The sequence below is a fragment of the Streptomyces sp. NPDC020996 genome, assembly GCF_040641355.1.
Lineage (GTDB): Bacteria > Actinomycetota > Actinomycetes > Streptomycetales > Streptomycetaceae > Streptomyces.
Genome location: NZ_JBFADM010000022.1, coordinates 1 through 105,795, shown reverse-complemented (window position 1 = coordinate 105,795; position 105,795 = coordinate 1). Strand labels below are relative to the sequence as shown.

Genomic DNA, 105,795 nt, shown 5'->3' with positions numbered 1-105,795 from the left:
CACCCGCCCCCACCTCGCCGACGACATCGTCAAGCAGGCCCGGAACGGCGTGATCTCGACACCCGGGGTCACCCCTCCCGCCGTCACGCGGTGTGGGTCAGTCGCAGTCGCGCACCTTGATGCTGCGGATGCCGCGGCCGTGCGTGGCCGCGTACAGGGTGCTGCCGTCGGGGCTCAGCTTCAGCTGGAGCACGGCGACCGCGGGGAGGCTGCCGACGCGCTGCCACTTGGTGCGGCCCGGGGCACGGTAGACGACGCCCAGGTCGGTGGCGACGGCGAGGCCGCCGTTCGGCGTGACGACCGCCGAGTCGGTCGGCACGTCGGGCAGGTTCGCCGAGATGTCCTTCCAGGTGTTGCCGCCGTCGGTGGACTCGAAGACGTGGCCGACGCCCGCGCCGGGGCCCTCGGTCCAGTGCCGGGAGAAGCCGTTGACGGCGAGGAAGACGTGGTCGGCGTTCTTCGGATCGATGGCGAAGCCGCTGAGGTAGCGGTTGGGCACCGTCCCGTCCACGGGCAGGGCGATGTCGTGCCAGCCGGTGCCGTCCGCGTTGCCGACGGAGATGCCGCGGGCGAAGCCCTGGTTGTTGCAGGGGCCGCACCAGGCCGCGTAGACCTTGCCGCCGGAGGCCGCGACGGCGGTCGCGGTCCGGCCGGCGCCGAGGTCGTACACGCTCTTCCATTCGTCGCCGCTGCGGATGGCGTAGCCATGGGTCTGCACCCAGACGTGGCGGCCGCCGGCGATCCACGTCGAGCTGCTCTTCAGGTCGGCCGCGAGCGGGGCTATGAAGCGGGCCTCGCCGGTGGCGTTGTCGGCCGGAGCGACGCCGTACGAGGTGGCCTTCGCGGGGTCGGTGATCCAACTGCCGTCGTTGACGGCGCAGTTCTGGGTCACCTGGACGGAGAGGTAGACGTACTCCTCGGCGATGTTGCAGCCGTTGGCCGGGTCGGTGAGGGTGTCGCCGCCGTCGCCGCCGAAGTCGGAGCCCATGACCCTGTCGTTGCTGCGCAGGATGGACTGGCCGTTGTCCTGCAGGCCGCCGGTGACGGAGACGCCGCCGTGGTCGAGGTCCCTGCCGATGCCGACCGAGTAGTACTGGAGCGTGTCGATGGTGCCGTCGTTGAGGGAGGTCCAGTCGGTGGCGTGGCCGGAGGCGTCCTGGGAGCCGTGGACCGGGCGCTTGTAGACGCCGCCGTCGTTGCCGACGTACACGAAGCTCTTGCCGTGGTAGCGGCCGATCGCGACGCCGTGCTGGTCGGAGTGGGTGGTCTGGTTGCAGTCGCCGCTCTGCTTCGCCGGGTCGATGGACCAGCAGGAGAAGGTGAAGTTCCAGTACGGGCCCACGGTCGACCAGTTGCTGCCGCCGTCCTCGGTCTCGTAGACCTCCTCGAGCCCGGCGTACACGTGCCGCGGGTCGCTCGGGTCGACGGTGAGGAACTGGTTGTACCAGGCCTGTACGCCCGGCATGTAACCGGCGCTGGTCAGCGCGGAGCCGGAGGCCGCCAGCCCCTGGTAGTCGGCGATCTTCGTCCAGGGCCCGGTGGGAGAGCCGGACTTGGAGACGAAGATGCCCTCGAGACCGCTGTCGGGATTGGTGTTCAGCTGCTCCGGCGACTGGTCGATGGCGTAGTAGCGCGAGCCGTCGGCGGAACGGGCGAAGGTGACGTTGCCCACCTGGTCCGGGTCGGCGGGCAGGTCGCCCAGGCCGCCGGTGATCCGGGTCCAGGCGCCGTCGGCGCCCTTGGTGTAGAAGCCGTTGTAGTCGTCACCGCTGCGCCAGCCGACCGCCAGGACCACCTTGGACGGGTCCTTCGGGTCGATCGCGATGTCGTTCGTGATGTTCTTGTACGGGGCTTGCGGGTCGTCGCCCTTCGAACCGCCCGGCAGATAGTCGGGGTTGGGCGCGTACTCCAGCTTCCAGGCGCCCTTCAGCGTCTTCGTGGAGTGGCTCCACACGCCCTCGCTGGTCGCCGCCCACACCTTGCCGCCGCCGAAGCGCAACTGGTGGACCGTGGTGGACTCCAGCTCGTCGCCGCCGACCCGGCCGCGGGAGGAGAAGGTGCCGTGATGCGGGTGGGACAGGACGTAGACGCCGCTGCCGAGGTAGGCGTCGGCGTTGGTGGTCGCCTCACCGGTGCCCAGCCACAGCCGCCCGGCGCCGTCCAGCGCGAGCGCGCCCGTGGACTGCGAAGGCAGCCTGTCGCTGATGGGCTTCCAGTGTCCGCCGCCCCGCTTGGACCGCCATACGCCGCCGCCCGCGCTGCCCGCGTAGACGTAGCCGTCGTCGTCGGCGGCCATGGCGGCCATGCGGCCGGTGACGTTGCCCGAACCGCCGCTGGAGTTGGAGTCGATGTCCCGGTAGCGGGGATCGTCGGAGTCGTACGGCAGGTCGGTGACGTCGTGCCAACTGCCGCCCGTGCGGGGCAGCTTCATGAGGCCGGCCCAGGCCGCGCCGTAAGCGCCGGGGGCGACGACGCCGGGCGAGGTGCGGGCCTCGGCGTACTGCTGCGCGCCCTCGGCTATCTCGTCCGCCTCATTGCCGTCGTCCTCGGCCTTCAGACCGGGGCTCACGGCGCCCACGGACTGCTCGCGTTCGGCGGCCAGTTGCGCGAGGGTGCGCGCTCCGAAGGGCTTGTGGCCCTTTCCGGAGGCCGCGCCTGCGGGTGTCGCGACGAGTGCGGCGGATGCGGTGATGGCGCAGATCGTGAACCATCGTCTCTTGCGGGTTGGTGCTGACACCAGATCCTCCCAGAACGGGTGGTCGTACAGCTGTTGCAGAGAACCCGACCACCGGCGACGGGAGCCGTCCGGCACTTGGACAAGTCTTTGATCAGCAGAACCTGTCACCAACGCCAGCACGCCGAGCCGGCCGACAGGCGCCCGGATGCGTGAACACCCCGCCCGACAGCGACGTATACGACGAGGTGACCGCCGTGACCGCCGTGGTCGTCAGCACGACCCGCGGTTACGGGCAGCGGCCGGAGAGGGGATGATGGGCGACCGTGCCGGGTGATCACAGGGCAGGAGGCGACAGTCGCGACGCGGGCGCGCGTCCGGGCTGGGGCGGGGCCTGTGCCCGGGCAGGGCTGTTCGCCCTCGTCGGCAGCGTGCTGGCCGCGCTCGGCCATCACACGGTCGCCGAAGAAGCCGTTCCCTGGCGGCTGGTTGTTCCCTGGCGCCTGGTGGCCACGTTCGCGCTCGTCCAGTTCGTCCTCCTGTGGCCGTTCGCCCGCCGTCGGCCGTCCCTGCCCGTGGTGATCGCGTGCACGCTCGCCGCCCAGGCCGTACTGCACCGGGAGTTGACCCGGGCCGACGGCACGCGCCACCCGCACGGCCATCACGCGGCGAACACCATGGACGGCCATGTCGCGATGGTCCATGGGGACGGATCCCTCGCGATGGTCCACGGGGACGGTCACGCCTGGCATCACGCGTCGGCGGTCATGACGACCGCCCACGTGGCCGCCGCACTGGTGGTCGCCGTGCTGATGCAGCGCGCGGACACGGCCGTGGCGGCGGGACTGACCACGGCCCGCGCGATGCGCCGTGTCGCTGCTGCCGTCGTGGCCCGGATGGTGCCGGCCCCGCCCACCGCCACCGTCCCGGCCCCGCTCGCCGTACGGCCGGCCGGCTGCTTCGCGCCCCCGAGGGCGCCGGGGACACGAACCCTGGAACACGCGCTGGTGCGCAGGGGACCACCGGGACGCGACCGCGTCCCGAACCGTCCCTTCATCCGGGCCAGGGCTTCGGCCTGCCCGGCTTCACCAGCGAGGAATCCCCATGCCCATGCCCATGCACCGCCCTGCCCGTACGTCCCGCCGTCTCGCGCTCGTCGGCGCCGCCGCGCTCACGGCGACCCTCTCCCTGGCCGGACCGGCCTTCGCCCACGCGGAGGTCGAGGCCGACAAGGCGCAGGCCCTGGCCGAGAACGTCACCCTCACCTTCGTCTCCGAGGCCGAGTCCGACGACGCGGGCTTCCGCAACGTGCGCGTCGTGCTGCCCGACGGCATCGCACCCGCCGATGTCACGCTCGACGAGGCGCCGAAGGGCTGGAAGCTCACGGTGACCGACGACGGCTACAGCGTCGGCGGGACCGCCCTGAAGCCGGGCGTCGACGCCGAGTACAAGATCAAGGTGAAGCAGCTGCCGGAGGCCGAGCAGCTGGTGTTCAAGACCATCGAGACCTACAGCGACGGCGAGATCTCCCGCTGGATCGAGCTGCCCAGTGGCGGAGCGGAGCCCGAACAGCCCGCGCCGGTGCTGAAGTTGAAGGCCGCCGCCCCGGGAGCCACGCCCATCGGCCACAGCCCGACCGCGACCCCCAGCCCGACCGCGCCGGCCACCGAATCACCCGCGGCCGTCTCGCCCGATACGGCCGTCTCGCCCGCGACCGCCTACGCCACGGCCGCGTCCGACGCGGCCACGTCCGACGAGGACGGAGGCGGCTCGACAGGGGTGATCGTCGGCGGAGTGGTCGCGGCGGTCGTCGTCCTCGGCGGCGGCGCGTGGTGGCTGGCCAGGCGCCGCCGTGCCTCGGCCGGGAACTGACGGACGCCGCGGGAGTCCACGGGGCGCGCGAGTGCCGCCCCGTGGCTCACCGGAACGGGCGAACCGGCGAGCGCGAGCCGGAGGTGACGACGGCTGCGCGCCGCATGGGCGCGCAGGGCATACTCCGGCCGATGGGACCTTGCGACTGCTGCTGGGGCACGTCGCCTCTCCCTCTCCGGTGCGGTGCGCCCTGCCGCCGGCCGCGGCCGACGCACCCGTCACGAGCGGTACGGCGGTCACCGGCGGCCTGTTCGTCGTCTCGGCCGCCGTAGCCGTCCCCGGACAACTCCGGCTCACGGGCCGGGCGAAACTGCGCTGGACACCGGTACGGGCGCTGGTCCGCGGCCCGGCCGCGACGGGCATGGCCTTCCTGCCCCTCACACTGACTCCGCCCGGCGCCCGTGCGGCCGTCCCCGCCTCCCTCGTCGCGGCGGTCGTGCTGCTCGCGGCGGGCAGCGCGGTGGTCTACCCGTTCGAGATGGACATCGTGGTCGACCGCCCCACGGGCGAAGTGACCGCCGCCACTCGCGAGTTCACGAACCGGCCGCAGGACCGGCGGCTGGACCTGGCCCGGCGCACCCGGCAGGCGTACGAACTGCTCTGCTCGCATCCGCCGGGCAAGGACCGCGAGGAATTCGACTGGACCGGACCGTCCAGCACGCCCGGGTCATCGCGCAGAGCACCCGTTCCTACGCCTTCGACAGCAAGACCAAAGTGCCCGGCAGGATCTGTACCGCGACGAGCAGATGGCCGCCAACCTCACCTGGTGGTACGAGCACAGGGGCAGCAGGACCGTGCTCGCCGCGCACGACGGCGCTGTGGCTCTGGTCAGCAACAGCCCCGCCTGTCCCCGGCCGCAGGGCGCCTTCCTGCGCGACCGGCTCGGCGCCGGGTACCTCAGCGTGCGCACCGGCTTCGGCGAGGGATCCTTCGTCGCGTACGACCGCCTCAGCCCCCTTCAGCCCCGGCCTCCACGCATGTTCACCGTCGGGCTGCCCGCCCGGGGCACCCGTTCACCGTCGGGCTGCCCGCCCGGGGCACCAACGAGTACATCCTGGATCTCGTGCCCCACCCGGACCACCTGCTGGACCTGCGCACCGTCCGGCAACCCGCCCGGGAGTGGCTGACCGAGGCGCGCCCGACCAGGGAGATCGGCACCGAGTGGCCCGGAGCTCCGGCCGTCACCTGGCTGCTCAGGAGCTCGGACCTGCTGATCCACTTCCACTACATGACGCCGCGCGGCTCCTGCCCCAGTAGGGTGCGCGGGCGCTGATTCCCGCCCGACTCCCGCCTGCGGTGATGGCCACCCGCCGTGCGGGGTCGGGAAAGCGCATCATCACCTCGGCCCCGTGGTACCAGCGGTATCACGGGCACCAGCGGTATCACGGTCGTCCCGGGAGCCGGCTTTCCGGGACGACCGGCGTCGTCAGCGCGTCGAGGCGGCGGCGGACATGGTGGGCCGCGGTGTCGCGTCGTTGGGCGTCGTAGAGGTCGAGAGCCCGCTGCCAGGCCTCACGGGCGAGCGCGGGCCGGCTCATCGCCTGATGGGTCTCGGCCATGTTGGCGAGGGTGTCGGCCTCGCTCGCGGAGTCCGAGTGTTCACGGAAGAGGACCAGGGCCTGCTGGTAGTAGTCCAGGGCCTGAGCGTGCCGGCCGGTGTGGTGAGCGATGTAGCCGAGGCTGTCCAGGGTCGATGCCGCGTCGGCGGGGCGCCCGTGTCTGCGGTACAGGCGCAGCGCCTGCTCGCAGTAGGTGCGCGCCTGCGGATGGCGGCCGAGCTTGGCATGCATCCAGCCGACCGCGTTGAGCTGGTTGGCCTGCCAGATGAGGTTGTCCAGCCGCTGGTACAGGGACAGGGCGCGCAGGGCGTGTTCGAGGGCGCGCTCGTCGTCGCCGTACTGCTCCCAGACCCGGCCGAGGGTGCGGCAGATGTGTGCCTGGCCGGCGGTGTCGTCCGCGCGTTCGGCGAGCGTGAGGGCGAGACCGAGATGCTCCAGGGCCTCGCGGTGCTCGCCGGCGAGGGCGCGGGCATGGCCGAGACGCCAGTGTGCCAGAGCCCTGGGGACAGGGGCGTTGCCGTGCTGTTCTGCCGCTGTGAGGGCGGTGCGCCAGACAGTGCGGTATTCCGGCAGGTGGTAGCCGCCCTGGTGGTAGGAGATGAGCGTCCAGGCCAGTTGCCAGACCTGGGGGTGACGGCCGGTGGCCAGGGCGAGGGACTGGACGGCGAGCAGGCATTCGTGTTCGGCGTCGAACCACCGGAGCGCGTCCGCCGCGTCCGCCGGACGCACCGGAGCGCACCCGGGCGCCGGCGGTTCCAGCTGGGGCTCGAAGGGTGTGTGGGGGCCGTCGAGGAGCCGGTTGGCCGCGAACGCGGTGTGCAGATGGAAGTCGATGAGCCGCGACAGGGCCGTCTCGATGTCCCGGTCGGGCCGGCTGCGGGCGAGTTCGGCGGCGTAGAGGCGGACCAGGTCGTGCATGCGGTAGCGGCCCGGGGTGTCCTGCCGTACCAGGTGGGCGGCCACCAGTTCGGCCAGGAGTGCCCGGGCGCGGGCGGGTGCGAGGGCTGCGAGGCTTGCCGCCGCCGGCAGGCTGATGTCCGGGCCCGGGGCCAGGCCCAGAAGGACGAACAGATTCCCGGCCGACGGGGTGAGCGCACGGTGCGAGGCGGCGAAGACCGCGCGGAGGTTCGCGGTGAGGTCGCCGATGTCCAGCGCGTCGAGGCGCTCGGTGGCCCGGCTCAGTTCCTCGGCCAGCACGGCGAGTGTCGACTCGGGGTGGGCCGCGGCGCGGGCGGCCACGATCCCGAGGGCCAGCGGCAGCCCCGCGCAGTGTTCCACCAGCGCGTCCACGGCCTCGGGTTCGGCGGCGACCCGGGGTGCGCCGAGCTGGCCGGCCAGCAGGTGCCGCGCATCGTCGGGTCCGAAGACGTCGAGTGACAAGGGTCGGGCGCCGTGCGTGGCCACCAGCGCGGTCAGGCGGCTGCGACTGGTGACCAGCACGGTGCACGAGGGGCTGCCCGGGAGCAGCGGGCGGACCTGGTCGGCGTCGCGGGCGTTGTCCAGCACGATCAGCATGCGCCGGCCGGCGACCAGGCTCCGGTAGAGCGCGGTCTGCGCGTCCAGGTCTTCCGGTATGCGCTCCGGGGCGGCGCCCAGCGCGTCGAGGAACCCCCGTACGACGGTGGGCAGGGGCATCGGCTGCTCGGCCGCGTCGAAGCCGCGCAAGTTGGTGTAGAGCTGCCCGTCGGGGAATCGCTTCTGGTGCCGGTGGGCCCAGCGCAGGGCCAGCCAGGTCTTGCCGACGCCGCCCGCGCCGCCGATCGCGGAAATCACCACGGTGCCGCCCCGGTCTGCACTCGCGTCCAATGCCGCGTCCAGGTATTCGAGTTCGCGGGTACGGCCGATGAACGTCGGTGGAGGGGCGGGTAGTTGCCGCGGTTCCGTGGCGGGTGCCGGCCCGGATCCGACTGTGGTGCGGGGAGCGGGGGCTGGTGCCAGTGCCGGGTCGGCGGTGAGGATCTGCTGGTGGAGGTGTTGCAGGGCCGGGGCGGGGTCGGTGCCCAGTCCCTCAGCCAGGCGGCGTCGGGTGTCCTGGTAGCGGGTCAGGGCGTCGGCGGTGCGCCCGCAGCGGTAGAGGGCGAGCATGAGCTGGCCCGCCAGCCGTTCGTCCAGGGGGTGCTCATCGGCGAGCACCGTGAGTTCGGGCAGCAGTTCACTATGCCGGCCGGTGCGTAATCGGAGGTCGGCGTAGTCCACTTCCGCCGCGAGCCGCTCCCGCTCGAGGGCCTGGCGCACCTCATGGAACCACGGGACGTCCACGGCGGCGAAGGGTTCACCCCTCCACAGTCCCAGCGCCTGTCGCATCAGCGGTGCCGCCTGTGTGTCGTCGGCAGCCCGGGCGCGGGCGACCAGGTCCCGGAACAGGTGGAGATCCACCGACAGCGGCTTCGTCTCCAGCACATAGCCCCCGGGCCGCCGCGAGATGGCCACCTCCGGGCCCTTCGCCAGCGCCTGACGCAATCGGGACAGATACCCGTACAGCGTTCCCTTGACCCGCTGCGGCGGCCGGTCACCCCACACCCGGTGAACCAGCGCGTCCGCCGCGACCTCCCGGTTGACCTCGAGGAGCAGCACTGCCAGCACACACCGCTGCCGCAGGTGCCCCACGTCCACCGCATGGCCCTCCCGGCGTGCCTCGATCGTTCCGAGCAGACCGAACTCCAGCACCATCCACGCCTCCCCTCACCGGTTGACGTTAGTCACCCGGCAACCGCTCTCACCAGGCGATTGCAGGTCAGCCCAAGGTTCGTCCCAAGCCAGACACGCAAGGTGGGATCCACGACAGGGCAGCAAGGCCGATGTGTGGTTCGGCTTCGCCGGTGCCCGCGGCCACCCGCGGGGGACAGGGGAGCGTGATGCGACGTATCGGCCTGGCGGTGGGAGCTGCCGTGGTCCTCGTGTGCTGCGTCGGGGGTGCGGCACACACTCGGGGGAGGGGAGCGCGGAGCCGGGGACGGACAGCACACGACCGTCTCTGGCTCCGCTGCCCCGGACGGAACCGGGTACAGGCTTCTTCCGCTGGACGCCTACGCGCCCTCCCCTGAGGAGCAGGCCCGGTCCGATCGTGCTCAGGAGGCGGGGGAACGCGCCTGCCTGGCGGCCCGCTACGGACTGCGCTGGGAAGGACCGGGTGAGACCGCTCTGCAGACCGGCCGGCGGATGGTCCTGTGGCGGCAGGCCGCACGGTTCGGGGTGGTGGACGCGCGGCAGGCGGCGCGAGACCGCTACCACGCGCCTGCCCGGAGCACGTACAACCCTCGGGTGGGCAAGCTGCTGGACCAGCACGCCGCCCTCCCTCCCGACGTGGAGAAGGTGCTCTACGGCGAGGCCGCGGAGTTCGGGGACAAGCCCGTTCCCCGGGACGGATGCCGGGCGGAGGCGGCCGAGCGCTCGTGCGCGGCGCCCCCGACGCCGATCGCAGCCTTCCCCATCGCCTGGCGGAACAGGCCGCCGCCGCGACCGCGGAGGATCCCCGGCTCTCGGCTCTCCTCAGCGCATGGTGCACCCGCATGACCCGCTCCGGCCACGACTACGTCTCGCCCTACGCCGCCGGGCACGACTCCCGCTGGAAACGGGACCAGGCCCCCACCGAGCGGAGGCTCACGGTGGCCGTGGCCGACGTCCGTTGCCAGAAGCGGGTCAGGTACCTGCCGACGCTCGACCAATCGGTGTGGGGCGGCTACTGCACCACCACCTCCAGCGCCTACCAGGTCTCCGAACCGGTCAACGGATACTGCAACACCTGGTCCGTGGACGGTGTGCTGACCAACCTGAGGATGGTCGAGGACAACCCCTCCAGCAGCACCAACTACTGCGGCGCCTGGCACGGCTACCCGGTCGCGGGCAACTGACTGCAAGTGCCGCGCCCTTCGTGAGTGAACCCCGGCGGCAGGCCTCTCCAGGCCCGTCGCCGGGGCACACTTCGCGCCGCCTGCCTGCCGGCTCGCGGGTTCTGGAGCTCCGCCTGCCGGTGACCGGCACGTGTCCGGCGGACATGAGGGTCTTCCCGGTTCACGGCATCGGCCGCAGATAGCTCAGGGCGAGATGGGTGAGCTCGTCCAGGAACCGTTCCCTCGGGATGGGCGGCCTGTCCAGCAGATAGCGCACGGTGAGGTGCTCGACCATGCGCACCAGCATCCAGACCGCGGTCTCCATGGAGGCATCCGACCGCAGCCCCGGACGCTGTGTGGTCAGGTAGGCCAGGACCAGTTCGCCGATCCGCTCCTCGAAGAGCCGCAGGGCGCGGCCGTCGTCGAGCCGGGGACCGTGCTCGACGACCGCGCGCAAGAACGGTGGTGCCACGTCGAGCCCGTCGAGCAGCACGGTGAGCGTGCCGTGCACGATCACCGGCGCGGGCTGCTCGAACTGCTCCGTCATCCGTGCGGTGACACGTGAGACGAGTTCGTCGCCGTAGTGCTCCAGCACGGACAGGACGATCGCGTCCTTGTGCGGGAAGTACTGGTACAGCGAGCCGGGACTGATGTGAGCCGTCGCCGCGATCCGGCTCGTGGAGGCGCCTTCGTAGCCGTACTCGGAAAGAATCTCTTCGCCGGCGTCGAGGATCCGCCTCACCATCACCCGCGACCGCTCCTGCCGTGGTGTTCTGCGCGGGGAAACGCGAGTGCCCGGATCACGTGGCGCGTGCCGATGGGGCGACGACATGGGGATCAGGACGCGAATTGAACGCGAGCACGGTGGTCGGTCAGCATCGACTCATGGTCGCACACGAGTCATCGCGGGTCGACACCTCTGCCGGGGCGAGCGACACGGCACCCCCTTCGTCCCGGTCCCGGTTCCCCCGGCGCTTCCGGGAGACCGAAGCCCTCAACCGCCGCCAGGGACGGCCGCTGCGCCTGCTGCTGGTCAAGCAGGGCGGAGTGGACGAGGAACTCCTGGCCACCATAGGCAAGCGGCTCATGACGCGCGACGAGGTCGGAGCCGCCCTGGCGAACGCGCTGCGCAGCGACACCACGGATCCGGACAAGGTCACGATGAAGCAGTTCCGTCGTGCGCTCGCCGACGGCATCGGCGCGGTGCCCGATCCCCCGCAACCGCTCAAGGACTTCTTCGCCGCCGTCGAGCCGGTACCGGACTGGGTGGACTTCGACCTGGTCAACGAGGGCGGACGGGTGGCCAGGAGGTTCGGCCGCAGCGCCGCCGACGTCATGATGCAACTGGCGCTGATCGGTTCCTACCGCTTCGACGGGCCACCGCGTGTACTGGTCGAGACCGGAGGCCTGACCGGAGGGTCCGCCCTCCAGCGGATCGCCGAGACCCAGCAGTGGGCGACGGCGGTCAGCGGTCATGACGCCATGCGCCGCGACGGGGCGGGATTTCGGCTCACGGTGCACGTCCGCCTCATGCACGCCCTGGTCAACCACCAGATCGAGCACAGCGGCCGCTGGGACGCCGATCGCTGGGGACTCCCCGTCAACCAGGCCGACCTCGCCGCCACCCTCGGCCTCTTCAACGCGGTTCAGCTGCTCGGAGTCCGCATGCTCGGCGTGCGCGTCACCCGCGCCGAGTCACGGGCTTTCATGCACCTGTGGAAGTACGTCGGCCACTTGATGGGGGTGGACGAGGACTGGCTCCACGACCGAGAACTCCAGCAGCACCGGTTCAACTACCATCTGCTCCTCACCCAGAGCTACGGCGGTCCGGCCGGTCCGCCCCTGGCCAACGCGCTCGTCGAAGCGCAGGGCGAGCTGCGGTTCGCGCGATTCGCCCGGCTGAGGCGCGCCTACGCACGCGCACGACTGCTGAGCATGCTGCGCTACTTCCTCGGCCGCCGGGGCATGCGCGACCTGCGGTTGCCGCCGGCTCTGCCCTGGGCCGTGCCACCTATCATCGTGGCCAACCTCTTCCGCCACCAGATCCTCGGCCGCACCGAGGCCGGCCGCCGGTACCTCCTGCGCAGCGGTGACCGCTTCATCCGGCGGAACCTGCGCCGGTACTTCCGGGACCAGGTCCCCGATGTGGCACCGATCGACATCAGGCATTGAGCACCGTCGCCAGCCGACGTCCGCCCGGGAGGATGGGGCGATTCCCGCGCGTCACGCGTCGCCTCGCCGCGCCAGGTCGCTAGCGTTCTGACGACAAATCAGTCGAATCGGTTGGATCAGCCGAATCAGCGCCGACGCGGAGAGACGAGATGCTCAGAGGATTCAAGAACTTTTTGATGCGGGGCGACATCGTCGTCGTGGCGGTCGGACTGATCGTCGCGCTGGCGTTCAACACCCTCATCATGGCGTTCACGAGCAATGTGATCAACCCGGTCATCGCGCGGGCACAGGGAGGCCGGACCTTCGGGCTCGGGTGGCAGCTCGGGCAGCCCGGGAACAAGGCGACCTTCCTCGACATCGGGTCGTTCATCTCGGCGGTCATCTACTTCGTCATCTTCATGGCCGTCGTCTACTTCCTGATCGTCGTGCCGTACAAGAGGATCCAGGCCCGGCGCGGGGTGGCCGCCTTCAAGGAGGCCGGTGCGGTGAAGACGTGCCCCGCGTGCCTCTCCGAGGACCTTCCCGCCGCGGCCGGCAAGTGCCGGTACTGCGGGACGGATCAGCCCGCGGCGGGCACGTCGCAGCACCAGTGAGGCAGTCGGCGCCGGTCACCCGGATGAGCGGCCTGGCAGGCAGAGAGGTTGTCCCGGACCTACGTTCAGTCCGTCCCCAGACAACTTCTGCGCGCCTGGACCGGGTTCGGCGTCCCCTGCCCGCACAGGGCGAACGCAAGGGAGAGTGAGGTACCTGCCGATGCGCAGGAAGGCGATAACCGTGCTCGGTCTGCTGGCCCTGGCCACGGGCGCCGCAGGCCGCCCCGCGGTCCGACAGCAGCGAGGACACCTTCTACGACTATCCCGACCGATCCCTCATCGACAAGGCGGCGCCGGGTGAGATCCTGAGGTCGCGGAGGATCCCGACACCGAAGTCGTCCCTGCTGGGAACCGCCGCCTCCCGCGCGGAACGCATCATGTACCGCACCGCGGACGAGCGCGGCAGGCCCGTCGCGGCGACAGGGTTCCTGCTGCTGCCCAGGACGGCGCCCAAGGACAGGGACGGCTGGCCGGTGATCTCCTGGGCGCACGGTACGAGCGGAGCAGGGCCCGCGTGCGCACCGTCGCGGTCCGCGAGCCTCGGCGGTGCGACTCCGCTGATGGTGAAGTGGCTGCGGGAGGGCTTCGCCGTCGCCGCCGCCGATTACCCCGGCCTCGGGCCCAACGGCAAGGTCCACGACTACCTCCTCCTGCGTGCGGAGGGCCGGTCCGTCGCCCACGCCGCGCCGGCGGTGCGCACCGCCGACAGGAAGTCGGTGAGCGACAAGTGGTTCGCCGTGGGCATCTCCCAGGGCGGTCAGGCCGCGTTGGGCGCCGGCGAACCGGCGGCCGAGGCGAAGGGCATGCGCTTCCTCGGCGCCGCCGCCTTCGCTCCCGCCGCCCACCCCGCCGCGTGGCTGAGAGAAGCGGCGAAGAAGCAGTCGAGCGGCGCATCCCTGCAGGGACTGCGCGGACTGCTCGCCTGCACCGCCGTCGGCGCACACGTCTACGACCCGAAGAGGATCAAGTACGAGGACCTGCTGTCCCCCGAGCTCGCCAAGGAAATGGTCAGACCCGCGGTGCACAACCTCTGCCTGGACGAGATCGACGGGTACCTGACGCTCTTCGCGCCGGAGAAGAAGTACAAGACCCTCAGCCCGGACTGGGAAAAGACCAACCCCGAGATCAAGAAGTTCCTGGACTCAGTGAACCCGGCGCAAAGCACGTCGTCCGGCCCGGTACTCCTGCTGCGGGGCGAGAGCGACGTGGTCGTGACCCCGGCGAGCACCAGGAAACTGATCACCGGACTGTGCGCCGAGCAGGACGTCGTCGAATGGAAGTCGTATCCCGGCGTCGGCCACGTGGACGTGGCCATCGCCGGCCTGCGCGATCTCGGCACCTGGATGAAGGACCGGCTGAAGAACACCCCGCCCGCCAACCGCTGACCGCCGGGCGGATCCACCCAGCCCACGGGCAAGTGACGGAACCGGCAGGTCACAGGGGTTCGGCGAGGCGGAACCCCATCGCGTAGTAGGCCGCCCTGTTTTCGACTGGTCCCCAAGGGACGCACCGTTCACGGAAGCGACGCGAGCCCGTCCGCGACCGTCGATCCCTCGGCGAACGGGTCGGCAAAGTGGCTTGCAGGGGCGGGAGAGGCGACCGAAGGGACATGGTGCGACCGCGGGGCCGGGTGGACGACTTCTGACATGTCAAGCAAGTTGATCGTTGATTTTCCGGCTCATCTTCTTCCGGTCGGTGTTCCGGCTCCCGCTGTTCCGGCTCCCCGCCAGCCGGGATCCCTCGGGCGTGCGCCGGTAGAGCACCGACCGGCCGGACCGGGCGCGGGCGACGAGGCCGGCCCGGTGCAGTACACCCAGGTGGTACGAGACCGTGGCCGGGCTGAGGAAATGACGTGCCGCCAGCTGCGCGGTGGAGGCGGGTTGCGCCAGCGCGGTGAGCAGCCCGGCGCGGGTGGGCCCGAGCAGCCGGGCCACCTCGGCGGAGGGGACGGCCGGGGCGACGGCGCTGGTGATGGACTTGTCGCGCACGGGATAGACGAGCATCGGGGGCCGGTCTCCCGCGCGCGTCGGGTCCACGGCCACGCCCGGCCCGGACGCGACCAGTGACGGTACGACGACCACCAGGGGCACGGGCAGCGCGATCCGGAACCGGCTGTCGACGCGCAGGGTGCCGTCGGCCCACCGGATGCCCGGGTGCAGGGAGTTGAAGAGCCTGGCCGCGCCGTGCCGGGCCAGTACGCTGGCGCATCGGTCGACCTCCGCGTCGAGGACGGCCTTGGCCGCCTCCCAGTGCGGGGCGAAGGCCAGCTCCCAGTAGTGCCGCATCTCGTCCGCGGCCTGCCGGGCCACGTGCGCGCCGCCCCGCGCCATGGCGCGCCGCACCCCCGCCGGCAGTTCGGAACCGGCGAGGCCGTGGCGCGGCCGCCCCTCGCGCAACGCCTCCAGCTCGCCCAGCACACGCTGGGGCGGGGTGCACCGGACCCGCTCCAGCTCCTCCTCGACGGTGGGGGAGGGGCCGCACGGGTGCGGGCTGAGGAAGTCGGGCACGTATCCGCCCTGCTCCAGGGCCAGTTCGGACAGCAGGGGCAGCTTGGCCCGGCGCAGCACGCGCCGCGTGCGGGCGACCCACGGATCGGCGTCCGGGGCCGGTCGCAGCCCCCAGGGCAGCAGGGTCGCGACGACCTCGTGCAACGGCGAGACCGAGAAGCGGGAACGGGCGAGCCCGGCAGCGTCCACGGTCAGCTCGATCATGCCACTCCCCGGTGTCCGATCCCCCGCCGGCCGCGCGGCCGCCTCTTCGAACCTGCTCGAATCCTGACACGGAACGTCCCGGTGGCAGGCCTGATCGCCACGTCCCGCTGCGGGGACTTCGAGGCCGTGTCACGGGGGGATGGCGTCGATCGTGTCCTTCAAGCAGCGCAGCACGGCGCCGAGTTCGTCCCGGGGCGGTGTGGCCAGTGCCAGCCGGAGTGCGTGGGGACGGTGGGGGCCGGTGGCGAAGGCGTCCGCGGTGGACACGAGGATCCCTTCCTCCGCGAGCACGGCCGCGACGTGATCGGGGCGCTGGTGCGGCTCCAGGCCGACCCACACGACGTAGGAGGCCGGGTGTGCGGTGATGTCCAGGCCGGCGAGCGCGGCACGGGCGATGTCCTGCCGGGCGGCCGCGTCCTCGCGGCGGTCTTCCTCCAGCCGGGTGACCGTTCCGTCGGCGATCCAGCCGGTGGCGAGCGCGGTGACGACTCCCGGCGTCCCCCAGGCCGCGGTACGAAGAGCGCTCACGGCTGCCCGCAGATGACGGTCGGGCAGGACGGCGAAGCCGAAGCGCAGGCCGGGTGCCACGTTCTTGGACAGGCCGGCGACGTAGCAGGTGCGTTCGGGCGCCAGGGCCTGCAGCGGTGGCGGCGGGGAGGGTTCGAGGAAGGCGTAGGTGCCGTCCTCGACGATCAGGCAGTCGTGCGAGCGGGCGAGGGCGGCCAGCCTGTCGCGCTGCTCCCGGTCGAGCACCCAGCCGAGCGGGTTGTGCACGGTCGGGATCGTGTAGACCGCACGGACGGGCCGGGCGTGGCACAGCTCATCGAGCGCGTCGAGATCCGGTCCCACGGCCGTGACCGGGACGGGGGCCAGGTCGAGGCCGTGCGCCCCGGCGAGAAGCTTGATGCCCGGGTAGCTGAGCGCGTCGACGGCGAGGACGTCACCGGGCCGGGTGAGTGTGCGCAGCACGACGTCGAGCGCCTGCTGGGTCCCGCTCGTCAGCAGGACGTTGTCCGGCACCGTGTCGATCCCCCGCCCCAGCAGGTAGGTCGCCACGACCGCCCGGTCGTGCCGGTGCCCGCCCGGCGGGTGCTGCCGCAGCAGCGCCTCGACGTCTCCCGACACCGCCATCGTGCGCAGAGCACGCCGCAGCAGGTCGGCCTGCCCGGCGGCCAGGGGCTGGTTGAAGGACAGGTCCGCCGTCCGGGGCACCGGCAGAGCGCGTGACGGTTCGAGCCCGTCGTAGCCGGACCGCACCCGGACGAACGTTCCCCGGCCCGGCTCTCCCACGACCAGGCCGAGCGCGGCGAGTTCGGCGTAGACGCGGGTGGCGGTGGCCAGCGCGATCCGCCGCTCGCGCGCGAGCGCACGGTGCGTCGGCAGCCGGGTGCCGGCCGGGATCGCGCCGGAGCGGATGGCCACGGCGAACTCGTGGACGACTGCCTTGTAGGAGGACGGTCGCATGCGGCACCTGCCGTCCGTCGCGGAGGAGGGTCGTGGAAGGGCGCCAGTGTATCCAGGACAATCAGTGGATCGTCCTGGATCACGGATCGTAGCCTCAGCGGGTCCGAACCCAGGCGAAACGGAGTGGCGGCATGACCGTGCGTATCGAGCGGGACGACCAGGTCGTAGTGATCACCATCGACCGGGAGCACAAGCTCAACGCCCTGGACTACCCGACGATCGACGCGCTGCTCGCCCGGCTCGACCTCGTCGACTCCGACGACGGCGTCCGGGCGGTCGTCCTGACCGGCGCGGGGCGCAGGGCGTTCAGTGCCGGCGCGGACATCCCGTCCCTGGCGGGCAGCATCGCCGGCGGGCCCGAACGAGCGGTGCGCGAGATCGTCCGCCGGGGGCAGGCGCTGACCCGGCGGATCGAGGAGTTCCCCAAGCCGGTGATCGTCGCGGTCAACGGCTTGGCGTACGGTGGTGGTTGCGAGATCACCGAGGCCGCGCCGCTCGCGATCGCCGCGGAGCACGCGACCTTCGCCAAGCCCGAGATCTCCCTCGGCTTCCCGCCTCCCTTCGGCGGCTCCCAGCGCCTGCCACGACACGTCGGCCGCAAGCGCGGCCTGGAGATGATCCTGACCGGCGACCCGATCCCGGCCGCCCGAGCCGCCGAGCTGGGTCTCGTCAACACCGTCGTACCGGCCGGTGAACTCCTCGACGCCGCACGGGACCTGGCCGCCCGGATCATCCGGCACGCGCCGACGGCCGTTGCGGCCTGCCTGCGCGCGGTCACCCGCGGCGTCAACCTGCCGATCGACGAGGGCCTGGCGGTCGAGGCGGCGTCCTTCGCCGCCACCGTCCCCACCGACGGCGTACGGACCGGCCTGCGACGCTTCCTCGACCGGACCGCCGCAGCCGACCGAACCTGAGGCGCGCACCGGGCGGCGCCTCTCCGGCCGGCGCCACTCTGCGCAAGCCGCGGTCGATCGGATCCGAGGTGCCGCTCCCGTCCAGCACGTGACCCCCGCCTTCCTGCGCCACGTCACCGGGATCGACCCCACCGACCGGCGGACGGCCCGGTCCGTCCTCGCCGACGCCCACCGCTGGGACGGCGGGAGTGCGAGTCACCCACGGCGTCCGACCGTCCTGGTCAGAACGCGCGGAACTCCTCGAAGGACGGCTCGAACGAGGGGTCGGGCAGTCGATACGCCTTGCACCGGACCCGTTGTCCGCCCCGCGGTCCGGCGCCGCTCGCGTCACCGGGAAAGGCGTCGGGGATCACCTGCCATCCCGTGTTCCGCTCGTAGTACTGCGCGGCCGTGTGTACGGACGGCCACCAGTCGTCGTCGATGACGATCAGACCCCCGGGCCGGACGATCTTGCGCAGGAAGTAGAGATCGACGAAGACCTCGTGAAACCGGTGACTGCCGTCCACGAACGCCGCGTCGGCGACGAAGCCCTCGCTGAGGAGCTGCGGGAGCGCGGTCGACGACGGAGTGGGCATGAGCGTGGTGAACGAGTCCAGCCCCGCGGAGCGCAGCAGATCCCAGCCGGCGTTGGCGTACTCGCCCTCCTGGAACGGGTCGATGACGATGTGCCGGGGCAGCGGAGGATCGACGGTCGCCAGGGCCTCACCGATGGCGAGTGCGGAGCCGGCGTACACGAGACCGATCTCGACGACCGTCTCAGCCCCCTCGGAGATCAGCAGATCACGCAGTTGATCGCAGTGGAGTTCAGGCACCGTGACGCTCTCGAAGTCGCCCTCACGGTCCCGCATCCGCGGCGGCCCCTCCCGCGCGAGCCGGCGGCGTACCTCCCGAACCCGCGTCACACGTTCGTCCGCGTTCGTCACACCGGCCGCTCCGCGTTCGGCACGGCGTCGGAACGGGAGACGGGGCCCGGGGGCAGATCCAGGCCGCGGGAGGTGACCAGCCGGGCGTTGCCCTCGGCCAGGCGGTAGGACAGCCCCACCACCGCCGTGCGTCCGGCGGCGACCTGGTCGGCCAGTTCCCGGGAGCGCTCCACGAGGAAGTCGACGGTGTGCCGTACGTGCGTGTCGATGAACTCGTCGTCGTCGCTCGCGCCGGCGGCGTGCGCGGCCAGCACACTGGGAGTCACACGCGCCGTCACCTCCCGTAGGTACCCGCGGGCGGTCGTACCGGCGGCCACGACCTCCCGGGTCGCCGCCACGGCCCCGCAGCGGTCGTGGCCGAGGACCACGACCAGCGGGCACTCCAGCACGCTCACCCCGTACTCGATGCTGCCCAGGACTTCCGGCCCCGCCACATGTCCGGCGGTGCGGACGACGAACAGGTCTCCGAGCCCCTGGTCGAAGATGATCTCGGCGGCCAGCCGGGAGTCGGAGCATCCGAACAGTACGGCGAAGGGGCGCTGGGCGGAGGCCAGGCCGGCGCGGTGGGCGGCGTCCTGGTTGGGGTGCCGGGGGGTGCCTGCGGCGAAGCGGTGGTTGCCTGCCAGAAGCAGGTCGAAGGCCTCACGCGGGGTGGAAGGGATCGTGTCGGTCATGGCCGCAGGCTACGACGGACGCCGGCCCGCCGGGGCATAAGGGCACGTCTGTGTCTCTCGCCAAGCGGGGCGCGGGTTCTCGGCGCACAGCCGAGCCGGCCGAAGTCGGCCGACTCCGGTGAGCGTGAGGCGGCTCAGCGCCGGGGCTGATCGGGGGCCGGTGCGCTCCAGGGCGTCGGCCCCGTGCCGTCGCTCCAGGCCCGCAGGGCCTCCCCGTCCACGCAGACGATGCCGCACTGCTCGGCGTACTCGGCGGCCGGCGCGGTGAAGTCGCTCGTCGTGACGACGACGGCGACGTCGGCCTCGTGAACGGTGTAGCAGGTGCCGCCGAAGCGCTGCAGATCCTGGGAGCCGACGCGGTTTCCGGCGCGGTAGCGCTTGCACTGGATGACGACGCGGCGCCCGTCCGGCGCGACGGCCAGGACGTCGGCGCCGAGGTCTCCCGCACCCCCGACGACATCGACCCGGGAGCATCCGTCCCGTTCGCACAGCCCCGCGACCGCCTGCTCGAACTCGTCGGCGTCCAGGCCGTCGTAGTCGAGCCAGCCCCCGCACGCGACCGTCTCGGGGGCTTCGAGGCTGCCGGCCGCGTCGCTCGGGGCCTCGGCACCGGCCACAGGCACGGTGGCCGCCCCGCCGCCCTGGAAGGCGATCGTCGCCTCCGCGGCGTCGTCGCCCGGACGGGGCGCGGGGACACCCGGACAACCGGTCGCCGGTGCGGTGCCCGCGACCTGTGCGGCCGCGGCGGGAACCGCCGGCGTGTCGAGCATGTCGAGGGCGGTGTGCGTCGCCTCCTCCAGGGCCACGGCGGCCCGGTGCGCGGTCCGCTTCGCGGAGAATCTGCGCCGGCGCCCGTGCAGGGCCATGACGGTCGCCGTCATGACGAGGCAGAGCACGACCCACACCGGGCGGTGCCGCAGCGCGCCGGCCGCCGAGCGGACGGCGAAGCCGGTGACGGTCAGCAGGAGCGCGAGAAGGGCGAAGAACACGGTAGTGGCGCGGAGATCGAAGGGCCGCCGGCGGTCACCGGGGCGTATGCGGCGCGTACGTGTGGTCACGGTGGTGAGACCCTTTCCCGTTGTCGGCACGGAGATCACTGGGCCGTCTGCCCCGAGATCCCGATCTCGACCGCCGCGCCGCTCGTCCATGCCCGTCGTGACGAGGAATCACCGTGCGGGCATCGCTGCGCCCTGCTAGCGTCTCCCGCATGAAGCGCGCTGCCATGACGACGACGCCGGAGAGTGTCCCGGCGCGCTGACAGATGTCTTGATCCGAAGCCCCGGGGCGAGTGCCCCGGGGCTTCGCCTTGCGGTCACCCGCCCGATGTCCGCGAGGAGACCGCCATGCATGACCACCGCAAACTCGGCCGTGAACTGGGCCTGTTCGACACCGACCCGCTGATCGGCGCCGGCCTGCCGTACTGGCTGCCCGACGGCGCGACCGTACGGCACACCCTGGAGGAGTACATCCGCGCCGCCGAGCGGCGAGCGGGGTACCGCCACGTGTACTCACCGGTCCTCGGCAAGCGGGAGCTGTACGAGATCTCGGGACACTGGGCGCACTACAGCGACGACATGTTCCCCCCGATGCAACTCGGCGGGGAGCAGGTCGTCCTGCGGCCCAGCCTGTGCCCCCATCACGCGGTGATCTACCGCTCCCGCTCCCGCAGCTACCGCGAACTGCCCCTGCGCATGGCCGAACTGGGCGGCATGTACCGCTCCGAACTCTCCGGCGTGCTCGGCGGACTGACCCGAGTACGGGCCATCCAGCTCAACGACGCGCACATCTTCTGCACCCTGGACCAGGTCGCCGAGGAGGCGCAGGCGGCGCTGGAGATGATCCGCCGGGCCTACGCGGCGCTCGGCATCACCCCGGCCCGCTACCGGCTCTCCCTCCAGGGTCCCGGCGGCAAGTACGTCGACGCACCCGAGAAGTGGCAGCGTTCGACCGCCCTGCTGATCTACGTCCTCCACCACTCCGGCCTGCCCTACGAGGCAGCCGAGGGAGAGGCCGCGTTCTACGGCCCGAAGATCGACGTCCAGGTCACCGACGGCGCGGGCCGGGAGTTCACCCTGTCCACCGTCCAGGTCGACTTCCACCAGCCCGAGCGGTTCGACCTGCACTACATCGGCGCGGACGGCGCCAGACACCGCCCGGTCATGGTCCACCGCAGCATCATCGGCAGTGTGGAACGAGCCGTCGCCCACCTCATCGAACAGCACGGCGGCGCCTTCCCCGCCTGGCTCGCCCCCACTCAGCTGGTCATTCTCCCGATCTCCGACACCGAACTGCCGAACGCCGCGGCCCTCGCCCGGCACTGCGCCCGCCTCGGACTGCGAGCCGAGATCGCGGGGCCGGAACGCGGCAGCCTGGGTGCCCGTGTCCGAGAGGCCCGCCTGGTTCCCTACCAGGCCGTCATCGGCGCCAGGGAGGCCGCTGACGACCACGTCGCACTGCGCCTGCGTGACGGGCGCCGGCTCGACCCGCAGCCGGTCACTGAGGCGCTCGCCCGCATCAGCGCTCTCATCGGGGCCCACAGCACCGACCTGTGGGCCGACGCCACCTGACAGCAGGCGTCGCCGTACGGATCGTTGTTACGCACTTTCGGGTGACCGCGGTGGTGCCGGCGGGGTGGCGAGAGCCGGCCGAGCATTGCCGCAGGCCCGTACTTCCACGCCCGAAAGACCCTATATGGCGTCAATACACCACACACAGAACATTCATGTGCCTTACATCCGAGAGTCACAGGAATATGTGCAATCGGTAACTGCCGTTCGCGGGTGCCGCACCCGGCGGGACGAGGGCCGGAAGGTGTGCGTGTGCGGCCGACCGGTCGCACACCAGCACCACACACCCTGCCGGCCTGCGCCGTTGGCGGCGCCGTGGGGTGTGCGCACCCGTGAAGGGGGACTTCGTGTCCGTTTCTTCTTCCGTTCGCCGTCTGGCCGCCGCGTGCGGCGTGGCCGCCGCTGTCATGGGCGCGGTGACGCTGCCGGCCGTGGCTGCCGACCACGGCCATGGCCGCTCGTACCGTGAGCGTGTGGTCATCAGCGGTGTGCAGTACGACTCCCCGGGTTGGGAGGACCGTTCCAACCGCTCGCTGAACAGGGAGTGGGTGGACATCACCAACGACTCCCGCCGGGCCGTCGACCTGGACGGCTGGACCCTCTCCGACGAGGACGGTTACACCTACACCTTCCGCCGCGTCTGGCTGGAGGGCGGCTCGACCGTCCGCGTGCACACCGGCTTCGGCCGGGACACCTCCGAGGACCTGTACCAGGACCGCCGCGACTACGTGTGGGACAACGACTACGACACCGCGACCCTGCGCAACGACCGGGGCCGGTTCATCGACGAGTTCTCCTGGGGCGGCGACCGCCGCGACCGCCGCGACGGTGACCGCCGTGACGGCGACGACCGGTACCGGCACCACCGCGACGGCGGCCACCGCTGGGACGGCGACCAACGGCGTGACGGCGGTGACCGCCGCACGGACCGCCGCTACTGACGGTCCGTAGGAGACCGGCACACCATTCACGGCACCGCGCCACTCCTGGCGAGCAACTCCCGGCGAGTGGCGCGGTGAGAACGGTCGGCCCGGGGAGGGCTACCGGACCCGGATCTTCCGGTGTGTTCCAGGACCGGGCACCAGAGCGGTTGCCGCGGGGCTCAGTCAGCCGCGGTGCGGCTGCTGAGGTCCTCTTCCGTGATGGGGCGGACCACCCGGCAAGGGGTTCCGACCGCGACGGTCATCGGGGGGATGCTGCGGCTGACGACGCTGCCGGCGCCGATGACCGATCCGTATCCGATACGAACGCCGGGCAGGACCACCGCGTTGCTGCCGATCCACACCTTGTCCTCGATCACGATCGGCTCCGAGAAACGTCCGAAGTCAGCGCGTCGCGAGGGATGCACCGGGTGTCCCGTCGTGGTCAGGGTGACGCTGGGCGCGATCATGACGCCGTCGCCGATCCGGATGTCCACGTCGTCGACGAAGGTGAGGTTCACGTTTCCGAAGAAGTCATCACCGATGTGGACGTTGCTGCCGAAGGCGGCATGGAACGGCGGTAGCAGAGCCGTGCGTTCACCGACCGAGCCGAAGATCGCGACGAGCAGCGAACGACGCTTCTCCGTTTCGCCCGGTGGTGTGTGGTTGTACTCGAAGATCTGCTCGGTACGGCGCCGAGGCGCCTGGAAGGCCGCTTCCGACTCGGTGTAGACAAGCCCCTCTGCGATCCGGGACAGGACTTCTTCCTCGTGAGCATGCGTCACAGCGGAACGCTCCTTATGGGTCCAACCCTTCGGGCACAGGCCCGACGCGTCCCTGACCGACCGCGTCGACCACGCGCGTGCAGAGCCTACGTACATCGCGGAGACACCGTGATCCCTTTCGGACAACTGCTCCATCGCTGTGGAAGGCCTTGAGCAGGGTGCGTGCTCATGGCTGATTCATGAGTCGGTCTGGCCGAACGTACCGGTAGCGACCTGCACTTGGAGCTGAAAGCCGGCGGGCGCGGCAGTCGGCGGGCCGTGCTCGGCCGCGCGCTGCGGGAGACGATACGGGACGGGCGGCTGGCCCTCGGCACCCTGCTGCCTCCGTACCGGTCGTCGGCCGCCGATCTGGGGCTGGCCCGAAGCACCGTCGCGGAGACCTACGCCGAACTCGTCGCCGAGGGCTGGCTGGTCGCCCGCCAGGGGTCGGGGACGCGGGTGGCGCCAAGAGCGAAGCCGGCCGACTCGCCCCGTATCCCCAGGCGGCGCCGGCACGTTCGGACCCGCCCGCCCATGACCTGCGCCAGGGGCTGCCGGATCCCTCCTCCTTCCCCCGCGCGGGCTGGCTGGCTTCGGCGAAACGGACCCTGAACGCGGCGCCCAGTGAGGCATTCGGGCCGGGCGATCCGCGGGGGCGGGCCGAACTGCGGCGTGCCCTGGCGGAGTACCTGGGGCGAGTGCGGGGCGTGCGCACCGACCCCGGGACGATCGTGGTGTGTTCCGGCTCCGCGCACGCGTTGCGGCTGCTCTTCAGCGGAAAGGTACTGCGCGGCCCGCTGGCCGTGGAGTCCTACGGACTGCCGTTCCACTGGTCGATCCTGCAGGCGGCGCATGTACGTACGGTGCCGCCGGCGCTGGACGAACACGGGGCGCGCACCACCGACCTGGCGGAATCGAAGGGGGTACGGGCCGCGCTGCTGACCCCCGCGCACCAGTTCCCCACGGGCGGCCCGCTCGCGCCCGGGCGACGGGCCGCCGCAGTGGACTGGGCACGCCCGCTCGCGCCCGGGCGACGGGCCGCCGCAGTGGACTGGGCACGCGCGGGCGGGGGAGTGCTGCTGGAGGACGACTACGACGGCGAGTTCCGCTACGACCGGGAGCCGGTGGGCGCCGTACAGGGGCTCGATCCGCAGCGCGTCGTCTACCTGGGCTCGGTCAGCAAGAGCCTCTCACCCGCGCTGCGACTGGGCTGGATGGTGTTGCCGGAGCACCTGGTGGAGCCCGTCCTGCGCGCGAAGGGCGAACGTGAGGCGTGGGCCGCCGTGACGGACCAGCTCACCCTTGCCGACTTCATCGAGTCGGGCCGGTACGACCGGCACATCCGCCGCACCCGGCGGCGTTACCGCGACCGCCGCGACCGGCTGGTGGACATGCTCGCCCGCCGGGCGCCGCACATCGCGCCCATGGGAATCGCCGCCGGCCTGCACGCGGTGCTGCGTCTCCCGGCCTGCACCGGACGGTCCGTGACCAAGGCGGCGGCCTGGCAGCGCATCGCCCTCGACGGGCTGGCCCACTTCCGTCACCCCGCGGCCGGCATGCCGACCGAAGACGGCCTGGTCGTCGGCTACGCGGCACCTGCCGACCACGCCTACGGGGCGGCACTCGACGCCCTGTGCCGGATCCTGCCCCCGCCGGCCGGCACGGTCTGAGGACCGGCTCCCGCACCGGACCGGGCAGCGTGCGATGAGCGACCCCGAGCGTCTGGACGGCTGGTGATCGCGCGGTGGCCGTCGGCGGCGTGCCGGCGTTCGTCGCCGGGCGCCGCGCCGGTCGGTGTCCGGCACCTTCGCGGTGCTCAGGGCGATACGGTTCCAGGTGTTGATGGTGAAGATCAGAGCGAGCAGGCGAGCCAGCTGCTCCTCGGTGAAGTGGGCGGCGCCGCGGCGGCAGACCGCGTCCGGCACCCCGCGGTCGGAGACGAGGGTGACCGCGTCGGTGAGCTCGAGGGCGGCCTGCTCCTGCTCCGTGAAGAAGTTCCTCGCTTCCCGCCATACGGAGACCATGTGCAGCCTCGCTTCGCTGGGAGATCAGGGCCTTGAACGACTTCGGGGCGGCCTTGGCGAAGTCCAGGCGGGAGCTGTCGAGCGTGGTCTCGTTGTTCATCATGACCACGACGCTACGGCCGGGAAAGACCGGCCACGGAGGTCATTCGGGCGCCCGCCAGGGGCAATCTGCTGCGACGGCTGCGCCCCCCGGCCGCGTACCACGCGGTGGCGTTCTCAGGAGCTTGCCGCCGGGCGGATCGGCTCCAGCGGGCGGCAAAAACACAAAGGCAAGGAGAGTGCTCTCCTCGCCACTCTCAAGGTATAGCGCGCCGGGGGGCTTGCGGCAAGACCCGGGGCACGGCGCAGAATCGTCGGCCATGGCCACAACCTGCGGATTTGGGGGCACGAGGTGCCTGAGTCGTCGTCAACGACGGAGCGCGGCTGTCCCGGAGGCATCGCGATGACCGGACAGTACGTGTTGGATCTTCAAGAGGTGGACGAGACGCAGGTCGCGGTCGTCGGCGGCAAGGGCGCGCTCCTGGGCGGGCTGTCGCGGATCGAGGGTGTCCGCGTGCCGGGTGGCTTTTGCGTGACGACGGACGCCTTCCGGCGGGTCATGGCGGAGGCGCCGTCGATCGAGGACCGGCTCGAGCAGCTGTCGCGCGCGGACCCGGACGACCGGGAGACGATCCGCACGCTCAGCGCGCACATCCGCCGGACCATCGAGGGCGTCGCCGTTCCGGGCGATCTCGCGGCGGAGATCACCGGCGCGCTCGCCCGGTTCGGCCGGCAGACCGCCTACGCCGTCCGCTCCAGCGCGACGGCCGAGGACTTGCCGACGGCCTCCTTCGCCGGCCAGCAGGACACGTACCTGAACGTCGTGGGGCCGGCGGCGGTCCTCCGGCACGTCAGCCGGTGCTGGGCTTCACTGTTCACCGAGCGGGCCGTGACCTACCGTCGGCGGAACGACATCGACCACCGTACGGTTCACATGGCCGTGGTCGTGCAGCGGATGGTCCGTCCGGACGCGGCCGGCATCCTGTTCACGGCCGACCCCGTCACGGGCGACCGGAAGGTCGCCACCGTGGACGCCGGCTTCGGCCTCGGCGAGGCACTGGTCTCCGGCCTGGTCAACCCGGACGTCTTCACGGTGAGAGGCGGCGAAGTCGTCGCCAGGGCGATCGCCCTCAAACAGTGTGCCGTGTACGCTCTGCCGGCCGGCGGTGTCCAGGAAGCGCTGATCGATCCGCTGCGGCAGCGGCAGCCGGCGCTGACGGATGAGCAGGTGCTGCGGCTGGTGCGGCTCGGGCGGCGGATCGAAGCACACTTCGGCTGCCCGCAGGACATCGAGTGGTGCCTGGACGACGACGGCTTCCAGATCGTCCAGAGCCGGCCGATCACGACTCTGTTCCCCGTCCCCGTCCCCGTCCCCGAGACCGGTGACCGGGAGAATCACGTCTACGTCTCCGTCGGTCATCAGCAGATGATGACCGACCCCATGAGGCCCCTCGGGCTCTCCATGTGGAAGCTGACGGCCATGGTGCCGATGCACGAGGCCGGCGGGAGGCTGTTCGTCGACGTCACCCGGCGGCTGGCTTCGCCCGCAGGCCGCGCCGGCCTCCTGGACCTCGTGGGGAGATCCGATCCGCTGACCAGGGACGCGCTGGAGACCGTCCTCGACCGCGGCGACGACTTCGTCCCGCTGCTCCCGGACGAGGGTCCCGGCGGGCCGCCGGCCGACGGCGCGTCCGCTCCGATCGAGACCGATCCGGCCGTCGTCACGGAGCTGGTCAGGCGCAGCCAGGCGTCCATCGCCGCCCTGAGGCGTGACATTCGGACGAAGACCGGACCGGCGCTGTTCGACTTCCTGCTGGAGGCCTTCGAGGAGCACAAACGCGTCCTCAGTGATCCGCTGAGCATCCGGGTGATCATGGCGGGGATGGAGGCCACGTGGTGGCTCAACGACAAGCTGCAGGCGTGGCTGGGGGAGAAGAACGCGGCGGACACGCTCACACTGTCCGCCCCCGGCAACATCACCTCGGAGATGGGCCTGGCGTTGCTCGACGTCGCGGACGCGATCCGCCCGCATCCGGAGGTGATGGCGTTTCTCCAGGGCGTCGGGGACGAGGACTTCCTGGACGAGCTGGCGAAGCTCCCCGGCGGGACCGAAGCGCGCGACGCCTTCGAGGCCTACCTTGACCGGTACGGAATGCGCTGCGTCGGCGAGATCGACATCACCAGACCGCGTTGGCGTGAGCGGCCCGCCACTCTCGTGCCCGTGATCCTCGACAACGTCAGGAACTTCGAACCGGGCGCCGCCGGGCGGCGCTTCGAGCAAGGACGGCAGGAGGCGCGGAAGAAGGAGCAGGACGTGCTGGCACGCCTGCGGCGCCTGCCGGACGGCGGACGGAAGGCCGACGAGGCCAAACGGATGATCGACCGGGTCCGGACCTTCATCGGATACCGGGAGTACCCGAAGTACGACATCGTCAGCCGCTACTTCGTCTACAAGCAGGCCCTCCTGGGGGAGGCCGAGCGTCTCGTGCGGGAGGGCGTGCTTCCTGAACAGGAGGACGTCTTCTACCTCACGTTCCAGGAGTTCCACGACGTCGTGCGCTCGCACCGGGTGGATGAGCGGCTCATCCGGCAGCGCAAGGACGCCTTCCGGTCGTACCACGCGCTCACACCACCCCGGGTGCTCACCTCGGACGGCGAGGCCGTCACCGGGGCGTACCGCCGGGAGGACGTGCCGGCCGGCGCCCTGATCGGCCTGCCGGTCTCCGCCGGGACCGTCGAGGGCAGGGCCCGCGTCATCCATGACATGGCGCAGGCCGACCTCGAGGCGGGGGACATCCTGGTCACGGCCTATACGGACCCCAGTTGGTCGCCCCTGTTCGTCGGAATCACCGGACTGGTGACGGAGGTGGGCGGCCTGATGACCCATGGCGCGGTCATCGCGCGGGAGTACGGCTTGCCGGCCGTCGTGGGCGTGGAGCGGGCCACCCGGCTGATCCGGGACGGGCAGCGGATCCGCGTCCACGGAACCGACGGCTACGTCGAGATCCTGTCGGCCGACCACACCGGGAAGACCCGTCCAGCCGGCACCAGTTCCTAGGAGGGACAGGTGGGCAGCACGGTGGTGAGCTGGTTCAGCTGGTCGGGGCGGACACGGATGCCGGGGAGCCAGAGGTGTTCTCCGCCGCGTGTGACCTGGATCCAGATGCTGGTGTGCTTGTGGTTCTCGTCGGTGACGCTGACGCCGTTGGCGATGGTGCACCGGGCGTGGAGCAGGTCGTGGTGCCAGACACGGCCGGCCGAGTTGGAAGTCACGTAGGGGCGGTAGGGACTGTAGGCCAGGGACAGAGCGCATTCGTTCGTGCGAGGTTTCTGGCAGGCCTTCTCGACGTTGTGGACGAGGACACCGGCGTCGCTGCTTCTGCCCGCGCTGCCCGCGCTGCCCGCGCTGCCCGCGCTGCCCGCGCTGCCCGCGCTGCCCGCGCTGCCCGCGCTGCCCGCGCTGCCCGCGCTGCCCGTGACGCCCTGCGCGGGCGCGGCACGGGGCGCGTCCTGTGAGGGAAGCAGGAGGAGCAGCAGCGCCGTTGCGAGTCCGCCCGCAGCGGCCGCGGTCGCCGCGGTGACCCAGCGACTGGACACAGCCCCGCGCAGCCGGGGCCACCCGGCGAGGCCGGGACGGCGTGACGGACCGGCAGCGTCTGCGGTGCCGGTGCCGGTGCCGGTGCCGTTGCCGATGTCGGCCGGTTCGTCGGGTCGGGTGCGGTCGGCCGCTTCCCACAGGGCACGGTACTCGGCAGGGTCCGCCCCCAACGCCCGGCAAATGTCACTCACCACCGTCCAGGCCGGCACGGTCTCCCCGCGGAAGTAGCGGGAGAGCGACGAGTCGCTGATACGGACCTGGGTCTCCAGACTGCGCAGTGTGCGCCCCGACTGCTGCTGGAGGCTCCGCAGCGCGTCTCCCAGCTTCCGTGCTGCCGCACCATGGTCCGGTCGTCGGCCGGTCATCGCGAAGGGCCTTTCGTGCAGGGGAGAGACCGCGTCCCGCGGTTGTCCCGTGTCCCGGGACGGAGGCGTCCCGGCAGGTCAGGACTGTATTTATCCCGACATCGGTGAAGCAAGCGGGATCTGGTTTCCAAGGGGCGTCTTCCTGCGCAAACTCGGCATACCGGCCGAGCAGATCACCCCCGAGGGTGAGCGTGCCGGTGGTCGTGGCAGTGCCGGCGGATGCCGCACGGCCCGACCTCGAACCCCTACCGAAAGGATCTTCATCATGCGTGTACGCACCGCACTGTCCGCCTTCGCGGCGATGACCGTGGTCGGGCTCGGGGCGGTCTCGGCCGCGCCCGCCCTCGCGGCCCCGAGCGCGGCGTCCCACCAGGCGGCAGCCGTCCGGGCGGGCGACGGCCTCGACATCCACCGCGGCAAGTTCATGACCCTGGGCGGCTGCCAGACGGCCGGCCAGCAGGGCATCGAGCGTGGGCACTGGGACCGCTACCAGTGCGCCGAGGGCTCCATGTGGCCGTGGGTGTGGAACCTGTGGACCAACCGCTGAGCACCTAGCCTGTCGGTGGCCTCCACTCCTGCACGGGCGGAGGCCACCGACGGCGGACCGCGGCCCGACGCCGGGTCCGGACAAGGACACGATCCTCGCCGCCCGCTGCACGAGCCCCCTCCGCCGAGGTCTTCCGCGACGAGGACACCGCCTGCGCCACCCGCATATGGGCGGCCGGCGGACAGGCTGAACTCCACGTCTGGGCAGGCGACTTCCACGGATTCGACGCCCTGTACCCGCAGGCGCTGCATCTCGGCCACGGCCCGCCGGACCCGCCCCGACTGGCTCGCCCGCGTCCTGCCCCCGATCACCGTCGCATGACGCTCGGCGGCGACCGCCGCTCAACTGCCCGCCGCTCGCCCGCTACTGCTGCCCCTGACGGCCGACGGCGGGCTCGTCGCCGACACGAGCGGAAACTCCGCTACGGCAGCGGGCGGCCTGGAGCCCGGTCGCCCGCTGCGCGCCTCGACGAAGGGTGGACCGGACGTGTCAGGCCAGTTCCAGGACGAGCTTGCCGACGTTCTCTCCGCGGAAGAGCATCTGCAACGTCTCGGGGAAGTCGTCCACGCTTCCTCTGACCACGTGCTCCTTGACCTTGATGCGGCCGGCGCCGATCCAGGCCGAGATGTCCTGCGCGGCCTGCGGGTAGCGCTTGGCGTAGTCGAACACCACCATTCCCTCCATGCGGGCGCGGCGCACCAGCAACGAGAGGTAGTTGGAGGGACCCTTGACCGGTGTGGCGTTGTTGTACTGGCTGATCGCACCGCAGATCACGACGCGCGCGTGCATCGCCAGCCGGGTCAGGGCGGCGTCGAGGATGTCGCCTCCCACGTTGTCGAAGTAGACGTCGATGCCGTCGGGGGCATGCCGGCGCAACGCCTTCCGGACGTCCTCGGCGCGGTAGTCGATCGCCGCGTCGAAGCCCAGTTCGTCGGTGAGCAGCGCGCACTTCTGCGGCCCTCCGGCGATGCCCACGACCCGGCAGCCCTTGACCTTCGCGATCTGCCCCACGATGGTCCCCACCGCTCCGGCCGCCCCCGAGACCACGACGGTCTCGCCGTCCTTCAGCGCCCCGACGTCCAGCAGGCCGAAGTAGGCGGTCATGCCGGGCATGCCCAGCGCGCCGAGGTACGTCGAGGGCGGGGCGAGAGAGGTGTCGATCTTCATGGCGCCCCGGCCGTCGGAGACCACGTATTCCTGGACGCCGAAGGTGCCGACCACGTGATCGCCGGGTCGGTAGTCGGGATGGTCGGAGGCGGTGACCTCGATGACCGAACCGGCGCGCATCACCTCGCCGATGCCCACGGGCGGCAGGTAGGAGGGGCGGTCGTCCAGCCAGCCCCGCATCGCCGGGTCCAGGGAGATGACACGGGTGCGGCCCGCGAAACGGCCGGGACCGGGCTCCTCGACGGGCGCGGAACAGTGCTGCCAGTCCTCGGCCCTGACTTCGCCCACGGGACGTGCGGCCAGACGGATCTGGCGGTTGGTCACGGACATCGCGCCTCCTGTCGTTGACGGCTCGACGCAGCATACCGACCAGTAGGTACGAAGAGGGTGTGTCCATGGTCACAACTCCCGATCCGGCGGCCGCACCGTCGGATCGGCGGCCATGACAGGGCGGAGCGGCCCGGCCGCCGGGGGCCCGGCCGGTGTGGTCCCGTGTCGTCGGATCATCCCGGCCCGTTGCGCAAGGTGAAGCACGTCACCGTCGGTTCGCGTTGGCCGGTACCCGTCAGACGGGTTAGGTTCCAGCGATCACGGGGAGGACGTCGTCACTCCCCAGGCGCAGATCTCCCTTTCGCACCCTCCTTTGACGAGAGATACAGGACATGTCTGCTGAAGAAGCCTCGCACCATCCTCCTCGCCGCATCGGCGCGGTGGCCGAGTCCGTCTCCGGGGAGACGCGGGTCGCGGCCACTCCGGCGACGGTACGACTGCTGCTGGGCCTCGGCTACGAGGTCGTCGTCGAGTCCGGTGCCGGTGAGGCCTCCGGCTTCGGCGACCAGGCGTACATCGACGCCGGCGCCGAGATCGGCGACGCCTGGGACGCTGATGTCGTCCTGAAGGTGAACGCCCCCTCCGACGCGGAGATCGCCCGGCTGCGGCGCGGAGCGACCGTGGTCGCCCTGCTGGCGCCGGCCCAGAAGCCCGAACTGCTGCAGGCACTGGCCGATGCCGGGGTGACCGCTCTGGCGCTGGACGCGGTGCCGCGCATCTCGCGCGCGCAGTCGATGGACGTGCTGTCGTCGATGGCGAACATCGCCGGGTACCGCGCGGTGATCGAGGCCGCGCACGTCTTCGGCCGGTTCTTCACCGGCCAGGTCACCGCGGCGGGCAAGGTGCCGCCCGCGAAGGTGCTGGTCGCCGGCGCGGGTGTGGCAGGTCTCGCGGCGATCGGCGCCGCCTCCAGCCTCGGCGCGATCGTGCGGGCCACCGACCCGCGGCCGGAGGTCGCGGACCAGGTGAAGTCGCTGGGCGGCGAGTACCTGCCGGTGGAAGTCGCGCAGGAGGCGAGCACCGACGGCTATGCGAAGGCGACCTCGGCCGACTACGACCGCGCCGCCGCCGAGCTCTACCACCGGCAGGCCGCGGACGTGGACATCGTGATCACGACCGCGCTGATCCCGGGCCGGCCGGCGCCGCGTCTGCTCACGGCCGAGGACGTGGCCGTGATGAAGCCGGGCAGCGTCATCGTCGACATGGCCGCCGCGATGGGCGGCAACGTCGAGGGCACCGTGCCGGGGCGGGCGATCGTCACCGACAACGGCGTCACCGTCATCGGCTACACCGACCTGGCCTCCCGGCTGCCGGCCCAGGCCTCGCAGCTGTTCGGCACCAACCTGGTGAACCTGCTCAAGCTGCTCACCCCCGGCAAGGACGGGCAGCTGACGATCGACTTCGACGACGTCGTGCAGCGGGCGGTGACCGTGGTGCGCGACGGCGACGTCACCTGGCCGCCGCCACCCGTCGCGGTCTCGGCCGCGCCCGCCGCGCAGCCCGCGGCCGCACCCGAGGCGCCCGAACCGAAGCAGCCTAAGCTGACGCCCGCCCGGCGCTTCGGCCTGATCGGGCTCGGCATGCTCGCCATGTTCCTGCTGGTGGCCTACGCTCCCGCCCAACTGGCAGGCAACTTCACGGTGTTCGCGCTCGCGGTGGTGATCGGCTACTACGTCATCGGCAAGGTGCACCATGCGCTGCACACGCCGCTGATGTCGGTGACCAACGCGATCTCCGGGATCGTCGTGATCGGCGCTCTGCTGCAGATCGGGCACGAGAGCCGGCTCGTCACCGTGTTGTCCCTCGTGGCGATCCTGCTGACGAGCGTCAACATCTTCGGAGGTTTCGCCGTCACCCGCCGCATGCTGTCCATGTTCTCGAAAGGCTGAGCCGAGATGACCTCCCTGACGGCTTCACACGCGGCCGACCTGGTCGCCGCCCTGCTGTTCATCCTCAGCCTGGCCGGCCTGTCCCAGCACCGCACCTCCCGCGCCGGCGTCGTCTACGGCATCGCCGGCATGGCGCTCGCCCTCGTCGCGACCGTCGTCGTGGCGGCGCAGAGCATCACCGCCGGAGCGGTCACCCTGATCGTGCTGGCGATGGCGCTCGGCGCGGCGATCGGCCTGTGGCGGGCCCGCCGCGTCGAGATGACGCAGATGCCCGAACTGATCGCCGTCCTGCACAGCTTCGTCGGCCTCGCCGCGGTGCTGGTGGGCTGGAACAGCTACCTGGAGGTGGAGGCGCACGGCAGCGCGCAGGACCGGATCGGCGCCGACCTGCTGGGCATCCACCACGCCGAGGTGTTCATCGGCATCTTCATCGGCGCGGTCACCTTCACCGGCTCGATCGTCGCCTTCCTGAAGCTCTCGGCGCGCATCAAGTCCCGTCCCCTGACGCTGCCGGGCAAGAACGCGCTGAACGTCGGCGCGCTCGTGGCCTTCGTCGCGCTGACCGTCTGGTTCACGGTCAGCCCGAGCCTGCCGCTGATGATCGCGGTCACCGCGCTGGCGCTGGCCCTGGGCTGGCACCTGGTCGCCTCGATCGGCGGCGGCGACATGCCCGTCGTCGTCTCCATGCTGAACAGCTACTCGGGCTGGGCGGCGGCCGCGGCCGGCTTCCTGCTCGACAACAACCTGCTCATCGTCACCGGCGCGCTGGTCGGCTCCTCCGGCGCCTACCTGTCCTACATCATGTGCAAGGCGATGAACCGTTCCTTCATCTCCGTCATCGCGGGCGGTTTCGGCATCGAGGCGCCGTCCGGCCGCGAGGAGGACCACGGCGAGCACCGCGAGGTGCGGGCCGCGGAGGCGGCCGAGATGCTCGCGCAGGCCCGCTCGGTGATCATCACCCCGGGCTACGGCATGGCCGTCGCCCAGGCGCAGCACCCGGTCGCGGAACTGACGCGGCAACTGCGCGAGCGCGGCGTCGAGGTCCGCTTCGGTGTCCACCCCGTCGCCGGGCGCCTGCCCGGGCACATGAACGTACTGCTGGCCGAGGCGAAGGTGCCCTACGACATCGTCCTGGAGATGGACGAGATCAACGACGACTTCGCCGACACCTCCGTCGTGCTGGTCATCGGCGCCAACGACACCGTCAACCCCGCGGCGACCGATGACCCGGGCAGCCCGATCGCAGGCATGCCCGTGCTGCGGGTCTGGGAGGCCGAGCAGGTCATCGTCTTCAAACGCTCCATGGCCTCCGGCTACGCGGGCGTGCAGAACCCCCTCTTCTTCCGCGAGAACAGCAGCATGCTCTTCGGCGACGCCAAACAGAGCGTGGAGGAGATCCTGCACGCACTGGGCCCCGGCAGCCGACGCGACGCGGCCCCGGCCGCCCGCCAGGCGACAGGGGCCGGCCGCTGAGCACCGATCTCGCCGGATCAGGAACGACGCGAGTGCGACCGCCGCTTCCCCGGAGGCGGCGGTCTTCTCGTACCGGGCGGCGATGCCGCGCGCTGGGACCGTGTGACGGGCGCGGCCCCGTGGGCCCGTGGCCACGGGCCCACGGGGCGGTGACGGCCGGTGTGTCGGTCAGCCCGCCGCCTCCCCGGCCTCGTCGGCCTCTCCGGCTTCGTCGGCCTCTCCGGCTTCGTCGGCAGCAACGGTCGGTCGGGTACGGCACGCCGTCATCACACCGGCGGCCGCCGCGGTGGCGGCCAGCAACACCGCGGCAGCGCCGAGCGCGTGTCCGGCCGCGGTGCGGGGGCCGCCGGTCGTGCCGAGATGGATCCCGCCGATGACGGCGACGCCGAGCGTTCCGCCGAGTTGCTGGACGGCGTTGAGCAGTCCCGCCGCGGAGCCGGTCTCCTGCGGTCCGACGGCTGCCAGCGCGGTGGTGAAGAACGGTGGCGTGAACAGCCCGGAGCCCAGCCCCGCCAACGCGAGGGCGAAGGGGAGGGCCGTCGGGTAGGCGCTGGGAGCGGCGGCACGGTAGGCGAGAGCGGCGGCTGCCAGGCCGACGGCGAAGGCGGCGAGGCCGACGTGCATGACGCGGGCGCCGTAGCCGGGGGACGAGGCGGCTGCCGACGGCCCAGGAGGCGACGGCCAGTCCGGTGTACCAGGGCAGCAGGCTGAGTCCGGCGGTGAGCGGCCCGTCACCGAGGCCGAGTTCGAGGTGCAGGACGACGGCGATCATGACGCCGTTCATCACCGCGAAGAACGCCCTGCTGGAGTACCGGCCGCAGCGGACGCACGCGCTCCACGTCGTACACGGGGTAGTCGGGGCCGTCGGTGGGCCAGGGCTGACGGGTCACCATGTCCCGCACGGCGACGTGCCCGCGCTCGAGGAGGCCGAGAGCGGCGTCATGGACCTCGTAGGCCTGTGTCCGGCGGTGGATGGGCTGGCCTTCCAGGCAGATCACGCGCACTTCGCCGGGGACGAAGCCGCAGCGCTCCTGGACGGCTTGCAGCAGCTGGTCGTCGTGGAGGTGGCCCTCGCCGAAGTTCCATCCGAGTGCGAAGCCGGCGATCAGCTCGCCGTCCATCACGACGACATCGTCCTGGCCGTCCGTCACACGGTCGATGAGCCCGTTGTGGGCGCGGCCGTGCGAGTGCAACGACCTCCACGCCTGCACCTTGTGGGACATCAGCAGGGCCGTCCCCTCGTCGTAGAGGCTTTCCATCTGCCGGGTGGGAAGCCGGCATGCGGTGGTCAGGCCGGCCTCCAGGCGTGCCAGGGCGTCACCGGTGAACAGCCAGACGCTGGTGGCCCAGTTTCCCGCGTAGTAGCGCATGGCGGGCAGGAACGACACCAGGTCGGGGCGCATGTTGCCCAGCAGGGGCAGCAGGACCAGGCTCGGCAGGAGCAGCGCGAGCAGCCAGGGAGAGTGCAGGTGCCAGACGCTGACGTCGCCGTGGGCGCCGAAGAGGTAGAACAGCGAGAAGACGAAGAAGACGTTCCACTCCAGCGGCACGCCCATCGGCACGGTCGAGAGGATGTGGAGGTGGAACACGGCCATGTAGAGCAGGGCCGCCCAGGTCCAGAAGCCTCCGTCGCCGATGAACACCAGATAGAGCGGCACACCGTATTCCGTCACGGTGCCGATGTGGGCGAGGAAGAACGGCAGCCGTGAGGGGCGCAGGTCGCGCGGGTGGTCGCGGTACAGCATCCGCTTGAGCCGGCGGCTCGGGACCAGCGGGGCGTTGCTCATCATCGTCGCCACCACGAAGGGGAAGTGGCGGTTGAGCTTCGAGGTCGCCGCGCCCCACCACAGGGCCAGCATCACCAGCTTGAAGCCGATGAACATGTCCGGGTAGGGGAAGAAGAACAGCACCAGCGACAGCCAGTACTGCTCCCCGCGGGCGGCCAGGAAGACCGTCTTGTCCCGCAGGCCCAGCAGCGCGAGGCTGACGACGAGGGGGAGGGCCGTGCGCGCGTCGAGCAGGCCCACCGTGCCGGAACCGGCCGCGTGGCTGCCGTCACCCGGGCGGGTGAGCAGCCATACGGCCGAGGCGAGGACGGCGGCGTACAGGGCGGCGTCGATGACCGTGCGGCGGCTGCCCCGGGTCAGCGGCACCCGCGCCGGCCACGGCGGGAGCCGGATGGTGCCCGGCCGCAGCCAGTACAGCACCGATCCGATGACGGGCTGGAAACGGGACGCCAGCGGGCCGGACCCGCAGCCCAGTCCCAGCACCTCCCACAGGACGGTGAAGACGATCAGCTTCTGGTACACGATCGGCTCCGACCACCACGACGGGGCCTGCGCGATCCTCCCGAGGCCGGGCGTCAGCGAGATCACCAACGCTGCCCCGCCGACGTAGAGGAGGCACTTGACGACGTAGAACAGGTACACCGCGTTCGGTGTGCCGAAGCCGTGCTCGACCCAGTGCCGCGTGAGGATCCTCAGACGCTCGTCGCGGGACAGCGTACGGAAGGTCCCGGCGTCGACGGGCGGCAACTGGGGTCTGATGAAGCCCATGAGGTCACGTCCTTGTGGCTCGAAGGGGCGGCGGCGGGACTCAGCGGGAGGGCATCAGCGATCGCCGGCGCAGCGTCGGGCGTGCCGATCTCGCCGACCGGGTTCTCCGGGGCCTTCGTGCACCCGGGGCTCCACTGATCGTCAGGTCTCGAAGCGCCGCCGGGCGGACTCGATGTGCCGGAAGTACCGGTGGGTCCAGTCACACATCACGTCCACCGTCGCCCGCAGTCCGTGGCCCGCCTCGGTGAGGGTGTATTCGACGCGGGGCGGCACGGTGGGGTGGACGGTCCGCTCGACCAGGCCGTTGCGCTCCAGCATGCGCAGGTTCTGGGTGAGCATCTTGTGGCTGATGCCCTCGACCCGGCTGCGCAGCTCGCTGAAGCGCAGGGTGCCCTCTCCCAGGGCTTCGATGATCAGCAGTGCCCACTTGTTGGCGACGTCGGAGAAGATCTCCCGCGCCAGGGAGTCGGCGCGCCGCAGGTCGGTATCGTCGGCCGAGCCTTTGAGCTGCTTGGTCACCATCAGGTTCCCCAGTCACTGAAAAGTACGTTCTTCCATGTCAACGCACACTCTCCTACGGTTCCTGAGTAACCACAAGAGAGCGCCGTCGGCGTGACGAACACGGGCTGACAGCAGCCCGGGCAAGGAGCCGGACAGCATGGCCATCACTCTGAAGAACCCCGATGGACTGCCGAAGATCGATGTCTACCGGCAGGTGGCGATCGCCTCCGGTTCGAAGCTGGTCTTCGTCGCCGGGCAGGTCGCCTGGGACGCGGAAGGGGTCACGGTCGGAGAGGGCGACCTCGCCGCGCAGGTCGAGCAGTGCTACCACAACATCGCCACCGCGCTGGGCGAGGCCGGCGGTTCCTTCGCCGACGTGGCGAAACTGACCTTCTACGTCGTCGACTGGACTCCCGACAAGATGCCCGCACTCCTGGAGGGTATCTCCCGGGCGGCCGCGAAGCTCGGGGACCCGGCCCCGCCGGCCACGCTGATCGGCGTCATGGCACTGGACGTCCCCGAGCATCTGGTCGAGATCGAAGCCACAGCAGTCCTCGCCTGACCGCTGCCGCCGCCGGAGGAGCGAAAGCGGCTGCGCAGGGCCTGCGGCCTGATGGTCGACGAGGTCGCCGCAGCCCTGAAGGCGCGCCGCGCCACGGTCAGCGGCTGGGAGTCCGGCAAGGAGGAGCGCCTCGCCGGGCTGATGCTGGCGGGAGACCTCATCGAGATCGGAGACACGTTGGAGGCGCTCGATATCGAGGACCCCGAGGGTGCGCAGGGCTTGCCCAGTTGAGCGCCTGAGGTGTCTATGGCGGTCGGGGCTTTCTCTGGAACGGGGGTCTCCCTGTCGCTCGGGGTGGTGCGGGCGGCCAGGCTGCCAGGCGGCCTGTCCTCGCCGGGCCTCGGGGTGGTGCGGGCGAGGGCCGGGCAGGGCGTCAGGTCTGAGCTCGGTTCGGGGCGTGCCCTGAGGGGCGCGTCAGTGGGCGGGGTGAGTGGGACAGTGCTGTAGCGGACGGATGTTGCCGTCTCCGAAGTCGGCGCCCGCCGCGGTGGGGGCTGCGATGGTGGCGTGGAGGTGGAGCCGCGAAGGCCAGGTTGACGGCTTCCTCCGCATCGACGTCCGAGCCGCGATGGAGGCAGGCGTAGCGCATGTGGTCGGTGGTGGTCGGTGCGGCGCGGCTGGGGGAATTCCTCAGTACGCCATCTGCGCGGTCATGGCCCCGGTCGATCGACACGGCGCGCGGTACGGCCTGTCTCCTCCTGGCAGATGTCGCTCTGCTCACGCCCACGATGGCCGCCCGGATACGATCACATCTTTGACACTCATGCTCTCGCCACCGCCGCCGGTCAGGCGGGAGGCGCCGTGGTCGCCGATCTCGACCGCAGGTGGCCCCCCCCGCGCAACCAGGCCGTCTTTATGGTGTTCGAGGCCGACGGTGTCGTGGTCCGGCCCCGAAGGTGAGTTCCGTGCCCGCCGTCCCGCCGCTACGCCCGCCCGCGGAACCACGGGCGGGGCACCGTCGCCGGGCCGGTGACCGGGCGGGCGGTCAAGGGGCGATTCTCCGGCCGCCCGCCTGGCGCGGCACTCAGACCGCCGGGGCGGTCCGAGCGGTCACGGACTCTCTCCGTTCAGCAGGCAGGGGCACAGCACAGCTGAACTGCCGTCGTCGCGCCCCGGAGTGTTCAGGGCTTGGCGGAGTACACGACACCGGCCAGGTTCTGGGCCGCGGAGCCCCACACCTGGTCGTACAGGGAGGAGTCGACGCCGAGCGTGTAGAGCAGCCAGGCGGTCGTGACACCGTAGGTCAGTTTCAGCTGGGCGGCGCGGGTGATGGTTCCGCTGTCACAGCCGATGCCGGAGCTGTCCTCGAATCCGCAGTGGAACCCGCCCGTGATGACGCGCAGTTGAGTGGCGGACGGCTTGGCGTCGTACATCTTCTGCTGGTTGTCGGCGACGCCGGCGACGCTGTCGGCGCTGCCGCCGACGTACTGGACGGGCATGCTCAGCGTGCCGGAGGCGCTGACGGCCGAGGGGTTGGTCTCCGCCGCCGCGAGGGTGGAGACGGACTTGACGGCCGGGTTCCGGCTCGCGGCGAGCAATGCCGCGCCGCCGCCCATGGAGTGCCCCGAGACGGCGAGCCGGTCGGTGCTGACCGCGCCTGCGAACCGTGAGCCGGTGGTGCCGTTCTGGGTGGTGAGCCAGGTGAGTGCCGCGTTCAGATCGTCGGCGAACGCGGAGTGGCTGGGGAAGAGACCGCCCTGGGACTTGGGCGCGACGGTGATGATGCCCCAGGAGGCGTAGTGCTTGAGCAGGCTCTCGTACTGGGTGATGGCCTGGAAGAAGCCGTGTCCGAAGGCGAGGCCGGGGTGGGAGCCGGCGGCGACCGGTGCGTCCGCCCCGGCCGTCGTGCCGGGGTACCAGACACGTGCGCTGAACGAGCGGCCCGAGGCGGAGACGGTGAGATCGGTGTAGGCGACAGGGTACGACCCCGTGGTGGAAGGGTCCGCCGCCTGGACCGGGGCGGCCGCCCCCGACGCGTGGGCGGCCGGTGCGAGGGTGAAGGCGGCTGCCGCGCACAGCAGCAGCGCGGTCAAGGACCGCAGGAGTGTACGGAACACGAGATCACCTTTTCTGTGGGGATGAAGCAGTGATGTCTGGTGGTACGTCTCCGTGCTGTCCGGGTGTTTTCGGACTCCGGGGCCGGAGGCCACTCCGCCGCGGGCACACCCGTGGGCCCGAGCGGTGTTCAGGGGAAGGCTCGCCGAGCTGAGAATCGCGCCGGACCCGGACCGAAACCGGGACCGATGATGACGATGTCGCGGTCGGGTCTTGTCATCGGTCGTCCCGTGCTCTGAAATCGGCGAGCAGCGGGATGACGAGACGTTCGAGATTCCCGCGCCGTACCTGGGGGCTGACTCCGGTGAGCTGCACGGGGCTGTTCGGTGTCGGGACGTGCGCGACGAGAGCCAGGTGCGGCAGGAGCACCAGGAGGAGTGACAGCAGCGCGTCCAGGTCGGCGTCCTTGCGCAGGTCCCCGGCGTCGACGGCCCGTTCCAGGAGAAGGCGGAGACCGGCCAGGTACATGGCGTTCACGGGTCGCCTGACCGCGTCACGAACCGCCGGGTCCATCTCCATGTTGGTGGCGGCGGCCACCCCCCGCTCGAGCGGATGCCCGGCGAAGTACTCCAGCCAGGCCTCCAGCGCGTCGACGAGGTGCGTGGAGAAGTCGCCGGTGCCGTCGTAGCCGTCGAGCCAGGGCTGCATGTGCGCGTAGACACGCAGCGAGGTCTGCTCCGCCACGTAGGAGAATAGGTCCAGCTTGCCCGAGAAGTACTGGAACAGGGAGCCCTTGGCCACCCCCGCTTCACGGGCGATGACATTCAGGCTGCCCGTGGAGTAGCCGTGGGTGCCGAACTCGTCCATCGCCGCGACCAGGACCCGCTCGCGGCGGGTGGGCGACAGTCGGGTCCAGGTGGGAGTGGGCATGGACACCCCTTCATGTGACCGGACGTTCACGTGACGGATGCTGATGTGACCGCCCGGTCATGGTGGAGGTGCGGCTCGTCGCAAGTCAACGTGTAGGACAGGTATGGCTGTTACTGGCTCCGGCTCGACAGTGCGACATCGGACCGTCGAGGAACAGCCCGGTGCCGCCACGAAGCCGGCCGCATGAGCCGACAGTACGGCGGCGGCAGTACGGCGGCGCAAGTTTTGACGTACCGTCAATTAGTGACAATGCTGCGAGGGTTTGGTGGTTCCGTCCCGACGTGCCGTCGGATCGGTAGGGTCCGAAGCCGGCGTGGCAGGTGTTGCGAAGGGGGAAGCATGGCGTACGTGGTCGAGTTGCCCTTGTCCGGGGCGGACGGCGAGAACCCGGGATCCGCTCCGTCGGACGCGACCGGCACCGTCAAGGTCCAGATAGACGAGACCGCGGACGGGCTGGTGCAGGTCGCGCGTCCCGGGCAGGTCGTGGCTCGGGCGACCCGGTCGCTGAACGACATGCTGGCCGGGATCCGGCCGGTCGCGGAGGGCTTTGTCGACCAATTCCGCGACATGGCGCGGCAACCCGACGAGATCGGCGTCGAGTTCGGCCTGTCCCTGTCGGCCGAGGCGGACGTGGTGATCTCCCGGACGACCGGCCAGGCCAACTTCAAGGTCACCCTGACCTGGCGCAATCCGTCGTCCGGCGAACCGGAAGCGGACGCGGCGGGATGACAGTGCCCGCGTTACCGCCCGAGCGGACCGCGGGCCCGGGCCCGCAGTCTCTGGACGCGGCCGTACTGCGTGTCCGCGACGGCCGGGGCCAGCCCGTCGGCGTTGCCTTCCTGGTCTCCGACACGCTCGCCCTGACCTGCGCGCACGTGGTCCGTGCGGCCCTGGGCACGACGGGAGACGCGGCGCCTGCCGCTTCCGCCCGGATCCAGGTCGACCTTCCCCTCGTGCCCACTTCGCAGCGCGGCGGCGGCACGCCTGCGACGACGGCCGGTGTCGAGCACTGGGTGCCGCCGCGGGAGCCCGGCGGGGGGTCCTCGGTGTCCTCCACGCGCGCCGATGCCGCCGTGCCCGCCGATGTCGCCGTGCTTCGGCTGGATGCGCCGCTGCCGGGAGCGGGACCGGTGCGGCTGGTGGACGCGGAGGAGATGTGGGGGCACCCGGTGCGGGTGTTCGGGCTGCCCGCCGGCCGTCCCGGCGGGGTCTGGCACGCGGGGGTGCTGCGGGGGCGGCAGGCCGACGGCTGGGTGCAGGCCGATCTCGTCGGCAACGGCTACCCGGTGTCGCGCGGTTTCAGCGGCGGCCCCGTGTGGGACGGCCGGCTGCTGGGCGTGGTCGGCATGGTCACGGTCGCCGAGTCCGGGCAGCCGTCCGTCAGTTACCTGATACCCACCAGCGGGCTGCTGGCCGCCCGGCCCGAGCTGCGCGCGGTCACGCTGCCGCCGTCGCCGTTCCGCGGGCTGTCGGCGTTCGAGGAAACGGACGCGGCGGTCTTCCACGGCAGACGGGCCGAGAGCGACGAGGTGGCGCGGGCACTGGCCGTGGAACGCCGAGTCACCGTCGTAGGACCGTCGGGATCCGGCAAGTCGTCGCTGGCCCTGGCCGGCGTGGCGCCTCGGCTGCGCGCGGCAGGCGCTCAGGTGGTGGTCCTGCGGCCGACGCCTGGCAGCAGCCCGCTCGCCGCCTTCGCGGCGGCGCTGCTGCCGCTGCTGGAACCCGACTTGCCCGAGGCCGAGCACCCCGGCCGGGCCGCGGAACTCGCCGAACTGCTGCGCCGCCACGGCCCGGCGGACGTCGTGGCCCGGCTGCTCCAACTGCGGCGCGGCAGCCGACTGCTCCTCGTGGTCGACCAGTTCGAGGAGATCCTCGCCCTGGAACCGGCCGCCGTCGACGAGTTCGCCGACCTGCTCACCGGCGACACGCTCCCCGACACCGTCCGCGTACTGATGACGCTGCGCGCCGACTTCCTGGAGCCGGTGCTGGCCCATCCGCGGTTCGGCCCCGAGACCGGCGGACATCTGTACGCGCTCGCCTCGCCGACCCCGGAGCACCTGCGCCAGATCGTGACCGCACCCGTCGAGGCCGTACCCGGCGTGTCCTACGAACCGAACCTCGCCGAGCGCATCCTCGCCGACACCGGCCCGGGACCGGGCGAGCTGCCGCTCCTCGGTCTCACCCTCGACCTGCTGTGGCAGCGACAGGCGGGCGGCCTGCTGACGCACCGGGCGTACGAGGAACTCGGCGGCGTCACCGGCGCACTGGGCGAGCACGCCGACCGGGTCTGGGACGCGTGCGTGCCGCCGGAGGACGAGGAGACGGCCAGGCGGCTGCTCACCCGGCTCGTCCGGGTCCCGACCGGCACGCCCGCGCCCACCCGCCGGATGGCACTGCGCACCGAACTGGGCGCCGAGGAGTGGCGCGTCGCGCAACGGCTGGCCGGGACCCGGCTGCTGGTCATCGACGGCAACGCAGAGGGCACCGAGACCGTCGAACTCGCCCACGAGGCGCTGATCGGCGGGTGGCGCAGACTGGCCGACTGGACCGCAGGGGACCGCGCCTTCCTGGAGTGGCGGGCCGCGCTCCAACAGGACCTGGACCGCTGGGTGCAGGCCGAGCGCGCCCCGCAGTTGCTGCCGACCGACCTGCAACTCGCCCAGTCCGAGCAGTGGCTGAGCGAGCGTCCCGACGAACTGACCCGCGCGGAACGGCACTACCTCGACGCCGGCCGCGCCCACCGCCGTGCGAGGGCCCGCAGGCGACGGGCTGTGCTCTCGGCTGTCAGCCTCGTCCTGCTGCTGGTCCTGGTGGCCCTGTCGTTGTTCTACGCCACACGGAAGGAGAGCCGGGAACTCGCGGCCCAGGCCGCGTCCCGCGCCCTCGCCCTGGCCGCGGAGGACGAAACGCGCACCGAACCGGCTCTCGGCATCCTGAAGGCGCTGGCCGCTCACCGGACCGCGCCGACGCCGGAGCCCGCAACGAACTCCTCCGGCAGTACCTGCGCTACCAGAGTTACGACCGGGTGCTGTCCGGCGTGCTGGGCACGGTCAGGGAGGCGGCCACCAGCGGGGACGGCGACATCGTGCTGGCCGCCTCGCAACTGGGCCGGGCCGTCCTGTACGTCGGCGCCACCTCCGGGCGGGTGCGCAGTGCCCAGGTGCCCTCGACCGGGCAGGTCCAAGGGGTCGCGGTGTCCGTGGACGGCCGGCGCGTCGCCTACGTCCAGGCGGACGGGAAGGCCGTGTGGTTCGAAGTGGACCCCGACGCCGAAGACCTGCTCGGCCCGGTGCACCGGCTGCCCGAAGCGCCGGGCAGCGGCGTCAGCTGGGAACCTGCGGTGCGCGCCGCGATGTCGGCGGACGGCCGCATGTTCGCCGCGCAGGTCCGGGGCCGCCTGGTGTGGTGGAACCTCGACAGCGGCACGCTCGCCGGTGACGCCCCCGCGCCCCAGGACATGGCCGACGCAATCTGGTTCGGGCCGGACGGGCGGACGTTGCTGATGACGGTCTACACGGCGACGGGCGGGCAGGCACTGAAGAGCGTCGACATGGCGACCGGACGCGCCACGCAACTCCTGTCCGGCGCCCAGGAGATCCATCTGTCCGGAGACCGCCGCACCGCGGTCGTGTGCCGCGAGGAGAACGATCAGTCCGTCGTCAGCCGTCATCGGACCTCCGACGGTGCCGGCATCGGCCGCTCCTATCGCGAACGGGACGAGGCGTACACCACGGACCAGTGCACGGTGGCCGCCGTGGACGCGACCGGGCGGCGCGTTGCGCTCCGGTGGGGCGGGGAACTGCGCGTCATGGACCTGGACAGGAGTGAGACGATCTCCAGCGCTTCGCTGCCGGAACCCGCCTCCACGCAGTTCACACCCGCGCCTCTGCTGCCCGAGGCGCACGGCAAGCTCTACTGCGTGGGCTGGCAGGACTCGATGATCGCCCTTGTGGGCCTGAACCACGGGAGGCGGCTGCCGAAGGCCGCTCAGCAACGCCTCACCGCCGACGGGAAGCGGACGATCCTCGTCCTCGCGGACGGCTCCCGGATGGAACTGCGCCCGGCCGACCCGAGGCACAGCGGGCGCGTCCTCGCGCGGACGGCCCGCGCGAAGCCGTACTGGGTGCCCGAGGAGACCGACCTGCCCGTCTTCAACAGCACCGGCGCGCTCGTCGCCGACCGCGAGGCCCGGAACGTGGTGGTGGTCCGTGACACGTCGACGCTGCGGAAGGTGGCCACCGTGACCGCCGCCCGGCCTCCGAGAACCCGGCCCGGCACCCGGCTGGTCCGGGACCTGGACATGAGCGGCGCGCTCAGCCGGCGCCGGCAGAGCTACGAGTTCCGCTACTACTTCGACCACACCGGCCACCTGCTGACCGTCTCCGGCACCGTCGTCCAGCAGTGGGACCCGCGTACGGGCCGGCAGACCGCCCGCTTCGACGCCGGTGCGCTGCGCCCCGGCGACGACCCCGACGCGATCATGACGATCGCCCCGTATCCCGGCCGCAACAAGGTCTCCGTGATCGCGCAGGGACGGCCCGGGGTCCGCGTCGTCGACATCACGGACGGGCGGATCACCGACCGCGTGCGCACCGGGGGCGATGTCCTCTCCGTCCAATTCGGCCCCGAAGGCCGCTACTTCGCGGTCATGCGACGTGAGACGGGACTTGAGGTGTGGCGGCGCGGAGACTCCCCGCGCAGGGTGATCGGCCCGCTGAGCACCGTCGGCGAGAGCCGCATCACCCCGTACCGCGCCGTCTTCCTCGACGACGGCCGCTACCTGACCGCCGCCGGCGACGCCGTACGCACCTACCGGATCGGGGAACGCGGCTACGACGAGTCGTACGTGGTCGGCGATTCGACGACGGGGGAGCGCTCCTTCCTCGACGTGTCCGAGGACGGGAACACCGTGCTCCAGGGCGCCTTCGAGGAAACGGGCAGCGCCCTGGTCCTCGACCCCGAACTGTGGAGACGGGAGTTGTGCCGCATCGTCGGCGACCGGGCGTTCACGGCGGACGAGCGCGACGGCCTCCCGGCGGAGGCGAAGACACGACGGCTGTGCGCGTAGCGCCGCGAGTCGTCCGGCCGACGTCGACGACGAGAGACCGAGTGAAGGGGAGACGCATGGCATATCCGGTCGGATCACCCGTGTCCGCGGCCAGTGGCACCTCGGGCGCCGCACCGCCGGGCACACCGGACGCGACGGGTGCGCCGGGCGCGACGGGCACGCCCGGCACGTCGGATACACCGGGCGCACCGGATATGTCAGATGCATCGGGTACATCGGGTGCACCGGGTGCACCGGGTGCGTCGGAAAAGCCGGACGCGACCGGTGCACCGGGCACGCCGGACGCGCCGGGTACGGTCCAGGCGCGGATCCGGGAGGTGCCCGACTCGCTGGTCGAGGCCGCCGGGCCGGGGCGGGTCGCGGCGCGGGCGGCCCGGTCGCTGAACGACAGGCCCGCCGGGATCCGGCCCGTCGCGCAGAACTCCGTCAGCACCTTCCGCGACATGCCCGACGGCCCGGGCGAGACCGGCACCGAGGTCGGCCTGGCCCTGTCTGCCGACGCCGGCACGGTGATCAGCCGGACGGCCGGACAGGCCGGCCTCACGGGCATCCCGGCCCGTTGCCGGCCGGCGGACCGGGCGGTGGAATGACCTCCGCACAGGAACCGGAACGGCAGCCGGCGGCCAGCGGCCCCAAGGCCCTGGACCGGGCGCTGCTGCGCATCCTCGACGCGCGGCGGCAACCGGTCGGCGTCGGCTTCCTGGTGTCCGACACGGTCGCCCTGACCTGCGCGCACGTGGTGTCCGCCGCCCTCGGCACACCGGCCGGCACGCCACCGGAACCCGGCGCGAGTGTCCTGGCCGACCTGCCCCTCGTGCCCGCCGCCCCGCACTCGGACGCGGTCGTCGAACTCTGGGTGCCGCCTCGGGCGCCGGGCGGCGCGCCCTCCGGGGCAGCTTCCGGCGCACCCTCCGGCGCGGCCGATGTCGCCGTGCTGCGGCTCGCGGCTCCGCTGCCGGGGGCGGGACCGGTTCGGCTGGTCGACGCGGACGCGTCGGCGGTGGCGGCCGGGCCGGCCGATGAGCCGGCGGACGGGTTGTGGGGGCACCGGGTGAGGGCGTTCGGGCTGCCCGCCGGCCGTCCCGGTGGGGTCTGGCACGCGGGGGTGCTGCGGGGGCGGCAGGCCGACGGCTGGGTGCAGGCCGATCTCGCCGGTGCCGGTTATCCCGTGTCGCAGGGTTTCAGCGGTGGGCCGGTGTGGGACGACCGGCTGTCGGGCGTGGTCGGCATGGTCGCCGTCGCCGAGTCCGGTCAGCCGCCGGTCAGTTACCTGATCCCCACCAGCGGCCTGGTGGCCGCCTGGCCCGAACTGGGCCCACTCGTGCTGCCCCCCTCGCCGTTCCGCGGACTCGCCGCCTTCGAGGAGGCCGACGCGGCGGTATTCCACGGCAGGCGGAACGAGAGCGACAGGGTCGCCCAGGTGCTCGACGAGCAGCAGTGGGTCACTGTCGTAGGCGCCTCCGGTTCCGGTAAGTCGTCTCTCGCGCTCGCCGGTGTGGCGCCACGGCTGCGTGCGCGCGGATCCTGCGTCGTCGTCATGCGGCCCGCGTCCGGAAGCAGTCCCCTCGCCGCTCTAGCCTCCGCGCTGCTGCCGCTGCTGGAACCCGGCCTGCCCGAGACCCGCCGACTGGCGCGCATACCCGAACTGTCCGGCGAACTGCGCCTGCACGGCCTCGCCGAGCCGACCGACCGCCTGCTCGAACTGCAGGGCGGCAGCCGACTCCTCATCGTCATCGACCAGTTGGAGGAACTGCTTCAGCAGCCCCCGGACGCCGTGCGCCGACTGGCCGACGTGCTGTTCACCGCCGACGCCCTGCCACCCGCCGTCCGCGTACTCGCCACCCTGCGCGCCGACTTCCTCGAACCCGTCCTCGGCCACCCGCATCTCGGCCCCGCCACCGGCCGGCACCTGCACGCCATCGGACGGCTCGGCGTGGACGGCCTGCGCGACATTGTCACCACCCCCGTCGACGCCCTGCCGTCCGTCTCCTACGAGCCCCATCTCACCGAACGCATCCTCGCCGACACCGGCACCGAACCGGGCGCCCTGCCGCTCCTCGCCCTCACCCTCGACCTGCTGTGGCAGCGACAGGAGGACGGCGTGCTCACCCACCGCGCGTACGACGAACTCGGCGGTGTCACCGGCGCGCTCGGCAACCACGCCGACCGGGTCTGGGCCGAACACGTGACGCCCGACGACGAGGCGACGGCCCGCCGGCTGTTCACCCAGCTCGTCCGGCTGCCGCTCGGCGCAGCCGCGGCCACCCGACGCCTCGCCCGACGCGGCGACCTGACCGAGGACCAGTGGCGCCTCGCCCAACGCCTCGCCGCGCACACCAGGCTGCTCGTCACCGACCGCAGCGCCGAGGGCACCGAGACCGTGGAACTCACGCACGAGTCACTGATCGGGGAGTGGGACAGACTCGCCGGGTGGGTGGCCGAGGACAGGTCCTTCCTCGGCTGGCGGGAGACCGTACGACACGAAATGGGCCGCTGGCAGGAGGCGGACCGTGCCCCTGAACACCTCCCCACCACCGCGGCGATGGCCGGCGCGGAGCAGTGGCTCCCCGAGCGTGACGCGGCCTTGAGCGAGGCCGAGCGGGACTATCTGGCCGCCGGCCGGACCCACCGCCGCGCCCGCGCCCGCCGGCGCCGGGCCCTGTTCTCCGGACTGGCCACCGCCCTGGCGTTCGCCCTGGTGCTGGGCATGCTCTACGTCGTCGAACGCCGCAGCAGCCAGGAACGCGCCGCTCTCGGCGCCTCCCGCGCCCTCGCCCAGGCGGCACAGGAGTCCACGGTCACCGACCCGGGCCGCGCCGTGCTGCTCTCCCTCGCCGCCTACGACATGTCCCCCACACAGGAGGCCGAGAACGAACTGCTGCGCCAGTACCTCCAGTACACGGATTACGACCGGGTGCTCTCCGGCGACCTCGGCGACACCGTCTTCGACAAGAGCCGCGACGGCGACGTCGTCCTCGCGGCGGCCAAGCGCTCCGGAGCCACTCTGTTCGTGCACGCCTTGACCGGGCCGGTGCGCACCGTGCGGGTGCCGTCCACAGACAAGGTCCAGTACGTCATGGTGTCCGCCGACGGGAGGCGTGCCGCCTACGTCCAGTACGACGGCAAGGCCGTGTGGTTCGAGGTGCGCCCCGACGCGAACCGGCCCGCCGGACCGCTCCACCGCCTCCCCGACGCCCCCGGCACCGGCAGGGACTGGAGCGACACCGTCACCCCCGCGATGTCCCTCGACGGCACGATGATCGTCGCCCACGTGCGCAGACGCATCGTCTGGTGGAACCTGGACAGCGGCCCGCACGGCGCCCTCGCCGGGAACCTCCCGGCGCCCAAGGGCATCGAGTTCAGGATGTGGCCGGCCCCCGACGACCGGACGCTGCTGGTCCCCGTCTACAAACGGTTCCGCGACTTCGGGCAGGGCGAGAAGGGCAGCCTGCTCGCCCTCGACCTCAAGACCGGCAGGAGCCGACTCGTGGTACGCGCCGACGCCGACCAGATCCGCATCTCCGGCGACCGGACCCGGGCCGTCCTGTGCCGGGTGCGGGGCAAGACCGCCGAGGTCACCGTCCACCGGGTCCGCGACGGCTCGCGGGAGGGCCCCGCCTACCGTGAGAAGAACAAGGACTTCGCATCCGGCGTCTGCCTCGTGCAGTCCGTGGACGGCTCCGGCCTCCGCGTCGCACTCAACTCCGGCAACGGCCTCACCGTCGTCGACATGCGCGACGGCAAGGTCCTCTCCCGCAACGGCCTGCCCGCCTCGACCTCCTCGCTCGCCAAGAGCAGCCCATGGCTCGTGGAGTCCCGCGGCAGCCTCTACTACGTCCGACACGACGAGTCGCTGATCGGTTTCGTCCGGCTGCGCCCCGGCAACTGGTTCGTCGACGCCTCCCAGCAGCTCCTCACCAACGACGGCAGGTACACGATCACGGTCCTGGCGGACGGCTCCCGCATGCAGCGGCACTACGCGCGCAAGGTCAGCGCCCGGGTCCTCGCCGACGTACCGCGCCGCAAGCCCTACTGGGTGCCCGGACGCACGGAGCCCCTCGCCCTCGATCGCACCGGACGCCTCGTCGCCGACCGCGAGGGCGTGAACGTCGTCACCGTCCGCGACGCCACCACGCTGCGCCGCACCGCCACCGTGACCACCGTCGAGCCTCCCCGACCCGATGCCTCCGCGCCGTCGGTCGGGGACATCGGGCTCGGTGGTGACGGCAAGGGCAGCAGCGAACACCCGACTGACAACTTCAGGTACTTCTTCGACCACGGCGGGAAACTGATCACCGCGTCGGGAAGCATCGTCGAGCAATGGGATCCGCGCACCGGCCGGCGACTCGCGCGCTTCGACGCCAGGACGGTCCGCTCACGAGCGGGCGGCGCCAAGGACGCGGAGCTGATGATCGGCTCGTACCCGGCGCCGAACCGGATCAGCGTCATCGTCCTGGACCGGCCCGGCATCAGCATCGTCGACATCACCACCGGACGCATCACCCGGACCGTGCAGACCGGCGACGACATCCTCGCCTCCCAGTTCGACTCCAGCGGCAAGTACTTCGCGATCCTGCGCCGGGGCTCGGTCTTCGAACTCTGGCGGCGCGGCGACCCGCCCCACAAGGAGATCGGCCCCCTGCGCAGCGTCGCCGAGTCGGACGACACGCCGTACGTGGCAGGTTTCCTGGAAGGCAGGGGCCGCTACCTCATCGCCGCCAACAACGCCGTACGCGTCTACCGGATCGGCAAGCCCGGCTACGAGACCTTCTACTCCTTCACCGGCCCACGCGACAGCACACTCGACGGGCAGCACGGCTTCCTGGGCGCTTCCAGAGACGGCCGTACCCTGATCCACATCGGCCCCGACGGCACCGGCGGACCGCTCTACCTGGCACCGGACCGGTGGTACCGCGACCTCTGCGACATCATCGGCGACCGGGAACTCACCTCCGGTGAGGTGGACCTGCTTCCCGTCGATCCGAGGACCCGGAAACCCTGTGCCGAGGACGACTGAGACACGGTCCGGCCCGGACCGCCGAAAGGGCTCTGACCAGCGCGCGTCCCCCGCGCCGAGGCATGCGGACTATTCTTCGGACCGACAAGTCGTGTAAGGATCCCGGTGTCTCACTCCCTGTCGGTTGCCGCGGCCCCGGGCGCGCGAGGATCCCGCCGAAGACAACGAGCACCGCGCGGCGGTGGCGGCGGATCTGACATGCGCCGTGTGTATTTCGCACCGTTGCTGGCGGCGGCCCTGACCGGATGCGCGCTCCTCGGCCAGGACACGCCCTGCACCAAGGCCGACGCGGACTCGCAGGTGTCCGTGATGTGGCGGCCCGCCGACTTCGGAGGCCGGGACGCGGTGAAAGTCCGTCTGTGCGCGCAGTCCGGATGCCAGGAGCGGGTATCGGGCAGCCCCGACGATCCGTTTGCCTCGGTGTCGGTCCGACTCCGCGGCGACATCGGCTCGTCCACCGTCCCGGTGCGGCTCACGGTGACATCCGTGAAGAGCGGTGACATGGTCGTCGCGGACAGCATCCGGGCCAGGCTGACGGAGCAGCACCCCAACGGTGCGTCCTGCCCGCCCGCCACCTGGACGGCAACGTTTCGGGCCCACCCGGACAAGGGCCTGACATCACCCAAGGGCATGAAGCTCCAGGAATGAGCCCCGACACGGTCCGAGGGCTGCCGTCCTCACACCCGATGCGTCATCCGGGCGAGCTTCCCGGTAGACGGGAGACGTGATGTCTTGGGCCGGCCATGACATGCCCACGCTCTGCCCACCTCGCCGAGATTGTCGCTGGGGTTGCTTTTCTGCCAGGGCAACCCGTCAATGCCCGCTGCCGCCGTGAATTCCTTTGGCCGGCTTCTCGGTACGGTGATTTCCTTCACGAGTTCTGGACGCGGCGTGGTGAACGAGTCGGCGCATGGTAATGCCGCCACGCGAAGGCCGGCCGGGCAGCGAAATGCCTCCAGGCCGCCTCCGGTCGCATTACTCCCCGAACAGTTTCCAGGCCTGCGCGTCCGACCGGGGGGCCGGTTCGGGAACTCGGAGCCGGCGGCGTTGGGCAGGTGGGTGCCCGGCGTCAGGCGGCGGCCAGAGCCGTGGCCGTGGCCGCACCGAGGAAGAGGCTGCGCGACGGCAGGGCGGGGTGGGTCCTGGGACGCGCGTTCATCGTCTCTCCGTGTGTGTGGGGGCGGGTGAGCGAACGGCGATGGATGCGCCGGCCTGCGGAAGGAGGCCCGCTCGACGGCTGCCACCGTGATCCGTCGTCCGAAATATGGAACGCGATTCGGCTGGTCGGTCAGAAAGTAGTGCCCGGTCCGTGGTCCGTCAATGCTTTCAGCGCGACTTCCCGCGCGCGTATCGCCGAGAGTGATCTCGGCCATCTCCATGCCGTTCGAAGACGTCGGCGGCATTGACGCCGTATAACGCGCCCTCTATCGTTCCGGCGTCCCTTCAAACGTATTTCGATATGTCGAACAAATGGTTTGAGTCACCCGAGAGGTGTGGGCGCCCACCGTTCCAGGCTGATCTCTCTCCTGTTTCTGCGGAGCGCCGCGGTTCCGTATCCGGCTTCCGTTGCCGCTCATTCTGACCGAGAGGAGACGTTCTGCGCCGCTTCACCGAATCGTCCGCACGTCCCAGCCGCAGGATTCCGCTGCGTACGGTCATCGCCGGCACCGCCGCAGCAGTCGCAGGGCCCTTCACCGGGTCCGTCCGAGCCGTCGGGCCCGCCGGCTCGGCAGCACCCGCCACTCGCCCCCCGCACGGGAAAGGTGCACGATGTCCTCTTCCCTGAACAGACGCCGCCTCCTGCAGTACGCCGGAGCCGCGGCCGCAGCCTCCGCCACCGGCTCACTCCTCGCCGGCTCCCCGGCCCGGGCGGCGGTCCTTCCGCCGGTCCGCTCCGACATCGGGGCCCTGGCCTACCCCTTTGACCTCGGCCAGGTCCGGCTGACCGCCGGCCGCTGGCTGGACAATCAGAACCGCACCGCCGCCTACCTGCGGTTCGTCGACGTCGACCGGCTGTTGTACGTCTTCCGCGCCAACCACGGCCTGTCCACGGGCGGCGCCGCCGCCGACGGCGGCTGGGACGCGCCGAACTTCCCCTTCCGCAGCCACATCCAGGGCCACTTCCTCACCGCCTGGGCTCAGTTGTACGCCGTGACCGGTGACACCGTCTGCCGTGACAAGGCGACGTACATGGTCGCCGAACTGGCCAAGTGCCAGGCCAACAACAGCGCCGCCGGATTCACCGCCGGATACCTCTCCGGCTACCCCGAGTCCGACTTCACCGCCCTGGAACGGCGCACCCTGAACAACGGCAACGTGCCGTACTACACGATCCACAAGACCCTCGCCGGGCTGCTGGACGTGTGGCGGCACATCGGCTCCACCCAGGCCCGCGAGGTGTCACTGGCCCTTGCGGCGTGGGTCGAGACCCGCACCGGCCGCCTGACCGAGGCACAGATGCAGGCCATGCTGCAGACCGAGTTCGGCGGCATGAACGCCGTGCTGACCGACATCTACCAGCAGACCGGTGACGCGCGCTGGCTCACCGTCGCCCGCCGCTTCGACCACGCCGCGGTCTTCGACCCCTTGGCAGCCGGCCAGGACCAGTTGAGCGGGCTGCACGCCAACACACAGGTACCGAAGTGGATCGGCGCCATCCGTGAGTTCAAGGCCACCGGCACCACTCGCTACCGGGACATCGCCGCCAACGCCTGGAACATCTGCGTAGGCACCCACACCTACGCCATCGGCGGCAACAGCCAGGCAGAACACTTCCGAGCCCCCAACGCCATCGCCGCCTACCTGATGCAGGACACCTGCGAGAGCTGCAACACCGTCAACATGCTGACGCTGACACGAGAGTTGTTCGCCCTCGACCCCGACCGGGCGGCCCTTTTCGACTACTACGAGCAGGCGTGGCTCAACCAGATGATCGGCCAGCAGAACCCGGCCGACCCGCACGGCCACGTCACCTACTTCACCCCGCTCAGCCCGGGAGGCCGGCGCGGTGTGGGCCCGGCATGGGGCGGCGGCACCTGGAGCACCGACTACACCACCTTCTGGTGCTGCCAGGGCACCGGCCTGGAGATGCACACCCGGCTGATGGACTCCGTCTACTTCCACACCGGCACCACGCTGACGGTGAACCTGTTCGTCCCCTCCGTGCTCACCTGGGCCGAGCGCGGCATCACCGTCACCCAGACCACGACCTACCCGGCGAGCGACACCACCACTCTGCGCGTCACCGGCAACGTCACCGGAACCTGGTCGATGCGCATCCGCATCCCCGGCTGGACCACCGGCGCCACCATCAGCGTCAACGGCGTCGCCCAGAACATCACCGCCACCCCCGGCAGCTACGCGGCCCTCACCCGCTCCTGGACGGACGGAGACACGGTCACCGTCCGTCTGCCCATGCGGATCATCATGCGGCCGGCCAATGACAACCCCGAGGTCGCCGCGGTCACCTACGGCCCGGTCGTCCTGTCCGGCGACTACGGCGACACCGCGCTCAGCTCCCTGCCGTCCCTGAACACCTCCACGCTCAAGCGGACCAGCGCCGGCGCGCTCACCTTCACCGCCACCGCGGACGGCGCCACCGTGGACCTCGGCCCGTTCTACGACGCACACGGCCACAACTACACCGTCTACTGGAAATCAGGCACCGTCCCCACAGTCCACCTCGTCAACGCGGGCAGCGGCCTCGTCCTGGGCATCCAGGACATGTCCACGGGCGACGGCGGGCGGGCCCTGCAGTGGAACGACTCCGGCACCGCCGACCACGACTGGGAAATGATCAACGACGGCAGTGCCTACCGCTTCCGCAACGCCCACAGCGGCAAGGTCCTCGGCGTCCAGGACATGTCCACCGCCGACAACGCGACCGTCCTGCAGTGGACGGACAACGGCACCGCCGACCACCGCTGGACCCTGCTCGACCAGAACGACGGCACCTACAAGATCCGCAACGAGCACAGTGGCAAGCTCCTGGCCATCGCGGGCGACTCCACCGCCGTGGGGGCGTTCGCGGTCCAGGATTCGGACAACGGCACGGCCGACAACCGGTGGCGCCTTGTCCCCAACCCGTGACGGGTAGGAGGAGAGCGGCGCCAAGTATCCCAGGATCGCGCGGCTTCGGGAGAAAACCTGCGCAGACTCCGTGTCCTTCCTCCAGTTCGACACCGAGACCCGCATCGCCTTCGGCGGCCGACTCTCCGTCGGCCGCCGAAGGCTTACCGGCGTTCACACCATTCACACGTTCGGGCCGACGAGTACCCCTTTCGTGACATCGTGTGCACGATGGTGTCACTCGGGTGCTGCGGGCATGCCGTGGGCGGCCGCGGAACGAGCGTGCCCGTACCCTCGGTTCGGCCAGTCGGACGGTGAAACCGCGCTCGTGGCCGAGCAGTTGACCGTCCACCGCGACGGCCGCCTCCAGCGCCGCCGAGCCCACCTCACCGGTCCGGGGCCGATCACCTCGGCGCTGATCCCGGGGTGGGCGAGTTCGCGGGCGGCGGCCAGGGCGGGTGTGACGCGGCCGCTCGGGCCGCGAGATCCGGCTCGGCCGCGCGTCGCCGCCGGTCATGGAGGGTCTTCCCGATCCCGTGTGATCCAGAACCCGGCCCTCCCGTCCCCGATGCCCCCCGCTGCGATCTGCGCGTTCGGATTCCTTGACACACCCGGTGGCGGGTGGATTAATAGCCCGAACTTCAGACCTTTTAGCGAAGGGTGGCCCCATGGCGGGTGTGCTCTCCCAGCGGGACGCGGCACGGATCGACGACGCCATCGCCGAGCAGGCGGAGGAGGCGTTCGTCCTCCTCGAGCGACTGGTCGCCGCGCCGAGCACCCTGGGACGGGAGGCGACGGCGCAGTCCGTGATCGCGGAGGAACTCGCCGGTCTGGGCTTCGAGGTGCGGCAGGTGGATATCCCCGAGGCGATCGCCGACGACCCGCTGGCGGGCGTCCCCCAACTGTCCTATCAGGACCGGTACGACGTGTACGGCACACTGGGCGGCAGCACCGACACCCCCGGACTCCTGCTGAACGGGCACATCGACGTGGTGCCCGCCGAGGACGGCGAGCTGTGGTCCTCCCCGCCGTTCACCCCGACCCGGCGCGACGGCTGGCTCCACGGACGCGGCGCGGCCGACATGAAGTGCGGTTTCGCCATGGCCGCCCTGGCCCTGCGCGGACTGCGGGCGGCCGGCATCGGCCCCGCGCGCCCGCTGGGCTTCCTGAGCGTGGTGGAGGAGGAGTGCACCGGTCACGGCACCCTCGCCGCCGGCCGGGCCGGCATCCTCGGCGACAACGTCCTGCTGATGGAGCCCACCGACCTCGGCATCCTGCTCGGCGGCACCGGCGTGCTGTGGGTCGACATCGAGGTGACCGCGGGCGGCGGCCACGCCGAGCGAGCCGACCGCTCCAGCAATCCGGTGGTCCTCCTGGGCCGGGTCCTGGAGCAGCTGCGCGGCTTCGAGAGCATGGTCAACGAGCACCGCGACCCGGTGTTCGCCGGGATCGACCATCCCTACAACGTGAACATCGGCCGCATGTCCTCGGGTGACTGGACCTCCAGCGTGCCCGCCCGGGCGAGGGCCTCGGTCCGGATCGGCTTCCCCCGGTCGTGGTCACCGGCCCGCGCCGAACGCGAGGTCCGCGAAGCGATCGACCGGTCGGCCGCGGCCGACCCTCTGCTCGCGGCGCATCCCCCGGTGGTGCGTGCCTCGGGCTTCCGCGCGGAGGGTTACGCCCTGGATCCGGACCATCCACTGGTCGAGGCGGTGGCGGCGGCCCACCGGGACGCCCACGGCACCACCCCCGAGACATATGTGGTGGGCTCCACCACCGACGCGCGGTTCTACCTCAACCAGTTCGCCCGCCCCGCGCTGTGCTACGGGCCGCGGGTGCGCAACATGCACGGAGTCGACGAAGCTGTGGAGCTCGCGAGCATCGTGACGGGAGCGCGCACCCTCGCCCGGGTGATCCCCACGCTGCTGACCGAACCCGGTTCTTCCTGACCACGAGTACGAGGAGACTTCGTGACCGACCACCCCACCACCGATGAGGGCCCCTCTTCCGCGATGCCCGCCGGTGAGCCCGACCTGTTCGCCGAGATATTCGCCGAAGACGGACCGCCGGGTCTGAACACGCTGTTCCAGCCACTGCCGATGCTGTCCGCCGGGGAGCGGATCGCCGACCGGCTGGTCACCGCGATCGCGCTGGGCGGCTTCGTGCCCGGCCAGCGGCTGCCGAGCGAACGGGAGCTGGCCGCCATGCTGCAGGTCAGCCGCTCGTCGGTGGGGGAGGCGATCCAGCGACTCAGCGCCGAGGGCTATGTGACGGTCCGGCGGGGACGCAGCGGGGGCGTCTTCGTCACGAGGTCGTGGGGACCGGGCTCCACCGAGAAGATCCGCAGAACGCTCCTGCCGACCTGGAAGGCGATGGAGCAGGTACTCGAGTGCCGCGCCTTCACCGAGGAGATGATCGCCAGTGTGGCGGCCCGCCGCCGTACCGACGACGACGCCGCCGCCATAAGGGACGCCCTGGAGGACTACCGCGCCGCCGGCGACGACCGTGAGGCGTCCCGGGCCGCGGACGAGGCCTTCCACCTGGCCGTGGCGCACGCCACCCACAACGTGTACCTGGTCAAGCTGAGCCAGCGGCTGCGGCACGCGGTCAACCTCGGCTTCCGGAGCGAACCGTACAGCCGGGAGCTGCGCCGGACGGCGCTGCGCCAGCACGCCTCGCTGGCCGAGGCCATCATCGACGGGCGGGCCGGGGAGGCCGGGGCCATCGCCGCCGAACACTTCACCCTGACCACCGAAACCACCCTGCGCAATCTGGTCGCGCGGATCCGTGAGGACGGGCAGCACCCGGAAGGAGAGACCACCCAGCCCGACCACGACCACGCCTGACACCCCCACGACCACGCGCCTGACACCCCCACGACCACACGCCTGACACCCCCACGACCACGCGCCTGACACCCCCACGACCACACCTGACACCCCGAAGAACCCCACGGAGAGGAACCCCCGTGCCCATCGCGGCCGTCAACGACATCCAGATCAATTACCGACTCGAAGGCGAGGGCCCGGAGACGATCGTCCTCGTCAACGGGCTGGCCGACGACCTGACCACCTGGGACTACCAGGTACCGGCCTTCCTCGAGGCCGGATACCGCGTCCTGCGCTTCGACAACCGGGGTGTGGGGCAGACCAGTAAGCCGGAAGGCCCCTACACCAGCCGGATGCTCGCCGACGACGCCAAGGCGCTGGTGGACCATCTCGGCATCACCGACTTCCATCTGATGGGCACCTCCATGGGCGGCATGATCTCCCAGGAGTACGCCATCAACTACGGAAGCGACCTGCGCTCCCTGGTGCTGTCCTGCACCTACGCGGCCCCGGGGCCGTTCTGCTCCCGGCTGTTCACGGTCTGGGCCGAACTGGCGCCCACCCACGGGGTCCCCTTCATCATGCGTGAGGTGACCCTGTGGGCCTTCACCCAGGACTTCTTCGAAACCCGCCCCTCCGAACTCGCGGCCTTCGAGGACGAGATGGCGGCCATGCCGTGGCCGGCTGAGGCATACCTGTCCCAGCTCAACATCATCCGCGAGCACGACACCACCGACCGGCTGTCCCGGATCACCGTCCCCACCCTGGTACAGGCGGGTGAGGAGGACATCCTCATCCCGGTCAGGCTCTCCCGCAGGCTCCACAAGGGCATCCCGGACGCGGAGTGGGCGACCACCCGTGGCGGACACGCCTGCCTCTGGGAGCACCCCGACCACTTCAACACCACTCTTCTCGAGTTCTGGGCCAGACACCGCCGCGCCGCCTCACCGGCCGGATGAAAGCAAGGAGCACCACGTTGTCACAGCACAGCACCCCCGGTGAGAACGGGAACGACGGGACCGCCTCCGGGAAGCTCGGCCTTCTGGGCGTGATGATGCCCGGACTCGCCCAGGTCGGGCCGTTCTTCAACATCCTCTTCAGTACGGTCCTCGTCGCGGGCCTGGTCGGTGTCTCGACCCCCCTGGTCTATCTCATCGCCATGTTCGGGATCGGTGCGACCGCCAACAGCTTCGCGCAGTTCTCCCACAAGTACCCGAGTTCCGGATCATTCGTCACCTTCATCACGCGGGCCCTGGGTGCCCCGGTCGGTGTGGTGACGGGCGTGGTGGCGATGCTCGGATACGTCATAGCCTTCGGCGGCATCTACGTCTTCGTCGGCGACTACATACGCCAGAACCTGCTCGGCGACACCCACTTCACCGGGGCCACCGCGCTGATCACCGTCGTGTACGGCGTGCTGGTGCTCCTTCCGGCCGTCCTCGGTCTGTCGTTCGGTATGCGCACCACCATCGCCCTCTACATCGTGGAGATCGTGGTACTGGCCGTCTTCGTGATCGGCGTCCTGGTCCAGGGCGGCAAGGACGGCCTCAGCCTGCTTCCCCTGACCCTGCACGGAGTCGCCGATCCCAAGAGTCTCGCCCTGGCACTGTCACTCACCGTGCTCGCCTACGGCGGCTTCGAGGCCGCGGCGCCGTTCGCCGAGGAGACCGCCAACCCCCGTCGCAACGTGCCGATCGCCCTGCTCGCCAACGTCGCGATCAGCGGACTGGCCTACGTCCTCGGCTCGTACGCCCTGGTGATCGCGTTCGGCGTGGACCACGTGGACACGTTGGCCAAGGACCCCAACCCGTTCGTGACCGCCGGCCACGCCTTCGTCCCCTTCGTCGCGGTGGCCGTCAGCTGGGTGTTCATGTCCAGCATCACCAGCTCCTACGTCGCCGCCAACCTCGAGACCTCCCGGGTCATCGCGGCCGGCGCACGCGGCGGGCTGTGGTGGGGCGGTCTGTCCCGGCTGCATCCGAAGTTCGCCACGCCGTGGGTTGCCGTCGTCGGCTTCGTGGTGCCGAGCGTGGCGATCGGCGTAATCTCCACGCTGTTCACCGATCCGGGAACGGCCGCGGGCTTCCTCGGCACCTACGGCACCATCGGCTTCCTGCTGATGTACATGGTGACCAACGTCGCCCTGGTCGTCGAGTGGGTCAAGGACCGCCGTGCCGGGGAACGCGGCCATGTGTTCTCCCGGTTGATCTCCCCGGTCGTCGGGGTCCTGGTGCTGGTCATCCCCTTCTGGGGCGACTTCCAGCCAGGTCAGGCCGCACCCTACAGCTACCTGCCCGTGCTGACCGTCCTGCTGATCCTCGCCGGCGTCGCGTACATGCTGGTGCTGCGCAGCCGCAAACCCCACGTCATGGACCGGGCAGCGGCCCTCCTCAGCGGGGAGGAGTTCGACGAGGAAACCGCCCCTGCGGCCGGCTGACCCGCAGTACGGCACCCGAGGAGCGCGCCGTTGCTCCGGTGCCATGGCGTCATGACCGCCGTCAGCCCGCACCGGGTGAACTCCCCGGCGCGGCGGGGGAGATGCCGGCCGAAGCACCTGCTCACCTCGGCGGAGCCAGCGTGTCAGCTCGCATCGCACGGCGTTCACACCTTCACACGTGCGGACCGGTGGGTGCCCCGTCGGCGCTGCGGTGAGCACACGTACCTGCTACCGGGATGCCGTGGGCGGGAGGCGGATCCCGCCTCCCGCCCACGGCATGCGGCCTGCCACGACGGGGCCGGCGCCGGAGCGGTCGGCACCGCCGTGCGCCTCCGGACGACCGGCCTCAGCCCAGTGTCGAGGCGCGTGCGACCAGGGTGGGAGACAACAGCTCGGATTCGACGTCCTCGCCCGCCAGCCGCTTCATGAGCAGCTGGGCCGCGCGTACTCCCATGTCGTGCATGGGTGACCGGACGGTCGACAGTCCGATGGGCAGGGAACCCGCGAGTGGCACGTCGTTGAAGCCGATGACCCCGATGTCGGTGCCGACGGTCAGTCCCGCATTGCGGGATGCCTCCATGGCTCCGATCGCGGCGAAGTCGTTGACGGCGAACACCGCGGTGGGTCTGGTGCGCCCGGCCAGCAGCCGCTGCATGGCCTCTCGGCCCCCGCCGGTGTCGAAGCGGGAGTGCACGATCCTGGAGGCCGGCACCTTGATGCCCGCGGCCGCGTAGGTGTCCCGGAAGCCGGCGGTGCGGTCGATGCCCGTACTGGCGTACGGCTCACCGGCGATGACCCCGACCCGCCGGTGGCCCAGCTGCAGCAGGTGCTCGGCGGCCAGCTGGCCGCCCCGGTAGTCGTCGCAGGTCACCGACGGGTGTGAGTCGGCCCGCCGGGAGACCAGCACGAACGGCACACCACGCCCGGCCACCTCGTTCAGGAAGCGCCCGTCCACGTGGGCGTCGCCGAAGATCATCCCGTCCACACGACGGGCGAGCACCATTTCGGTGCGCTGGCGCTGCGCCACCGGGTCGTCACCGGTGTTGGCCACGAACGCGGAGAACCCCGACGCCGCGCACGCCTCCTCGATGCCCTCGTAGATGGTGGCCAGCACCATGTCGACGAGCTGCGGGACGAGCACCCCGACGAGATTGCTGCGCTGGGTGCGCAGGCTCGTCGCATGCGGGTTGGGTGTGTAGCCGACTTCCTCCGCGATGCGCCGGATCCGGTCGGCGGTCTCCCGCCCGGCCATCCGGACGCCGGTTCCCATCGTCCCGTTCAGGACCCGTGAAACCGTCGACACATGGACTCCGGCGAGCTCGGCGATCGTGCGCAGAGTGGCCCGGCCCGCAGCGTCTATGTGTGGAAGCTGCCCCCCCGTAGAACCTTCGACCATTCCTCGCCTTCCTCTCCGCTCGACAACATTTTCCCCCAGATGCCTTGACGCCTGCCCGCGGGTCGCATTTTATATGCGCAATCGTTCGGCGCAAACGTTCGGCGCGGACATATCGGTCGGGGAAGACTGGAAGATCTCAGGAGGTATCGGTGCGGACCGTCATGGTGCTCGCGACCGGCGGGACAATCGCCACTCGGAGCAACGCCACGGGTGAAGCCGTCGCGCGCGCCAGTGGCGCCGAGCTGGTGGAGCGGCTGGCCGCAGCCGGCGATGTCCGGGTCCAGGTCGACGACGTGTTCCGGATCGGCAGCTACCTGATGACCCTGGAGCGGATGCGGACGCTCGCGCTGCGGGCCCAGGAGCATCTGCGCGAGAAGGACGTCGCCGGCCTCGTGATCACACACGGCACGGACACGGCGGAGGAGACGGCGCTGTTCCTCGACCTCTTCCTGCACGACGAGCGTCCGGTGGTGCTCACCGGCGCTCAGCGGCCCGCGGACGCACCGGACAGCGACGGGCCGCGCAACCTCTCCGACGCCGTCACGGTGGCTGCGCAGCCGTCGAGCCGGGGGCTGGGCACACTGATCGTCTTCGACGGCTCGGTGTTCGCGGCGGGAGGGACGCGCAAGAGCCACACCACGGCATCGAGCACGTTCGCCTCCCCCGACGGCGGGCTGCTCGGCTGGGTCCGCGGCGGCACCGTCCACCTCACACAGGCATCGCGTCCACGGCTACGACTGGACCTGTCGGCCATGGACCCCTCCCGGGCGCGCGTCGACATCGTCGCGTGCTATCCCGGCGCGGACGCGACCGCCCTGCACGCCTTCGCCGCCGCGGGAGCGCGCGGCATCGTGCTGGAGGCCACCGGCGCCGGCAACGCCAACGCCGCGATCTGCGAGGCGGTTTCCGAGCTGACGGCGTCCGGGGTCGTGGTGGCCACGTCCACCCGGGTCGCCGCCGGGCCCGTCGCCGCGATCTACGGCAACGGCGGCGGCGCCGACCTCCTCGCCGCGGGCGCCGTCCCCACCGGGGTGCTCCGTCCGCCCCAGGCCCGGGTGCTCCTCGCGGCGCTCCTGGGAGTCCACGCCGACCCGTGCGCCGCGCGGGAGGCGCTGGCCGCCTACACCACCGGCTGATCCCAGCCGCTGGACACAAGACTCCCGGCCGCGGTGGCCGGGTGATGGAAGGAGTCGACCTTGCCCAAGGAAATCCTGTGCGCGTTCGGCGTCGATGTCGACGCCGTCGCCGGCTGGCTGGGGTCGTACGGGGGCGAGGACTCCCCGGACGACATCTCCCGCGGCATGTTCGCCGGCGAGGTCGGTGTGCCGCGTCTGCTGAACCTGTTCTCCAAGTACGACCTGCAGACCACCTGGTTCGTGCCGGGCCACTCGATCGAGACCTTCCCGGACCAGTTCCGCCAGGTCGTCGACGGTGGACACGAGGTGGGCGTGCACGGCTACAGCCATGAGAACCCGATCGCGATGACCCGCACCCAGGAGGCCGCGGTCCTCGACCGCTGCATCGACCTGATCGAGAAGGTCACCGACCGGCGTCCCACCGGCTATGTCGCACCTTGGTGGGAGTTCTCGCCGGTGACCAACGAGCTCCTGCTCGAACGGGGCATCAAGTACGACCACTCGCTGATGCACAACGACTTCACGCCCTATCGCGTGCGGGTCGGCGACAGCTGGACCAAGATCGACTACACGGCCCGGGCCGAGGACTGGATGAAGCCGCTGGTCCGCGGCGAGGAGACCGAGCTCATCGAGATCCCGGCGAACTGGTACCTGGACGACCTGCCGCCGATGATGTTCATCAAGGCCAGCCCGAACAGCCACGGCTTCGTCAACCCCCGGGACATCGAGCAGATGTGGCGGGACCAGTTCGACTGGGTCTACCGGGAGATGGACTACGCGGCCGTCACCTTCACCATCCATCCGGACGTCTCCGGGCGTCCGCAGGTGCTGCTCATGCTGGAGCGGCTCATCGAGCACATCAACGGCCACGAGGGCGTCCGCTGGGTCACGTTCGACCAGATCGCCGACGACTACGCCGCCCGTCACCCCTGGAAGGGACAGACCAGATGAACAGCGAGACGGTCTCGCCGACGGGTGACATGCCCGAGACGGCACCGGCGCAGGGCCGGCGGCAGTTCCCGGCGTTCACCCGGAAGCAGACCAACACGGCCGTGGTCCTGGCTCTCCTGGCCTGGACCGTCGCGGTCTTCGACTACGGCCTGTTCGGAACCCTGCTCCCGGTGATGCAGAAGGACTTCGGCTGGAGCAGCTCGACGGCCTATCTGGTCAACACGCTCATCGCCATCGGCACCGCGATCATCGCCTTCGGTGTCGGACCGGTCATCGACCGGCTCGGGCGCCGGCGCGGCATGATGGTCACCATCGGTGGCACCGCTGTCGCCTCCCTGCTGACCGCCCTCACCCCCGCGAAGATGGGGCTGGCGAGCATCGCCGGCATGGTCGGCGTACGGTCGCTCGGCGGCCTCGGTTTCTCCGAGCAGTCGGTGAACGCGACCTACCTCAACGAGGTGTTCTCGATCACCGAGGACGAGAAGAAGCGGGAGCGCCGGGGCTTTTGGTACGGCATCGTCCAGGGCGGCTGGCCGCTCGGCTTCCTGCTGTCCAGCGCTCTGGCACTCGTCCTGCTGGACTCGATGGGCTGGCGGCCGATGTACCTGGTCGCGAGCCTGCCCGCGGTCGCGCTGATCATCACGATCGGCAGGAAACTGCGGGAGACCCCGCAGTTCGAGCTGCACCAGAAGCTGACCAGGCTCAAGGCCGAGGGGAAGACCCGCGAGGCCGAGGAACTGGCCGCCGAATACGGTGTGGAGCACACCGACAGCGCCCCGATCGCCCGGATCTTCCAGCCGGAGCTGCGCAGGAACACGATCGTGCTCTCGCTGGCGTGGATCGTGAACTTCTTCGGCATCAACATCTTCAGCGTGCTGGGGAGTTCCATCCTGGCCAACGCCAAGGGCGTGCAGCTGAGCACCGCGTTCTGGATGCTCATCGTCATCAACCTGGGCGCCTACTTCGGTTACATCTTCCACGGCTGGCTCGGCGACCGCATCGGGCGGAAGCGGACCATCGTCATCGGGTGGATGATCTCCGGTGCGGCCTTCGCGGCGATGCTCTCCCCGCTGGTCACCAGCACGGCGCTCATCGTGGCCACCTACGCCGTAGGACTGTTCTTCCTGGTGGGCCCGTACGCGGCGATCATGTTCTACATGGGGGAGTGCTACCCGACGGACTGCCGTGGCACCGGCACGGTGATCATCGGCGCCATGAGCCAGCCCGGCACCATCCTCGGCGGGTTCCTCTTCACCGGTGCGGCGGCGGCCTGGGGTACCGGCACGGCGGCGCTCTGGGTCGGCGCGGTCGGCACGTTCCTCTCCGGGGCGCTGATGATGCTGGCCAAGCCCGTCGCCCGCCTGGAGCACTGAACGCTCACCACGGCGCGCGGCCGTTCACGGGACCGGTGGGCGGGGCCCTCTCCGCCCACCGGCGTCGTTCTCTCTCACCGACCTCGCAGACCTCATGGGTCCCGGAGGCCTCCCTTCCGCACAGGCCCCGGTGACCTCGCCGTCTCGCACATCTCACAGAACTCTCGGAAAGGTTCACTCATGGCAGCACAGACGCAGGGCGGTGGACCCGAGCCCGGGGTCGCCGTCATCACCGGAGCGGCCAGCGGGATCGGCCGGGCCCTCGCGGTCGGCTATGCCCGCCAGGGCGTACGCGTGGTGATCGGTACCTTCCCGGGCGATCCGCACGACCCCTACGAGACGCTGCGCCAGGCGGAGACCGCCGGCGGCGAGGGGCTGGTGGTCGAGGTCGACGTCCGCGACAGCGCTCAGGTCGACGAACTGGCACGCAGCGCACACGCGGCATTCGGGCGGATCGACTACGCGGTGGCCAACGCCGGCGTCCTGCGGCGTGCCCCGCTGGCCGACCTCACCGACGAGGCGTGGGACGACATGCTCTCCGTCGACCTGACCGGTGTGCTGCGCACCTTCCGGTCGTGCGCCCCCTACATGGGTGAGGGCTCCGCGATGGTCGCGGTCTCGTCCATCGCGGGAGGGGTCTACGGATGGGAGGACCACGCGCACTACGCCGCGGCCAAGGCCGGGGTGCTCGGACTGTGCCGCAGCCTGGCGGTGGAGCTGGCTCCCCGTGGCATCCGCGTCAACGCCGTCATACCCGGGCTCATCGAGACCCCCCAGTCCTCCGACCCGGTGAACTCCCTCGGCCCGCAGGGCCTCCTCCGCGCGGGCGGTGACATCCCCTTCGGCAGGGTGGGGCGACCCGATGAGGTCGCCGACGTCATCCGGTTCCTCACCTCACCGCAGGCCGGGTACGTCACCGGCCAGCAACTCGTCGTCGACGGCGGCCTGACCGTGAGGATGCGCGCATGAGCGGGATCGCAGCCCTGACCGGTCGAACGGCCCTGGTCACCGGTGGCGCCAGCGGCATCGGACGGGCGATCGCCGAGGCATTCGTCGCCGCCGGGTCGCAGGTGGTCGTGCTCGACCACGACCCCGAGGCGGCCGAGAGGACCGCGCGGTCCGTCGGTGCGGCCGGCGGCGTTGCCGCCGACGTCACCGACGAGCAGCAGGTCCGGTGTGCCGTCGCCGGGGCGGAGCGGCTGCTGGGCCGGATCGACGTCCTGGTCAACTCCGCCGGCATCCTGACCCAGAGCCCGCTGGTGGAGATGTCGCCGGCACAGTGGCAGCAGACCATCGACGTGGACCTGACCGGGGTGTTCCTCATGTGCCGGCACGTGGTTCCCGGGATGGTGTCCCGCGGGTTCGGCCGGGTCATCAACATCGCCTCCCAGCTGGCCATCAAGGGCGGGGAATCGCTGACGCACTACTGCGCGGCCAAGGCAGGCGTCCTGGGCCTGACGAAGGCACTGGCCCTGGAGGTGGCCCGGGACGGGGTGCTGGTCAACGCCATCGCCCCCGGCCCCATCGAAACGCCTCTGGTCGACGGGATATCCGAGGACTGGAAGCGGGCGAAGCGCGCCGAGCTGCCGCTCGGGCGGTTCGGGACACCCGAGGAGGTCGCGCCGACCGCGGTGCTGCTGGCCTCGTCCCCCGGCGGTGACCTGTTCGTCGGCCAGACGCTGGGGCCCAACTCCGGCGACGTCATGCCGTAGGAGCGAACCGTGTGTGGCGCTTGTGGCAGGGCCGTGGCGACCGACGCCTGGTCCGGCATCTTCTGTACCAGCCGTGCCCGTTGGGAGGCCGCCCGGATCGTCAACGGTGTGCTGGGCACGTGCGGTCATCCCGCGCGGGTGACCTGTTCGATCGGGGCGTGGGTGGTCCGTTCGGGGACGGGCCGGAGCGTCGTGGTGACCACCGTCAGCCAGTTGTGGCAGGTGCTCCTGTCCTTGCCGGGCCCCCGCCTCGATGTGGCCGGGGCACTGGCCGGCCGGCCGCCGACCCCGGTCCTCGACGCCGTCGCCGCCTCGGCGAGAGCGGCGGCCCCATCGCATCCCCCTCCTACCCCATGAGGTGTGACCATGCCCGTGAGCCTCAACTCCGACTTGGGTGAGTCGTTCGGCATTCACTCGTTCGGAAACGACGACGCCCTGCTACCGCTGGTGGACGCCGCCAATGTGGCCTGCGGGTTCCACGCCGGCGACCCGGTGGGCATCCACCAGACGGTGACGAAGGCCGCCGCCGCCGGGGTCGCCATCGGCGCCCACCCCGGTCTGCCCGACGCGGTGGGCTTCGGGCGCCGGGAGATGAAGCTGTTCTCCGACGAGGTGCGCGACCTGGTTCTTTACCAGGTCGCGGCGCTCAAGGGCTACCTGGACGCCGAAGGAGTGCCGCTGCGCCACATCAAGCCGCACGGATCGTTCTACGGCATGGCGGCCCGCGACGAGGAGCTGATGGACGCCGTCTGTGATGTGGCCGTGCAGTACGGTGTCCCGGTCTACGGCATGGCCGGAACCGCGCACGAACGCGTCACGGCGAGGCGCGGCGTCCCCTTCGTCGGGGAGTTCTACGTCGACCTCGGATACCGGGCCGACGGCAGTCTCGCCATCGTCCGCCGCCCCCATGCCACGGCGCCCCGTCTCGCCGCCGACCGCGCCCGGCTCGCGCTGACCGACGGTCTGGTCGAGACGGACTCCGGCCGGCGCGTCCCCGTTCGCTTCGACAGCATCTGTGTGCACTCCGACACCCCGAACGCCGTCGAAGTGGCCACCGCCGTACGCCAGGTCATCCAGTCTGCCTGAGCGTTCCGCGTCGTTCCCCGACAGACAACGAACCAGACCATGAAGGGACATCCATGGCCGAGCACACTGTGCGCTCCCCCATGCCGGGCGTCTTCTACCGGTGTCCGGCACCGGGACAGCCGCCGTTCGCCGAGGTCGGTGCAACCGTCACCGCCGACCAGACCATCGGAATCATCGAGATCATGAAGCAGTTCGCGGAGGTCAAGGCCGGAGCCGTCGGCACGGTGACCGCCTTCATCGCCGAGAACGACGGACTGCTCGGCCCCGGAGACCCGGTCGCGACCATCGAGGCGGGCTGACGACGACATGCGCAAGCTTCTGGTGGCCAACCGAGGTGAGATCGCCCTGCGCGTCATACGGGCGGGGCGCGAACTCGGCGTGCGGACCGTCGCCGTGTGCAGCGAGGCCGACACCGACGCCCCGCATGTGCGTCTGGCCGACGAACACGTGGTGATCGGCCCCGCTCCCGCGGCCCGCAGCTATCTCGACGCCGACGCGGTCCTGTCTGCCGCCGCCCGGTCCGGGGCGGACGCCGTACACCCCGGCTACGGATTCCTCTCCGAGCGTGCCGCGTTCGCCCAGCAGGTCGCCGACGCGGGAATGACGTTCGTCGGGCCTTCCCCCGACGCGATCCGGCTGATGGGCGACAAGGCGCTGGCCCGCTCCACCGCCACCCGCGCCGGCGTGCCGACGGTACCCGGCTCCGACGGCGCGGTGACCGACCTGAGCGATGCGCTGGAGGTCGCCGAGCGGGTCGGCTGTCCGATCGCGGTGAAGGCGGCGGCCGGCGGCGGGGGCCGCGGCATCCGGATCGTGGAGGGCCCGGACGAGTTGCGCGCGGCGCTCCCACTCGCCCGGGCCGAGGCCGTGGCGGCGTTCGGCAGCGACGAGGTCTACCTCGAGCGGTTCGTGCCCCACGCGCGCCACATCGAAGTACAGGTCTTCGGCGACGGCGAGCACTTCCTGCACCTGGGCGAGCGCGAATGCTCCCTGCAGCGCCGCCGGCAGAAGATCGTCGAGGAGGCGTGCGCGCCCGGCCTTCCCGCACAGGTCCGCCAGGCCATGACCGAGGCGGCGGTCCGCCTGGCGGCCGAGGTGGCCTACTCCGGCGCCGGGACGGTGGAGTTCCTCTACGACTCCGTGCGGAAGGAGTTCTTCTTCATCGAGATGAACACCCGCATCCAGGTCGAGCACCCGGTCACCGAGATGGTCACGGGCAGGGACCTGGTGCGTGAGCAGCTCACGGTCGCCGCGGGTGCCTCCCTGTCCTTCACCCAGGAGCAGGTGGAACTGCGCGGACACGCCATGGAGTTCCGGCTCAACGCCGAGAACCCCGACCTGGGGTTCATGCCCAGCCCCGGCACGATCACCGCGATGCGGATGCCCGGCGGGCCGTTCGTGCGCGTCGACTCCGGCTGCGAACAAGGCGGCCAGGTCAGCCCGTTCTACGACTCCCTCATCGCCAAGCTGGTCGTCTGGGGCGACACCCGCGAGGCCGCCCTGGCCCGCGCCCGCCGCGCGCTCGACGAGGTCGAGGTGGAGGGAGTGGCCACGACGGCACCGTTCCTGCGTGCGCTGGCCGACCTGCCGGAGTTCGTCGACGCGGACTACCACACGACATTCCTGGAGAGTTGGCTGGCCGGCCGTGCCTCCGATCACGACGGCACCGGGAGGACCGCGTGAGTGCGCCCATCAGCAGCCACTACTCGTGGGGCGGAGACGAACACCTCGTCGTCCGGCTCGACGAGGCCATGAGCCTCGAGGTCAACTTCGGGGCGATGGCCATGGCCAGACTGCTCCACAGCCGGAAGCTGCCGGGCGTGGTCGACATCTGCCCTGCCAACGCCTCCCTCCTGGTGCGGTTCGACCCGGACGGCATCGCCCCCGCGGCACTGGAGGCCACCGTGCGGCAGGTGGAGCGGGAGGTCGGCGAGGCGCCGTCCCTGACGCTCGAGACGCGCATCGTCGAGGTGCCCATCTGGTACGACGACCCGTTCACCAACGAGACCGGTGCCCGGTTCCGTGACCGCCACCAGCGGCCGGAGGGCAACGACCTGGAATTCGCGGCGATCGAGAACGGACTGCCCTCGGCGCAGGCGTTCATCGACCGCCACTCGGCGTCACCGTGGATCACGTCGATGGTCGGCTTCGTCGCCGGGCTCCCCTTCCTCTTCCAGATGGTCCCGCAGGAGCGGCAGCTCGAAGTCCCCAAGTACCTGCGCCCCCGCACCGACACACCGGCGCTGACCGTCGGGTACGGCGGTTGCTTCTCCTGTATCTACTCCGTGCGCGGCGCCGGCGGCTACCAGATGTTCGGCGTCACCCCGGTGCCGATCTTCGACCCGGCCCGGAGACTGCCCGACTTCGAGGACTTCATGGTCTTCTTCCGGCCCGGCGACATCGTGAAGTTCCGTCCGATCGAAGAGGGCGAGTACGAGCGCATCAAGGCGGACGTCGAGGCGGGCACCTTCCGCTACCGCCAAAGCCCGGTCGACTTCAGCCTGCGCGACTTCCTGGCAGGCCCGGACGCCTACAACGCCACACTGCTGGAGGCCCTGTATGGCCATTGAGATCGTCAACCCCGGGCTTGCCTCGAGCGTCCAGGACCGGGGCCGTCCCGGCTACTACTCGGTGGGCATCCCGCCGTCGGGCGCGGTCGACCTGTACTCCGCCCTGGCCGCGAACCTGCTGGTCGGCAACGAGGACGGGGCCGCCGTGATCGAGGCCGCCTACATGGGGCCGGAGCTGCGTTTCACCGAACCCGCGCTGGTGGCCGTCACCGGAGCCCGGATGCCGGTCCTGGTGGACGGCCGGCCCGCACCGCAGTGGGAGTCCTTCCGTGTCGCGGCCGGCGACGTGCTCTCCTTCGGCTACCTGGAACAGGGCGCCCGGATCTACATCGCCGTAGCCGGGTGTGTCGACGTGCCGTCGGTGCTGGGCAGCCGGTCGACGTACACCCTCGGGGGATTCGGCGGGTTCGAGGGCCGTGCGCTGCGGGCAGGGGACGTGCTGCCCGTCGGCACCGGGGGCGGGCGGCCGGGACTGGTCGTGCCCGAGCACCTGCGTCCCGCGCTGTCCCGCGAACTCGACCTGCGCGTCATGATCGGCCTGTACGACCACCGGCTCACCCCGGCCGGCCTCGCCTCGCTGCTGGACACCACGTGGACCCTGACGCCGGTGGCGGACCGGATCGGCTTCCGGTACACCGGCGGGACGCTGGAGTGGGAGGAGCGGGTGCAGCCGTTCGGCGCCGGATCCGACCCGTCGAACATCGTGGACGCCGGATACCCGCTCGGCTCCATCCAGGTGCCCGGGGGAGTGGAGCCCATCATCCTGCACCGCGACGCCGTCTCCGGCGGCGGTTACGCCATGGTCGCAACGGTGATCAGCGCCGACCTCGACATCGTCGGCCAGTCCGCGCCCGGCACCCGCACCCGCTTCCGCCCGGTGTCCATGGAGCAGGCGCTGGACGCCAGAGCAGCCGCCGCAACGCGCGTCCGGCACCTGCGCACGGCGCTGACCCCACCCCAGCCGTCCTGACCTGCCGCTGCCCCCTCCACCGCCTGAAAGGATCACCGCCACCATGAGTTCCCTCGCGCCGGTCGCCCCCCGAAGGGGCACCCTCGTCGATCTCTGGGCGCGCAGCCGCACCCGCGACACCGCGCTCGTCGTCGGCGCCGCCGCCCTCACCGCCCTCGCCGCCCAGGTCTCGGTGCCCGTGCCCGGCTCACCGGTGCCCGTCACGCTGCAGACGTTCGCCGTACTCGTGACCGCGGCGGCCCTCGGCGCCACCCGCGGCGCGCTGAGCCAACTGGTCTACCTCGCCGCCGGTGCCGTCGGGCTGCCGGTCTTCTCCGGGGCCACCGGCGGCATGCCCGCCGTCCTCGGCGCGACCGGCGGCTACCTCCTCGGGTTCGTCGTGGCCGGCTACCTCGTGGGGGCGCTTGCCCAGCGGGGCGCCGACCGGAGCCTGCCCGGCACCCTGCTGACGTACCTCGCCGGTTCGCTGGCCGTGTACGCGCTGGGGGTCCCGGTACTCGCCCTGGTCACCCACCAGTCGCTCGGCTGGGCCGTGGCCCACGGCCTCGTGCCGTTCCTCGTGGGCGACGTCCTCAAGGCCCTGGCCGCGAGCGCGCTGCTGCCAGCGGCGTGGCGTGTGACGGGCCGCACCCGCTGACCGCACGGGCCCGCCCGCCCGCCTGCCCGCGCTGCGCCGCGCCGCTTGCGGGCGCGTGAACCGCCGCATGCTGAGCCGGCCCCGGTCAGGCGGTCGTGACAGACGTGCCCTACAAGCCGGCCCAGCGGGGGGCGGGCGGACGACTGGTGCTGCGGCACCCGTCCTGGCCGCACCACCGTGTGACCTCCGGGAACGCACCCCGTCGCGGCGAGGTGCGCCAGGCGCCGGGTGGTCGACCCGGCCCGGTGCGAACTCGCGGACGACCAGCCTGCGCAGCCGCTCGTGGTCCGGCGGATCGGGGGTGAGCGTGTGCGGCCCCGCGGAATCCGCACCCTGTGCACGGGGCCGCGTTCCCGCAGCGCCGCACGGACCGGACAGGGACCGCGGACGAGGTCCTCGCCCAGCGCGACCGGACCGATCACCTCGGCTGCCGCCATCGCCCGCCCCCGTCTCGCGTCTCGCCCGACGCCGGGAGTGGGCGGTGCTTCGGCGAAGGCCGCATTCACCCGAACCGGGCCGGACGGAACCGGGTGGCCCGGTTCGGGTGGGCGAGGAGGGTGGGCCGTACACCATCACTCCGTGCGGATCAGTGGGGGCACCACCGGGTGCACCGGCGCGCGGAGACCGACGACATCGTGAATGCGCCGAGCGGTGTCACCGTCCCCTTGGAGCCTGTCCGGGGCACACCCCTTGCAGGGTCGCCGGGATTTGACCATGTGGCGCGCGACGGCTGCGGAGAGAAGCGGACCATGACGCGGGCACGGGCCGGGAGGCGGTCCGCGGGGCGCGCCGGTACGACCCGGCGCGGACGCTCACCGGCCGGCCGCGGCCCCCGGGGTGCCCTCAGTCCGTGAGATGCTCCAGGATCCGGTGCATCCCGCTGTTCCAGTTCTCCTTGAGCGCCGCCACCGCCGCGTCGATGTCGCCGCGCTGCAGACACTGCGCGATCCGCTCGTGCTCCACGGCGGAGCGCTCCAGGACGTCCTGGTCGCCGAGGGCCACCCGCTCGTAGCGGTGCATCGTCACCTTAAGTGAGGTGATCAGCTTCATCAGCCGGTCGTTGGTGCAGCCCGACAGGAGCAGGTCGTGCCATGCGTCGTCGTAGCGCTCTATGACGTCGTGCGGCGCCTGCGGCGCGGAGAAGGCCCGCGCCTCCTCGAGGAGACGGGGAGCCGTCGCCCGCAGGTGCTCCGGGTCGCTGGACTCCAGGGCCAGCGCCTCCAGCGCCGCCACGATCGCGGTCAGGTCACGGAACTCCTGCGCGCTCAGCGGCGTGAACCGGAAGCCCTTGCCGCGCTCGCTGGTGATGACGCCCTCGCGCTCGAGCGTGATCAGGGCCTCGCGCAGCGGAGTGCGGCTGACCCCGAGTTCGGTGGCGAGCTGCCCCTCGTTGATCGGTTCGTTGGTCGCGATCGTGCCGCGCCCGAGGCGCTTGATCAGTTCCTCCTTGACCTGTTCGCGCAGCGGGCGGTTCTCGATTGGCATGTGGGGCAGCCCTCCTCTTCTGTCCGGTCGATTATCTGTTACCGGCGAGTCACGCGGTACCCGCGCCGTCGACCGGGATGATCGCCCCGCTCACGAACGACGACGCGTCGGAAGCGAGGAACGCCACGGTCTGGGCGATGTCCCTCGGCTGCCCGATCCTGCCGAGGGGCCGGTCGGCGGCCTCGGCGTAGAACGCGTCGGAGCTCTCGCCGAGCTGCCGGGCTTCCTCGGCGAGCATGCCGGTGGCCGTGTCGCCGGGGCAGACGCAGTTGACGCGGATGTTGTCGGGGCCGTGGTCGATGGCCATGGCGCGGGTCATATTGACGACGGCGCCCTTGGACGCGCAGTACGAGACGGCGCGACCGCCGCCCGAAATGCCCCATCCTGATCCGGTGTTGATGATCGAGCCGCCGCCCTGCGCGGCCATGCCGGGAATCACCAGGCGGCTCATCAGCATGATGGAGCGGACGTTCACGGCCATCACCAGGTCCCAGTCGTCCTCGGTGATCTCGCAGACGGTGGAACGGCGGATGACGCCGGCGTTGTTGAACAGCACGTCGACGCCGCCGAAGCGGTCCCGCGCGGCGGCGGCCACGGCCTCGCAGTCCGCGCGCCGCGAGACGTCGCAGCGGACGAAGACACCGCCGGTGTCCCTGGCGGTCCGCTCGCCGCCGTCCGGGTCGACGTCGGCGATGACGACGCGGGCGCCGAGTTCGGCGAGGACCTGAGCGGTGGCCCGGCCGATGCCGGTGGCTCCGCCGGTGACGATGGCACGCTTGCCGTCGAGAGTGATCATGAGGGTTCCTTCACAGGGTGCTGGGGCGCGGTCTCGAGCGCTCGGACGGTCAGGTGGTCAGGCGGTACAGCGATGTGCGGCGCCGGCCGGTGATGACGGGCAGATGGCCTGTCAGCTCGGCGTCCAGCGCCTCGTCGCCCGTGTCGAGGAGAAGAGGACGTCCGCCCAGAGACGCCAGCTTCTGTTCGGTGCACAGTACGAGCAGCCGGTCCCGGCCGCCCGCCGCGCGCAGCACACGGGGCGAGATCTGCTGGTTGCCGCGGCCGAGGAGAAAACCCTGGCCGCCGATGGGGGAGAGGGCGATCCAGCGTGGTCCCGCCGCGAGGAGGGCGGCCTCTCCGGCGTCGCGCAGAACGACCTCGGCCGGCCGACCGGGCCGCAGCGCGAGCACGTCGACCCCGGTGAGGGAGGCATCGGCCCCCAGTGCGGCGGCCACGGCGCGGGTGGTGCTGCCCGGGCCGAGTGCCAGCAGTCCGTCGCCGACCCGCTCGGCGACCTCGGCGGCGATGCCGCCGACCGCCTGCGGCGTACCGGCCGTGCTGCCGGTCTTGCGCTGCTGGACGCGCACCGGTACGTCGGGGACGGAGAGCCAGCCGTAGAGGCGGGAGGCGACGCGTCCCGCGCGCAGTCCGTCCTGGTCCCGGTCCATGACTTCGGCGTCGCGCAGGGGGACGGAGCCGGAGCGGGCGAGCCACGCGGCGGCCACCTCGCCCGCCGCGCGCGGGCTGACGCCGAACACGGCCGAGTGCATCTTGACGCCGGTCGGCACCCCGAGCACCGGGCAGCGCACCCCGTCGAGCGCGGCGAGCACGTCCCGGGCGGTACCGTCGCCGCCGGCGAAGAGCAGCAGGTCGACTCCCTCGGCGACGACGGCCCGCACGGCGGCGACGGTGTCCTCGGCCGAGGTCTCGTGCTCGGCCCCCGGGGCGTACACGACCCGCGCCGGCAGCCCGGCCGCAGCGGCGGAGTCGGCCCCCATGGCGCCGGCGGCGGTGACGATTTCCGGTTGTGCGCCGGGGCGCCCGCCGCCCGGCCCCGCGCCCGCGCCACCCGGGGCACCGGCACCGGTGCCGGACCGTGCCCGCAGTTCGCGCAGTGCCGCGGCCGCCCGTTCCCCCGCCAGGGGTCTCGCCCCCAGGGCGAGGGCGCGGTGGCGGTTCTCGGGGCCGTCGGTGCCGCCCAGGCCGACCCGGCCGCCGAGGCCGGCGACCGGGTTGACCACCAGGCCGATCCTGGTCAACGGGCCGCCTCACCGAGGATCTTGCGGCGGTAGGCGCGCCAGGAGACGGCCCAGGTGGCCGGGTCGTCCAGGGTCTCCGGGCGGATCCGGTGGATGGTCGAACGGTGCGGGGCCGTGCGGACGGTGTCCGGGGACTCGTACGCCTCGCGGGCGATCTCGGCGAGGATCGCCGCGTACTCGTCGAGGTCGGCGCGCGTGTACGACTCGGTCGGTTCCAGTGTCATCGGCTCGGGGACGAGGTACGGGTGGTGGCTCGTCCAGTAGTGCGTGCCGAAGTCCGCGGCGCGCAGCCCGATGTCCTCGGAGTGCAGCCCGGTGTCCCAGTGCAGCTGCTGCCAGCTGTAGCGGACCTGCTCGACGCGTGGCCGCCCCTGGGCGTAAGGCACCGAGACTCCCGGGATCTGCCGGACCTTGTGGAGCAGGTAGTTGTTGTTGAGGACGGCCGTCTCCGCGGCGCAGCGCAGCCCCTGAGCGCCGAGCGACATGATCCACGCGTACGCGCGCACGAGGTTCGGCACCACCCCGTAGAACGGCCGCATCTTTCCGACGGACTCGGGCCGGTCGTCGTCCAGACGGTAGCGCTCGCCGTCGAACTCGACCGTGGGGCGCGGCAGATACGGCGCCAGCTCCTCTGTCACCGCGCACGCGCCGGCCGCCGGCCCGCCGCAGGCGTGCGGCGTCGAGAACGTCTTGTGCAGGTTGAAGTGGCACAGGTCGAACCCGGCCTCGCGGGCGCGCGTGATGCCGAGGATGCCGTTGGCGTTGGCCTGGTCGTACGAGCACAGGCCGCCCGCCTCGTGCACGATCCGTACGAACTCCTCGATGCGCGGGTTGTAGATGCCCGTGTCCTCGGGGTTGGTGATCAGCAGCGCGGCGGTGCGCGGTCCGACCGCGGCCTTGAGCGCCTCGATGTCCGGGTAGCCGTCCGCGTCCGGGTGGAGGGTGACGACCTTGAAGCCGGCCGTCTTGGCGCAGGCCGCGTTCGACGGGTGGGAGAAGATCGTCGTGATGACCTCGTCGCGCTGCTCCAGTTCGCCGCGCGCGGCGAAGTAGGCCCGGATCATGGCCACGTTCGTGTAGATCGCGGCCGAGCCGGCCCCCGGCTGAAGCGACACCCGGTCCATGCCGGAGATCTCCTTGAGGAGCAGTTCCAGGCTGTGCATGATGCCGAGGACGCCCTGGACGGTGTCCTCGTCCTGGAGCGGGTGCAGTGCGGCGATGCGCGGGTCGCGGGCGAACTGGTCGTTGACCTTGGGGCTGTACTTCATGGTGCAGGTGCCCTGCCCGACGTCGATGTTGAGGTCGGCGCCCAGGTTCTCCTGCGACAGACGCAGGTAGTGGCGCAGGACCTGCTGCTGCGACATCTCGGGCAGGGCGGGCGGCTCGGCGCGGCGCAGTGCCGGGGGAATCTCCACCGGGGCCACGGAGGGGTCCGGCGCCGGGACGAGGACGCCGCGTTCGCCCGGCGAACCGAGTTCGAAGATCAGCTTCTCGTCCCAGGACGCCTGCTGGAAGCGGCGCAGGGGCGGCTTGGGCGCGATCCGCGCATCGTCCGGGGACACCGGTACGGGGGCGTGGTGGGCGGTCACTTGACGATCTCCTCGAGGGCGGCGGCGAGCCGGTCGATGTCGGCCTTGGAATGGACTTCGGTGACGCAGAAGGCGGCCTCGTGCTCGCCGGTGGGCACGGAGCCGTAGATGCCGCGCTCCCTGAGGCCGGCGCGTATCTCGGCGGCGGTCGTGCCGCAGGTGTAGCGCACGGTGAAGTCGGCGAAGTGCAGTGCGTCGCCGTACGGGACCTCGATGCCGGGCACCTGGGCGAGGCGCTGCCGGGCGTACGCGGTGTGGGCGAGGATCGTCTCGCCGATCTCCCGCATGCCCTGCGGTCCCATCAGGGCGAGATACACACCGGCGCCGATGCCGTGCAGCGCGGCCGCCGTGCCCACCCACTCCTTGCCCTCCTCGCGCAGGGCGAACGAGGTCCGCTCGTACGCCACGTCGCCGAAGCCGTACTCGCCCTCGACCGAGGTGGGCGCGAGCCCGAACAGGCGCGAGGGGTACTCGGCGACCAGCCGCTCCTCGTCGCGGGTGGCGATGAAGCCGGCGTTGCCGCCGCCGAAGCTCTGGTGGATGCCGAGCGGCTGGATGTCGCCGCAGGCGATGTCCGCGCCGTACGCGGAGGGAGGCGCGACCACGCCGAGGGTGAGCGGATTGCAGCCGACGACGTACAGGGCGCCCGCGTCGTGCGCGAGTTCCGCGAGCCGCGGCAGTGACGCGTCGACGATGCCGAGGGCCGACGGGGCGTCCGCGTAGACGGCCGCGGTGTCACCGGCGGCCAGCTCCTCGTGCAGCGTGTCGAGGTCGGCGCAGCCCGTCTCCGGGACGACCGGAACCACGGTGACGTCATGGTCGGGACGGAGGTAGTCCCGTATGCGCGACAGCTTGTCCGCGTCGATCGCGGTGGCGACGAGCACGCGGCGGCGCCCGGTGACGCGGCCCGCCATGCGCAGGGCGGTCCCGGCGGCCTGGAAGCCGTCGTACACCGGGACGTTGACGACCTCGACGTCGAGGAGCTCGGCCATCATCGACTGGTACTCCCACAGTGCCTGGAAGCGGCCGTGGTCCTCGTAGGGCTCGCCCGCGTAGGCCGTGAGGAACTCGCTGCGGTTGACCACCTCGTCCACGACCGCGGGCACGTGGTGCTGGTAGCAGCCCGAGCCGAGGAAGCTGAGGACCTCCCGCGTCGAGGTGTTGCGGGCGAGCAGTCCCTCCATGTGCCGGACGAGTTCGGCCTCCGAACGCAGCGGAGCCGGCAGGTCGAGGGGCCGGTGCAGCCGGATCCCGTCCGGGATGTCGGCGTAGAAGTCCTCGGTGCCCGCCGCGCCGATCTCGTCGAGCATCGCCTGCCGCACGGCCGGTACTGAGTTCGGGATGTAGGGGTGGACAAAATTCTCGGTCGACGTCATGCCGCGCCTTTCGCGTAGGCAGGGTCAGCGTGGTCCGGCCGGTCCGACCGGTCTCGGAACTCTTTGCGTGCACACCTCTTGACGGCAAACCGCGTCATTCAGTGTTCTGAATACAGAATGATGCATGCAGGCTTCGGGAGGCAAGAGTGTCAATGAGACCCACGCGGCGGACCGTCCTGGCCACAGGCCTCGCAACCACGACATCGACCCTGCTCGGCGGCTGTGCGGTGGGGGGAGCGAGCGGCAGCGGGCACGCCCGCGACATCGACGGAAAAAAGGACGGAAAGGGAGGAAAGGTCAAGGGGAGGATTACCGTCTGGTCCTGGGACGTGGCAGCCAAGGCCATGAAGCGCCTCGCCGGTGACTTCGAACAGCGCCACCCCGGCACCACCGTCGACATAGTCGACGTCGGCTACGACAACGCCTACGACAAGATCACCGTAGGCCTGCGCGGAGGCACCGGCCTCCCGGACGTCCTCACGGTCGAGGGCAGCTACATGCCGCGCTACATCGGCAACTTCCCGGCCGGCTTCTACGACCTGACGAGCCTCGGCGCCCGCTACGGCGGCGACTTCGACCGCGCGGCATGGCGCACGGTCACCGGCCCCGGCGGCAGGCTGTACGCCCTGCCCTGGGACATCGGCCCGTGCGCTCTCTACTACCGCACCGACCACTTCCGCGCCGCGGGCGTCGACCCCCGCTCCCTGCGCACCTGGGACGACTACGTCGAGGCCGGCATCCGCATCAAGAAGGCCACCGGCCACAAAATGCTCATCCAGGACCATACGGACGCCGGGATCCTCCCGATGCTGCTTCAGCAGCAGGGCCAGTCCTACTTCGAGGGCGGGCGCGTCGCCGTCGACACCGCGGCGGCCGTCAGGGCCCTGACCCTCATGAAGACCCTCAGCGACGAGGGCCTCGTGGCCTACGAGAAGGGCTGGGACGGACTCGTCACCGGCACCAAGGAGGGCAAGGTCGCCACGACGCCCACCGCCGCCTGGTGGACGGGCACTCTCAGCTCCGACATGCCGGAGCTGAAAGGCAAGTTCGGGGTGGTGCCGCTGCCCGGCTTCACCGCCGACGGCATCCGCACCTCCAACATCGGCGGATCCACCCTCTGCGTGCCTGCGCAGAGCAAGAACCCGAGGCTGGCCTGGGCCTTCATCGAGTTCCTGCTCACCGGCAAGGCCAACCAGATCTCCATGCTCGAACACGAAGGTCTCTTCCCCGCCTACCTGCCCGCCCTCGACGACCCCTATCTGAGCGAGAGGCAGGACTACTTCGGCGGACAGCGCACCCTCACCGTCTTCGCCCGCCTCGCCCGCAACATCCCTCCGGTCGAGAACAACAAGGACGACGCCAAGGCCTCCGACATCATGACCTCTGCCGTCACCGGCGTGATGCTGCACGGCCGGGACCCACGCCGCACCCTCGCCTCGGCCGCCGGCCAACTCGCCAGAGCCACCGGCCGCAGAAGGGTGAAGTAGCACGATGGCCACCCCCACCACCCTCGACCGGCCCCTCCCGGCACGCGCACCCCACGCGGCACGTGGCGGACGACGGCGCCCCCGCCCGGCCGGCTGGATCTTCGCAGGCCCCGCAGCCGTCCTCTTCACGCTCTTCTTCGCCTATCCGCTGGGTGCGAGCCTGCTGCAGAGCTTCACCTCCGAGGACGCGGGCACCACCCGCTGGGCCGGGCTGGGCCAGTACCGGCGGATGATCGACGACCCGGCGTTCCTGGAGTCGCTGTCCAACACCGGCCTCATCCTCGCCGCACAGGTCCCGGTGATGATCGGCCTCGCACTGGCCATCGCCGTCCTGCTCAACCAGTCATGGCTCCGCTTCCGCGGCACCTGGCGCGCGGTCTACTTCCTGCCCGCCGTCACCACCCTCGTCGCGTACGCCGTCGTCTTCCAGGTCCTGCTCAAGACGGACGGCGGCCTCGTGAACCAGCTTCTCGGCGCGATCGGCCTCGGTCCGGTCGACTGGCTCAACAGCCCCGCCTGGGCCCGCGTTTCGCTCATCGCGTCCCTCACCTGGCGCTGGACCGGATACAACGCCGTCATCCTGCTCGCCGGACTGCAGACGATCGGCAAGGAACAGTACGAGGCGGCCTCGATCGACGGCGCCGGGACCCTGACCACCTACATCCGCGTGATCCTCCCGCAGCTGCGGCCCGTGGTCCTCTTCTGCGTCGTCACCTCCACCATCGGCACCCTCCAGCTCTTCGACGAGAACTACGTCCTCACCCGCGGCGGCCCCGACGACGCGACCCTCACCCCCGTCGTCTACCTCTACAAAGTCGGCTTCCAGCAGCTCGACTTCGGCTACGCCGCAGCGATCGCCTGGGCCGTCGTCGTGCTCACCGGCGCGGTCTCCCTCGTCCAGTACCTCATCTTCGGAAGGCAGCACCGGTGACCGCACTCCCCCCGGCACCGGCACAGGCCCACCCGGCCCGCCGCGCCGGCCGCAACCTCGTACGGCTGCTGCTCGCCCTCGGGGCCGTGGCCAGCCTGGTGCCGTTCCTGTGGATGGCCGTCGCCGCCACGCACTCCACGCCTGAACTGTTCCGCTCACCGCCGCCCTTCCTGCCCGGCGGACGGCTGCTCGACAATCTCGTGCGCCTCCACGACACCATCGGATTCGGCCGCGTGCTCCTCAACAGCGTCGGGATCGCCGTCGTGTACACGGCACTCAGCTCGCTGATCTCCGCGATGTGCGGCTACGGCCTCGCCAAGTACCGCTTCCGCGGCCGTCGTCTGCTGCTCGGCGCGGTGCTGGCGACGATGATGATCCCGTTCCAGGTCCTCCTGGTGCCGCTGTTCCAGATGATGGCGAGCCTCGGCTGGATCGACTCCTACCAGGCCGTGATCCTGCCGTTCCTCGCGAACTCCTTCGGCATTCTGCTGATGCGGCAGGCCTTCGTGGACTTCCCCGACGAACTCATCGAATCGGCCCGCGTCGACGGCTCCGGGGAACTGCGCACCTTCTACCGGGTCGTGCTTCCGTGCGTACGCCCCCAACTGGGAGCCCTGGTGATCTTCACCTTCATGGGCCAGTGGAACAGCTTCATCTGGCCTCTGCTCGTTCTCAACACCGAGGACAAATACACCGTGCCCGTCGCGCTCAACACCCTCACAGGCCTGTCCCATGTCGACTACTCGGGGCTGATGCTCGGCTCGCTGCTCGCGACACTGCCGCTGATGGCACTCTTCCTGCTCTTCCAGCGGCAGTTCGTGGCCGGACTGCTCGGCGGGGCGGTGAAGGGATGAGCCGCCCCGCCCGCAACCGTCTCACCCGGATCCCCGGCCTCCTGTACGGCGGGGACTACAACCCCGAGCAGTGGCCCGAAGAGGTGTGGGCCGAGGACGCCAGGCTGATGCGAGAGGCCGGGGTCACCCTGGTGACCGTGGGCGTGTTCTCCTGGGCCCGGCTCCAACCCGGCCCGGACACCTGGGACTTCGCCTGGTTCGACCGGCTCCTCGACCTGCTGCACGCCCACGGCGTCGCCGTCGACCTGGCCACCGCCACCGCCTCACCGCCCGCGTGGCTGGTGCGCGCGCACCCGGAGATCCTGCCCGTCACCGCGGACGGCGTACGCCTCGAATTCGGCTCGCGCCAGCACTACTGCCCCTCCTCCCCCCGGTACCAGGCCGCCGCGCTGCGCCTCACACGCGCCCTCGCCGAGCGGTACGCGAACCATCCCGCCCTCGCCCTGTGGCACATCCACAACGAGTACGGCGACCACGTCACGGAATGCTTCTGCCCCCGCTCGGCCGCCCACTTCAGAGCCTGGCTCAGCGAACGCCACGGCACGATCGACGCCCTCAACCACGCCTGGGGAACCGCCTTCTGGTCACAGCGCTACGCCACGTACGACGAGATCGAACCGCCGCGCACCGCGCCCGGACCGGTCAACCCGACCCAGCTCCTCGACTGGCGACGGTTCTGCTCCGACGCGCTCCTCGCCCTGCACCGCGCCGAACGCGACGTCCTGACCGAACTCAGCCCGGACACCCCCGCCACGACCAACTTCATGTCGATGTTCAAGGCGCTCGACTACTGGAAGTGGGCCCGGCACGAGGACTTCGTCTCCGACGACGCCTACCCCGACCCCGCCGACCCGCGCGCCCACATCACCGCCTCCCTCAACTACGACCTGATGCGCTCCCTCAAGGGCGGTACACCCTGGCTGCTCCTCGAACAGGCCCCCTCGGCGGTCAGCTGGCGCCCCGTGAACGTCCCCAAGAGACCGGGCCTGCAACGCCTGTGGTCGCTCCAGGCCCTGGCCCGAGGCGCCGACGGCATCATGTACTTCCAGTGGCGGGCCTCCCGCGCCGGAGCGGAGAAGTACCACAGCGCCCTGCTGCCGCACCGCGGCACCGCCTCGCGCGGCTGGCGCGAGACGGTGCGCTTCGGCACCGAACTCGCCCGCCTCGCAGAAGTCGCCGGCAGCCGCCTCACCGCCGACATCGCGATCACCCTGGACTGGGACTCCTGGTGGGCCCTGGAGTCCGACGACCACCCCTCGGCCCGGATGCGCTGGCCCGACCTGCTGCGCCCCTGGTACACGGCTCTGCACGCCCGCAACATCACGATCACCTTCGTCCCCCCGCACGCCGTCCTCGACGGCTACCGGGCCGTCCTCGCGCCCAACCTGCACCTCCTGCGCCCGGAACACGCCCGCCGGATCGCCGACTACGTGCACGCCGGAGGCCACCTCGTGTGCGGCCCGTTCAGCGGCGTCGTCGACGGGCACGACCACATCCACGACGGGGGAGCACCCGGCCCGCTGCGGGACGTACTGGGGCTGTCGGTGGACGAGTTCTGGCCGGTACCCGACGGGGAGACGACCGCCCTGGCCTCCGGAGCCGAGGCCACGCTGTGGACCGAGTGGATCGTGCCGCAGGGCGCCGAGACCGCCGACACGTACACCTCGGGCCCGCTCTCCGGCCGGCCCGCCGTCACCCGGCACCACCACGGCTCCGGAACCGCCTGGTACGTGAGCTGCCACCTCGCCGAAGACATCGGCGACGTACTCGACCGGGCCCTCACCGCGGCAGGCGTTCAGCCCGTCCTGGACGCCCCCGCAGGCGTCGAAGCGACGACCCGCGCCGGCGAGCAGGGCACCTACCTCTTCCTCCTCAACCACGGCGACCGGCCCGCACGGACCCCATTGTCCGGCGCGTACGCCGCGGGCGGCACCGATCTGCTCACCGGAGGAGCCGTTCACGGCCACGTGGACCTCGAACCGCTCGGCGCCGCGGTCATCCGCGTCGCCCCTGCCCCCGACTCCCCCGGAGGGACCGACCAGTGACCGGACACCGGATCCCGCACGCCCTGACGGCGCTGCTGCTCGCCGCCGGCGTGCTCGCCGCCCCGCAGGCCGCCTCCGCCGCGGCCCGTCCGCAGCCGCCGTCCCGATACGCGGACGTCCTCGATCTGCACGGCACCCCCACCGCCGCCCTGCCCGGCGACGACGAGGACGACAACCCCGTCACCGTCTTCGCCGACCGCGGCGCCTGGCACGCCTACGCGCTGCCCGAGAACGGCGACCGCGCCGCCTACGGAGGCTTCACCGGGCCGCTCTACATAGCCCAGGAATACCCGTGGTGGCTGAGCACCTCCTTCAGCCGCATGCGCCTCGGTGAGGACGGACACACCCTGGACCTGGCCGCGGGGGGCCCACCCCGGTTCACCTCGTTGCCCGGGCTGCTGCGCCAGTCCTACGACCTCGGACGCGGCCTGAGCCTCACGCTGGAGCTGCGGTTCGCCACCGCGCGCAGCGCACTCGTACGAGCCGAGTTGCGCAACACCGGTACCGCGACGCGCACCCTGCACGCCGGCTGGACCGGCAGCCTGCTGCGCCCCGCCGACCCGCCGATGCGCGACGCGCCCTCGCTCACCGCCACACCCACCGGCGTCGGCGTCGACTTCGCGAAGGTCCGCAAGGTGTGGGACTACCTCACGGACGGCACCGAACGCTTCGAGGTCACCCACAAGGAACCCGTCCGCACCACGGTCGACGGCGACACCTACCGGACACAGGCCACGGCACCGGTGACCCTCGCCCCCGGGCACTCGCACAGGTTCGACTGGACCGAGTCCTACACCTTCACCGCCGGCGAACGCACCCGCGAGGCGCGCAAGGTGCGGCACGTCCTCGCCGGCCCCTCGGCCGAGGCCGCCGCCGCTGACGAGCGCTGGCGCGGCTATGTCCGTGACGTGACCCGCGGGGTGCCGGCGGACCGGCGGCGCACGGCCGTGAAGTCGTTGCAGACACTCGTCACCAACTGGCGCAGCGCAGCCGGGCAGATCAAGCACGACGGCATCACGCCGTCGATCTCGTACAAGTGGTTCGCCGGCGGCATCTGGGCCTGGGACACCTGGAAGCAGGCAGTCGGCACCGCCCGCTTCGACCCCCGGCTCGCCCAGTCCCAGATCCGCTCCATGTTCGACTGGCAGATCCGGCCGGACTCCCGGACCCGGCCGCAGGACGCCGGAATGATCCCGGACGTCATCTTCTACAACGATCCCTCGCGCGGCGGCGGCAACTGGAACGAGCGCAACTCGAAGCCACCGCTGGCCGCCTGGGCCGTGTGGGAGGTCTACCGCAGGAGCGGCGACACGGCGTTCCTGCGCGAGATGTACCCGAAACTCGCCGCCTACCAGGACTGGTGGTACCGCAACCGGGACCACGACCACAACGGCCTCGCCGAGTACGGCGCCACCGTCGACCCCGCCAACGACTCGCCCGAACAGCGGCGCCTGGCCGCGGCCTGGGAGAGCGGCATGGACAACGCCCCCCGCTTCGACGCCGCGCCCGGCACGTCCGTCGTCGCCAACCGGGCGGCGGACGGCACTGTCCTCGGTTACTCCCTCAACCAGGAGTCCGTCGACCTGAACGCGTATCTCGCCGCCGACCAGGGGTATCTGGCGCGCATCGCGGACGTCGTGGGGCACGACCGCGACGCCCGGCGATGGAAGGAGAAGTCCGCCGCCACCCACGCTCTCGTACGGAAGACGATGTACGACCCGGCCGACGGCTGGTTCCACGACACCGCGCTCGGCACCGGGAAGCCGCTCACCGCGCGCGGGCGCGGCATCGAGGGCGCCGTCCCGCTGTGGACCGGCACGGCGTCCGCCGCGCAGGCCCGGACGGTGCGTGACCGGCTGACGGACGCCGAGGAGTTCGCGACCGGGGTGCCGTTCCCCACGGTCGCGAAGAGTTCCCCGTACTTCTCGCCGACCGACTACTGGCGCGGCCCCGTCTGGCTCGACCAGGCGTACTTCGCCCTCGGCGGCCTGATCCGCTACGGCTACGGCAAGGACGCCGACGCCCTCACCGACCGGCTCCTCGCGCATGCGTCCGGACTGATGGGCAACGGTCCGATCATGGAGAACTACGACCCGGTCACCGGGGCGCCGCTCAACTCGCCGAACTTCAGCTGGTCGGCGGCGTTGCTGCTGCCGATGCTGGCCGGAGACGAGAGGCCGACCGGGGACGTCGTACCGGCAGGGGATCGGTCCGGGAGCGCGGAAGGGCCGCGCCCACGTGCTCGTGGTGCGTCCGGGCGCGGGGGCGATCCCGGCATCCTGGCGGTCCGTCGCAGGCCGGGCGGGTGAGGAGAGCCGGCGGATCCCGCCCTTGTCCGCGCCGGCCTTCGGTGCCGCGGGTTCAGCCGCTCGTTCGAGCGGCGTACGGCCGACATATAGTTCGGTCATGAGCCGTTGGAACGCGTTGACCGGGGGGACATCCGGAGAAGAGTACGCCGCGAGGTTCGCGGCCCTGGCCCTCAGCGGGAAGGACGTGCACGGTGAGGCGCGGTTCTGCGCCGCTCTCGTACCTGCCGGAGCGCGAGTGCTGGACGCCGGGTGCGGTACCGGACGGGTCATGATCCGGCTTGCGGAGCTCGGGTACGAATGCGTCGGGGTGGATCTTGACGAGTCGATGCTGGCAGTGGCGCGGAAGCAGGCGCCGGACCTGCCCTGGTTCCATACGGATCTGACCGGGTTCGATCCGGCCCTGCTCGGCATCGCTGCAGACTTCGATCTCGTGGTCGCGGCAGGCAACGTCTTCCCGCTGCTCGCCGCCGGCACCGAGGCCACGGTGGTCAAGCGCCTGGCCGCGGCCCTGCGTCCGGGCGGTCTGCTGGTCTCCGGCTTCGGTCTGGACGAGGACCACCTGCCCGTGCCGCCCGGCATCACGCTGGCAGAGTACGACGACTGCTGCACCGAGGCCGGCCTCACCCTCGTCGACCGCTTCGCCGGCTGGGACGCCGATCCTTACGACGGCGGCGGCTATGCCGTCAGTGTCCACTGCCGTTGAGGATGTGCGGGACAGGCGTTGTGCTCGGCCCGGGCCGCGCTGGTGGTCGCGGCGCAGACGGGGCCGGGCGGGCGGCAGCCGCCGGGCGCGCTGAGCACGTCCGCCGTCGTCGGCGCGTTTGACGGTCTCCGGGCTGCCGGTGTTCACCGTCAGGGTGGTGAGCGGGGTTCTTGGGGGAGAGGGGAGGCCCGGTACCGGTCGGGTATCCCCGGTACCGCCCCCCAAGTCGCTCGTCCGACGTCACCACCAGTTGCCGCAGCAGGAGACGCCGCCGCCGGGGCGGTGCAGGCACAGCCGCATCAGGAGCTTCCGGATGTAGCGGTACTTGTTGCTGAAGGACTTGTTGCCGTAGGTCGCCCCGAGGAGGAACTTCCTGCCGTCGAGGCTCGCCTGCGCGACGACCTGGCGGTTGGCGGGGGCGTGGTAGTGGTGGACGGTGCCCCACAGCGTGCCGTGGTAAAGCCCGGGGAAGCCGCTCTGGTGGTACCAGGTCTTGCAGACGTCGGCGTATCCATAACCCCGCTGCGTCCACAGCCTCGTGCACGCTCGGGTACGGAGCGCGACCACGGGGTGGCGGCCGGTTCTCCGGCCGTGACCAGCCCACCGCCGACTGCGGGCCTCCGGAGGCCGACGGGTGATCGAAGAATGCCTCCCAGGCGGGCAGCACATCCTCCGGATCGAGTTCGTCGAAGTCCAGCTCAATGGCGCCTGCTCCGGGGTCGGTTGCAAGCATGACCGCGGCTGTCTGCTCGTCCGGCGCGGCGAAGAGTGTCAGTGTGTTGCTGTGCATACCGGGAGACGGTGACCTGCCGGTGTTCGTCCTTGCCCGGCGGGGCCGGCCCCGGGGGTCGGCCCGAGTCGTGGAAGCCGCTGACTGACAGTCATGTCGAAGCTCCATTGCCGGAGTTGTTACTCGGCGGTGGCCGTGACCGCGGTCCGGGTCGGAGTACGTCGGGGGAGAAATCAGCCAGTGCGAGTAGCAATTACTGGTGACCTGCATATCGTGGCTGATGAAAGGTGTGAAAGATCACTGACCTTGATCACGTACGCACACCGACGCCGGCCGCCGATCCGCCGGGAGGCCTGTGGCCCGACCGCTGAGGCCAGTCGCAGTGTGCAGGGGGAGGGCGGGAATGGCATCAGGTACGGACGTCGTCTGCCGTTTCGTGCGTCGGGCGCGAAGCGCGCCCGACGCGACCGCGGTCGAGTGGTCCGACGGTGCGCTCACCTACGCGGACCTGCTCGACGGGGCGGACCGTCTCGCCGATGAGCTGCGCGACGCAGGGATCGGCACCGAAGACGTGGTGGCGCTCGTGCTCGACCGCTCACCCCTTTTGGTGGTGGCCCAGTTGGCGGTCTGGCGCGCTGGAGCGTGCTTCGTGGTCATCGATGCCGCCACACCCACGTATCGGCTCAACAGCCTGCTCCGGCAATCGGGGGCCGGGGCCGTGGTGGTCGTCTCCGGAAGCCGCCCGGACATCGACCATCCGACGGTCCTGCAGGTCCGGCAGCACGTCCGGCCGCCTTCGGCGGCGTCCGGCCGCGCGGCATCCGCCGAGCCCAGGCAACGCCGTTGTCCGCATCCCGATCAGGGCGCCTACGTGGTGTACACCTCGGGCTCGACCGGTGCGCCCAAAGGGGTCCACATCCCGCACCGCGGACTGGCCGGGCTGGTGGACTGGCACGAGTCGGCCTTCGGTCTTTCCGCGCGGGACCGCACGGCGCTGATCGCCTCCCCGGCCTTCGACGCGAGCGTCTGGGAGATCTGGCCGACCCTGTGCGCGGGCGCCGTTCTCACCGTTCCCGACTCCGACGTGCGCGACTCGCTCACCCGGCTGCGCGACTGGCTGGTCCAGCACTCGGTGACCGTCTGCTTCGCCCCCACGCCCATGGCCGAGGGCCTCATCGAACTGGAGTGGCCCTCGGACACCGCCATGCGCCTGCTGCTCACAGGAGGCGACCGGCTGACCCGGTTCCCTCCGGCCGCCCTGCCCTTCCGGCTGGTCAACAACTACGGTCCGTCCGAATGCACCGTCGTGGCGACCTCCGGCACGGTGACCGTCCGGTCCGCCGGGGAGGACCTGCCCGACATCGGGTCGGCCGTCGGCCGGACCGTCCTGCACGTCCTCGACGAACGGCTGAACCCGGTCCGGGACACCGAGGCCGGGGAGCTGTTCATCGGCGGCCCCGGCGTGGCCAGAGGCTATCTGGGCCGGCCCGATCTCACCGCGGAGCGTTTCCTCCCGGACCCGACCGGCACCGAGCCGGGTGCCCGCCTCTACCGGACGGGTGATCTGGTGCGCAGGAGGGAGGACGGCAGGCTGGAGTTCCTCGGCCGCACGGACCACCAGGTCAAGGTACGTGGCTTTCGTATCGAACTCGGTGAGATCGAGGCCTGTCTGCTGGGCCATTCGCTGGTCCAGTCCGCTGTGGTGCAGGTGGCCGAGAGCGGTCCGTGGGCCGGCGAGCTGATCGCCCATGTCGTGACTGGGTCGGAAGCGGACGTTCAGGCGAGCCGGCTGGAGGAGGTGCTCGGCGAACACCTGCGGACACGGCTGCCCGCGTACATGGTGCCCCGCACTCTCGTCCGGATGACGGCGTTCCCGCTCACCTCCCAGGGCAAGATCGACCGCCGTGCCCTTCCGCTGCCGGAATCCGGCCCCCGGCAGGACCGTGAACTCACCCCGCCGCGCACCGAGCGCGAGCGGATCGTGTCTGACGTCTGGCAGCGCCACCTGGGCGGCAGGACGATCGGCGTACACGACGACTTCCTCGCCCTGGGCGGCCAGTCGCTCGTGGCGATGCGCATTGCCGTGGAGCTGGAGTCCCTGCTCGGGGTGCCGGTGGCACCGCGGACCGTTTTCGAGAACCCCACCGTCGCCGCTCTGGCCAAGGCGCTCGACGCGGCGGGCCCGGCCCCGTCGGCAAGCGTTCCCGTCCCCACGGCGACCCCCGACCCACTGCCACTGTCCGATGCCCAGATGCGCATCTGGTTCATGGAGAAGATGGCACCCGGAAGCGCCCAGTACGTGGTGCCGCTCGCCTTCGAGGTCACGGGAACCCCGCAACCCGAGATCCTGGAACGGGCACTCAACACCCTCGTGCTCCGTCACGAGCCGCTGCATAGCCGTGTCACGGACGACGGATCCGGGCCGAAGTCCTGGCGCGAGCCCCACCTCCGGGTGCCGTTGCACCAGGTGGACCTGAGCGGCTGCCCCGAGCACGTCCGCCGCACCCGGCTCGAGGCCCTGCGCCGGGAGGCCGCACTGCCCTTCGAGCCGGGCAGTGCTCCGATGCTGCGCTGCACGCTGGTCCGGCTCGGCGAAAGGCACCACGAACTGCTGATCGCGGTCCACCACATCGCCTTCGACGGCTGGTCCGTGCGTGTGCTGATGAGCGAACTCGCCGCGGCGTACACCGCTTTCGCGGAGGACCGGCCTCCCGTACTGCCCGAACTGCACGTCCGCCACAGCGACATCACCATGTGGCAGCGCAGCCCCGGACAAGTACAGCAGCTCACCTCCCAACTCGACCACTGGCGTGAGGTCTTCGCCACGCCGCCGCCCGCGCTGGAGCTGCCCGCCGACCGGTCGCGCAAGGACGCCGACGCCCGGCCCGGCAGCAAGATGCGGCAACCGCTGCGACCGGAGCTGCTGCAAGCGGTCCGCACCTTGAGCGGGGACGTGGGCGTCACCCCGTTCGTGGTGTTCTTCACCGCCTACCAGTTGCTGCTGCACCGCTACAGCGGACAGACCGACATCACCACGGGCGTACCGCTGGCCCAGCGGTCCACGCCTGAGTGCCGCCCGCTCATCGGCATGATGACCAACACGCTGCCACTGCGCGTGGACCTCGGCGGAGACCCGACCTCGATCGAGCTGCTGCACCAGGTGCGGCGCACCGTCATGTCCGCCGCCGAACACGGCCAGGTCCCCCTGGAGCGGATCGTGGGCGCCGCCGACGTGGAGCGTGACGCCGTCACCAACCCCCTGTTCCAGACCCTGTTCGTGTACCAGGAGCCGGTGCCCGCGGTCGACGGTCACGGACTGCGCATCGCCTACGAGGGAGAACTGGACAACGGCTGCGCCAAATTCGACCTGTCCCTCTACATCGACTTCCCCGAGTCCGGGCCGGTCCTGATCGTCGAGTACGACACCGGCCTGTTCGACGCCGTCACCATCGAGCGGCTGCTGGACCACTACCAGACGCTGCTCGGGTCCCTCACCCGGGAACCGGCCGACCGGGTGTCCCGGCTCCCGCTGCTGGCGCCCGGGAGCGGCGACGCCGCTTCGGTTCGCGGACCGGATACCGAGGCGCCACCCCTGCCTCTGCACACCCTCTTCGAACGGCAGGCCGCCGCGACACCCGACGCCCCCGCCGTCGAACACGGCGAGGCAGCCCTGACCTATCGCGAACTGGACGAGCAGGCCAACAGGCTCGCGCACCATCTCAGGCGGCTGGGCGCGGGACCTTCCACGCCGGTCGCGGTCTGCCTCGGACGATCCCTGGACCTGCCCCGGGCCGTCCTCGCGATCCTCAAGGCAGGAGCCGCCTATGTGCCCCTGGACCCCGACTACCCCCCGCCCAGGCTCGCCGCGGCCCTGACGGAATCGGCCGCTCCGCTCGTGGTGACCAGGCGTTCCGAGCGGGAGCGGATCCCCGCGGGGGAGCACCGGGTGGTCTGCCTCGACCAGGACGCGCCGTCGATCGCGCGGGAGGCGGCCTCAGCGCCCCCGTCCGAGGCGACCGCCGCGGACCTCGCCTACGTGCTGTTCACGTCCGGGTCGACCGGGACGCCCAAGGGCGTGGCCATGCCCCACCGAGCGGTCTCGAATCTGATCGACTGGCAGCGAACGGCCGGTGAGCTGGGAAGCGCCGCCCGCACCCTCCAGTACTCCTCGCTGAGTTTCGACGTCTCCTGCCAGGAACTCTTCTCCACCTGGGCGGCCGGCGGCACTCTGGTCCTGGTCGACGACCACGTCCGGCGCGACTCCGGCGAACTGCTCCGGTTCCTGCAAAGGCACCGCATCGAACGGGTCTTCCTGCCCTTCGTCGCACTGCACCACCTGGCCGAGGCCTGGGAGCCCGGCATCCCGCTGCGGCTCAGGGAAGTGGTCACGGCCGGCGAACAGCTGCGGATCACGCCGCAGATGCGCGGTTTCTTCGCGGCCCTTCCCGGCAGTTCCCTGCACAACCACTACGGCCCCAGCGAGACCCACGTGGTGACGGCGCACATCCTGCGCGGCAGCCCGGCCCACTGGCCGGACATTCCGCCCATCGGACGCCCGGTGTCCGCGGTGACCGCCAGGGCCCTCGACGACGCCATGCGTCCGGTGCCGCACGGGGTGCCGGGGGAGTTGTGGCTGGGCGGAGCGTGTCTGGCCGACGGCTACCTGAACAGGCCCGAACTGACCGCCGAGCGCTTCCTCACCCTGAGTACCGGAGAGCGCCTCTACCGCACCGGTGACCGGGTCAGGATCCTGCGCGACGGCACGATCGAGTTCCTCGGCCGGACGGACGACCAGGTCAAGATCCGCGGCCACCGGGTGGAACCGGCGGAGGTCGAGGCGGCCCTGTCCCGTCTGGGCGACGTACGTGCCGTGGCCGTCGCTGCCCGCGGAGGCGACGGAGCACAGTACCTCTGCGCGTATGTCGTCCCTCAGGACCCGGTCCACGAGCACAGCCGCCGGCAGCTGGCCGACCGGTACCGTGACGAACTCTCCGGCCGGCTGCCCGAGTACCTGGTGCCGCAGGCGTTCGTCCTCCTCGACGCGCTCCCGCTGACCCCGTCGGGCAAGGTGGACCGCAGGTCCCTGCCGGAACCGGAACCGTTGCGCGGCGGCGCGGCGTCCTCACCACCGCGCGACGCGCTGGAGACCGTGATCGCCCAGGCATGGGCGGACGCACTGAAACTCGAGGACGTGGGCCGTGAGGACCACTTCTTCCGCCTGGGCGGGCACTCACTGATCGCCACGCGCGTCACATCCCACCTGCGCGAGGCGCTCGGCGTCGCGGTGCCGCTCAGGACTCTCTTCCTGAACCCCACCTTGGCCGCCTGCGCCCGCGCCCTGCGCGAGCAGCACGGCACCGACGTTGATCTGGCAGCGGAGGAATACCTCCTGATCACCGGCCTCTCCGACGAGGAGGCCGAGGCCATGTTGCAGGTCGCACTCAGCGGAAACGAGCACGAGGACAGCACCGAATGAGCGATTTCACCGCGCGGCGGCCCCTGACGGACCAGCAGCGCCGCCTGCTGATGGCACGCCGCAGGAAGGCGGCGGCCGCCGACGCCGTCATCGCGCCCCGCGGCAGCGCGGCGTCCACGGCCAGGATGTCCCTCGAACAGCAGAGGCTGTGGTACCTGGACCGCCTGACCCCGGGAAGCAGCCTCTACCTGCTGCCGTCCGCCTTCCGGCTCACCGGGCCGCTGGACGTCCGGGCGATGGAGACGGCGTTCGACTGGCTGATACGGCGGCACACCTCGCTGCGCACCGCCTTCCGCGCCGACGGGGCCGCCTTCCAGCAGGTGATCCGCGAGGCGGAACCCTTCACCCTCGCCGTGACGGACCTGTCGCCCCTGGACGAGGAGACCGCCCGGGCCCGGCTGGCCGAGCACCTCGCGGCAGAGGCCGGCACACCCATGGATCTGTCCTGCGGCGGCCTTCTGCGCGCCCGCCTGCTCCGCATGGGCCCGCAGGAGCACGTCCTGCTCCTGACCCTGCATCACATCGTCGCCGACGAGTGGTCGCTGCAGATCCTGCACCGCGAACTGGGCGCCGCCTACAGCAGCTTCGCCCAGGGCCGCGAGCCCGACCTGGAGCCGCTGACGATCCAGTACGCCGACTTCGCCGAGTGGCAGCACGAGTGGGCCTCGGGCGAGGAACACAGCAGCCACCTCGACTACTGGAGAGGCGCCCTGCGAGGCGCCCCCGCCAGTACCGAACTGCCCACCGACCGTCCCCGTCCCGCGGTCGCCTCCGAGCACGGTACGAGCCTGCCGTTCCGCCTGGGCATCGAGGCCGAGGCCTTCGAGGCGCTGTGCCGGCGCACCGACGCCACTGCGTACACGGTGCTGCTCTCCGCGTTCCTGGTGCTGACGGCCCGTTACAGCGGACGCGAGGACCTGGTGGTCACCACGCCGACGGCCAACCGGGAACGGCCCGAGGTACAGGACCTCATCGGGTTCTTCACCAACACCCTGCCCATCCGGGCGGACCTGTCGGGCCGCCCGGGCTTCGACGAGGTGGTGTCCCGGGTACGCCACACCCTCCTCGACGCCTACGCCCACCAGGCGCTGCCCTTCGACAGCCTGGTGCGGGCGGTGCGGCCGGACCGGAGCCCGGGCCGGCATCCGTTCAGCCAGCTGATGTTCCTCTTCCAGTCGCAGGACGACCGCTCCCCGGACTTCGAGGGGCTGAGTGTCAGCGCGATGGACATGCCCCGGCCGACGGCGAAGTTCGACCTGACCATGGCGGTCCGCCGGACCGCCGACGGGCTCGAGGGACTGCTCGAGTACAGCAGCGAGCTGTTCGAGGATTCGACCGTGCGGGGCTTCCTCGCCCACTACGACCGGCTCCTGACAGCCGCCGCGGACGCCCCGGCGACGAATGTGTGGGAGCTGCCCGTCCTGCCCGCCGACGAGATCGGGGCGTTGCTGTCGGCGGCGTGCGGTGAGCGGGCCGAGACACCCTCCCTCCTCGTGCACGAGCTCTTCGACGCCACGGCGGCGGCCCGGCCGGACGCCGTCGCCGTCCGCGACGCCGCCGGGACCCTGACCTACCGGGAGCTCGCCGAGCGCTCGGAAACCTGGGCCGGAGCCCTTCGCGCACACGGGGTGGCACCCGGTGACCTGGTCGGAGTGTGCCTGGAGAGGGGCATCGACCTGCCGGTGGCCCTGCTCGCGGCGCTCAAGGCGGGAGCCGCCTACGTCCCGCTCGACCCGGACTATCCCGCCGAGAGACTGTCCTACATCCTGCGGGACACCGGAGCCCGTGTGGTGGTCTCCAGCCCGGACGCCGCTCACCACCTCGCGGACGACCGGATCCGGGTACTGACCGCGGCCGACCTGAGCCGCGGCGGCCCCGAAGACCTCCCGGACACGCGCGGTGTCCTCGGCGACGATTTGGCCTACGTCATCTACACGTCCGGCTCGACCGGACGCCCCAAGGGCGTCATGGTCACTCACCGGGGAGTGGTCAACTACCTCCTGTGGGCGAAGGACTTCTACGATGTACGCCCCGAGGACACCGTCCCCGTCCATTCCTCGTTCGCCTTCGACCTGACCGTCACCAGCCTGCTCGTCCCGCTCATCGCCGGGGCGGCGGTGAGGATGCTGCCGCCGACGGCCGGTGCGGCCGATCTCGGCGAGACGCTGCGGGCCGCCCCGCACGGACTGGTGAAGATCACCCCGGCGCACCTGGACATCGTCAACCGCCAGATACCACCGTCCGAGGCCGCGGGCCGGGCGAAGGTCTTCGTCATCGGCGGAGAGGACCTGCGGGCCCAGCAGATCGCGTTCTGGCGCGCGCACGCGCCCGCCACCCGCCTGATCAACGAGTACGGCCCCACCGAGACGGTCGTCGGGTGCGCCGTCCACGAAGTGTCCCCCGGCTCCCCGCACGACGGCTCCGTCCCCATCGGACGCCCGATCGCCAACACCACGCTCCATGTTCTCGACGCGTACCTTCAGCCGGTACCCCCGGGCGTGGTGGGCGAGTTGTACATCGGCGGCCAGGGAGTGGCCCGGGGCTATCTCGACCAGCCCGCCCTCACGGCGGAGCGTTTCGTCCCGGACCCCTTCGGAGCCCCGGGAGGCAGGCTCTACCGCACGGGTGACCTCGCCAGGCGGCTGCCCACGGGTGACCTGCAGTACCTGGGCCGACGCGACCATCAGGTCAAGGTCCGGGGCTTCCGCATCGAACTCGGTGAGATCGAGGCGGCGTTGGCCGGGCTTCCGCAGGTACGGGACGCGGTGGTCGCGCTGCGCGAGGACCGGGCCGGCGACAGGCGGCTGGTGGCCTACGTGACCGCTCGGGCCGCCCCCGGCGAAACCACCGCGGAGAACGCACCGCCGGACCCCGAAGCGCTGCGCGCGGCGCTCGCCGACATCGTGCCCGAGCACATGGTTCCCTCGGTGGTCGTCCTGCTGGACGAACTGCCGCTGACCGTCAACGGCAAGGTGGACCGTCAGGCCCTGCCGGCGCCCAGAACCGCACAGGCAGCCGAACGCCCCGACGACGCCGGCGCCGCCACCGAGGGCAGCCTGGAGCGCACCGTCGCAGCGGCATGGTGCACGGTCCTCGGCCGCGACACCGTCGGACCGCAGGAGAACTTCTTCGAGGCCGGCGGGCATTCGCTGCTGCTGCTGCGACTGCACACCGTGCTCCAGGAGCAGTTCCCCTTCCTCACGGTCACCGATCTCTTCCGCTTCCCCACGGTGCGCGGTCTTGCCCGGCACCTCGCCGCCGCGGACGGGACGTCCGGCGCACCGCGGCCGGCACACGACCAGGAGCCTGCGAAGCCCGCGGCCGAGGCCGAGGCCATCGCCGTCATCGGCATGGCCTGCCGCTTCCCCGACGCGCCCGACGTCCAGAGCTTCTGGCGCAACATCCGTGAGGGCGCGGAGGCGGTGCGCGTCTTCACCGACGAGGAGATCCTCGCCGACGGCGGTGATCCCGGGGAACTCGCCCACCCCGACTACGTGAAGGCCGGGACGGTGCTGGAAGGGATCGACCGGTTCGACGCGTCCCTGTTCGGGTTCACACCGCGTGAGGCGCAGATCCTGGACCCCCAGCACCGCCTGTTCCTGCAGACCTGCTGGGAGGCGCTGGAGCACGCCGGCCGCGCCCCCGGCGAGGTCCCGGCCGCCGTCGGCGTGTTCGCCGGCGCCGGACGCAGCAGCTACCTGATGGAAAACCTGCTGTCCCAGCCCGACCTGGTCAGGTCGGTCGGCGACTACCAGATCGCCCTGAGCACCGAGAAGGACTTCCTGGCCACACGCGCCTCCTACGCACTGGACCTGCGTGGTCCCAGCGTCAGCGTGAGCACGGCCTGCTCCACCTCGCTGGTCGCCGTCCACATGGCGCGGCGCAGTCTGCTCGCCGGGGAGTGCGACATCGCACTGGCCGGCGGGGTGAGCATCGAGGCGGCGCAGCGGCGCGGCTACCTCTACCAGCCCGGCGGCATCGCGTCCCCGGACGGCCACTGCCGTCCCTTCGACGCCGACGCCAAGGGCACCGTCGGCTCCAGCGGTGTGGGCGTCGTCGTCCTCAAGCGCCTGAGCGAGGCCCTCGCCGACGGGGACACCGTATACGCCGTGATCCGGGGTTCGGCCGTCAACAACGACGGCACGGGCAAGGTCGGATACACCGGACCCTCAGTCGGCGGACAGGCCGAGGTGATCAGCAGGGCGCTGGCCGAGGCGGGCGTCCCGGCGCGGACCGTCGGCTATGTGGAAGCCCACGGCACGGCGACGACGCTGGGCGACCCGATCGAGGTCGAAGCCCTGACCGAGGCGTACCGGACGCACACGCCGGACACCCGGTTCTGCGCCCTGGGGTCGGTGAAGTCCAACATCGGCCACACCGACGCCGCCGCGGGCGTCGCCGGGCTCATCAAGACGGTGCTGGCGCTCTGGAACAAGGTGCTTCCCCCCAGCTTGAACTACCGTTCTCCCAACCCCGGGATCGACTTCGCGAACAGCCCGTTCTACGTGAACGCCCAGCGGCAGGCTTGGCCGGAGAACACCACGCCGCGGCGTGCCGGCGTCAGCTCCTTCGGCATGGGCGGAACCAACGCGCACGTCGTCCTCGAGGAGGCACCGGCCCTGCCGCCGGCGCCTTCCGGGCACGAAGCTCCCGCACCCGAACTGCTGATCATGTCGGCGGCCACCCCGACGGCCCTCGACGCGGCCTGCGCGCGCATGGCCGACTTCCTCGGAGGGGACGCGGACGGCTCCCTGCGGGACATCGCCGCCACGCTCCGCACCGGCCGCCGTCAGCTGGCGCACCGGCGGATCCTGGTGGCCCGCGACCGGGACGACGCCCGTGAGGCGCTGCGGACACCACGTTCCGGCAGAATCCACACCGCCAAGGCCGACCGTCCGGCGAACGGAGTCGCCCTGCTCTTCCCCGGGCAGGGCTCCCAGTACGCCTCGATGGGCAGCGGCCTGTACGCGCACGATCCGGTGTACCGGCGCACGGTGGACGAGTGCGCGGAGATTCTCCGCCCGCTGCTCGGCCTTGACCTGCGCACCCTGCTGCAGCCGGCCGTCGATGACCCCCTGGGGGCGCGGCAGCGAGTGCGGCAGACCCGGCTCACCCAGCCGGCGCTGTTCACCGTCGAGTACGCCCTGGCCCGGACCCTGCTCCAGCGGGGCGTCCGGCCGGTCGCCATGGCCGGCCACAGCGTGGGCGAGTTTGTCGCGGCGTGCCTGGCCGGCGTCTTCTCGCTGGAGGACGGCCTGCGGCTGGTGGCCGCGCGTGGGTCCCTGATGCAGGACCTCCCCACGGGCGTCATGGCCGCCGTCCCGCTGCCGGAGGCGGAGGTGCGGGCGATGCTGGGGCCGGAGGTGTCTCTCGCCGCGGTCAACACGGCGGACAGCTGCGTCGTGGCGGGGCCGGACGAGGCGGTGCACGCCTTGCGTGGGGAACTCGCCGGCCGGGGGGTCGAGACGAGGGAACTGCAGACCTCGCACGCCTTCCACTCGGCGATGATGACCCCTGCGGCCACCGCTTTCGAGAAGCTGGCGGGCACCGTGGACCTGCGGCCGCCGACCCTGCGGTACCTCTCCAACGTCACCGGCACCTGGATCACCGCCGAGCAGGCCACGGACCCCGCCTACTGGGCCTCCCAACTACGCGAACCGGTCCGCTTCGCCGACTGCGCCCGCCTGATCACCGAATCCGGGGCGGTCGCCGCGGAGGCCGGGCCCGGCAGCACTCTCACGCGACTGCTCAAACGCCAGGGCCTGGACCCGGCGTGTGCCGTCGCCCTGATGCGCCGTGAGAACGAGGAACATCGAGACGACTACGTCCATTTCCTCGAAGGCGTCGGCAGGATGTGGCTGGCCGGTGCACCGGTCGACTGGCACGCCTTCGGTGCGGACACCCCGGCCCGTCGCATCGCGCTGCCCACCTACCCCTTCGACGAGCAGTCCTATTGGGTGCCCGCCCGGCCCACCGGCCGTGTCCCGGCGGGAGCCGGCCTGCCGGTGCCCTCCGCGCCCGTGGACGAACCCGCCCGTGAAGTCCCGGCGGGTCCGGACGTGCCCGAAGAAGGCGTAGTGCGGCGGCCCGGCGTCGCCACCGAGTACACCGCACCGCGCTCCGTGGCCGAGAAGGCGGTCGCCGCCGTGTGGGAGGACCTGCTCGGCATCGCGCCCGTGGGCGTGCACGACGACTTCTTCGACCTCGGCGGCCACTCCCTCATGGCCACGCAGCTCGCGGCACGCCTGCGCTCCGCCTGCGGCATGGACGTGTCGCTGGACATGCTCTTCGACGAGCCGACCATCGCCGGCCTGGTCGCCCGGTACGGCCCGCCGGCCGGGCAGCCGGAACCCGCGCTCTCCGGCCCCGTCCCGGTCCCGGCCTCCGACGGGCACGACGGCCCCGTACCGCTGTCCTTCGTGCAACGCCGCCTGTGGTTCCTCGACCACGTGCACGCCGACTCGGGTGCCGCGTACGCCATCGCGGCCGGCATCCGGTTGCGCGGCAGACTCGATCTCGCCGTCATGCGCGCGGCCCTCGACGAACTCGTCCGGCGGCACGAGGCTCTCCGCACCGTCTTCCCGGCTCCCGAGGGCGAACCCGTACAGGTGGTCCGCGAGGCGGAAGCAGTGGAACTGCCGTTGATCGACGCGGAGGGCGCCACCGCGCGGGAGCGCGAGACGGACGCCCTGCGCCTGCTGCGGGTGCTCGGCCGCGCCCCCTTCGACCTGGAGCACGGCCCGCTGTTCCGGCCGTCGGTGGTCAGGCTGGAGGAGGACGACCACATCCTGGTCCTCGCCATGCACCACATCGTCTCCGACGGCTGGTCGCTCTCCGTCATCGGCCGGGAACTCGGCAGTCTCTACACCGCGTTCCTCGCGGGCGAACCCTCGCCCCTCCGGGAACTGCCGATCCAGTACCGGGACCACACCCTGTGGGAACGCCGGCAGGTCGCCGAGTCCGGCAGCGCCGACCTCGCGTACTGGACCCGGCGTCTGGAGGGCGCCCCGCCCAGCCTCGACATCCCCACCGACCGGCCGCGGCCGCAGGTGCAGACCTTCGACGGGGCGGTCGTGTCCCGCATCCTGCCCCCCGCGCTCACCGCCGGTCTGCGGCAGCTGAGCCGCGAGCACGGGGCGACGCTCTACATGACCCTGCTCAGCCTGTTCCAGGCCGTACTGTTCCGCTGGTCCGGTCAGCGCGACATCTGCGTGGGCTCCCCGGTGGCCGGGCGCACCCGCGCCGAGCAGGAGGACATGGTCGGCCTGTTCCTCAACACGCTCGTGCTGCGCTCGACGCTGCACGGCAGACAGCCCTTCGGGGAACTGCTGGACCAGGTGCGAGCCACCGCCCGGGAGGCGTTCGCCCACCAGGCGCTGCCCTTCGAGCGGGTGGTGGAGGCGCTCCGCCTGCCCCGGGACCTGAGCCGCAACCCGCTCTTCCAGGTCATGTTCAACCTGCTCAACCTGCCGGAGAAGGAGCTGCGCGTACCGGGCGCCGAAGCGGAGTGGCTCTCGCTCGATCTGCACACCGCCCAGGTGGACCTCGCCCTCTACGTCTACGAGCGCGGTGACGTCCTGGACTGCCGGCTGGAGTACAACACCGATCTGTTCGAGGCGGACACCGCCGAGCGGCTGCTCACCCATCTGGCGAACCTGGCCGACGCCTTCACCGCCGACTCCGCCACCGCCCTGCAGGACGCCGCCCTGCTCAGCCCGGCGGAACTGCGCCGGCAACTCGTCGAGTGGCAGCCGGCTCCGCAGCCGAACCCGTCCGCGCTGCTGCACGAACTGGTCGAGGGCCGGGCGGACCGCACCCCCGACGCCACGGCCGTCAGCCATGGCCGCCGTACCCTGACCTACCGGCAGCTCGACGAGCGTGCCAACCGGATCGCCCACTGGCTCATCGCCCAGGGCATCGAACCCGACACACCGGTCGGCGTGGCACTGGAAAGGTCGGTCGACCTTCCCGCCGTACTGCTGGGCGTGCTCAAGGCCGGCGGCGCCTACGTGCCGCTGGACCCGGCCTACCCCGAGGGGCGCCGCTCCTACATCCTCGGTCACTCGGCGGCGGCAGCCGTCATCACCCAGTCCTCTCTCGCGGCGGACCTCGGGGCGTTCGGCGGCCCCGTGCTCGTCGTGGACGGGGACGGCGACGCGGACGTTCTCACCGGGCTGGACACCGGCAGACCGCACACCGGCCTCAACCAGGAGAACCTCGCGTACCTCCTGTACACCTCGGGGTCGACGGGGAATCCGAAGGGCGTCCGGGTGACCCACCGCTCGGTGGTGAACCTGATCCTCTCCCTGCAGAACGAGCCGGGCATCACCTCGTCGGACGTGCTGACGTCCGTCACCACCTTCGCGTTCGACATATCGGTGTTCGAGCTGTTCGGTCCCCTGACGGTGGGCGCCCGGGTGGTCCTCGCCGACCGGGACGACGTGCAGGACGCCGAGCGGCTGGCGTCCGTCGTCGACGCCGCGGGCACCACGATCCTTCAGGCCACGCCCGCGACCTGGAAGCTGCTGGTCGCCGCCGGCTGGCGGGGACGCCCGGGCCTGCGGGTGATCACCGGCGGCGAACCGCTGCCGCGTGAACTCGCCGCCGCGCTGCACGAGCGGGTGGCCGAGGTGTGGAACATGTACGGCCCCACCGAGACCACGATCTACTCCACCGGCGTCCGCATCGACCCCGGCGACGACATCACCATCGGCAGACCGGTCCGCAACACCCGCGCCTACGTACTGGACCGGTCCCTGCAGCCCGTCCCCCTCGGCGTGGTCGGCGAGTTGTTCATCGCCGGCGACGGCCTGGCCCGCGACTACGCGGGACAGCCGTCCGCCACGGCGGCCGCGTTCGTCCCGGACCCCTTCGGCACCGTCCCCGGCGCCCGGATGTACCGCACCGGCGATCTGGCACGGCTGCGCAAGGACGGCCGCATCGAACTGCTGGGCCGCACCGACTCCCAGGTGAAGGTGCGCGGCTTCCGCATCGAGCTGGGAGAAATCGAGCAGGCGCTCACCGCACACGAGTCGGTGCGCGATGTCGCCGTCGTCGTCCGCGAGGAGACGGGGGAGAAGAACCTGGTGGCCTACGCCACCCTGCGGCGCGGTGCCGCGCAGCCCGACCTCGCCGCGTGGCGGTCCTTCCTCCGCCGCAGGCTGCCGGACTACATGGTCCCCTCCGCCTTCGTGGTCATGCCCGTCATGCCGCTGACCCCCAACGGCAAGATCGACCGGCGCGCCCTGCCCGCTCCCACCACCGCACAGCGGGAGTCACTCGGCACCGCGCCGCGAACTCGCCTGGAGACGGCGCTGACCCGGCGATGGGCGGAGATCCTCGGCATCGAATCCGTCGGCATCGACGAGAACTTCTTCGATCTCGGCGGCGACTCCTTCAAGGCCGTACTCGCCGTCAAGGCCGCACGCGAACACGGCGTGGACACCAGCGTGCTGGAACTGTTCCGCAACCCCACCGTCCAGGCGCTGACCTCCGGCGACTCCACCGAGCGGGAGGACCGGCCGCAGGGCCTGCTGCACCGGCTCACGCCGCCGGACAGGAAGGCCGAGCGCTCCCTCGTCTGCATTCCCTTCGCCGGCGGCGGCGCCATCACCTACCAGGCACTGGCGGCCGCGATGCCGCAGGACGCCGAACTGTGGGCCCTGGAGCCGCCCGGACACGACATCAACCGTCCAGAAGAACCCCAGCTTCCGCTCCTGGAGGTCGCCCGGCGCTGCGCCGACGCGGTCAAGGAGCACGTACGGGGCAGCATCACGCTGTACGGGCACTGCATGGGCGGGGCCACCACCATGGCGGTCGCCCGCTTCCTCGAGGACGACGGCGTGCCCATCGACCGGATCGTCATCGGCGGGCACTTCCCCGCGCCCCGGCTGCCGGGGAAGCTGTCGCGCTGGGCACGCCGGGTCTTCCCCATGGAGCGCTGGACCTCCCGCCGCCAGGCACTGGACTTCCTGCGCGCCATGGGCTTCTTCACCGATGTCCTCGACGAGCGGGAGAAGGACTTCCTCATGCGGGTCTTCCTCAGGGACACGCAGGAAGGCGAGGACTACTACTCCGCCGTCTACCAGGACGCCGGCTTCACCGCGCTCAAGACGCCCATCGACTGCGTCGTCGGTGACCGGGACCGGGCCACGGAGCTCTACCAGGAACGCGTCAGCGAGTGGCACCACTTCTCCGACGAGGTGCGCCTCCACGTGATCGAGGGGGCGGGTCACTACTTCCAGAAGCACCAGGCGGCCGAACTGGTGGAGATCGTCGCCCCACCGCGCACTACGGGAGAGCCACGGCCGGACCCGGCCGCCGACGGTGAGCCGCCGGTTCCCGGCGCGGACGGGCCCGCGCCGGCCGGGGAAGCACCCGCCACCCCGCCCCGTACGCGGGACGCGGCGTCAGCCCCGGCCCCCGCCCGCACGTCACGGCTGCTCACACCACCAGAGGGCGTGACCGTCCCACCGCCGCGGACTGCTCCCTCCCTGCGGTCCTTCGGGCTGATCGCGGCCGGACAGGCCGCCTCACTGATCGGGACCGCGCTGACGAGCTTCGCCCTGGGCCTGTGGGTGTACCAGCGCACCGCCTCGGTCTCGCTGTTCGCCCTGGTCTCGATGATGGCGCTGGTGCCCGCGGTGGTGCTGGCACCGGTCGCCGGCGCCGTCGCCGACCGGTTCTCCCGGCGCACGGTCATGGCACTGGCGGACACCGCCGCCGCCTGCGGAACCCTCGGACTCGGTGTACTGCTGTGGACGGGCCGGCTCGAACTCTGGCACGTCTACACCGCGGTCACCGTCGGGGCCGTGGCCAACGCCTTCCAGCAACCCGCGTACGCCGCGGCCATCACCCAGCTGGTTCCCAAGCGGTACTACGGCAAGGCCAACGGCATCGCCCAACTGGGCACCGCGGGCGCCACGATTCTCGGCCCGCTGTTCGGCGGGGCGCTGGCCGCTGCCATCGGTCTGCGCGGAGTGGTCCTGATCGACCTCGCCACCTTCGCCATCGGCGTCACGGCCACCTTGACGGTCCACTTCCCCGCCGCCCTGTACAACAAGCGCGAGGAGTCCTTCGGCCGGGAGGTCCTCGGCGGGTGGCGCTACATCGTCAAGCGCAGGGGCCTGATCGCGATCATCACCGTCACGGCTGTGCTCAACTTCCTGTTCGGCATGGTCGAAGTCCTCACCACCCCCTTGGTCCTGTCCTTCGGCAGTGCCGCCACGCTGGGCCTGGTACTGGCCGCGAGCGGCGCCGGTCTGCTGACGGGCGGCCTGATCATGTCGGTCTGGGGCGGCTTCGTCCGCAGAACCACCGGAATCATCGGGGCCATGGGCCTCATCGGGGTCTCGATGCTCGTGATCGGTCTTCGTCCGCATCCCGCGTTCCCGGCCCTGGGCCTGTTCGGAATGGGCCTGGCCACCGCTCTGCTGAACACGCACTGGCTCTCTCTGGTCCAGGCGAAGGTGGGACTGGAACTGCAGGGCCGCGTCGTGGCCACGACCCTGATGTGCAGCTGGGCGATGGTGCCGGCCGGATTCCTGGCGGCCGGCCCGCTCGCCGAGCGGGTCTTCGAACCGCTGCTCGCTCCCTCCGGTGAACTCGCCGGCTCCATCGGCAGGCTCATCGGAACGGGAGAGGGCCGGGGGGTCGCCCTGCTGGCGATCACCGCGGGCGTCTGCGCCCTGCTGCTGTCCCTGACGGCGTACCGGTACGAGCGAATCCGTCTTCTCGAGGACCAGTTGCCCGACGCGATCCCGGACCCGGTCATCAGCGGGAGCAAGGACGATCTGCAGGCCGCGGCCGACCGACGGCTGGCAGCCTGACGCACCGCCGGGGGGGGGGGGCCGCGGGGGGGGCCCCCCCCCCGCCCGGCCTCAAAAACCCAACAAAAAAAACAAAAAAATTTTA

At 71.3% G+C, this 105,795-nt stretch carries 68 protein-coding genes and 3 pseudogenes; 47 read left to right on the top strand and 24 right to left on the bottom strand.

Translation table 11 applies throughout. From position 1 onward, the window contains the following. Positions 1-97: 97 nt before the first annotated feature. Entirely contained in the window at positions 98-2,737 is a 2,640-nt protein-coding gene (locus AB0G63_RS17855) for a glycosyl hydrolase (protein WP_360750887.1), read from the bottom strand. 1,047 nt (positions 2,738-3,784) lie between these two features. On the opposite strand from AB0G63_RS17855, the gene AB0G63_RS17850 reads away from it, so the two are divergent. The 3 genes from AB0G63_RS17850 to AB0G63_RS17840 all read left to right on the top strand — a co-directional run bounded on the left by AB0G63_RS17850 (position 3,785) and on the right by AB0G63_RS17840 (position 5,819). Beyond that, entirely contained in the window at positions 3,785-4,546 is a 762-nt protein-coding gene (locus AB0G63_RS17850; RefSeq protein ID WP_360750893.1) for a DUF1775 domain-containing protein, read from the top strand. 608 nt (positions 4,547-5,154) lie between these two features. After that, entirely contained in the window at positions 5,155-5,673 is a 519-nt protein-coding gene (locus tag AB0G63_RS17845) for an erythromycin esterase family protein (protein ID WP_360750891.1), read from the top strand. Next, positions 5,571-5,819 carry an erythromycin esterase family protein gene (locus tag AB0G63_RS17840; RefSeq protein ID WP_360750889.1) on the top strand — a complete coding sequence of 83 codons (249 nt, stop codon included), beginning with the start codon at positions 5,571-5,573 and terminating at the stop codon, positions 5,817-5,819. The genes AB0G63_RS17845 and AB0G63_RS17840 overlap by 103 nt, the downstream gene beginning before the upstream one ends. Before the next feature lie 109 nt (positions 5,820-5,928). Here the strand turns inward: AB0G63_RS17840 and AB0G63_RS17835 are convergent, their stop codons facing one another. After that, positions 5,929-8,775 carry a BTAD domain-containing putative transcriptional regulator gene (locus tag AB0G63_RS17835; RefSeq protein ID WP_360750885.1) on the bottom strand — a complete coding sequence of 949 codons (2,847 nt, stop codon included), beginning with the start codon at positions 8,773-8,775 and terminating at the stop codon, positions 5,929-5,931. Positions 8,776-9,614: 839 nt separating this feature from the next. On the opposite strand from AB0G63_RS17835, the gene AB0G63_RS17830 reads away from it, so the two are divergent. Next, positions 9,615-9,956, top strand: a complete 342-nt coding sequence (locus tag AB0G63_RS17830) for a hypothetical protein (RefSeq protein ID WP_360750883.1) — start codon at positions 9,615-9,617, stop codon at positions 9,954-9,956. A gap of 160 nt (positions 9,957-10,116) precedes the next feature. Here AB0G63_RS17830 and AB0G63_RS17825 read toward each other — a convergent pair whose 3' ends face one another. Next, entirely contained in the window at positions 10,117-10,680 is a 564-nt protein-coding gene (locus AB0G63_RS17825; RefSeq protein WP_360750881.1) for a TetR/AcrR family transcriptional regulator, read from the bottom strand. A 140-nt stretch (positions 10,681-10,820) separates the two neighbouring features. Between AB0G63_RS17825 and AB0G63_RS17820 the strand changes: the two genes are divergently transcribed. The 3 genes from AB0G63_RS17820 (at position 10,821) to AB0G63_RS17810 (ending at position 14,085) form a co-directional block, all read left to right on the top strand. Beyond that, complete coding sequence (locus AB0G63_RS17820) at positions 10,821-12,107, top strand: oxygenase MpaB family protein (protein WP_360750879.1); 1,287 nt, start codon at positions 10,821-10,823, stop codon at positions 12,105-12,107. 149 nt (positions 12,108-12,256) lie between these two features. Continuing rightward, on the top strand, positions 12,257-12,700 hold the full coding sequence (locus AB0G63_RS17815; RefSeq protein ID WP_360750877.1) for an MscL family protein: 444 nt from the start codon (positions 12,257-12,259) through the stop codon (positions 12,698-12,700). A gap of 377 nt (positions 12,701-13,077) precedes the next feature. Continuing rightward, positions 13,078-14,085 (top strand): lipase family protein, encoded by a 1,008-nt coding sequence (locus tag AB0G63_RS17810; RefSeq protein ID WP_360750875.1) that lies wholly within the window; start codon positions 13,078-13,080, stop codon positions 14,083-14,085. A 264-nt stretch (positions 14,086-14,349) separates the two neighbouring features. On the opposite strand, the gene AB0G63_RS17805 is transcribed toward AB0G63_RS17810, so the two are convergent. Both AB0G63_RS17805 and AB0G63_RS17800 read right to left on the bottom strand, forming a co-directional pair. Next, complete coding sequence (locus AB0G63_RS17805) at positions 14,350-15,411, bottom strand: helix-turn-helix domain-containing protein (protein ID WP_360750873.1); 1,062 nt, start codon at positions 15,409-15,411, stop codon at positions 14,350-14,352. 129 nt (positions 15,412-15,540) lie between these two features. Continuing rightward, positions 15,541-16,875, bottom strand: a complete 1,335-nt coding sequence (locus AB0G63_RS17800; protein ID WP_360750870.1) for a PLP-dependent aminotransferase family protein — start codon at positions 16,873-16,875, stop codon at positions 15,541-15,543. A gap of 131 nt (positions 16,876-17,006) precedes the next feature. Here AB0G63_RS17800 and AB0G63_RS17795 point away from each other — a divergent pair, with 131 nt between their 5' ends. Then, positions 17,007-17,789 carry a crotonase/enoyl-CoA hydratase family protein gene (locus AB0G63_RS17795; RefSeq protein ID WP_360750868.1) on the top strand — a complete coding sequence of 261 codons (783 nt, stop codon included), beginning with the start codon at positions 17,007-17,009 and terminating at the stop codon, positions 17,787-17,789. A 221-nt stretch (positions 17,790-18,010) separates the two neighbouring features. Here the strand turns inward: AB0G63_RS17795 and AB0G63_RS17790 are convergent, their stop codons facing one another. The 3 genes from AB0G63_RS17790 to AB0G63_RS17780 form a co-directional block, all read right to left on the bottom strand. Beyond that, the gene (locus AB0G63_RS17790; protein WP_360750866.1) at positions 18,011-18,637 is read right to left on the bottom strand and encodes a class I SAM-dependent methyltransferase; all 627 of its coding nucleotides are present in this window, start codon (positions 18,635-18,637) and stop codon (positions 18,011-18,013) included. A gap of 71 nt (positions 18,638-18,708) precedes the next feature. Continuing rightward, positions 18,709-19,386, bottom strand: a complete 678-nt coding sequence (locus tag AB0G63_RS17785; protein WP_360750864.1) for a carbonic anhydrase — start codon at positions 19,384-19,386, stop codon at positions 18,709-18,711. Positions 19,387-19,520: 134 nt separating this feature from the next. Further along, positions 19,521-20,444, bottom strand: coding sequence for a restriction endonuclease (locus tag AB0G63_RS17780; protein ID WP_360750862.1), 924 nt, complete (start codon positions 20,442-20,444; stop codon positions 19,521-19,523). A gap of 183 nt (positions 20,445-20,627) precedes the next feature. Here AB0G63_RS17780 and thrS point away from each other — a divergent pair, with 183 nt between their 5' ends. Together thrS and AB0G63_RS17770 are read left to right on the top strand one after the other, a co-directional pair. After that, a complete protein-coding gene (gene thrS, locus AB0G63_RS17775; RefSeq protein ID WP_360750860.1) occupies positions 20,628-21,953 on the top strand; it encodes a threonine--tRNA ligase in 1,326 nt (441 codons plus the stop codon). A gap of 347 nt (positions 21,954-22,300) precedes the next feature. Next, positions 22,301-22,894: a lamin tail domain-containing protein gene (locus AB0G63_RS17770; protein ID WP_360750858.1), complete on the top strand. Its 594-nt coding sequence runs from the start codon at positions 22,301-22,303 to the stop codon at positions 22,892-22,894. 161 nt (positions 22,895-23,055) lie between these two features. Here the strand turns inward: AB0G63_RS17770 and AB0G63_RS17765 are convergent, their stop codons facing one another. Next, positions 23,056-23,658, bottom strand: coding sequence for a sugar O-acetyltransferase (locus tag AB0G63_RS17765; protein ID WP_360750856.1), 603 nt, complete (start codon positions 23,656-23,658; stop codon positions 23,056-23,058). A gap of 213 nt (positions 23,659-23,871) precedes the next feature. Between AB0G63_RS17765 and AB0G63_RS17760 the strand changes: the two are divergent. Further along, a pseudogene (locus AB0G63_RS17760) lies at positions 23,872-25,307 on the top strand (PLP-dependent aminotransferase family protein). Positions 25,308-25,436: 129 nt separating this feature from the next. Here AB0G63_RS17760 and AB0G63_RS17755 read toward each other — a convergent pair. Further along, positions 25,437-25,764: pseudogene (locus tag AB0G63_RS17755) on the bottom strand (carboxymuconolactone decarboxylase family protein); the annotation flags it as partial. A gap of 339 nt (positions 25,765-26,103) precedes the next feature. On the opposite strand from AB0G63_RS17755, the gene rph reads away from it, so the two are divergent. Next, on the top strand, positions 26,104-28,758 hold the full coding sequence (gene rph, locus AB0G63_RS17750) for a rifamycin-inactivating phosphotransferase (protein ID WP_360750854.1): 2,655 nt from the start codon (positions 26,104-26,106) through the stop codon (positions 28,756-28,758). Here the strand turns inward: rph and AB0G63_RS17745 are convergent. Next, on the bottom strand, positions 28,755-29,663 hold the full coding sequence (locus AB0G63_RS17745) for a helix-turn-helix transcriptional regulator (protein WP_360750852.1): 909 nt from the start codon (positions 29,661-29,663) through the stop codon (positions 28,755-28,757). The genes rph and AB0G63_RS17745 overlap by 4 nt on opposite strands. A 265-nt stretch (positions 29,664-29,928) precedes the next feature. On the opposite strand from AB0G63_RS17745, the gene AB0G63_RS17740 reads away from it, so the two are divergent. Next, complete coding sequence (locus tag AB0G63_RS17740) at positions 29,929-30,210, top strand: hypothetical protein (RefSeq protein WP_360750850.1); 282 nt, start codon at positions 29,929-29,931, stop codon at positions 30,208-30,210. A 119-nt stretch (positions 30,211-30,329) separates the two neighbouring features. Then, positions 30,330-30,531, top strand: a pseudogene (locus tag AB0G63_RS17735) (alpha/beta hydrolase); the annotation flags it as partial. A gap of 168 nt (positions 30,532-30,699) precedes the next feature. On the opposite strand, the gene AB0G63_RS17730 reads toward AB0G63_RS17735, so the two are convergent. Continuing rightward, positions 30,700-31,707 (bottom strand): NADP-dependent oxidoreductase, encoded by a 1,008-nt coding sequence (locus AB0G63_RS17730; protein WP_360750848.1) that lies wholly within the window; start codon positions 31,705-31,707, stop codon positions 30,700-30,702. Positions 31,708-32,039: 332 nt separating this feature from the next. Here AB0G63_RS17730 and AB0G63_RS17725 point away from each other — a divergent pair, with 332 nt between their 5' ends. Beyond that, the gene (locus tag AB0G63_RS17725; protein WP_360750846.1) at positions 32,040-33,596 is read left to right on the top strand and encodes a Re/Si-specific NAD(P)(+) transhydrogenase subunit alpha; all 1,557 of its coding nucleotides are present in this window, start codon (positions 32,040-32,042) and stop codon (positions 33,594-33,596) included. Positions 33,597-33,602: 6 nt separating this feature from the next. Further along, on the top strand, positions 33,603-35,069 hold the full coding sequence (gene pntB / locus AB0G63_RS17720; protein WP_360750845.1) for a Re/Si-specific NAD(P)(+) transhydrogenase subunit beta: 1,467 nt from the start codon (positions 33,603-33,605) through the stop codon (positions 35,067-35,069). Positions 35,070-35,237: 168 nt separating this feature from the next. Here the strand turns inward: pntB and AB0G63_RS17715 are convergent, their stop codons facing one another. From AB0G63_RS17715 to AB0G63_RS17705, 3 genes are all read right to left on the bottom strand, one after another. After that, on the bottom strand, positions 35,238-35,693 hold the full coding sequence (locus tag AB0G63_RS17715) for a hypothetical protein (protein WP_360750843.1): 456 nt from the start codon (positions 35,691-35,693) through the stop codon (positions 35,238-35,240). A 107-nt stretch (positions 35,694-35,800) separates the two neighbouring features. Next, positions 35,801-37,624: a DUF3556 domain-containing protein gene (locus AB0G63_RS17710; protein WP_360750841.1), complete on the bottom strand. Its 1,824-nt coding sequence runs from the start codon at positions 37,622-37,624 to the stop codon at positions 35,801-35,803. 141 nt (positions 37,625-37,765) lie between these two features. Beyond that, complete coding sequence (locus AB0G63_RS17705) at positions 37,766-38,146, bottom strand: helix-turn-helix domain-containing protein (RefSeq protein ID WP_360750839.1); 381 nt, start codon at positions 38,144-38,146, stop codon at positions 37,766-37,768. Between the two features lie 136 nt (positions 38,147-38,282). On the opposite strand from AB0G63_RS17705, the gene AB0G63_RS17700 reads away from it, so the two are divergent. Beyond that, the gene (locus tag AB0G63_RS17700; protein ID WP_360750837.1) at positions 38,283-38,687 is read left to right on the top strand and encodes a RidA family protein; all 405 of its coding nucleotides are present in this window, start codon (positions 38,283-38,285) and stop codon (positions 38,685-38,687) included. Positions 38,688-38,738: 51 nt separating this feature from the next. Further along, a complete protein-coding gene (locus tag AB0G63_RS17695; RefSeq protein ID WP_360750835.1) occupies positions 38,739-38,918 on the top strand; it encodes a hypothetical protein in 180 nt (59 codons plus the stop codon). A gap of 890 nt (positions 38,919-39,808) precedes the next feature. Here AB0G63_RS17695 and AB0G63_RS17690 read toward each other — a convergent pair. Together AB0G63_RS17690 and AB0G63_RS17685 are read right to left on the bottom strand one after the other, a co-directional pair. Then, on the bottom strand, positions 39,809-40,744 hold the full coding sequence (locus AB0G63_RS17690; RefSeq protein ID WP_360750833.1) for an alpha/beta hydrolase: 936 nt from the start codon (positions 40,742-40,744) through the stop codon (positions 39,809-39,811). Between the two features lie 214 nt (positions 40,745-40,958). Then, positions 40,959-41,612 (bottom strand): TetR/AcrR family transcriptional regulator, encoded by a 654-nt coding sequence (locus AB0G63_RS17685; RefSeq protein ID WP_360750831.1) that lies wholly within the window; start codon positions 41,610-41,612, stop codon positions 40,959-40,961. 339 nt (positions 41,613-41,951) lie between these two features. Here AB0G63_RS17685 and AB0G63_RS17680 point away from each other — a divergent pair, with 339 nt between their 5' ends. The 10 genes from AB0G63_RS17680 to AB0G63_RS17635 all read left to right on the top strand — a co-directional run bounded on the left by AB0G63_RS17680 (position 41,952) and on the right by AB0G63_RS17635 (position 61,030). Next, the gene (locus AB0G63_RS17680; RefSeq protein ID WP_360750829.1) at positions 41,952-42,341 is read left to right on the top strand and encodes a CU044_2847 family protein; all 390 of its coding nucleotides are present in this window, start codon (positions 41,952-41,954) and stop codon (positions 42,339-42,341) included. Further along, complete coding sequence (locus tag AB0G63_RS17675; protein WP_360750827.1) at positions 42,338-45,115, top strand: trypsin-like peptidase domain-containing protein; 2,778 nt, start codon at positions 42,338-42,340, stop codon at positions 45,113-45,115. Before AB0G63_RS17680 ends, AB0G63_RS17675 begins: the two co-directional genes overlap by 4 nt. A 1,882-nt stretch (positions 45,116-46,997) precedes the next feature. Further along, a complete protein-coding gene (locus AB0G63_RS17670; RefSeq protein WP_360750825.1) occupies positions 46,998-47,270 on the top strand; it encodes a CU044_2847 family protein in 273 nt (90 codons plus the stop codon). Continuing rightward, entirely contained in the window at positions 47,267-51,697 is a 4,431-nt protein-coding gene (locus AB0G63_RS17665; protein WP_360750823.1) for a trypsin-like peptidase domain-containing protein, read from the top strand. Before AB0G63_RS17670 ends, AB0G63_RS17665 begins: the two co-directional genes overlap by 4 nt. 198 nt (positions 51,698-51,895) lie before the next feature. Beyond that, entirely contained in the window at positions 51,896-52,345 is a 450-nt protein-coding gene (locus AB0G63_RS17660) for a hypothetical protein (protein WP_360750821.1), read from the top strand. A 1,122-nt stretch (positions 52,346-53,467) separates the two neighbouring features. Further along, positions 53,468-55,786, top strand: coding sequence for a beta-L-arabinofuranosidase domain-containing protein (locus tag AB0G63_RS17655; RefSeq protein WP_360750819.1), 2,319 nt, complete (start codon positions 53,468-53,470; stop codon positions 55,784-55,786). 647 nt (positions 55,787-56,433) lie between these two features. Further along, positions 56,434-57,714 (top strand): ArgE/DapE family deacylase, encoded by a 1,281-nt coding sequence (locus tag AB0G63_RS17650; RefSeq protein WP_360750817.1) that lies wholly within the window; start codon positions 56,434-56,436, stop codon positions 57,712-57,714. 21 nt (positions 57,715-57,735) lie between these two features. Then, on the top strand, positions 57,736-58,611 hold the full coding sequence (locus AB0G63_RS17645) for a GntR family transcriptional regulator (protein WP_360750815.1): 876 nt from the start codon (positions 57,736-57,738) through the stop codon (positions 58,609-58,611). Between the two features lie 122 nt (positions 58,612-58,733). Next, positions 58,734-59,552, top strand: a complete 819-nt coding sequence (locus AB0G63_RS17640; protein WP_360750813.1) for an alpha/beta fold hydrolase — start codon at positions 58,734-58,736, stop codon at positions 59,550-59,552. Between the two features lie 17 nt (positions 59,553-59,569). Continuing rightward, positions 59,570-61,030 carry an APC family permease gene (locus AB0G63_RS17635; RefSeq protein ID WP_360750811.1) on the top strand — a complete coding sequence of 487 codons (1,461 nt, stop codon included), beginning with the start codon at positions 59,570-59,572 and terminating at the stop codon, positions 61,028-61,030. Positions 61,031-61,376: 346 nt separating this feature from the next. On the opposite strand, the gene AB0G63_RS17630 is transcribed toward AB0G63_RS17635, so the two are convergent. Continuing rightward, positions 61,377-62,426 (bottom strand): LacI family DNA-binding transcriptional regulator, encoded by a 1,050-nt coding sequence (locus AB0G63_RS17630; protein WP_360750809.1) that lies wholly within the window; start codon positions 62,424-62,426, stop codon positions 61,377-61,379. Positions 62,427-62,575: 149 nt separating this feature from the next. Between AB0G63_RS17630 and AB0G63_RS17625 the strand changes: the two genes are divergently transcribed. The 11 genes from AB0G63_RS17625 to AB0G63_RS17575 all read left to right on the top strand — a co-directional run bounded on the left by AB0G63_RS17625 (position 62,576) and on the right by AB0G63_RS17575 (position 72,861). Further along, on the top strand, positions 62,576-63,562 hold the full coding sequence (locus tag AB0G63_RS17625; protein ID WP_360750807.1) for an asparaginase: 987 nt from the start codon (positions 62,576-62,578) through the stop codon (positions 63,560-63,562). Positions 63,563-63,622: 60 nt separating this feature from the next. Beyond that, on the top strand, positions 63,623-64,513 hold the full coding sequence (locus AB0G63_RS17620) for a polysaccharide deacetylase (RefSeq protein ID WP_360750805.1): 891 nt from the start codon (positions 63,623-63,625) through the stop codon (positions 64,511-64,513). After that, positions 64,510-65,886 carry an MFS transporter gene (locus AB0G63_RS17615; protein WP_360750803.1) on the top strand — a complete coding sequence of 459 codons (1,377 nt, stop codon included), beginning with the start codon at positions 64,510-64,512 and terminating at the stop codon, positions 65,884-65,886. The genes AB0G63_RS17620 and AB0G63_RS17615 overlap by 4 nt, the downstream gene beginning before the upstream one ends. 180 nt (positions 65,887-66,066) lie before the next feature. Beyond that, entirely contained in the window at positions 66,067-66,855 is a 789-nt protein-coding gene (locus AB0G63_RS17610; RefSeq protein ID WP_360750801.1) for an SDR family oxidoreductase, read from the top strand. Next, positions 66,852-67,598 carry an SDR family NAD(P)-dependent oxidoreductase gene (locus AB0G63_RS17605; protein WP_360750799.1) on the top strand — a complete coding sequence of 249 codons (747 nt, stop codon included), beginning with the start codon at positions 66,852-66,854 and terminating at the stop codon, positions 67,596-67,598. Before AB0G63_RS17610 ends, AB0G63_RS17605 begins: the two co-directional genes overlap by 4 nt. A 366-nt stretch (positions 67,599-67,964) precedes the next feature. Continuing rightward, positions 67,965-68,684 (top strand): 5-oxoprolinase subunit PxpA, encoded by a 720-nt coding sequence (pxpA, locus tag AB0G63_RS17600; protein ID WP_360750797.1) that lies wholly within the window; start codon positions 67,965-67,967, stop codon positions 68,682-68,684. Between the two features lie 53 nt (positions 68,685-68,737). After that, positions 68,738-68,983, top strand: a complete 246-nt coding sequence (locus tag AB0G63_RS17595; RefSeq protein WP_360750795.1) for an acetyl-CoA carboxylase — start codon at positions 68,738-68,740, stop codon at positions 68,981-68,983. A gap of 7 nt (positions 68,984-68,990) precedes the next feature. Further along, a complete protein-coding gene (locus AB0G63_RS17590; RefSeq protein ID WP_360750793.1) occupies positions 68,991-70,367 on the top strand; it encodes an acetyl-CoA carboxylase biotin carboxylase subunit in 1,377 nt (458 codons plus the stop codon). Further along, positions 70,364-71,254 (top strand): allophanate hydrolase subunit 1, encoded by an 891-nt coding sequence (locus AB0G63_RS17585; RefSeq protein WP_360750791.1) that lies wholly within the window; start codon positions 70,364-70,366, stop codon positions 71,252-71,254. Before AB0G63_RS17590 ends, AB0G63_RS17585 begins: the two co-directional genes overlap by 4 nt. Then, complete coding sequence (locus tag AB0G63_RS17580; RefSeq protein ID WP_360750789.1) at positions 71,244-72,224, top strand: biotin-dependent carboxyltransferase family protein; 981 nt, start codon at positions 71,244-71,246, stop codon at positions 72,222-72,224. The genes AB0G63_RS17585 and AB0G63_RS17580 overlap by 11 nt, the downstream gene beginning before the upstream one ends. A 43-nt stretch (positions 72,225-72,267) precedes the next feature. Then, positions 72,268-72,861, top strand: coding sequence for a biotin transporter BioY (locus AB0G63_RS17575; RefSeq protein WP_360750787.1), 594 nt, complete (start codon positions 72,268-72,270; stop codon positions 72,859-72,861). 843 nt (positions 72,862-73,704) lie between these two features. On the opposite strand, the gene AB0G63_RS17570 is transcribed toward AB0G63_RS17575, so the two are convergent. Genes AB0G63_RS17570 through gcvPA form a run of 5 tightly spaced genes read right to left on the bottom strand, consistent with a single transcriptional unit; the run spans position 73,705 to position 79,347 of the window. Beyond that, on the bottom strand, positions 73,705-74,346 hold the full coding sequence (locus tag AB0G63_RS17570) for a GntR family transcriptional regulator (RefSeq protein ID WP_360750785.1): 642 nt from the start codon (positions 74,344-74,346) through the stop codon (positions 73,705-73,707). A 49-nt stretch (positions 74,347-74,395) separates the two neighbouring features. Beyond that, positions 74,396-75,142: an SDR family oxidoreductase gene (locus AB0G63_RS17565; RefSeq protein WP_360750783.1), complete on the bottom strand. Its 747-nt coding sequence runs from the start codon at positions 75,140-75,142 to the stop codon at positions 74,396-74,398. A 49-nt stretch (positions 75,143-75,191) separates the two neighbouring features. Then, on the bottom strand, positions 75,192-76,382 hold the full coding sequence (locus AB0G63_RS17560; RefSeq protein ID WP_360750781.1) for an NAD(+)/NADH kinase: 1,191 nt from the start codon (positions 76,380-76,382) through the stop codon (positions 75,192-75,194). Continuing rightward, on the bottom strand, positions 76,379-77,971 hold the full coding sequence (gcvPB, locus tag AB0G63_RS17555; protein ID WP_360750779.1) for an aminomethyl-transferring glycine dehydrogenase subunit GcvPB: 1,593 nt from the start codon (positions 77,969-77,971) through the stop codon (positions 76,379-76,381). The genes AB0G63_RS17560 and gcvPB overlap by 4 nt, the downstream gene beginning before the upstream one ends. After that, complete coding sequence (gcvPA, locus tag AB0G63_RS17550; protein WP_360750778.1) at positions 77,968-79,347, bottom strand: aminomethyl-transferring glycine dehydrogenase subunit GcvPA; 1,380 nt, start codon at positions 79,345-79,347, stop codon at positions 77,968-77,970. Before gcvPA ends, gcvPB begins: the two co-directional genes overlap by 4 nt. 329 nt (positions 79,348-79,676) lie before the next feature. Here gcvPA and AB0G63_RS17545 point away from each other — a divergent pair, with 329 nt between their 5' ends. The 6 genes from AB0G63_RS17545 (at position 79,677) to AB0G63_RS17520 (ending at position 87,676) form a co-directional block, all read left to right on the top strand. Beyond that, positions 79,677-80,834: a sugar ABC transporter substrate-binding protein gene (locus AB0G63_RS17545; RefSeq protein ID WP_360750776.1), complete on the top strand. Its 1,158-nt coding sequence runs from the start codon at positions 79,677-79,679 to the stop codon at positions 80,832-80,834. 4 nt (positions 80,835-80,838) lie between these two features. Continuing rightward, complete coding sequence (locus tag AB0G63_RS17540; RefSeq protein ID WP_360750774.1) at positions 80,839-81,765, top strand: sugar ABC transporter permease; 927 nt, start codon at positions 80,839-80,841, stop codon at positions 81,763-81,765. After that, positions 81,762-82,619 carry a carbohydrate ABC transporter permease gene (locus tag AB0G63_RS17535; protein WP_360750772.1) on the top strand — a complete coding sequence of 286 codons (858 nt, stop codon included), beginning with the start codon at positions 81,762-81,764 and terminating at the stop codon, positions 82,617-82,619. Before AB0G63_RS17540 ends, AB0G63_RS17535 begins: the two co-directional genes overlap by 4 nt. Next, positions 82,616-84,664: a beta-galactosidase gene (locus AB0G63_RS17530; protein ID WP_360750770.1), complete on the top strand. Its 2,049-nt coding sequence runs from the start codon at positions 82,616-82,618 to the stop codon at positions 84,662-84,664. Before AB0G63_RS17535 ends, AB0G63_RS17530 begins: the two co-directional genes overlap by 4 nt. After that, entirely contained in the window at positions 84,661-86,973 is a 2,313-nt protein-coding gene (locus tag AB0G63_RS17525; protein ID WP_360750768.1) for a trehalase family glycosidase, read from the top strand. Before AB0G63_RS17530 ends, AB0G63_RS17525 begins: the two co-directional genes overlap by 4 nt. A gap of 97 nt (positions 86,974-87,070) precedes the next feature. Then, positions 87,071-87,676 (top strand): class I SAM-dependent methyltransferase, encoded by a 606-nt coding sequence (locus tag AB0G63_RS17520; protein WP_360750766.1) that lies wholly within the window; start codon positions 87,071-87,073, stop codon positions 87,674-87,676. Between the two features lie 240 nt (positions 87,677-87,916). Here AB0G63_RS17520 and AB0G63_RS17515 read toward each other — a convergent pair whose 3' ends face one another. Continuing rightward, entirely contained in the window at positions 87,917-88,243 is a 327-nt protein-coding gene (locus AB0G63_RS17515) for a hypothetical protein (RefSeq protein ID WP_360750764.1), read from the bottom strand. A gap of 566 nt (positions 88,244-88,809) precedes the next feature. Here AB0G63_RS17515 and AB0G63_RS17510 point away from each other — a divergent pair. After that, the gene (locus AB0G63_RS17510; protein WP_360750762.1) at positions 88,810-93,882 is read left to right on the top strand and encodes an amino acid adenylation domain-containing protein; all 5,073 of its coding nucleotides are present in this window, start codon (positions 88,810-88,812) and stop codon (positions 93,880-93,882) included. Then, the gene (locus AB0G63_RS17505) at positions 93,879-105,710 is read left to right on the top strand and encodes an amino acid adenylation domain-containing protein (protein ID WP_360750760.1); all 11,832 of its coding nucleotides are present in this window, start codon (positions 93,879-93,881) and stop codon (positions 105,708-105,710) included. Before AB0G63_RS17510 ends, AB0G63_RS17505 begins: the two co-directional genes overlap by 4 nt. The last annotated feature ends 85 nt before the right edge of the window (positions 105,711-105,795 follow it).

Excerpts from the sequence above, each read along its gene's own strand:
- AB0G63_RS17850 (WP_360750893.1), top strand. The coding sequence starts at position 3,785 with ATGCCCATGCACCGCCCTGCCCGTACGTCCCGCCGTCTCGCGCTCGTC.
- AB0G63_RS17835 (WP_360750885.1), bottom strand. The coding sequence starts at position 8,775 with ATGGTGCTGGAGTTCGGTCTGCTCGGAACGATCGAGGCACGCCGGGAG.
- AB0G63_RS17830 (WP_360750883.1), top strand. The coding sequence starts at position 9,615 with ATGACCCGCTCCGGCCACGACTACGTCTCGCCCTACGCCGCCGGGCAC.
- AB0G63_RS17825 (WP_360750881.1), bottom strand. The coding sequence starts at position 10,680 with ATGGTGAGGCGGATCCTCGACGCCGGCGAAGAGATTCTTTCCGAGTAC.
- AB0G63_RS17820 (WP_360750879.1), top strand. The coding sequence starts at position 10,821 with ATGGTCGCACACGAGTCATCGCGGGTCGACACCTCTGCCGGGGCGAGC.
- AB0G63_RS17815 (WP_360750877.1), top strand. The coding sequence starts at position 12,257 with ATGCTCAGAGGATTCAAGAACTTTTTGATGCGGGGCGACATCGTCGTC.
- AB0G63_RS17810 (WP_360750875.1), top strand. The coding sequence starts at position 13,078 with ATGTACCGCACCGCGGACGAGCGCGGCAGGCCCGTCGCGGCGACAGGG.
- AB0G63_RS17805 (WP_360750873.1), bottom strand. The coding sequence starts at position 15,411 with ATGATCGAGCTGACCGTGGACGCTGCCGGGCTCGCCCGTTCCCGCTTC.
- AB0G63_RS17800 (WP_360750870.1), bottom strand. The coding sequence starts at position 16,875 with ATGCGACCGTCCTCCTACAAGGCAGTCGTCCACGAGTTCGCCGTGGCC.
- AB0G63_RS17795 (WP_360750868.1), top strand. The coding sequence starts at position 17,007 with ATGACCGTGCGTATCGAGCGGGACGACCAGGTCGTAGTGATCACCATC.
- AB0G63_RS17790 (WP_360750866.1), bottom strand. The coding sequence starts at position 18,637 with ATGCGGGACCGTGAGGGCGACTTCGAGAGCGTCACGGTGCCTGAACTC.
- AB0G63_RS17785 (WP_360750864.1), bottom strand. The coding sequence starts at position 19,386 with ATGACCGACACGATCCCTTCCACCCCGCGTGAGGCCTTCGACCTGCTT.
- rph (WP_360750854.1), top strand. The coding sequence starts at position 26,104 with ATGACCGGACAGTACGTGTTGGATCTTCAAGAGGTGGACGAGACGCAG.
- AB0G63_RS17745 (WP_360750852.1), bottom strand. The coding sequence starts at position 29,663 with ATGACCGGCCGACGACCGGACCATGGTGCGGCAGCACGGAAGCTGGGA.
- AB0G63_RS17740 (WP_360750850.1), top strand. The coding sequence starts at position 29,929 with ATGCGTGTACGCACCGCACTGTCCGCCTTCGCGGCGATGACCGTGGTC.
- AB0G63_RS17730 (WP_360750848.1), bottom strand. The coding sequence starts at position 31,707 with ATGTCCGTGACCAACCGCCAGATCCGTCTGGCCGCACGTCCCGTGGGC.
- AB0G63_RS17725 (WP_360750846.1), top strand. The coding sequence starts at position 32,040 with ATGTCTGCTGAAGAAGCCTCGCACCATCCTCCTCGCCGCATCGGCGCG.
- pntB (WP_360750845.1), top strand. The coding sequence starts at position 33,603 with ATGACCTCCCTGACGGCTTCACACGCGGCCGACCTGGTCGCCGCCCTG.
- AB0G63_RS17715 (WP_360750843.1), bottom strand. The coding sequence starts at position 35,693 with ATGCACGTCGGCCTCGCCGCCTTCGCCGTCGGCCTGGCAGCCGCCGCT.
- AB0G63_RS17710 (WP_360750841.1), bottom strand. The coding sequence starts at position 37,624 with ATGGGCTTCATCAGACCCCAGTTGCCGCCCGTCGACGCCGGGACCTTC.
- AB0G63_RS17705 (WP_360750839.1), bottom strand. The coding sequence starts at position 38,146 with ATGGTGACCAAGCAGCTCAAAGGCTCGGCCGACGATACCGACCTGCGG.
- AB0G63_RS17700 (WP_360750837.1), top strand. The coding sequence starts at position 38,283 with ATGGCCATCACTCTGAAGAACCCCGATGGACTGCCGAAGATCGATGTC.
- AB0G63_RS17695 (WP_360750835.1), top strand. The coding sequence starts at position 38,739 with ATGGTCGACGAGGTCGCCGCAGCCCTGAAGGCGCGCCGCGCCACGGTC.
- AB0G63_RS17685 (WP_360750831.1), bottom strand. The coding sequence starts at position 41,612 with ATGCCCACTCCCACCTGGACCCGACTGTCGCCCACCCGCCGCGAGCGG.
- AB0G63_RS17680 (WP_360750829.1), top strand. The coding sequence starts at position 41,952 with ATGGCGTACGTGGTCGAGTTGCCCTTGTCCGGGGCGGACGGCGAGAAC.
- AB0G63_RS17675 (WP_360750827.1), top strand. The coding sequence starts at position 42,338 with ATGACAGTGCCCGCGTTACCGCCCGAGCGGACCGCGGGCCCGGGCCCG.
- AB0G63_RS17665 (WP_360750823.1), top strand. The coding sequence starts at position 47,267 with ATGACCTCCGCACAGGAACCGGAACGGCAGCCGGCGGCCAGCGGCCCC.
- AB0G63_RS17660 (WP_360750821.1), top strand. The coding sequence starts at position 51,896 with ATGCGCCGTGTGTATTTCGCACCGTTGCTGGCGGCGGCCCTGACCGGA.
- AB0G63_RS17655 (WP_360750819.1), top strand. The coding sequence starts at position 53,468 with ATGTCCTCTTCCCTGAACAGACGCCGCCTCCTGCAGTACGCCGGAGCC.
- AB0G63_RS17650 (WP_360750817.1), top strand. The coding sequence starts at position 56,434 with ATGGCGGGTGTGCTCTCCCAGCGGGACGCGGCACGGATCGACGACGCC.
- AB0G63_RS17630 (WP_360750809.1), bottom strand. The coding sequence starts at position 62,426 with ATGGTCGAAGGTTCTACGGGGGGGCAGCTTCCACACATAGACGCTGCG.
- AB0G63_RS17615 (WP_360750803.1), top strand. The coding sequence starts at position 64,510 with ATGAACAGCGAGACGGTCTCGCCGACGGGTGACATGCCCGAGACGGCA.
- AB0G63_RS17610 (WP_360750801.1), top strand. The coding sequence starts at position 66,067 with ATGGCAGCACAGACGCAGGGCGGTGGACCCGAGCCCGGGGTCGCCGTC.
- AB0G63_RS17605 (WP_360750799.1), top strand. The coding sequence starts at position 66,852 with ATGAGCGGGATCGCAGCCCTGACCGGTCGAACGGCCCTGGTCACCGGT.
- pxpA (WP_360750797.1), top strand. The coding sequence starts at position 67,965 with ATGCCCGTGAGCCTCAACTCCGACTTGGGTGAGTCGTTCGGCATTCAC.
- AB0G63_RS17595 (WP_360750795.1), top strand. The coding sequence starts at position 68,738 with ATGGCCGAGCACACTGTGCGCTCCCCCATGCCGGGCGTCTTCTACCGG.
- AB0G63_RS17590 (WP_360750793.1), top strand. The coding sequence starts at position 68,991 with ATGCGCAAGCTTCTGGTGGCCAACCGAGGTGAGATCGCCCTGCGCGTC.
- AB0G63_RS17580 (WP_360750789.1), top strand. The coding sequence starts at position 71,244 with ATGGCCATTGAGATCGTCAACCCCGGGCTTGCCTCGAGCGTCCAGGAC.
- AB0G63_RS17575 (WP_360750787.1), top strand. The coding sequence starts at position 72,268 with ATGAGTTCCCTCGCGCCGGTCGCCCCCCGAAGGGGCACCCTCGTCGAT.
- AB0G63_RS17570 (WP_360750785.1), bottom strand. The coding sequence starts at position 74,346 with ATGCCAATCGAGAACCGCCCGCTGCGCGAACAGGTCAAGGAGGAACTG.
- AB0G63_RS17565 (WP_360750783.1), bottom strand. The coding sequence starts at position 75,142 with ATGATCACTCTCGACGGCAAGCGTGCCATCGTCACCGGCGGAGCCACC.
- gcvPA (WP_360750778.1), bottom strand. The coding sequence starts at position 79,347 with ATGACGTCGACCGAGAATTTTGTCCACCCCTACATCCCGAACTCAGTA.
- AB0G63_RS17540 (WP_360750774.1), top strand. The coding sequence starts at position 80,839 with ATGGCCACCCCCACCACCCTCGACCGGCCCCTCCCGGCACGCGCACCC.
- AB0G63_RS17530 (WP_360750770.1), top strand. The coding sequence starts at position 82,616 with ATGAGCCGCCCCGCCCGCAACCGTCTCACCCGGATCCCCGGCCTCCTG.
- AB0G63_RS17520 (WP_360750766.1), top strand. The coding sequence starts at position 87,071 with ATGAGCCGTTGGAACGCGTTGACCGGGGGGACATCCGGAGAAGAGTAC.
- AB0G63_RS17510 (WP_360750762.1), top strand. The coding sequence starts at position 88,810 with ATGGCATCAGGTACGGACGTCGTCTGCCGTTTCGTGCGTCGGGCGCGA.
- AB0G63_RS17505 (WP_360750760.1), top strand. The coding sequence starts at position 93,879 with ATGAGCGATTTCACCGCGCGGCGGCCCCTGACGGACCAGCAGCGCCGC.